The 114727-nt window shown below is 61.2% G+C and carries 108 protein-coding genes and 1 tRNA gene (2 of these 109 only partly in view); 56 read left to right on the top strand and 53 right to left on the bottom strand.

Annotation, left to right across the window (positions count from 1 at the left end; translation table 11 throughout):
- Nucleotides 1–1060, top strand: the 3' portion of a protein-coding gene (gene groL / locus JOE32_RS12180) for a chaperonin GroEL (protein ID WP_057007219.1). It extends 587 nt beyond the left edge of the window; only the last 1060 of its 1647 coding nucleotides appear in the window; the start codon falls outside the window, past its left edge; the stop codon is at nt 1058–1060.
- Nucleotides 1061–1135: 75 nt separating this feature from the next.
- Here the strand turns inward: groL and JOE32_RS12175 are convergent, their stop codons facing one another.
- Nucleotides 1136–3085 (bottom strand): LTA synthase family protein, encoded by a 1950-nt coding sequence (locus tag JOE32_RS12175; protein WP_209984390.1) that lies wholly within the window; start codon nt 3083–3085, stop codon nt 1136–1138.
- A gap of 201 nt (nt 3086–3286) precedes the next feature.
- Between JOE32_RS12175 and colR the strand changes: the two genes are divergently transcribed.
- The 5 genes from colR (at nt 3287) to JOE32_RS12150 (ending at nt 7030) form a co-directional block, all read left to right on the top strand.
- Nucleotides 3287–3970, top strand: a complete 684-nt coding sequence (gene colR / locus JOE32_RS12170) for a two-component system response regulator ColR (protein ID WP_003175870.1) — start codon at nt 3287–3289, stop codon at nt 3968–3970.
- A complete protein-coding gene (locus JOE32_RS12165) occupies nt 3960–5246 on the top strand; it encodes a HAMP domain-containing sensor histidine kinase (RefSeq protein WP_209984387.1) in 1287 nt (428 codons plus the stop codon). The genes colR and JOE32_RS12165 overlap by 11 nt, the downstream gene beginning before the upstream one ends.
- Before the next feature lie 155 nt (nt 5247–5401).
- On the top strand, nt 5402–6082 hold the full coding sequence (locus JOE32_RS12160) for a class I SAM-dependent methyltransferase (protein WP_057007217.1): 681 nt from the start codon (nt 5402–5404) through the stop codon (nt 6080–6082).
- Nucleotides 6083–6086: 4 nt separating this feature from the next.
- A complete protein-coding gene (locus JOE32_RS12155) occupies nt 6087–6806 on the top strand; it encodes a lipopolysaccharide kinase InaA family protein (RefSeq protein WP_209984385.1) in 720 nt (239 codons plus the stop codon).
- Nucleotides 6803–7030 carry a hypothetical protein gene (locus JOE32_RS12150; protein WP_057007215.1) on the top strand — a complete coding sequence of 76 codons (228 nt, stop codon included), beginning with the start codon at nt 6803–6805 and terminating at the stop codon, nt 7028–7030. The genes JOE32_RS12155 and JOE32_RS12150 overlap by 4 nt, the downstream gene beginning before the upstream one ends.
- Nucleotides 7031–7495: 465 nt before the next feature.
- Here the strand turns inward: JOE32_RS12150 and JOE32_RS12145 are convergent, their stop codons facing one another.
- The 3 genes from JOE32_RS12145 to JOE32_RS12135 are packed head-to-tail and all read right to left on the bottom strand — an operon-like array spanning nt 7496 to nt 11119.
- Complete coding sequence (locus tag JOE32_RS12145; RefSeq protein ID WP_209990493.1) at nt 7496–8593, bottom strand: DUF1513 domain-containing protein; 1098 nt, start codon at nt 8591–8593, stop codon at nt 7496–7498.
- A gap of 2 nt (nt 8594–8595) precedes the next feature.
- Entirely contained in the window at nt 8596–9660 is a 1065-nt protein-coding gene (locus tag JOE32_RS12140) for an imelysin family protein (protein ID WP_209984381.1), read from the bottom strand.
- Between the two features lie 31 nt (nt 9661–9691).
- Nucleotides 9692–11119: a di-heme oxidoredictase family protein gene (locus tag JOE32_RS12135; protein ID WP_209984378.1), complete on the bottom strand. Its 1428-nt coding sequence runs from the start codon at nt 11117–11119 to the stop codon at nt 9692–9694.
- Between the two features lie 140 nt (nt 11120–11259).
- Here JOE32_RS12135 and JOE32_RS12130 point away from each other — a divergent pair, with 140 nt between their 5' ends.
- Nucleotides 11260–11823 (top strand): NAD(P)H nitroreductase, encoded by a 564-nt coding sequence (locus tag JOE32_RS12130; protein ID WP_209984376.1) that lies wholly within the window; start codon nt 11260–11262, stop codon nt 11821–11823.
- A gap of 167 nt (nt 11824–11990) precedes the next feature.
- On the opposite strand, the gene JOE32_RS12125 is transcribed toward JOE32_RS12130, so the two are convergent.
- The 7 genes from JOE32_RS12125 to gap all read right to left on the bottom strand — a co-directional run bounded on the left by JOE32_RS12125 (nt 11991) and on the right by gap (nt 21250).
- Nucleotides 11991–14129 carry a methyl-accepting chemotaxis protein gene (locus JOE32_RS12125; RefSeq protein WP_209984373.1) on the bottom strand — a complete coding sequence of 713 codons (2139 nt, stop codon included), beginning with the start codon at nt 14127–14129 and terminating at the stop codon, nt 11991–11993.
- Between the two features lie 127 nt (nt 14130–14256).
- Entirely contained in the window at nt 14257–14670 is a 414-nt protein-coding gene (locus JOE32_RS12120; protein ID WP_209984370.1) for a YbaN family protein, read from the bottom strand.
- A 167-nt stretch (nt 14671–14837) separates the two neighbouring features.
- On the bottom strand, nt 14838–15446 hold the full coding sequence (locus JOE32_RS12115) for a biliverdin-producing heme oxygenase (protein ID WP_209984366.1): 609 nt from the start codon (nt 15444–15446) through the stop codon (nt 14838–14840).
- 137 nt (nt 15447–15583) lie between these two features.
- Nucleotides 15584–18148 carry a TonB-dependent receptor gene (locus JOE32_RS12110; RefSeq protein WP_209984363.1) on the bottom strand — a complete coding sequence of 855 codons (2565 nt, stop codon included), beginning with the start codon at nt 18146–18148 and terminating at the stop codon, nt 15584–15586.
- 116 nt (nt 18149–18264) lie between these two features.
- The gene (locus JOE32_RS12105; RefSeq protein WP_209984360.1) at nt 18265–19233 is read right to left on the bottom strand and encodes a FecR domain-containing protein; all 969 of its coding nucleotides are present in this window, start codon (nt 19231–19233) and stop codon (nt 18265–18267) included.
- A gap of 74 nt (nt 19234–19307) precedes the next feature.
- Entirely contained in the window at nt 19308–19826 is a 519-nt protein-coding gene (locus tag JOE32_RS12100) for a sigma-70 family RNA polymerase sigma factor (RefSeq protein ID WP_209984357.1), read from the bottom strand.
- A gap of 422 nt (nt 19827–20248) precedes the next feature.
- Complete coding sequence (gene gap, locus JOE32_RS12095) at nt 20249–21250, bottom strand: type I glyceraldehyde-3-phosphate dehydrogenase (protein ID WP_057007205.1); 1002 nt, start codon at nt 21248–21250, stop codon at nt 20249–20251.
- A gap of 220 nt (nt 21251–21470) precedes the next feature.
- Here gap and edd point away from each other — a divergent pair, with 220 nt between their 5' ends.
- From edd to JOE32_RS12075, 4 genes are all read left to right on the top strand, one after another.
- Nucleotides 21471–23297 carry a phosphogluconate dehydratase gene (gene edd, locus JOE32_RS12090; protein WP_057007204.1) on the top strand — a complete coding sequence of 609 codons (1827 nt, stop codon included), beginning with the start codon at nt 21471–21473 and terminating at the stop codon, nt 23295–23297.
- The gene (locus tag JOE32_RS12085) at nt 23294–24250 is read left to right on the top strand and encodes a glucokinase (protein ID WP_209984354.1); all 957 of its coding nucleotides are present in this window, start codon (nt 23294–23296) and stop codon (nt 24248–24250) included. The genes edd and JOE32_RS12085 overlap by 4 nt, the downstream gene beginning before the upstream one ends.
- 92 nt (nt 24251–24342) lie before the next feature.
- Entirely contained in the window at nt 24343–25077 is a 735-nt protein-coding gene (locus JOE32_RS12080) for a response regulator transcription factor (protein WP_003237599.1), read from the top strand.
- Nucleotides 25067–26536, top strand: coding sequence for an ATP-binding protein (locus JOE32_RS12075; RefSeq protein ID WP_209984351.1), 1470 nt, complete (start codon nt 25067–25069; stop codon nt 26534–26536). Before JOE32_RS12080 ends, JOE32_RS12075 begins: the two co-directional genes overlap by 11 nt.
- Nucleotides 26537–26660: 124 nt before the next feature.
- On the opposite strand, the gene JOE32_RS12070 is transcribed toward JOE32_RS12075, so the two are convergent.
- Nucleotides 26661–27590, bottom strand: coding sequence for an AraC family transcriptional regulator (locus JOE32_RS12070; RefSeq protein ID WP_209984348.1), 930 nt, complete (start codon nt 27588–27590; stop codon nt 26661–26663).
- A gap of 327 nt (nt 27591–27917) precedes the next feature.
- On the opposite strand from JOE32_RS12070, the gene JOE32_RS12065 reads away from it, so the two are divergent.
- Together JOE32_RS12065 and JOE32_RS12060 are read left to right on the top strand one after the other, a co-directional pair.
- Nucleotides 27918–28259, top strand: a complete 342-nt coding sequence (locus JOE32_RS12065) for an antibiotic biosynthesis monooxygenase family protein (protein WP_209984345.1) — start codon at nt 27918–27920, stop codon at nt 28257–28259.
- Nucleotides 28260–28267: 8 nt separating this feature from the next.
- Nucleotides 28268–28546, top strand: coding sequence for a hypothetical protein (locus tag JOE32_RS12060; RefSeq protein WP_209984343.1), 279 nt, complete (start codon nt 28268–28270; stop codon nt 28544–28546).
- Nucleotides 28547–28594: 48 nt separating this feature from the next.
- On the opposite strand, the gene JOE32_RS12055 is transcribed toward JOE32_RS12060, so the two are convergent.
- The 5 genes from JOE32_RS12055 to JOE32_RS12035 all read right to left on the bottom strand — a co-directional run bounded on the left by JOE32_RS12055 (nt 28595) and on the right by JOE32_RS12035 (nt 35778).
- Nucleotides 28595–29227 carry a flavin reductase family protein gene (locus JOE32_RS12055; RefSeq protein WP_209984340.1) on the bottom strand — a complete coding sequence of 211 codons (633 nt, stop codon included), beginning with the start codon at nt 29225–29227 and terminating at the stop codon, nt 28595–28597.
- Between the two features lie 152 nt (nt 29228–29379).
- Nucleotides 29380–30693 carry an MFS transporter gene (locus JOE32_RS12050; protein WP_209984336.1) on the bottom strand — a complete coding sequence of 438 codons (1314 nt, stop codon included), beginning with the start codon at nt 30691–30693 and terminating at the stop codon, nt 29380–29382.
- Nucleotides 30694–30971: 278 nt separating this feature from the next.
- Complete coding sequence (locus JOE32_RS12045; RefSeq protein WP_209984333.1) at nt 30972–32297, bottom strand: sigma-54 dependent transcriptional regulator; 1326 nt, start codon at nt 32295–32297, stop codon at nt 30972–30974.
- Nucleotides 32291–34057 (bottom strand): ATP-binding protein, encoded by a 1767-nt coding sequence (locus tag JOE32_RS12040; RefSeq protein ID WP_209984330.1) that lies wholly within the window; start codon nt 34055–34057, stop codon nt 32291–32293. Before JOE32_RS12040 ends, JOE32_RS12045 begins: the two co-directional genes overlap by 7 nt.
- A gap of 197 nt (nt 34058–34254) precedes the next feature.
- A complete protein-coding gene (locus JOE32_RS12035; protein ID WP_209984327.1) occupies nt 34255–35778 on the bottom strand; it encodes a fumarate hydratase in 1524 nt (507 codons plus the stop codon).
- Nucleotides 35779–35997: 219 nt separating this feature from the next.
- Here JOE32_RS12035 and JOE32_RS12030 point away from each other — a divergent pair, with 219 nt between their 5' ends.
- Nucleotides 35998–36930, top strand: a complete 933-nt coding sequence (locus JOE32_RS12030) for an iron-sulfur-binding ferredoxin reductase (RefSeq protein ID WP_209984324.1) — start codon at nt 35998–36000, stop codon at nt 36928–36930.
- A 78-nt stretch (nt 36931–37008) separates the two neighbouring features.
- Here the strand turns inward: JOE32_RS12030 and pyk are convergent, their stop codons facing one another.
- Nucleotides 37009–38460: a pyruvate kinase gene (pyk, locus tag JOE32_RS12025; protein ID WP_209984319.1), complete on the bottom strand. Its 1452-nt coding sequence runs from the start codon at nt 38458–38460 to the stop codon at nt 37009–37011.
- A 175-nt stretch (nt 38461–38635) separates the two neighbouring features.
- On the opposite strand from pyk, the gene JOE32_RS12020 reads away from it, so the two are divergent.
- Entirely contained in the window at nt 38636–39010 is a 375-nt protein-coding gene (locus tag JOE32_RS12020) for a tetratricopeptide repeat protein (protein ID WP_209984316.1), read from the top strand.
- A 222-nt stretch (nt 39011–39232) separates the two neighbouring features.
- A complete protein-coding gene (locus JOE32_RS12015) occupies nt 39233–39592 on the top strand; it encodes a PilZ domain-containing protein (protein ID WP_209984313.1) in 360 nt (119 codons plus the stop codon).
- A 60-nt stretch (nt 39593–39652) separates the two neighbouring features.
- On the opposite strand, the gene JOE32_RS12010 is transcribed toward JOE32_RS12015, so the two are convergent.
- The 6 genes from JOE32_RS12010 to JOE32_RS11985 are packed head-to-tail and all read right to left on the bottom strand — an operon-like array spanning nt 39653 to nt 46326.
- Nucleotides 39653–40984: a DUF58 domain-containing protein gene (locus tag JOE32_RS12010; protein ID WP_209984310.1), complete on the bottom strand. Its 1332-nt coding sequence runs from the start codon at nt 40982–40984 to the stop codon at nt 39653–39655.
- 7 nt (nt 40985–40991) lie between these two features.
- Nucleotides 40992–41987: a MoxR family ATPase gene (locus JOE32_RS12005; RefSeq protein WP_209984308.1), complete on the bottom strand. Its 996-nt coding sequence runs from the start codon at nt 41985–41987 to the stop codon at nt 40992–40994.
- Nucleotides 41984–43141, bottom strand: coding sequence for a DUF4350 domain-containing protein (locus JOE32_RS12000; RefSeq protein WP_209984305.1), 1158 nt, complete (start codon nt 43139–43141; stop codon nt 41984–41986). Before JOE32_RS12000 ends, JOE32_RS12005 begins: the two co-directional genes overlap by 4 nt.
- Entirely contained in the window at nt 43138–44670 is a 1533-nt protein-coding gene (locus JOE32_RS11995) for a DUF4129 domain-containing protein (protein ID WP_209984303.1), read from the bottom strand. The genes JOE32_RS12000 and JOE32_RS11995 overlap by 4 nt, the downstream gene beginning before the upstream one ends.
- Complete coding sequence (locus tag JOE32_RS11990) at nt 44657–45637, bottom strand: stage II sporulation protein M (RefSeq protein ID WP_209984300.1); 981 nt, start codon at nt 45635–45637, stop codon at nt 44657–44659. Before JOE32_RS11990 ends, JOE32_RS11995 begins: the two co-directional genes overlap by 14 nt.
- Nucleotides 45634–46326, bottom strand: coding sequence for an RDD family protein (locus tag JOE32_RS11985; protein ID WP_209984297.1), 693 nt, complete (start codon nt 46324–46326; stop codon nt 45634–45636). The genes JOE32_RS11990 and JOE32_RS11985 overlap by 4 nt, the downstream gene beginning before the upstream one ends.
- Nucleotides 46327–46493: 167 nt before the next feature.
- Between JOE32_RS11985 and sbcB the strand changes: the two genes are divergently transcribed.
- Nucleotides 46494–47921 (top strand): exodeoxyribonuclease I, encoded by a 1428-nt coding sequence (gene sbcB, locus JOE32_RS11980; protein WP_209984295.1) that lies wholly within the window; start codon nt 46494–46496, stop codon nt 47919–47921.
- Between the two features lie 89 nt (nt 47922–48010).
- On the opposite strand, the gene mvaT is transcribed toward sbcB, so the two are convergent.
- Nucleotides 48011–48385 (bottom strand): histone-like nucleoid-structuring protein MvaT, encoded by a 375-nt coding sequence (gene mvaT / locus JOE32_RS11975; protein ID WP_003175830.1) that lies wholly within the window; start codon nt 48383–48385, stop codon nt 48011–48013.
- 348 nt (nt 48386–48733) lie between these two features.
- Between mvaT and purU the strand changes: the two genes are divergently transcribed.
- The 3 genes from purU to JOE32_RS11960 all read left to right on the top strand — a co-directional run bounded on the left by purU (nt 48734) and on the right by JOE32_RS11960 (nt 51436).
- Complete coding sequence (gene purU, locus JOE32_RS11970) at nt 48734–49582, top strand: formyltetrahydrofolate deformylase (RefSeq protein ID WP_003237644.1); 849 nt, start codon at nt 48734–48736, stop codon at nt 49580–49582.
- Between the two features lie 82 nt (nt 49583–49664).
- Nucleotides 49665–49835: a hypothetical protein gene (locus JOE32_RS11965; RefSeq protein WP_209984293.1), complete on the top strand. Its 171-nt coding sequence runs from the start codon at nt 49665–49667 to the stop codon at nt 49833–49835.
- Nucleotides 49836–49957: 122 nt separating this feature from the next.
- Nucleotides 49958–51436 carry a helicase HerA-like domain-containing protein gene (locus tag JOE32_RS11960; RefSeq protein ID WP_209984291.1) on the top strand — a complete coding sequence of 493 codons (1479 nt, stop codon included), beginning with the start codon at nt 49958–49960 and terminating at the stop codon, nt 51434–51436.
- A gap of 4 nt (nt 51437–51440) precedes the next feature.
- On the opposite strand, the gene JOE32_RS11955 is transcribed toward JOE32_RS11960, so the two are convergent.
- Nucleotides 51441–51896 (bottom strand): DciA family protein, encoded by a 456-nt coding sequence (locus tag JOE32_RS11955; RefSeq protein ID WP_209984289.1) that lies wholly within the window; start codon nt 51894–51896, stop codon nt 51441–51443.
- A 305-nt stretch (nt 51897–52201) separates the two neighbouring features.
- Here JOE32_RS11955 and secA point away from each other — a divergent pair, with 305 nt between their 5' ends.
- The 3 genes from secA to JOE32_RS11940 all read left to right on the top strand — a co-directional run bounded on the left by secA (nt 52202) and on the right by JOE32_RS11940 (nt 57285).
- Entirely contained in the window at nt 52202–54937 is a 2736-nt protein-coding gene (secA, locus tag JOE32_RS11950) for a preprotein translocase subunit SecA (protein ID WP_209984287.1), read from the top strand.
- A 123-nt stretch (nt 54938–55060) separates the two neighbouring features.
- Nucleotides 55061–56278, top strand: coding sequence for a bifunctional glutamate N-acetyltransferase/amino-acid acetyltransferase ArgJ (gene argJ, locus JOE32_RS11945; RefSeq protein WP_057007180.1), 1218 nt, complete (start codon nt 55061–55063; stop codon nt 56276–56278).
- Nucleotides 56279–56340: 62 nt separating this feature from the next.
- Nucleotides 56341–57285: a Nudix family hydrolase gene (locus JOE32_RS11940; RefSeq protein WP_209984272.1), complete on the top strand. Its 945-nt coding sequence runs from the start codon at nt 56341–56343 to the stop codon at nt 57283–57285.
- 125 nt (nt 57286–57410) lie between these two features.
- On the opposite strand, the gene JOE32_RS11935 is transcribed toward JOE32_RS11940, so the two are convergent.
- From JOE32_RS11935 to JOE32_RS11925, 3 genes are read right to left on the bottom strand one after another with little or no spacing between them, the layout of a single operon-like run.
- Nucleotides 57411–57989 (bottom strand): cob(I)yrinic acid a,c-diamide adenosyltransferase, encoded by a 579-nt coding sequence (locus JOE32_RS11935; RefSeq protein ID WP_209984269.1) that lies wholly within the window; start codon nt 57987–57989, stop codon nt 57411–57413.
- A 2-nt stretch (nt 57990–57991) separates the two neighbouring features.
- A complete protein-coding gene (locus JOE32_RS11930) occupies nt 57992–60028 on the bottom strand; it encodes an ATP-binding protein (RefSeq protein ID WP_209984266.1) in 2037 nt (678 codons plus the stop codon).
- 46 nt (nt 60029–60074) lie between these two features.
- Nucleotides 60075–60992 carry a putative 2-dehydropantoate 2-reductase gene (locus JOE32_RS11925; RefSeq protein ID WP_209984260.1) on the bottom strand — a complete coding sequence of 306 codons (918 nt, stop codon included), beginning with the start codon at nt 60990–60992 and terminating at the stop codon, nt 60075–60077.
- 123 nt (nt 60993–61115) lie between these two features.
- Here JOE32_RS11925 and JOE32_RS11920 point away from each other — a divergent pair, with 123 nt between their 5' ends.
- Entirely contained in the window at nt 61116–61601 is a 486-nt protein-coding gene (locus JOE32_RS11920; protein ID WP_076949757.1) for a YajQ family cyclic di-GMP-binding protein, read from the top strand.
- A gap of 19 nt (nt 61602–61620) precedes the next feature.
- Complete coding sequence (locus JOE32_RS11915; RefSeq protein ID WP_209984257.1) at nt 61621–62463, top strand: mechanosensitive ion channel family protein; 843 nt, start codon at nt 61621–61623, stop codon at nt 62461–62463.
- 200 nt (nt 62464–62663) lie between these two features.
- Here the strand turns inward: JOE32_RS11915 and JOE32_RS11910 are convergent, their stop codons facing one another.
- On the bottom strand, nt 62664–63959 hold the full coding sequence (locus JOE32_RS11910) for an OprD family porin (protein WP_209984255.1): 1296 nt from the start codon (nt 63957–63959) through the stop codon (nt 62664–62666).
- 746 nt (nt 63960–64705) lie between these two features.
- Here JOE32_RS11910 and JOE32_RS11905 point away from each other — a divergent pair.
- Both JOE32_RS11905 and JOE32_RS11900 read left to right on the top strand, forming a co-directional pair.
- Nucleotides 64706–65131, top strand: coding sequence for an HIT domain-containing protein (locus JOE32_RS11905; RefSeq protein WP_209984253.1), 426 nt, complete (start codon nt 64706–64708; stop codon nt 65129–65131).
- A gap of 3 nt (nt 65132–65134) precedes the next feature.
- Nucleotides 65135–65341 carry a SlyX family protein gene (locus tag JOE32_RS11900; protein ID WP_209984251.1) on the top strand — a complete coding sequence of 69 codons (207 nt, stop codon included), beginning with the start codon at nt 65135–65137 and terminating at the stop codon, nt 65339–65341.
- A gap of 71 nt (nt 65342–65412) precedes the next feature.
- Here the strand turns inward: JOE32_RS11900 and JOE32_RS25140 are convergent, their stop codons facing one another.
- Entirely contained in the window at nt 65413–66015 is a 603-nt protein-coding gene (locus tag JOE32_RS25140) for a cold-shock protein (protein ID WP_057007172.1), read from the bottom strand.
- A gap of 326 nt (nt 66016–66341) precedes the next feature.
- Here JOE32_RS25140 and JOE32_RS11890 point away from each other — a divergent pair, with 326 nt between their 5' ends.
- The 19 genes from JOE32_RS11890 (at nt 66342) to nadA (ending at nt 82451) form a co-directional block, all read left to right on the top strand.
- Nucleotides 66342–66815, top strand: a complete 474-nt coding sequence (locus JOE32_RS11890) for a Dps family protein (RefSeq protein ID WP_003193874.1) — start codon at nt 66342–66344, stop codon at nt 66813–66815.
- 180 nt (nt 66816–66995) lie between these two features.
- Nucleotides 66996–67337, top strand: coding sequence for a ribbon-helix-helix domain-containing protein (locus JOE32_RS11885; protein WP_209984248.1), 342 nt, complete (start codon nt 66996–66998; stop codon nt 67335–67337).
- A 171-nt stretch (nt 67338–67508) separates the two neighbouring features.
- Nucleotides 67509–67730 (top strand): zinc ribbon domain-containing protein, encoded by a 222-nt coding sequence (locus JOE32_RS11880; protein ID WP_003237677.1) that lies wholly within the window; start codon nt 67509–67511, stop codon nt 67728–67730.
- A gap of 107 nt (nt 67731–67837) precedes the next feature.
- A complete protein-coding gene (aspS, locus tag JOE32_RS11875; RefSeq protein WP_209984245.1) occupies nt 67838–69613 on the top strand; it encodes an aspartate--tRNA ligase in 1776 nt (591 codons plus the stop codon).
- Between the two features lie 136 nt (nt 69614–69749).
- Nucleotides 69750–70496: a YebC/PmpR family DNA-binding transcriptional regulator gene (locus tag JOE32_RS11870; RefSeq protein WP_209984242.1), complete on the top strand. Its 747-nt coding sequence runs from the start codon at nt 69750–69752 to the stop codon at nt 70494–70496.
- A gap of 154 nt (nt 70497–70650) precedes the next feature.
- Nucleotides 70651–71175, top strand: coding sequence for a crossover junction endodeoxyribonuclease RuvC (ruvC, locus tag JOE32_RS11865; protein WP_003237683.1), 525 nt, complete (start codon nt 70651–70653; stop codon nt 71173–71175).
- A gap of 63 nt (nt 71176–71238) precedes the next feature.
- On the top strand, nt 71239–71850 hold the full coding sequence (gene ruvA, locus JOE32_RS11860) for a Holliday junction branch migration protein RuvA (protein WP_046069316.1): 612 nt from the start codon (nt 71239–71241) through the stop codon (nt 71848–71850).
- Nucleotides 71851–72909: a Holliday junction branch migration DNA helicase RuvB gene (ruvB, locus tag JOE32_RS11855; RefSeq protein ID WP_057007167.1), complete on the top strand. Its 1059-nt coding sequence runs from the start codon at nt 71851–71853 to the stop codon at nt 72907–72909.
- Between the two features lie 150 nt (nt 72910–73059).
- Nucleotides 73060–73515: a tol-pal system-associated acyl-CoA thioesterase gene (ybgC, locus tag JOE32_RS11850; protein WP_209984239.1), complete on the top strand. Its 456-nt coding sequence runs from the start codon at nt 73060–73062 to the stop codon at nt 73513–73515.
- A 1-nt stretch (nt 73516) separates the two neighbouring features.
- Entirely contained in the window at nt 73517–74212 is a 696-nt protein-coding gene (gene tolQ / locus JOE32_RS11845) for a protein TolQ (protein WP_003237690.1), read from the top strand.
- Nucleotides 74213–74235: 23 nt separating this feature from the next.
- Nucleotides 74236–74688 (top strand): protein TolR, encoded by a 453-nt coding sequence (tolR, locus tag JOE32_RS11840; protein ID WP_162276088.1) that lies wholly within the window; start codon nt 74236–74238, stop codon nt 74686–74688.
- Entirely contained in the window at nt 74688–75761 is a 1074-nt protein-coding gene (gene tolA / locus JOE32_RS11835; protein ID WP_003237694.1) for a cell envelope integrity protein TolA, read from the top strand. The genes tolR and tolA overlap by 1 nt, the downstream gene beginning before the upstream one ends.
- Nucleotides 75762–75778: 17 nt before the next feature.
- Entirely contained in the window at nt 75779–77059 is a 1281-nt protein-coding gene (gene tolB / locus JOE32_RS11830; RefSeq protein WP_032871425.1) for a Tol-Pal system beta propeller repeat protein TolB, read from the top strand.
- A gap of 59 nt (nt 77060–77118) precedes the next feature.
- Entirely contained in the window at nt 77119–77619 is a 501-nt protein-coding gene (gene pal, locus JOE32_RS11825) for a peptidoglycan-associated lipoprotein Pal (RefSeq protein WP_003209827.1), read from the top strand.
- 6 nt (nt 77620–77625) lie between these two features.
- The gene (gene ybgF / locus JOE32_RS11820) at nt 77626–78459 is read left to right on the top strand and encodes a tol-pal system protein YbgF (protein ID WP_003237697.1); all 834 of its coding nucleotides are present in this window, start codon (nt 77626–77628) and stop codon (nt 78457–78459) included.
- A gap of 164 nt (nt 78460–78623) precedes the next feature.
- Entirely contained in the window at nt 78624–79271 is a 648-nt protein-coding gene (gene queE, locus JOE32_RS11815) for a 7-carboxy-7-deazaguanine synthase QueE (RefSeq protein WP_209984235.1), read from the top strand.
- A gap of 111 nt (nt 79272–79382) precedes the next feature.
- Nucleotides 79383–79458, top strand: a tRNA-Lys gene (locus JOE32_RS11810).
- Between the two features lie 150 nt (nt 79459–79608).
- Nucleotides 79609–81171 carry a lactate dehydrogenase gene (locus tag JOE32_RS11805; RefSeq protein WP_245229018.1) on the top strand — a complete coding sequence of 521 codons (1563 nt, stop codon included), beginning with the start codon at nt 79609–79611 and terminating at the stop codon, nt 81169–81171.
- A 221-nt stretch (nt 81172–81392) separates the two neighbouring features.
- Nucleotides 81393–82451, top strand: a complete 1059-nt coding sequence (gene nadA, locus JOE32_RS11800) for a quinolinate synthase NadA (RefSeq protein ID WP_209984233.1) — start codon at nt 81393–81395, stop codon at nt 82449–82451.
- A 69-nt stretch (nt 82452–82520) separates the two neighbouring features.
- Here nadA and JOE32_RS11795 read toward each other — a convergent pair whose 3' ends face one another.
- The 14 genes from JOE32_RS11795 to JOE32_RS11730 all read right to left on the bottom strand — a co-directional run bounded on the left by JOE32_RS11795 (nt 82521) and on the right by JOE32_RS11730 (nt 96432).
- Nucleotides 82521–83009: an RDD family protein gene (locus JOE32_RS11795; RefSeq protein WP_209984231.1), complete on the bottom strand. Its 489-nt coding sequence runs from the start codon at nt 83007–83009 to the stop codon at nt 82521–82523.
- A gap of 94 nt (nt 83010–83103) precedes the next feature.
- Nucleotides 83104–83316, bottom strand: coding sequence for a cold-shock protein (locus tag JOE32_RS11790; protein WP_003237709.1), 213 nt, complete (start codon nt 83314–83316; stop codon nt 83104–83106).
- A 392-nt stretch (nt 83317–83708) separates the two neighbouring features.
- Nucleotides 83709–84833, bottom strand: a complete 1125-nt coding sequence (gene gcvT / locus JOE32_RS11785; protein WP_209984227.1) for a glycine cleavage system aminomethyltransferase GcvT — start codon at nt 84831–84833, stop codon at nt 83709–83711.
- A 53-nt stretch (nt 84834–84886) separates the two neighbouring features.
- Nucleotides 84887–87727, bottom strand: coding sequence for an aminomethyl-transferring glycine dehydrogenase (gene gcvP, locus JOE32_RS11780; RefSeq protein ID WP_209984224.1), 2841 nt, complete (start codon nt 87725–87727; stop codon nt 84887–84889).
- 10 nt (nt 87728–87737) lie between these two features.
- On the bottom strand, nt 87738–88121 hold the full coding sequence (gene gcvH, locus JOE32_RS11775; protein WP_209984221.1) for a glycine cleavage system protein GcvH: 384 nt from the start codon (nt 88119–88121) through the stop codon (nt 87738–87740).
- 307 nt (nt 88122–88428) lie between these two features.
- Nucleotides 88429–89937: a sigma-54-dependent transcriptional regulator gene (locus JOE32_RS11770; protein ID WP_209984218.1), complete on the bottom strand. Its 1509-nt coding sequence runs from the start codon at nt 89935–89937 to the stop codon at nt 88429–88431.
- Nucleotides 89938–90047: 110 nt separating this feature from the next.
- Nucleotides 90048–90410, bottom strand: a complete 363-nt coding sequence (locus tag JOE32_RS11765) for a DUF5064 family protein (RefSeq protein WP_209984215.1) — start codon at nt 90408–90410, stop codon at nt 90048–90050.
- Between the two features lie 385 nt (nt 90411–90795).
- Complete coding sequence (locus tag JOE32_RS11760; RefSeq protein ID WP_209984212.1) at nt 90796–92145, bottom strand: CoA transferase; 1350 nt, start codon at nt 92143–92145, stop codon at nt 90796–90798.
- 40 nt (nt 92146–92185) lie between these two features.
- The gene (locus JOE32_RS11755; RefSeq protein WP_209984209.1) at nt 92186–93529 is read right to left on the bottom strand and encodes a HAMP domain-containing sensor histidine kinase; all 1344 of its coding nucleotides are present in this window, start codon (nt 93527–93529) and stop codon (nt 92186–92188) included.
- Nucleotides 93530–93597: 68 nt separating this feature from the next.
- Nucleotides 93598–94074: a Spy/CpxP family protein refolding chaperone gene (locus tag JOE32_RS11750; protein WP_209984207.1), complete on the bottom strand. Its 477-nt coding sequence runs from the start codon at nt 94072–94074 to the stop codon at nt 93598–93600.
- A 261-nt stretch (nt 94075–94335) separates the two neighbouring features.
- On the bottom strand, nt 94336–95013 hold the full coding sequence (locus tag JOE32_RS11745) for a response regulator transcription factor (protein ID WP_209984204.1): 678 nt from the start codon (nt 95011–95013) through the stop codon (nt 94336–94338).
- 7 nt (nt 95014–95020) lie between these two features.
- Nucleotides 95021–95428 carry a translation initiation factor 2 gene (locus tag JOE32_RS11740; protein ID WP_209984201.1) on the bottom strand — a complete coding sequence of 136 codons (408 nt, stop codon included), beginning with the start codon at nt 95426–95428 and terminating at the stop codon, nt 95021–95023.
- A gap of 106 nt (nt 95429–95534) precedes the next feature.
- Nucleotides 95535–95834 (bottom strand): YciI family protein, encoded by a 300-nt coding sequence (locus JOE32_RS11735; protein WP_209984198.1) that lies wholly within the window; start codon nt 95832–95834, stop codon nt 95535–95537.
- A 1-nt stretch (nt 95835) separates the two neighbouring features.
- Nucleotides 95836–96432, bottom strand: a complete 597-nt coding sequence (locus JOE32_RS11730) for a septation protein A (RefSeq protein ID WP_057007151.1) — start codon at nt 96430–96432, stop codon at nt 95836–95838.
- Nucleotides 96433–96519: 87 nt separating this feature from the next.
- On the opposite strand from JOE32_RS11730, the gene JOE32_RS11725 reads away from it, so the two are divergent.
- The 6 genes from JOE32_RS11725 (at nt 96520) to rluB (ending at nt 101466) form a co-directional block, all read left to right on the top strand.
- A complete protein-coding gene (locus JOE32_RS11725) occupies nt 96520–97383 on the top strand; it encodes a PHP domain-containing protein (RefSeq protein WP_209984196.1) in 864 nt (287 codons plus the stop codon).
- Nucleotides 97384–97396: 13 nt separating this feature from the next.
- On the top strand, nt 97397–98026 hold the full coding sequence (locus tag JOE32_RS11720; RefSeq protein ID WP_003237737.1) for an L-threonylcarbamoyladenylate synthase: 630 nt from the start codon (nt 97397–97399) through the stop codon (nt 98024–98026).
- A 120-nt stretch (nt 98027–98146) separates the two neighbouring features.
- Nucleotides 98147–98845: a ScpA family protein gene (locus tag JOE32_RS11715; RefSeq protein WP_209990487.1), complete on the top strand. Its 699-nt coding sequence runs from the start codon at nt 98147–98149 to the stop codon at nt 98843–98845.
- 12 nt (nt 98846–98857) lie between these two features.
- Nucleotides 98858–99775, top strand: a complete 918-nt coding sequence (gene scpB, locus JOE32_RS11710; protein ID WP_209984193.1) for an SMC-Scp complex subunit ScpB — start codon at nt 98858–98860, stop codon at nt 99773–99775.
- Between the two features lie 131 nt (nt 99776–99906).
- Nucleotides 99907–100098: a DUF1289 domain-containing protein gene (locus JOE32_RS11705; protein ID WP_005790815.1), complete on the top strand. Its 192-nt coding sequence runs from the start codon at nt 99907–99909 to the stop codon at nt 100096–100098.
- Between the two features lie 144 nt (nt 100099–100242).
- The gene (rluB, locus tag JOE32_RS11700) at nt 100243–101466 is read left to right on the top strand and encodes a 23S rRNA pseudouridine(2605) synthase RluB (RefSeq protein ID WP_209984190.1); all 1224 of its coding nucleotides are present in this window, start codon (nt 100243–100245) and stop codon (nt 101464–101466) included.
- A gap of 72 nt (nt 101467–101538) precedes the next feature.
- On the opposite strand, the gene JOE32_RS11695 is transcribed toward rluB, so the two are convergent.
- Nucleotides 101539–102498, bottom strand: a complete 960-nt coding sequence (locus JOE32_RS11695; protein WP_057007144.1) for a hypothetical protein — start codon at nt 102496–102498, stop codon at nt 101539–101541.
- Nucleotides 102499–102571: 73 nt separating this feature from the next.
- Nucleotides 102572–102709: a hypothetical protein gene (locus JOE32_RS11690; protein ID WP_003237751.1), complete on the bottom strand. Its 138-nt coding sequence runs from the start codon at nt 102707–102709 to the stop codon at nt 102572–102574.
- Between the two features lie 646 nt (nt 102710–103355).
- On the opposite strand from JOE32_RS11690, the gene JOE32_RS11685 reads away from it, so the two are divergent.
- Nucleotides 103356–104762 (top strand): amino acid permease, encoded by a 1407-nt coding sequence (locus JOE32_RS11685; RefSeq protein ID WP_209984185.1) that lies wholly within the window; start codon nt 103356–103358, stop codon nt 104760–104762.
- Between the two features lie 35 nt (nt 104763–104797).
- A complete protein-coding gene (gene arfB, locus JOE32_RS11680) occupies nt 104798–105211 on the top strand; it encodes an alternative ribosome rescue aminoacyl-tRNA hydrolase ArfB (protein ID WP_209984180.1) in 414 nt (137 codons plus the stop codon).
- Here arfB and JOE32_RS11675 read toward each other — a convergent pair.
- The 4 genes from JOE32_RS11675 to JOE32_RS11665 all read right to left on the bottom strand — a co-directional run bounded on the left by JOE32_RS11675 (nt 105208) and on the right by JOE32_RS11665 (nt 107304).
- Nucleotides 105208–106404, bottom strand: a complete 1197-nt coding sequence (locus JOE32_RS11675) for an MFS transporter (RefSeq protein ID WP_209984177.1) — start codon at nt 106402–106404, stop codon at nt 105208–105210. The two genes, arfB and JOE32_RS11675, sit on opposite strands and share 4 nt — an antisense overlap.
- A gap of 94 nt (nt 106405–106498) precedes the next feature.
- Entirely contained in the window at nt 106499–106684 is a 186-nt protein-coding gene (locus JOE32_RS11670) for a hypothetical protein (protein ID WP_209984174.1), read from the bottom strand.
- Between the two features lie 71 nt (nt 106685–106755).
- Nucleotides 106756–106884 (bottom strand): hypothetical protein, encoded by a 129-nt coding sequence (locus JOE32_RS25135; RefSeq protein WP_269457977.1) that lies wholly within the window; start codon nt 106882–106884, stop codon nt 106756–106758.
- Between the two features lie 108 nt (nt 106885–106992).
- The gene (locus JOE32_RS11665; RefSeq protein WP_209984171.1) at nt 106993–107304 is read right to left on the bottom strand and encodes a DUF962 domain-containing protein; all 312 of its coding nucleotides are present in this window, start codon (nt 107302–107304) and stop codon (nt 106993–106995) included.
- 160 nt (nt 107305–107464) lie between these two features.
- Here JOE32_RS11665 and JOE32_RS11660 point away from each other — a divergent pair, with 160 nt between their 5' ends.
- Entirely contained in the window at nt 107465–108523 is a 1059-nt protein-coding gene (locus tag JOE32_RS11660; RefSeq protein WP_209984169.1) for an AraC family transcriptional regulator, read from the top strand.
- Here JOE32_RS11660 and JOE32_RS11655 read toward each other — a convergent pair.
- The gene (locus tag JOE32_RS11655) at nt 108480–109934 is read right to left on the bottom strand and encodes a TrkH family potassium uptake protein (protein WP_209984165.1); all 1455 of its coding nucleotides are present in this window, start codon (nt 109932–109934) and stop codon (nt 108480–108482) included. The genes JOE32_RS11660 and JOE32_RS11655 overlap by 44 nt on opposite strands.
- A gap of 136 nt (nt 109935–110070) precedes the next feature.
- On the opposite strand from JOE32_RS11655, the gene JOE32_RS11650 reads away from it, so the two are divergent.
- Nucleotides 110071–114219: a DUF6543 domain-containing protein gene (locus JOE32_RS11650; RefSeq protein ID WP_209984163.1), complete on the top strand. Its 4149-nt coding sequence runs from the start codon at nt 110071–110073 to the stop codon at nt 114217–114219.
- An 80-nt stretch (nt 114220–114299) separates the two neighbouring features.
- On the opposite strand, the gene JOE32_RS11645 is transcribed toward JOE32_RS11650, so the two are convergent.
- Nucleotides 114300–114727: the end of an imelysin family protein gene (locus JOE32_RS11645; RefSeq protein ID WP_209984158.1), read on the bottom strand. It continues 916 nt past the right edge of the window; the window shows 428 of its 1344 coding nt (coding positions 917–1344); its start codon lies off the right edge, out of view; it ends in the stop codon at nt 114300–114302.

The following is a 114727-nucleotide window of genomic DNA, read 5'->3' as shown; positions in this document are numbered from 1 at the left end:
CCGTGGCTACCTGTCCCCGTACTTCGTCAACAAGCCTGAGACCATGGTTGCCGAGCTGGACAGCCCGCTGATCCTGCTGGTCGACAAAAAAATCTCCAACATCCGCGAAATGCTGCCGGTGCTGGAAGCTGTTGCCAAAGCCGGCCGTCCGCTGCTGATCGTTTCCGAAGACGTTGAAGGCGAAGCCCTGGCGACGCTGGTCGTGAACAACATGCGCGGTATCGTTAAAGTTGCCGCCGTCAAGGCGCCGGGCTTCGGTGACCGTCGCAAGGCCATGCTGCAGGACATCGCCGTATTGACCGGCGGTACCGTTATCTCCGAAGAGATCGGCCTGAGCCTGGAAAGCGCCACCCTGGAAAACCTGGGCAGCGCCAAGCGCGTGACCATCTCCAAGGAAAACACCATCATCGTTGACGGTGCTGGCGTTGAAGGCGACATCCAGTCGCGTATCAACCAGATCCGTGCCCAGGTTGCCGAAACTTCCTCGGACTACGACCGTGAAAAACTGCAGGAACGTCTGGCCAAGCTGTCCGGCGGCGTTGCAGTGATCAAGGTTGGCGCTGGCTCCGAAGTTGAAATGAAAGAGAAGAAAGCCCGCGTTGAAGACGCCCTGCACGCAACCCGCGCAGCCGTCGAAGAAGGCGTGGTACCTGGCGGTGGCGTTGCGCTGATCCGTGCTCTGGAAGCGCTGACCAACCTGACCGGCGACAACGCTGACCAGAACGTCGGTATTGCGGTACTGCGTCGCGCTGTTGAAGCACCGCTGCGCCAGATCGCTGCCAACTCCGGCGACGAGCCAAGCGTTGTGGTCAACGAAGTCAAGAACGGCAAAGGTAACTACGGTTACAACGCTGCAACTGGCGTCTACGGCGACATGATCGAAATGGGCATCCTGGATCCTACCAAGGTGACCCGTTCGGCATTGCAGGCAGCAGCCTCCATCGGTGGTCTGATCCTGACCACCGAAGCCGCCATTGCTGACAAGCCGAAGGCTGAAGGCTCGGCTGGCGGCGGTATGCCAGACATGGGCGGCATGGGTGGCATGGGCGGCATGATGTAAGCCAGCCTTACCCCTGTACCGAAAGCCCCGCCTGCAGTGATGCAGGCGGGGCTTTTTTATATTCAAAGTCTGCTGTCAGCGTGCACCAATGGTGGGTACCACCTCCGTTGGCGCTTTCCAGCCCAACAGTCGCTGCTTGAACCCATAGCTGGCTGCCTGATAGTAGGTGATCGCCCGCTGGATCAACGGGTCATCGCTGCCCACGCGCAACTCCAGGCTCTCGTCCAAAGCCAGGTTGTGGCGGCGCAGTCCCAGTCGCGGGCTGAGGATCGCCAGGTCCTTGCCGTCAAACAGACCCAGATGCTGATAGTTACCCACTACAACGCGTGCAGGAAGCGGATTGTCCTGCAGCAGGTTGCGGCCAAAGAATGTCGACTCATAGCTCAGGTTGATCAACCCCAACAACGTGGGCGCCAGGTCGATCTGGCTGGCCAGTTGCGCAGTTTCGCGCGCATCGATCAGCTTTGGCGCATAAATAAACAGTGGAATCTGGTAGTTGGTGATAGGCAGGTCTTCCTTGCCTGCGCTGCCAGCGGTGTGGTCGGCGACGAACACAAAGATCGTGTTGTCGAACCACGGCTTCTGACGTGCTGCTTCAAGAAATTGGCCGATAGCGTGGTCGGTGTATTTCACCGCACCGTCGCGGCCATTACCGGATTTGATATCGATGCGCCCGTCCGGGTAGGTATAGGGGCGGTGATTGGAGGTGGTCATCAATTGCAACAGGAAAGGTTGCTGCCTGGCGTAATCGGCATCGGCCAGTTTCAGGGTTTGTTTATAGAGATCCTCGTCGGCCATGCCCCAGGCATTTTTAAACGAGATTTCTGCCTCGGGCACGCTGCTCTGGTCCACGACCCGATAACCGTTGCCGCTGAAAAATGCATTCATATTGTCGAAGTAACCGCGCCCGCCGTAGACGAACACGCTGTCGTAACCGATGGCCGAGAGTTGTTGGCCAAGGCTGGCGAAACCGCTTTCGCGGCCAATGCGCTTGACGATAGAGCGTCCCGGGGTAGGCGGGATGGCTAGCGTGATGGCCTCCAGTCCGCGGTCGGTGCGGGTGCCGGTGGCATAGAAGTTATTGAAGTACAGGCTTTGCGAGCGTAACGCGTCCAGGTTTGGCGTCAGATTGCGACCGTCGCCGTTGCTGCCCATGTACTTGGCGCTGAAACTTTCTATGGTCACCAGCACGATATTGGGTTTACGCAGGGTGCCCGGGTTGGTGATGGCGCGACGGATATCGAGTGGGTCTTGGCTGATGAAGCGTGCATTAGGTTCGCTGAGTTCGACACGCAATTGTTTGGCGACCACCTCAGTAGGCAAAGTCGTATAGAACTTTGGATAATCCAGTTCGTTGTTACGAAAGGCGGCAAAGAACTGATACGGTCCATTGCTTGCCAGTTCGTTGTTGTAGGCGTTGCCGCCCTGGGCGCGCGGGCTGTCCTGGCTTATCAATTGCAGACTCGCGCCGGCCACCATCATCAGGGCAAGGGCATTCAGCAGACGGTCACGCGCGGCGGGCAGCGGTGCGTGCATTGCAGCATTGAACGGTTTGCGCAATGCGACGCTGAAGACAAGGGCCAGCATCGCCAGCAGGCTCAGTAGCTTGCCGATCGGGTACGACTCCAACAGGTTGTTCAGCACCTCATCGGAGTACACCAGGTAGTCGACGGCGATAAAGTTGAAGCGCACGCCGAACTCGTCCCAGAACAGCCACTCGGCCACCGCAGTGAACAGCATCGCAAACAGACTCACCGTGAGCACCGCTTGCAGGAACCAGCGATGGCCACGAAGGCGCCACATCGCAGGCGGGCATAGCAACACATACAGTCCCAGCGGCAGGGCCGCATAGGCCAGGAACCCAAGATCGTAAAGCAGTCCCACGCCGAACACCGGCAGCAGATTGCCGCCGACCTCATTCATGTGGGTGATGAGCAGCACGCTGCGGGTAAGCAGGAAAACCAGTAACCAGGCACCGGTTATCAACAGCAAGTACCGCATAGGAGCGGTTTTGAAAAATGCCATGTCTATATTCCTTATATCGATGGGCGGCGATCTTCAGCCTGAGGCTGTGGTCAACTTGTGAAGCTATAGTGAAAATCTCGTTTGTCCATGCGATCAGTTGAAAACTGTTATCGAGCGCCGTTTCGGCTCTATCCCTCAGCCACACTTGCCCTTAAGCTGCGCGAGCCAACATGGCCGTTACCGCGTACGGAGACATTGCCCATGCGAATTTTATTGGTTGAAGACAACCGCGATATCCTCGCCAACCTGGCGGATTATCTGGGGCTCAAGGGCTATACCGTCGACTGTGCGCAGGACGGTTTGTCGGGCCTGCACCTGGCCGCGACCGAGCATTACGACCTGATCGTGCTCGACATCATGCTGCCGGGCATCGACGGCTACACCCTGTGCAAACGCCTGCGCGAAGATGCGCGGCGTGACACGCCCGTCATCATGCTCACCGCCCGCGACCAGTTGGATGACCGCCTGCAAGGCTTCAAGTCCGGCGCCGATGACTACCTGCTCAAGCCGTTCGCGCTGTCGGAGCTGGCCGCACGTATCGAAGCGGTGCTGCGCCGTGCCCAGGGTGGCGGACGCCGTGCGCTGCAAGTGGGCGACCTGAGCTACGACCTCGACACCCTCGAGGTAACCCGCGAGGGCCGCCTGCTCAAACTCAACCCGGTCGGCCTCAAGCTGCTGGCGGTCTTGATGCAGAAGAGCCCCCACGTGTTGCGTCGCGAGATCCTCGAAGAAGCGCTGTGGGGCGACGACTGCCCGGACAGCGACAGCCTGCGCAGCCACGTCCACCAATTGCGCCAGGTGATCGACAAGCCGTTTGCCAAGCCGCTGCTGCAAACCGTGCACGGCGTGGGTTACCGCCTGGCCGAGGGTCGAGATGGAGTTTAAGCAAAGCCTTGCCCAGCGGATCATCATCGCGTTTGCCCTGATGAGCGCGCTGGTGGCGGGGGCCTTCGCCATGGGCATCGTTGCCACGGTGCACCTGGTGGAAGAGAAACTCATCTCGGCCGGCCTGGGCGGCGACCTGCAGCGCCTGCTGATGATGGACAGCGTCGAAGACTGGCGCCACCGTCCCGAGCCGGACCAGCTGTTTTATTTCAGCGGCGGGCCGGGCGACTTCGAACTGCCCAAGGACCTGCGGCACCTGGAGCCGGGTTTCCATGAGGTGTTTCGCGAGTCGCTGTCGTATCACGCCATGGTCGAAGTGGTGGATGGCCGGCGCTATGTGTTGCTGCAGGACCAGAGCGATTTCGAGGAGCGCGAGCGTGTGCTGTTTGCCGTGGTGCTGGTGGGCTTTGTGCTCAGCCTGGCGCTGGCGGTATTCCTCGGCTGGGTGCTGGCGCGAAAAGTGATGGCGCCGGTGGTACGTCTGGCGCGTCAGGTACGCCACCGCGACCAGTTGCTCGGCCTGGCACCGCCCCTGGCGCCGGATTATGCGGCTGACGAAGTGGGTGAACTGGCCGTAGCGTTCGACGCCACCCTGGGCCGCCTGCGCCAGGCGCTGTCGCGCGAGCAGCTGTTTACCAGCGACGTGAGTCACGAATTGCGCACCCCGCTGATGGTGCTGGCCAGCTCCTGCGAACTGCTGCTGGAGAACCCGGCGATCGATCAGCGCGGACGCAACCAGGTGCAGCGCATTGCCCGGGCCTGTGAAGAGATGCGCGAACTGGTGCAGACCTTCCTGATGCTCGCCCGCGCCGAACACAGCGAGGAAACCATGTCGCCCCAGGTGACCTTGCCGCAGGTGGCTGAAGACCTGCTCGGGATCTGGCGCGAGCCCATCGAGCGCAAGGGCCTGGAACTCATCTACCACCCGGGCAGCCCGCTGGACACACGTTACAACACCACCTTTTTGCACGCGGTGATGGGCAATCTGTTGCGCAACGCTTTGCACTACACCGAACACGGCTTTATTCGCCTCACCCTTGAACCCAGCGGGTTCGTGGTGGAGGACTCCGGCGTCGGCATTCCCGAGGAAAAACGCGAAGCGATGTTCGAGCCCTTCGTACGCGGCACTGGCAGCGAGAAGCGCGGCGAAGGCCTGGGGCTCGGGTTGTCGCTGGTACAACGCATCTGCGAGAACCAGGGCTGGAGCGTCAGCTTGAGCACCATGGAGCCCAGCGGTTGCTGCTTTCGTGTCGAGCTGAACCCGCCCAAGCTGTAAGCGCGGCATGCAGGGGCGAATACATTCGCTCCTGCAGTTTTCAGTAACGTCTTGAAATGTATCGGAATAGACAGGACAAGTTTTTCACACTTGATTGACCTGTTGATCACAGTTCGCTGCTTAAGGTTGCAGGCATCAGTGACCGGAGACTTAAGATGCCTTCCCCAATCAAGCTTGAATTTTCCGAAAAGTACGATGATCAGCATGCGCAGAATTATTTGCTCAAGCATCAGGACAATCTGGCGCGTCGACTGTCCCACAAACGCGACGAACAATTGGCACGCGGTGCACTGGCCATGGCCGGTGAGCCAGGCCTGGTGCTGGACCTGCCGTGTGGTGCCGGACGTTTCTGGCCGCTGCTGGCCGAAAAGCCCAACCGTGTGATCATCGGTGCGGACAATTCCGCATCCATGTTGAAGGTCGCAACGCTGGCCCAACCGGCGGATGTGGTGAAACGGGTACGGCCTTTGCAGACTTCAGCCTTTGATATTGATTTGCCAGACAGTTCGGTCGACAGCATTTTCTGCATGCGCCTGCTCCACCATATCGGTGATCCGGCGCACAGGCTGGCGATTCTGCGGGAGTTCCAACGGGTTACCCGTGACAGCGTGATCATTTCGCTGTGGGTGGATGGCAATTTCAAGGCCTGGAAACGCAAGCGCGCCGAGGTCAAACGTCGCAGGAAAGGTGAGCAGGACGGTTACCAAAACAGATTTGTGTTACCGGCTGCTACTGTTGAGGCAGAATTCGAGCAGGCCGGTTTCCGTGTTCAGGAATCCCTGGATTTCATCCCGCTCTACGCCATGTGGCGAGTTTATGTATTGCGCAAGAGGTAACAGGATGGCAGTTGAGTGCGTAGCAGGCAGTCATGTAGCTCCCGAGGAGCGATTTGATTATTTCTGGCGCCAGCAGGGCGAGTGGGTCGAGGAACCCAACCGTCGACGTGGCGGTGAGAGCGGTGTGCAACGTGTCGTCAGCGCCAACGGTCGCTTGCTCTACAGCAAGCGCCAGACCGGGCATATCTACCGTAGCTGGCTGCACCCGTTCGGGCGCCCGACCGTGTTGCGCGAGCGCGATGCGCTCAAGGGCTTGCGGCTATTGGACGTGCGAGTGCCCGAGATGGTGTTCTGTGAGGCGCGTCGCGACCCCGAACACCAATGGAAAGCCTTATTGGTGACGGCATCGCTGGATGGTTTCGACGAGATCGAAAACTGGTACGCCGCCGGCGGCCGTGAACAGTATGGCGAAGCGGTGCATGAGCGCCTGCTCAAGGAATTGGCCGAAACCCTGGCCCGCATGCATAAAGGGCGCTGGCAGCATGGTTGCCTGTACATCAAGCATGTGTTCGTAAAAGTGACAGGCGACGTCGACTCGGCCAAGGTGGAAGTGGCACTGCTGGACTTCGAAAAATGCCGCCAGCGGTTGACCGCTTATCGCGCCGCCTCCCACGACATGCTGCAACTGCGTCGCCATTCGTCGTTCAGCGATAGCGACTGGAAGAAACTGAGCTATTTTTACGAGACGGCGTTTGGCAGCGCTATCAAGGGTTTAACCAAATGAAGCTAGAAATAGCACGAGGTTTGTTTCTGGTCGGGGCGTTGGGCGTGTCAGCCCTTGCCCTGGCTGCATGGGAGCAGCCTCGGACACAGGTGCTCAGTGCAACTCAAGGCAGCGGGCAATGCCTGCTGCCGCGGGTTGCCAAGGCGAATGTGGCGGCCAGGCCCGATCATGATTTGCTGTTGTTCATGTTCGGGATGTCCCAAGGGATGAGGCCGCAAAGTTGAAGCGATTGAAACCCCCGAAAGGGCCTTACTCCGTGAGGCCCTTTTTTTGTGGGCAACGGATCTGAAATCAACGCCCATCACCTAGGGGAACGGGCTTGGTGTGGCGAGCGGGCTTGCCCTAATGCCGTTCAGTTAAGGAAAATTTGTGGGCTTATTGTGGCGAGCGGGCTTGCCCCGCGTTGGGGTGCGAAGCGCCCCCCATCGAGCAAAACGCGGTGTACCTGATACGGCTCAGCGCCTGGCTTTGGGGCTGCTGCGCAGCCCAACGCAGGACAAGCCTGCTCGCCACAGGGAATCTGCGCTTAACTGAACGGCATTAGGGCTTGCCGCGCGTTGGGCTGCGCAGCGGCCCCAAAACCAGCCTCCGCGTAGTATCAGGTATACCGAGGGTTTCCTGATTGGGGGCGCTTCGCAGCCCAACGCAGGACAAGCCCGCTTGCCACAGAGGCGTCGTCATGGCGCAGATCAGACCAGGTGCAGGTGGTTATCCCAAAGCCCCGCCGGCAACTCCAACGGTTGGGCGACCAGCTGTTTCTGTCGGCAATCGTAGAACCGGCAGCGCCCCTGACCTGACGTCACTACAAACCCATCCGCCACCGCTCCCACACCCGCGCAGTCAGGCAACGGTCCATCCAGGCGCAGCTCACCGCTGTCCATGTCCCAGATAAAGAAGCGATTGCCCCGGGGCGCGGTCAACGCCACCAGGCGCAGCTCACTGTGCACGGCGACGCTGGCGGTGTAATGCCCCATCGCCTGCAACTGCTCATCGGCCACCGGGAACGCCACGAAGGGCTGACCGGGACGTTTGATCGCCAGCAGCTCGGAACGCTCCTGGGATGGCCCCATGAATTGCTGCCCGGTGAGGATGGTGCCATCGCTGGCGATGCCCATATGGCGCACGCTGTTCATCGGCTGGGCGAGGGTCTCCTTGCTGATCAGCGTACCGTCGCGCTGCATCAGCACCAGGCTCGGCTCCATGGCGTTGAGGTTCATCTCCACACGGCTTTCGGCCTCGGTGCGAATACCGCCGTTGGCCACCACCAGGGTCTCGCCATCGGGCATCCATGACACCTGATGCGGGCCGATGCCGTGGGTGGACAGCTCGCCACTGTGCACCAGTCGCTCGCCTTCGAAGCGGTACACGCCGAGCAGACCACGACCGGGGTCGCAGGTGTCGTTCTCGGTGGCGTACAGCCAATCGCCGCCTTTGTGAATCACCGCATGGCCGTAGAAATGACGGTTGGCGTTGGCGGTGAGGGTCTGCAGCAGTGCGCCATCGCGCAGGTCGATCAGGTAGCTCTCGGTGCCCGGACGACGGGGGACAAACAGCGCAATCGGCCGCGTCGGGTGGTTGATGATGTCGTGGCAGCGCTGGCCGACCTGGGTGGCAAACACCGGCTTGCCGTCCAGGCGGTAGCCCACGGCGTAGTGGTTGCCATCGGCATCATCGCGCGCCGACAGCAGCAGCGGGCCCTTGTCCTTCTGCTTGAACAATGTCCAGCCACCAAGGGTGAGGGCGCTGAGCAATACGCTGCCCACCGCCAAAGCCTGTCGCCTGAGCATCATCAGTCACCGTCATTGGCGTTGAAGCCAAGCTGAACGCCCAACGCCTTGGCCAGCTCGCCTTCGTGCAGGCGGTGGACGACGTTGAGGCTGTCGTAGAGGTCATTGAGCTGCTGGCGCCCGGCGTCATCGGCCAGCAGTTCATTGAGGGGGCGCTGGTTGCTGGCGAACAGTTTGAGCGAGGCGGCGTAGGCGGCGTCGATCTTGTCGGCCAACGGCTTTTGCTCGGCCGGCAACAGACCACGCAGGCCCTTGTTGTCGACACCCACCCACACAGTGCGCGCGGCAGCGAGGCTGGCCTCCAGGCTTTGCAGGGACGACTGGCTGCGCCAGGCATCAGCCTGGAACGGCTGCGGGATGCCCTTGGTCTGACGGCCCATCGGCGTGCCGAGTTTTTTCTTCAGGGTGTCCAGCGCGGTCACCTGCACGCGCAGCAGGTCGGCGATGGCCTCGTGGGAATCGGCATAGCGCTGGTTGGGAAACTTGCTCATTTGCGCGAGCATGCCGTCGGTGCTGTTCCAGCTCGCCAGGATCTCTTCGGCCAGGGCTTTCTGACGCTCGCCGATGGCCATCAGCAGTGGGCAGTAACGGGCTTTTTGCGCGGCGTCGGCGATGTCGGTCCTGGCGTCGTACAGGATGTATTCGTAGGCCGACAGGCCTTGCACCACCACGCTGGACTTGGCCAGGGCTGCGCCGTCAATCTGCGGCTGCGCGGTCACCAGTTGTTCGACCTGGCGGCCTACCAGGTTTTTCTTGTCCGGCCAGAACTGTACCTGCCACGCGCGATTGCCTTCGGCCAGCGGGCCGATCAGCAGCGGTTGCAGCTCGGCCCAGGCTTTTTGTGCGTGGAGGAAGTCGGCGCGGGCGGTGTCCAGGCTCTCTTTACCCTGGCAATAGGCCAGAGCGCTGACGGCCAGTTGACGGTCGGCGTCGACCCAGCGGCTGTAGGTCGGCAGGATCACCTGCTTGGCGATGGCTGCCGAGGTCACGGCCTGCGGGTCTTGCGGTGAGCAGGCGCCGAGGGCGAGGGCGGCAAGGCTGGTGAACAACAACTTGGGACGGAACATGTCGAGCTCCCTTATCGGATTGGGGCAAAGCTTATAGAGAATTCAGGAACGCCAGCAACGCGGCACGCTGCTCGGCATCAAAGGACAGTACCTGCTGCTGCGCCGGCTGTGCCTGGCCGCCGTGCCACAGCACGGCCTCAAGCAGGTTGCGGGCGCGGCCGTCATGCAGAAACTGGGTGTGGCCACTCACGGTCTGCGTCAAGCCGATGCCCCACAACGGCGGCGTGCGCCAGTCGCGGCCACCGGCCTTGAATTCGCTGCGGTGGTCGGCCAGGCCTTCGCCCATGTCGTGCAGCAGCAGGTCGCTGTAGGGGCGAATCAACTGATTGGCCAGCTCGGGCTCGGCGGCATTGGCAGCCGTCGTGAACGACGGCGTGTGGCAGCCCTGGCAGCCGGCCTGGTAGAACAGGTTTTTGCCGGCCAGCACCTGCGGCGTGTCGACGCCGCGACGCGCCGGCACCGCAAGGTTACGGGTGTAGAACAGCACCAGGCGCAGAATATTGTCGCTGACTTCCGGCTCACCCTCGGGGCCATTGCCGTTGGGCGCCTGTTTGCAGGCGACCTGAGCGTCGGTGCAGTCATCGAACGGTCGCAGGGAAGTGGTGAGGCCCATATCACCGGAAAACGCGTGAATATTCTGTTGATTGAGGTTCGGTTGCCCGGCTTTCCAGCCAAAACGGCCGAGCACGGTGGTTTGCCGTGCGTCATCCCACACCTGATTGGCGCGGCCGATGAGTGCGTCCCTGCCGGCGGTCTTCGGGTCGGTGTTGCGCAGGATATCGGCTTCGCTGATGGCTTCGAGCAGGCCCAGGCCGATCATCGGCGGGGCGATGCGTGCGGAAAAGCGCGTGTCCGGGTGCATTGGCCCATAGCCGAGCTGGGTGATCTGCAGCGCAGGCTTGCGCAGCTCGACCACCGTGCCGTCCTTGAAGGTGACGTTGACGGGCGTGTAGTCGACCCGCACCTTGCCTTCCGGCACCACGCCCGGCACGGCCATGTCCTGCAACTGGCCGCCGTACACCGGCTCGGGCACCACGCCGGCCTGTTCGATCAGCCTGGCGTAGTCCGGCGTATCCGGTAGGGACAGGCGCACCAGCATCGACACGGCGTTGGGCGCATCGGGCAGCGGCGGGTGGCCGCGTCCATCCTTGATATGGCAGTTCTGGCAGGCATTGGTGTTGAACAGCGGCCCCAGGCCATCGCGGGCGGTGGTGGTGGAGGGGGCGATTACCCAGGGGCTGCGAAAGAAACTGTTGCCGACGCTGAAGTCCACGCGGCGCGTGGGCGACAGGTTGGCCGAGGGCAGGGAAAACGCGTTCTGGTCCCGCTTGTTCACCGTCGCTGCGCCACCGGCCCGCGCTTCGCCAGGCTCTGCTTTGGTGAACCTGGGGGCGTCGTCGCAGGCGGTCAGGCTCAAGGCCATCAATGCTGCGCACAGGCGAAAAAGCGAACGGAACATCGAGTTTCCTGAGGCGATGGCGAAAAAGGGGTCGCAAAGTCTAACAGGGCCGGGGGCAATGAATAAGAGCAATTATCGTTTGCTGGCATCGCGTTTCATTCCCGCTAGAATGACCCCACATTTTTTTCTGGAGGTGGCCCATGCAGGCTCTCGACGCTTTGCTCAATCGTGTTTCCGTGCCGCGTCTGCTGGAGCCGGCACCGACCCAGGAGCAGCGCGATGTGCTGTTCGCCGCCGCCATGCGCGCGCCTGACCACGGCCAATTGCGGCCGTGGCGCTTCCTCACGGTGGAAGGCGCTGCCCGTGAGCAGATGGGCACCTTGCTGGCCGAAGCGGCGCTGCTCAATGATGCCGAGACGCCGCAAGCGGCCATCGACAAGGCTCGGAACGGCCCCCTGCGTGCGCCGTTGGTGGTGGTGGTGATTGCTCGCCTGCAGGCGCATTTCAAGGTGCCCAAATCCGAACAGCTGCTGGCAGCAGCCTGTGCGGCCCATAGCATTTTGCTGGCGGCTTATGCGCAGGGGATTGGTGCGGTGTGGCGTACCGGGGAATTGTCGTATTCGCCGCATGTGGCCAAGGGGTTGGGGCTGGTGGAGGGGGAAGAGGTGATTGGTTTTCTGTATTTGGGGACGCCGCAGAATCCGCCGCGTAGTGCGCCCAAGGAGGATGTGGCGGCGTTTGTGCAGGGGTGGTCCGGCGTTTGACAGGGGGCACATCGGTTGCTGCGGTGAAGGCTGAGATTGGTTCCGGCGCCTCGCTAATGCTCGGTGTGCGCGCACGCCGGCCAGCAAGGTTGACGGGGCGCCGGAGATCAAAAACAGTGTGATCTCCATCAGGCAAATGGAGATCCAAATGTGGGAGGGGGCCAGCTCTACACCTTGAACTGATCCATCAACTTTATCTGCTGGCTGGCCAGGGCATTCAGTTGGCTGCTGATGGCCGCCGACTCGGTGGCCTGGCCGGTCAGGGTCTCGGTCACGGTGCGAATCGCCGATACGTTGCGGTTGACCTCTTCGGCCACTGCGCTCTGTTCTTCGGCGGCGCTGGCGATTTGCAGGTTCATGTCGCTGATCACCGTCACTGCTTCGCTGATCTTGCCCAGCGCCGCGACCGCCTGATGGATTTGCCCGGCATTGCTCTGGGCCTGCTGCTGGCTGGAGTGCATGGTCGCCACCACCCCGCGGGTGCCGCTCTGGATGCGTTCGATCACCAGGCGAATTTCTTCCACCGAGTCCTGGGTGCGCTTGGCCAGGTTGCGCACTTCGTCGGCCACCACCGCAAAACCACGACCGCTTTCGCCGGCGCGAGCCGCTTCGATGGCCGCGTTCAGGGCCAGCAGGTTGGTTTGCTCGGCGATGCTGCGGATCACTTCCAGTACCGAACCGATCTGCTCGCTGTTGACCGCCAGAGCCTCGACTTCGCTCACGGCCTTGCTCACTTCGTCGGCCAGAGTGGTGATGTCACGGGTGCTTTGCTCGATGATCGACATGCCTTCACGCGCCGACTGGTCCGCGCCGCGCGCCGCGCTGGCGGCACTGGACGCGCTGTTGGCCACGTCGTGGGCGGTGGCGCTCATTTCATTGGACGCGGTGGCCACCTGGTCGATTTCGCGGAACTGCACCTGCATGCCTTCGCTGGTCTGGCGTGCGATGGCCGATGACTGATCGGCCGTGCCTCGCGCTTCGGTGATGCTTTGCTTGATCTGCGCGATGGTCGGTTGCAGCTTGTCGAGGAAGCGGTTGAACCAGTTCACCAGTTCGCCCAATTCGTCTTTGCGGGTGTACGTCAGGCGCTGGGTGAGGTCGCCGTCGCCGCTGGCGATGTCCTTGAGCATGGCGGCCACGCTGTTGATCGGCCGGGTGACGCCGGTGGCGGTCAGCCAGATCAGCAGCAATCCGAGCAGCCCCGCGCCGACACCCACGCCGATGGACAACAGCGCACTGGCGGCCTGGGCCTCATCAATGACCCCTTGCAGCTTGGTCGAATCAGCCAGCATCACGTGCTTGGGCAGCTTGACCACCACGCCCCAGGCCTTGGCATCGGCAATCGGCTTGAACGGGTAGACCGCACGGATCGTGTCGCCCTGTTCGCGGTTGACGTGGCTGTCAGCGGCCAGCAGTTGCACGACTTCCTTGCCTTCGGCGCCCATGATTTGCGCCAGGTTCTTGCCGACTTTGCCCGGTTCGCCGCTGTAGGCCGCAATCAGGCCGGTGCTGGAGATCACCTCAAGGTGCGCGGCACCGTCGAAGAGATTTTTCTGCGCCTCCTCGGTGGCCACTTGCAGGGCACCGAGGGCGATGTCGACACCGACCACGCCGATCACCTTGCCGTCCACGATCAATGGCTGCGACAGGGTGGTCATCAGCACCGTCTTGCCGGCGACGGTGTCTTCGTAAGGGTCCAGCAGGCAGGTGTTGCGGGTATCGCGTGAGCAGGTGTACCAAATGTTGTAGGGCGTGCCGCTGAGGTTGAGGGCGGTCTTGTTCAGATCCTCCTCGATCATGATGGTGTTCACGTCTGTGCCGCCGGCGCGGCTCCAGTAGCTGGCGAAGCGTCCTGACTCATTGGACACGCGGGCCTTGTCGCCGACGAATTCGCTGTCTTTGCCGTCCAGCCCATTGGGCTCGAACGATAGCCACATGCCCAGCACTTTGCTGTTGCGCTCGAAGGCAGTTTTCAGGCTCTGGTTGAGCTCCTCGCGCAGCGCAGCAGGTTCCAGCCCGCGTTTGGCGGCGAGGTTGCGCAGGTCCTTGACCTGGTCGACGAGGGCGGTCGCGGCGGTGAGGTTGTCGCCGAAGGTTTTCTGCAACTGCAGAGCTTGTTCAGCAGCGTTGGCCTGCAGCAGTTTCTGCACGTTGCTGGTGAGCATGCGCGAGCTTGAGTCGCTGGTCAGTTGATCGTTCTTGTCGGTCTCGCGCAGGTTGATGCTGACGATCAGCGCAATCACCCCCAACAGGCAGAGGCCGGACAGCAGCACAATTTTCAGGCGAATTGAAAGAGTGTTGAGCATGGGTTAACTCGCGAAAGGACAAAGTTGAGTGCAAACAGGACGAGCCAAGTCCATTCGGCGCTATGCCTGAAACATCGGCGTCATGAATCAATTCGTGAGAGCAAGGCGATGAGCGGTAGGAAAAAGACTACATACCACGTTGGGTGCGGGCTGCGAGCCGTTCCGGGCGCGACCAGATCCACAGGTTGCCCAGGCCCATGCCGGCAATTGCCAGGTAGATCGGCCAGCCGTGATCAAGCATCACCAGCATCAGCAGGGCGCACACCAGCATGCTGACGGTGGCGCTGACCTTGGCCCGGCGCGCGATGATTTTGCCGTTGCGCCAGTTGAACAGGATGGGCCCGAACAGGCGGTGGTTTTCCAGCCAGGCGCTGAGGCGCGGCGAGCTTTTGGTGGCGGCCCAGGCGGCCAGCAGGATGAATTCGGTGGTGGGCAACCCCGGGATTACAATCGCCACCAGGCCGATGCCCAGGCTGACGTAGGCCAGCAGCCCGAACAGGAGCTGTGCGATTTTTGAGGTGGAGTGGGGTTTGCCGGTCATGTCTGTGCGCAATATAAAATAAAGCAAAAAATCAGTTTGAAATGCGAACCCCCTGTGGGAGCGGGCTTGCCCGCGAAAACCGTGGGTCAGTCAACATCAATGCTTGCTGGGCCGACGTCTTCGCGGGCAAGTCAGCTCCCACATTTGATCGCATTCCAATTCAGGTATCAGGCCAGTTCGGGGGCGCTAGCGTACGCCTGTTCGAGCAGCACGGTGAAGCGTACAAACGCGTCAATCGCGCCTTTTTCCACGGCGGCTTCTTCTTCGGCGCTGAACTCGAGGGCATCGAGGGTGCGGGTGAAGCGCTTCCAGCCTTCGGCGCGACCACCGGCCGGCTCGCCCAGGTGGCGGGCACCGAAGGTTTCGCTCAGGCCAAGGCCCACGGCGCGCTTGATCAGGAACGCGGCGCCGAGCTTGGAACCCTCGGACACAAACAGCCAGCCCAGGGCTTCGGCCCTGCTCGGGTTCTGCACGGCGCCGGCGACCGGTGTCGGCACTTCGGTGTCGAGGTCACCCAGGTCGAGCCGGGCGGCGTCGGCGCGGCAGCGTTCGGCGAGGTCGGGGATGATGTCGATCAGCTCGGCATCGTTGTACAGCGCCACCAGTTCCGACTGAAACAGGTACTGCGCCACCACGAAACGGGCGAAGTTGGCCCGCGTGTCGAACGGCGCGTGGGCCTTGACCAGGGCGTCGAGCCGGGTGTGTGGCGCGTGGGTGATCTGGTTCAGGCGCTGGGAGCGCAGGCTCGGGCGTTCTGCAGTAGGGGAAGCGGTCATCGAAAAAGTCCTTGAGAAGGGTAGCGCCTGGTTGCCCTGAAGAGAGCGGTTATCAACTAGACGAACAAGAAGACGCGGCACAGTAAAAAATCCTCACCCCGGCGCTGAACAATCGCGGCGAGGTGAGGCTGATGTCGTCAGATGTCCCAGATCAGTTTGATCGCAACGTTGCGGCCGGGCTGGGTCAGGCGGTCGAGGTTGGCCGGGCCTGTCACTGCCGCTTCGCCGACGCTGTCGTAGCTGCGCACGTCATCCCAGTTCCAGTATTTTTTGTCGGTGAGGTTGTAGAGGCCACCGTTGATGGTCACGTCCTGGCTGACTTTGTAGTACGCGCTCAGGTCGAGGATGCCAAAGCCCGGTGTCTTGAACGGGCCGCTGGTGTCGCCGTCCGGTGCGTGGAAGGTGCTGCTGTCGACGCGATGCTGCTTTTTCACCAGTGTCCAGCTCAGCAGGCCGCCGTAGTTGTCCTGGTCGTAGCCCAGGCCGAACACGCCCTTGAGCGGGTTGACGCTGTTGAGCGGTTCGCCGTTCTCATCGTTACGACCGTAGGCATAGGACACCGCGCCCTGGGTGTAGAGACCCTGCGGCGCGCCGAAGGTATCCAGGTTGAGGCGGCCCTTGGCTTCGGCGCCCCTGACGGTGGCGCGCTTGATGTTGATGGCCTGGAACTGCTCCACGGTGCCGCCGACCACGGCGTTGTCTTCGTCGATGAAGTTGCGGTACTTGTTGTAGAACACCGCGATCTCGAAGGAGCCTGCGTCGAATGCGCCGCGAATCCCGGTCTCGATCCCTTTGCTGGTTTCCGGCTTGAGGTCGGGGTTGGGTTCGACGGTGTAACCCAGGTTGAGGTTTTCGAAGCGGCCGTACAGCGACTTGGCGGAGGGCGTGCGGAAACCTTCGGCGTATTGGCCGAACCAGGTGTATTGATCGGTAAGGGCGTAGGTCAGACCAAACTTGGGCGTCACGCGGTGCCAGGTCTTGTCCTTGTCGCTGACCGAAGCCGCACCCGTGGGGTTTACGGTGTTGAGAAACGCCTGGGTCAGTTTCGGCTTGAGCTGGGTGTAGTCGTAGCGCACGGCGGGCAGGAAGGTCCATTTGTCCCAGGTGATCTGGTCCTGGGCGAACAGCGAATAGGTGTTGATGGTCGGGTCCGGGAAGTCACTGGATTTCTTCACGCTGTCGCCGGCTTGCGGGCTCGGTGCACCGATGGCGGTGCAGCCACTGCCAACCGCCAGGCACGTGGCGGCGCCTTCGCGCGAACCGGTGACTTTCTGCTGTTTGAGCGTGGTGCCGTAAGTCACCTGGTGATCGGTATCGCCGAGGCTGAAGGCCTTGTCCAGTTGTGCATCGAATACCCATTGTTTTTCTTCGTACAGCGTGTCGCGGGTGCGCAGAACGCGGCGGCCCGACTGATAGATCTCGGCGGTGGTCTGGTCGGTCTTGGCGATCTGGTAATTGAGGCTGGTCTTGATGCGGTCGGCTATCGGCGACTCGAGGGAGAAGGTGTTTTCCAGGCCGAAACGTTCCCGGGTGATGGTGTCGTTGCCGCGCCGGTCGCGGTAGAGGTTGAAGCCGCGGCCGCCAATGAACGGGCCGCCCACCGCGTTTTTCAGGTTGACGTCGCGATCATCCTTGTACTTTTCGTAGGTCAGGCCCAGGCGGTTGTCGTCCCCGTAGTTCCAGCCCAGTTTGGCCAGTACGTTGGTGGTGCGCGCATCCTCCGGGTTGGCGCCGGTGCGGGCCAGGCCGGTGGCGTTGTTGCCGTCGTAGGACTGGGTTTCATGACCCCTGCGTTGGCTCAGGTGCAGCAGGCCGTCGATGTCCTGTACGCGGCCAGCGACGGTGCCGGAGGTCAGCCAGCTGTCGTCGGCGGAGCTATAGCCGGTTTTCAGGCGGGCGCCGACGTCCTGGCCCGGTTTGATGATGTCGTCCGGGTCGAGGGTGAAATAACTCACGGCGCCGCCGATGGCGCTGCTGCCGTAAAGGGCCGAGGCCGGGCCACGGAGGATTTCCACGCGCTTGACGATTTCCGGATCGACGTAGTTGCGGCGCGTCTTGGCGTAGGGGCCGTTGAAGAAGTTGTCCGGCACTTCGACGCCATCGACCTGGGTGAGGATGCGGTTGCCGTCGATCCCGCGAATGTTATACCCCCCGTTACCGGAGCGAGTACCTGCGCCGCCCACCGATACGCCGGGTTCGTAGCGCACCAGTTCGCGAAGGGTGTTCACGTTCTGGCGGTCCAGTTCCTGGCGCTCATGCACGGTGACGGTGCTCGGTACGCTGTCCACCGCCTGCTCGGTACGGGTGGCGCTGATGGTCACCTGTTGCAGGTTGACGGTGCCGCCGACGGCGCGTTTTTCCAGCACGATGTTGTTATTGCCCAGTTTGCGGTAGCTCAGGTTGGTCCCCACCAACAGCCGATCCAGCGCTCTCTCGGGTGGCAGTGCGCCGCGCACACCTGGCGATGACACACCCTGGCCCAGCTCGGCCGGCAGGCCTACTTGCCAGCCGGTCACGGCGGTAAAGGCATTGAGCGCCGAGACCAGTGGCTGCTGTTCAATGCTGAACGCGTAATTGCCATGGCTGCGCGGGGTCGGCTCGGCAGCCGCAGCGTCCATCACCGGCGCACCGGCCAGCAGGAGAGCGGCAGTCAGCAGGGATAATACGGGCGAGGAAGACCGACGGTTGAAACAAGAGGACATCGTGAACACTCCGGAGGTACGAATCTTATAGTTGCGAACCGCTCCAAATAGGAATCAGTTGCATTGGCTATAACGAGACGTATCGCCGGTTAACATCGAGTAAAAATAATTCTCATTTAGTTGAGGATGACCAGCGCCGGGAATTCCGCGAGCCTGGCCGACGTGATATGAGCCAGGGAGCGCACCACGTCCAGCGGCTGGTCGAGGCGATAATTGCCGGTGACGGCGACGCTGGCGAGTTTGTCGTTGGTGTTGACGATCCAGCCAGGGTAATAGCGGCGCAGTTCGGCGAGCACTTCGCTCATCGGGCAGTTTTCGAACACCAGCCGGCCCTGTACCCAGGCCAGGTCCTTGGCCGGATCCAGTCGGGCAGGCGGGCCAAATCCCTTGGGACCGATGCGGATGCTTTCGCCGGCGCTCAGGCGCACGCGGGCATTGTCGAAGGTGTTGCGCAGGTCGACATCGCCGCGCTGCACCTGCACCTGCGCTTCGCCGTTGAGGTAGCGCACGGCGAAGGCGGTGTCGCGCACGCTGGCCCGCACCGGGCCGGCATCGACTTCCAGGGGCAGGCCGCGACTGGGCATGACCTCGAAAAAAGCCTCACCTTGATACAGGCGGGCAACGCGCTGGTGGTCCTTGATGCTGCTGGAGAACGCCGAGTTGGTGTTGAGCAGCACTGTGGAGCCGTCGTCCAGTTGCAGGCGCTGGCGCTCACCCACCACGGTGAGGTGGTCAGCCTGCAAGCGCGCGGGCAGGTTGCTGAAGCTCAGCAGCCCCAGCACCAGCACGGCGGCGGTGGCCAGGGGTTTCCAGTGTGGCTTGATACGGCGCCAGACGCCCGGTTTGCGCGGCGCTGCCAGGGCGATTGCGGCACTGTGCACCGGCGCGCCGCCCCAGGCTGCCTGGGCGTTGGCGAAGGCGAGGGCGTGCGCCGGGTCGCTGGCCAGCCAGGCCTCGAACGCAGCCTGCTGCTCCGGTTGCGGGCACTGCAGCGCGATCAGCCAGTCGAGCGCCTGGTCCATAGCCGCGTCTTGCAACACCTCATGAGCCAGCTCATGGGGGCGCAGGTTATTCGGGTCGGTCACGGTGTGCCTCGGGTCTTCGCCACGTTCTAGTCATTGTTCCTGCAGGCCGGTTCGACAGTTCTGTCGGATGTAGCTTACGGCTGATCCAGCCTCTGGGCCACACCTACACAGATGGCCATGATCAGCTTCAGTTCCTTTTGCACGGTGCTCAAGGACACGTCCAATTGATCGGCAATCTCCTGGTAACTGCAGCCGTGCAGGCGGCTGAGGATGAAGATCTGCTGTTGGCGTGCGCTCAACTGACCGAGGCTGACGCTCAGATGCTCCAGCAGTTGCTCGGCCTGGGTGGCGTCTTCGGGCGTGCTGACAGGGGATGCGACGCTTTGCAGCACATCCAGTGGCACGTCTTCCTGCAACGTGCGGGCCTGAATTCGGCGCGCGCGCAGATGGTCCAGCGCCAGGTTGCGCGCCGTCTGGTAGACGAAGGGTTCGAGGTGATCGATCGGCCGCTCGCTCAGGGCCCGTGTGACGCGCAGGTAGGTTTCCTGCAACAGGTCCTCGGCGGTGCTGTGGTTATTCACCATCCGCTGCAAGGTGCGTAGCAGAATCACCCGTTGGGTGAGAAAGACATGGTTGAAGCGAGATTGGCTCACAGGGATACCAGGCCGGTTGCAAGCAAATGATAATGCTTATCAACAACGGAAATGGCAAGTGGCTATTGCTGTGAGCCGGTACCGATCAAATGTGGGAGGGGGCTTTTGTGGCTGCCGGGCTTGCCCTAATGCCGTTCAGTTAAGCGCAGATTCCCTGTGGCGAGCAGGCTTGTCCTGCGTTGGGCTGCGCAGCAGCCCCAAAGCCAGCCTCCGCGTAGTATCAGGTATACCGAGGGTTTCTTGATTGGGGGCGCTTCGCACCCCAACGCGGGGCAAGCCCGCTCGCCACAATAAGCCCACACATTTTCCTTAACTGAACGGCATTAGGGCTTGCCCGCGATGCAGGCACCTCGGTATTTCAGTTCGACCGAGGTGATGCTATCGCAGACAAGCCAGCTCCCACAGGGACCTCTGTTGCCTGCTTACTCGGCGTTGCACAGCGCCAGGCAGTTATCCAGCATGCGGTTGGAGAAGCCCCACTCGTTGTCGTACCAGGCCAGCACTTTGAGCAGCTTGCCGCTGGCCTTGGTGTGGTTGGCGTCGAAGATCGACGACAGCGGATTATGGTTGAAGTCACTGGAAACCAGCGGCAGGGTGTTGTAGCCGAGGATCTTCGAGTGCTGGCTGGCTTCCTTGAGCAGTGCGTTGACCTCGTCAGCCGTGGCCTCTTTCTTCAGTTGCACGGTGAGGTCGACCAGCGACACGTTGATCACCGGGACCCGCACCGCCATGCCGGTCAATTTGCCCGCCAGTTCCGGCAGCACCAGGCCCACCGCTTCGGCCGCGCCGGTCTTGCTCGGGATCATGTTCTGCGTGGCCGAACGCGCGCGGTACGGGTCGGTGTGGTAGACGTCGGTGAGGTTCTGGTCGTTGGTGTAGGCGTGAATCGTGGTCATCAGGCCGCTTTCGATGCCCAGTTCGCGGTGCAGCACCTGGGCCACCGGCGCCAGGCAGTTGGTGGTGCACGAGGCGTTTGAAATGATCTGGTGGGACTGACGCAAAATGTCATGGTTTACGCCGTAGACCACGGTGGCGTCCGCGCCCTTGGCCGGCGCGGAGATGATCACCTTGCGCGCGCCGGCGGTAATATGGGCGGCAGCCTTGTCACGCTCGGTGAACAGACCGGTGCATTCGAACACCACGTCGATCTTGTGCGCGGCCCATGGCAGGTCGGCCGGGTTGCGGATGGCGCTGACGGCAATCCGGTCACCATTGACGGTCAGGCTTTCCTGATCGTGGGCGACCTCTGCGTCGAAAGTGCCGTGTACGGTGTCGAATTTGAGCAGGTGGGCGTTGATCGAACTGTCGCCCAGATCGTTGATGGCGACGATCTGCAAATCCTGGCGGTAGCCTTGGGTATACAGTGCGCGCAGGACATTACGGCCGATACGGCCAAAACCATTGATTGCGATACGAAGAGTCATTGGAAGGTGCCTGTCGTCGATTTGTTGTAAGAATTACAAGATTATTCGCATAAAAATAGAAAACAAGCCTTTTTAGTGGCAATATTTTGTTCAATCTACAACGAGTGACCTGAATCAACTGGTCCGATGATCCAAACGACACCCTGCCATCCCATGCGCGCGGGCGTTTGATCAGCATAGACACTCAGGTCGCCACATCCGTTAGCCTGGAGTTCTACACATGCATCCCCGCGTCCTTGAGGTCACCGAACGGCTTATCGCCCGCAGCCGCGCCACCCGTGAGGCCTACCTTGCGCTCATTCGCGGCGCAGCCAGCGACGGTCCGATGCGCGGCAAGCTGCAATGCGCCAACTTCGCCCACGGCGTGGCCGGTTGCGGCACTGAAGATAAAAATAGTCTGCGCATGATGAATGCCGCCAACGTGGCAATTGTTTCTTCATATAACGACATGCTCTCGGCGCATCAGCCCTACGAACACTTTCCGGAACAGATCAAGACAGCCCTGCGCGAAGTCGGCTCGGTCGGCCAGTTCGCCGGCGGCACCCCGGCGATGTGCGACGGCGTCACCCAGGGCGAGCCCGGCATGGAGCTGAGCCTGCTCAGCCGCGAAGTGATCGCGATGTCCACGGCGGTGGCGCTGTCCCACAACATGTTCGACGCGGCGCTGATGCTGGGTATCTGCGACAAGATCGTGCCGGGCCTGATGATGGGCGCGCTGCGTTACGGCCACCTGCCGATGGTTTTCGTCCCGGGCGGCCCGATGCCGTCGGGCATCTCCAACAAGCAGAAAGCCGATGTGCGCCAGCGCTACGCCGAAGGCAAGGCCAGCCGCGAAGAGCTGCTGGAATCGGAGATGAAGTCCTACCACAGTCCCGGCACCTGCACCTTCTACGGCACTGCCAACACCAATCAGCTGCTGATGGAAGTGATGGGCCTGCACCTGCCGGGCGCCTCGTTCGTCAATCCGTACACGCCGCTGCGTGACGCGCTGACCCGCGAAGCGGCGCACCAGGTCACCCGCCTGACCAAGGCCAACGGCAACTTCACGCCTATCGGCGAGATCGTCGACGAAAAATCCATCGTCAATTCCATCGTTGCCCTCAACGCCACCGGCGGTTCCACCAACCACACCCTGCACATGCCGGCCATCGCCATGTCGGCGGGCATCATCCTCACCTGGCAGGACATGGCCGACCTCTCCGAAGTGGTGCCGACCCTGTCCCACGTCTACCCCAACGGCAAGGCCGACATCAACCACTTCCAGGCGGCGGGCGGCATGTCCTTCCTGATCCGCGAACTGCTTGAAGCCGGGCTGCTGCACGAAGACGTCAACACCGTGGCCGGCAAGGGGCTGAGCCGTTACACCCAGGAGCCGTTCCTGGTCGACGGCGAGCTGATCTGGCGCGACGGCCCCATCGAAAGCCTCGACGAAACCATCCTGCGTCCCGTCGCCCGTGCGTTCTCGCCCGAAGGCGGCTTGCGCGTGATGGAAGGCAACCTCGGTCGTGGCGTGATGAAAGTGTCCGCGGTGGCGCCGGAGCACCAGGTAGTCGAAGCCCCGGCTGTGGTGTTCCAGGACCAGCAGGACCTGGCCGATGCCTTCAAGGCCGGCCAACTGGAAAAAGACTTCGTCGCCGTGATGCGTTTCCAGGGCCCGCGCTCCAATGGCATGCCCGAACTGCACAAGATGACGCCGTTTCTCGGCGTATTGCAGGACCGCGGTTTCAAAGTGGCGTTGGTTACCGATGGGCGCATGTCCGGCGCGTCGGGTAAGATTCCTGCCGCGATCCATGTGAACCCCGAAGCCCAGAGCGGCGGGCCGCTGGCGCGCGTGCGCGATGGCGATATCATTCGCGTGGATGGCGTTACCGGCACCCTGGAGCTTAAGGTGGACGCCGAAGAGTTTGCAGCACGCACACCTGCCACGGGACTGTTGGGCAATAACGTGGGGGCGGGGCGCGAGCTGTTTGCATTCATGCGCTTGGCCGCAAGCTCCGCAGAGCAGGGCGCCAGCGCCTTTACCTCTGCCTTGGAGACGCTTAAGTGAAGTTAGCGCTGGTCGGTGATATCGGGGGCACCAATGCCCGTTTTGCGTTGTGGCGCGATCAGGCGCTGCATTCGATCCGGGTGCACGCCACGGCGGATCACCAGAGCCCGGAAGAGGCGATCAAGGTTTATCTCAAAGAAGAAGGCCTGGAAATCGGGGACATCGGCGCGGTGTGCCTGTCGGTGGCCGGGCCGGTGAGCGGGGATGAATTCAGGTTCACCAACAACCACTGGCGCCTGAGCAAGACGGCGTTCTGCCAGACGTTGCAGGTGGATGAGCTGCTGCTGGTGAATGATTTTTCGGCCATGGCCCTGGGCATGACCCGCCTGCAGCCGGATGAGTTTCGCGTGGTCTGCGAAGGCACGCCGGAGCCGTTGCGCCCGGCCGTGGTGATCGGGCCGGGCACGGGGCTGGGCGTCGGTACGTTGCTGGACCTTGGTGCAGGCCGGTTTGCCGCATTGCCGGGGGAGGGCGGCCACGTCGACCTGCCCCTGAGCAGCGTGCGCGAAACCCAACTGTGGCAGCACATTCACGGCGAAATCGGCCACGTCAGCGCCGAAACCGCATTGAGCGGTGGCGGACTGCCGCGTCTGTACCGGGCGATCTGTGCGGTGGATGGGCATGTGCCGGTGCTGGACACGCCTGAAGCCATCACGGCGGCCGGCCTGGCCGGCGACCCGGTGGCGACGGAGGTGTTGGATCAGTTCAGCATCTGGCTGGGCCGGGTTGCCGGCAACAACGTGCTCACCACTGGCGGGCGCGGCGGCGTGTATATCGTGGGCGGCGTGATCCCCAGGTTTGCCGACTTCTTCATCAACAGTGGTTTTGCCAAGAGTTTCAGCGACAAGGGCTGCATGAGCGACTACTTCAACGGCATTCCTGTGTGGTTGGTGACGGCGCCGTATTCCGGCTTGACGGGTGCGGGCGTCGCGCTTGAACAGGCTTTTGCGTAGGGGCTGATGGCCTCATCGCAGGCTTGCCTGCGATGACGGCCTAAAGGGCGCCAGATGCTTTAAGCTTGTCCCCACCATCCAGGAGGCCCCCCGTGAGCGTAATCAGTAAATCCATTCTCCTCGTCGACGACGACCAGGAAATCCGCGAATTGCTGCAAACCTACCTCAGTCGCGCCGGCTTCCAGGTGCGTGGCGTGCCCGACGGCGCGGGGTTCCGTCAGGCGATGAACGAGGCGCCGTGCGATCTGGTCATTCTCGATGTGATGCTGCCGGACGAGGACGGCTTCAGTCTGTGCCGCTGGATTCGCCAGCATCCGCGTCAGGCGCAGGTGCCGATCATCATGCTCACTGCCAGCTCCGACGAAGCCGACCGCGTGATCGGCCTGGAACTGGGCGCCGATGACTACATCGGTAAGCCCTTCAGCCCTCGAGAGTTGCAGGCCCGGATCAAGGCGCTGTTGCGGCGCTGCCAGTTCGGCCAGGAGCGCAGCGGCACGGCGGATGTGCTGGTGTTCGATGAATGGCGCCTGGACATGATCAGCCACCGGCTGTTTCACGTGGACGGTGAAGAGGTGATTCTGTCCGGCGCCGATTTTGCCCTGCTCAAATTGTTTCTGGATCACCCGCAACAGATCCTCGACCGCGACACCATCGGCAACGCCACCCGTGGCCGTGACCTGATGCCCCTGGACCGGATCGTCGACATGGCCGTCAGCCGCCTGCGCCAACGCCTGCGCGACACCGAAAAACCGCCGAGGCTGATCCGTACCGTACGCGGCAGCGGTTACCAACTGGCAGCCAGCGTGGTTGCCGGCAATGCCCATTGAGCCGGTAGCCGAACGCCGGCGCCGCATTCCGGTACCGCGCTCGCTGCTGGGGCGCATGCTCCTGCTGACCTTGCTGGTGGTGCTGTTTGCCCAGGCGCTGTCCAGCGTGATCTGGGTGTCGCAACTGCGCGCCACTCAACTTGAAGGCCTGGTCACCAGCGCGCGCAGCCTGGCGCACTCGATGACCGCCAGCGTGAGCTATTTCCGCTCGCTGCCGGTGGCCTATCGCCCGTTGGTGCTGGACCAATTGCGCAGCATGGGCGGCACGCGGTTTGTCGTGACCCTCAATGATCGTCCGCTGGACATGGCGGTGCTGCCACAGACCCCGCGCAAGCAGGCGGTGCTGCAGGCGGTCGACGAGGTGCTGCGCCAGACCCTGGGCGGCGATGTGCTGATCTCGGTGGAGTTCGTCAGCGCCGAAGACCTGCGCATCTTCAATGCCGGCCTCAAGCTCGATGAGCTGCCGCGCTCCTGGGCGCATTACGCGCTGACCCTGGAGCCGGTGAACCCGCCGGTGCTGGTCACCCAGATCCAGCTCGCCCCCGGCGAATGGCTGTACATCGCCTCGCTGCTGCCCGAGCCCTACACGAGCCTTGAAGAACAAAGCCTGCCATCGCAGCAGGTGTGGTTTATCGTGCTGACCAGCGGTTTGCTGCTGCTGTTCATCGGCTTGCTGGTGCATTGGCAGAGTCGCCCGCTCAAACGCCTGGCACGGGCGGCGCGGGACATGTCCCTGGGCGCCGACGTGGAGCCGGTGGCCGAGGGCGGTGGCAGTGAAGTGGTGGAAGTGGGGCGCGCCTTCAATGCCATGCGCGAACGCATCAGCCGCTACCTGACCGAGCGCAGCCAGTTATTCAGCGCGATTTCCCACGACCTGCGCACGCCGATCACCCGCCTGCGCCTGCGCGTGGAATTGCTCGAAGACGAAAACCTGCAAGCCAAGTTCGGCCGGGACCTGGACGAGCTGGAACTGCTGGTGAAGGGCGCGCTGCAATGCGTGAAAGACACCGATATCCACGAAAACATCCAGCCGGTAGACCTCAACCACGTGCTCGAATGCCTGGTGGAGCCTTATCTGGCGCCCAACGGCAATGGTCGCGTGACGCTGAACGGATATGCCCAGGCGGCCTATGCGGGCAAGCCGCTGGCGCTCAAGCGCTGCATCGGCAACCTGATCGACAACGCCTTGAAGTATGGGCAGAACGCCCATTTGCACATCGAGGACGATGGCGCGCAGTTCATTCTGCACGTGGATGATGAAGGGCCCGGCGTGCCGGAGCAGCGTCTGGAACAGGTGTTCGAGCCGCACTTCCGCCTCGCCGGGCACCAGCAGGGTTATGGGCTGGGGCTGGGGATTGCGCGCAACATTGCCCATAGTCATGGCGGGGAAGTGAGTTTGCAGAATCTGCGCGAGGGTGGGTTGCGGGTCACGTTACAGCTGCCCCGAACGCTGGACTGAAGAGCAACATGTTTCAACTGTGGGAGGGGACTTGCTCCCGATGGCGGTGTGTCAGTCAGGTTATCTGTTTCTGACCCACCGCCATCGGGAGCAAGCCCCCTCCCACATTTTTGTCTTCATTCGGTCAGATGCTTTGGCGCAGCCGGGCCAGGTCTCTCAGGGGCGGTGCACCAAACAACCGGCTGTATTCCCGGCTGAACTGCGACGGGCTTTCATACCCCACCCGATACCCGGCCGCCGATGCTTCCAGCCCTTCGGCAATCATCAACCGGCGCGCTTCCTGCAGGCGCAGTTGCTTCTGGTATTGCAGCGGGCTCATGGCGGTGATCGCCTTGAAGCGGTGGTGTAAGGTCGAGACGCTGAGGTTCACCTCCCTGGCCAGGTCATCGATGCGCAGCGGTTGCTCATAATTGCCGTTCAGCCAGGTGATCGCCTGGCTGACGCGATGACTCTGACTGTTGGCCACGGCAATTTCATACAGTCGATAACCCTGCGGCCCACGCAGCAGGCGATAGAGAATCTCGCGGTTGATCAGCGGCGCGAGCATCGCGATATCCTTTGGGGTATCCAGCAGCCGCGTCAGGCGCAGCACCGCATCGAGCAGCGAGTGGTCGATGCGGTCGACGTACATCCCGCGCGACGTCGGCCGCGAAGGCACACCCATCGGACCCGCTTCTGCAATCAGGGCCGTCAGTTGCGCCGGGTCGATATTGATGCGCACCGACAGGTTGGGATCTTGCGGCGTGGCATCGATGACCCTTCCTGCCACCGGCATCGCTACCGAAAACACCAGGTAGTTGAGCGGGTCGTAGGCGAAGATTTCGTCGGCCAGGCGCACTTCCTTGCTGCCGCTGGCGAGGATGCACAGGGCAGGCTCCACCAGTACCGGCATGAAGTCGCGCGGCGTATTTTGACGGTTCAGGTACAGCGAGGTAATCGCCGTGCCGTAGGAACCTTCTTCCCAGGTATGGCGTTGCACGATGCCGGCGAGTTCAGCGCGCTGTTTTTCCATCTCGGCATCGAGGGGAAGAAGCTTGGGGTCGGGCAACGACATGGAACGTCCTCTGCGTGTTGCTTTGATGGACTGAGCTTAGCGGCGGATTTTCAAAGCGTGTTACGTCGATCCTGCACAATCATTGCCTGATCCTGCGAATAGGCGTGAATCAGGCAATGACGAGGGCTGTCATCGTCCGCAAATACTGAGCAGCGTCTGGAATAAACAGTGGGCGGCAAACGTCCTGCCTACGCTTTTCGCAGGATTGTGCAATAAGCCTGCAGGATTCGACTAACCGCGTGTCCAGCGGTGGCCTTATCGTTGATCCTGTGGCAACGCGCCCCCTCAGTGCTTGCCGAGCATCACTTCTCAACGGGAGAGTCGAACATGTCCACCCCCATTCCCGCGAGCCATATGGCCTTTATCCGTGCCCGTAGCGGGTGCAGCACCGAACTCGGTGCACGCTTGAGCAGTTTGATCGAACCGGGCCGTCAGGCTCAGGGTTGCCTGCAATTTTCGTTGCAGCATTCCCACACCGATCCCGATGTATGGCTGATTTCGGGCTTCTGGAGCAGCGAGCAGGCGATGAGTACCTACTTCAATTCGCCGGCGCTGATGATCTTCACCGAGCTGTTGAACGACATGGTGGTGCGCAGCATCGACTTCCAGACGTTCACCGATGCCTCTGCCATCAACGGCTATGGCGAGTACCTGCAACTGGCCGGTTAGGGTTTAGAATGGCCGACTTTCAATTGGCCAGGACCTGCAACATGGCACGCAAACAATTTGCCCATCACGAAGCCGTTTCCGCCGTAGTACCGGGTGAAGGAGGCTACAGCGCCGCCGTTGCCGTCAAGGCACTGGATGGCATGGGCGCACCGCAGTTTCACAAGATCCTTGACGGGCAGCGGTTCAAGACGGCGTCCGACGCGGATGACGCGGCCGCCGTGCAGCTCGAGCGATTGATCGATGTCGACGAAGAGGGCGTGCTGAACTGGGAGCCCGCCAATAACTGAACCTGTGGGAAGGGACTTGCGCCCCTCCCACTTGTGGCTGCATTGCAATCAGGGTTTGCCGGCGCCTGGGCGGTACATCTTGAACAGCGCCTCCGGGCCCAGCTGGAAGTAATCTGCCGGACCGCCGCCACGCAGGATCGGCTCGGCGGCGGCGGTATCGTAGATGCCGTCCTTGAGCAGCCACTTGGCAATGTGCACCGCCACCACTTCGCCCAGCACCAGCCAGCTTGGCACCAACGCTTTGTCAGCGCGCTGCAACTGGATGATCTGCGTCACTTTGCACTCGAATGACACCGGGCTTTCGCCCACCCGTGGCACACCGACGATTTTCGAGGCCACCGGCGTCAGGCCGGACAGTTCGAATTCATCCACTTGCGGCGCGACGGCCGCGCAACTCTGGTTCATCTGCTCGGCCAGCGGGCGGGTGGCCAGGTTCCACACAAACTCGCCGGTCTGTTCGATGTTGTTCAGGCTGTCTTTGCGTCCGACACTGGAAAACCCGATGATCGGCGGAATGTAGTTGAACGCGTTGAAAAAGCTGTAGGGCGCCAGATTCAGGCGACCCTCGCGGTCGTGGGAAGAGATCCAGCCAATCGGGCGCGGGCCGACAATCGCGTTGAAAGGATCATGGGGCAAGCCGTGGCCGTTGGCGGGTTCGTAGAAATGGATATCTTCAGACATGGCCTGTTCCATACTCGGTTCTGGGGCACGCATCATAACCAATGTGGGAGCGGGCTTGCTCGCGAATGCGCAGTGCCAGTCACCAGATTCGGTAACTGACTGACCGCCTTCGCGAGCAAGCCCGCTCCCACAGTTTTTACCGCATCGGCTGTTTAGTCCGTGGTAATGCGCGAGTGCTCACGGGTGTCTTTCATGGTCACATAAACCACCAGCGACACCGCGATACACGCGGTCACATACCAGTAGTAACCCGTCTCCATGCCAATGCTCTTGAACCACAGCGCGATGTATTCGGCGGTGCCGCCGAAAATCGACACGGTCAGTGCGTAGGGCAGGCCCACGCCCAGTGCGCGGATTTGGGTCGGGAACAGCTCGGCTTTGACCACCGCGTTGATCGAGGTATAGCCGCTGACAATGACGAGCGCCGCCATGATCAGGAAGAACGCGCCCCACCAGCTCTGGATGGTGTGCAGGGTGGTCAGGATTGGCACAGTGAAGAGGGTGCCGAGAATGCCGAAGGCGATCAGGATCGGCCGCCGACCGACCTTGTCCGACAGGCCGCCGACGAGGGGTTGCAGGCACATGAACAGAAACAGCGTCGCCGCCGAAATGGTAGTGGAGTCGGAAATACTCATCCCTACCGTGTTCACCAGGTATTTCTGCATGTAGGTGGTGTAGGTGTAGAAGGCCAGTGTACCGCCCATGGTCAGGCCGACCACGGTCATCAGTTCCCTGGGGTGGCGCATCAAGGTGCGCATGGCGCTTTCCCTGGCTTTTTCCTTCTTGATGAACGACTCGGTTTCTTCCATGCCGCGCCGCAGGTACAGCGCGACCACTGCGCACAGGGCGCCGATGGCGAACGGGATACGCCAGCCCCAGGCGTACAGTTGCTCGGTGGTGAGCAGTTGTTGCAGTACGATCAGCACCGCCAGCGCGATGAGCTGGCCGGAGATCAGGGTCACGTACTGGAAGCTGGAGTAGAAACCACGACGTTCCTTGGTCGCCATTTCGCTGAGGTAGGTGGCGGACGTGCCGTATTCGCCGCCAACTGACAGCCCCTGCAGCAAACGGGCAAATACCAGCAGGATGGGTGCACCGATACCAATGATTTCATAGCCCGGGCTGAGAGCAATCAGCAATGAGCCAAAGCACATCAAGTAGACCGAGGCCATCAGGGCTTTTTTACGCCCGACCTTATCGGCATAAAGGCCCATCAGCCAACCGCCGATCGGGCGCATCAGGAAGCCTACGGCGAAGATCGCGGCCGTGTTGAGCAGTTGGGCGTTGGTGTCGCCTTTGGGGAAGAAGGTCTTGGCGAAGTACAGCGAGAAAGCAGCATAGACATACCAGTCGTACCACTCGACCATATTGCCGACCGATCCGCTGAAGATCGACTTGATACGGCTGGAGGTGGTGCGTGCCGGCGCAGCCGCCGAGCCCAGAGGCAGGGAGTTGGAGTTATCCATCTAAGGATCCTTCATCTAGTTGTTTTTATGGCGCGGCGCGAACGCAGCGTGGTTCGGCTGTAGCAGGAGCTGTGCCAAACAGATGAAGGCCCGCGATAGAAGGGCTACAAGATTTTTTTGAGCGGAAAGTCGCTGATGGTTTTGCGGTGATGAGCGAAAATCCGCTGATGGCTGCTGGCGTCATCGCAGGCAAGCCAGCGCCCACCCTTGCAATGCATTCCCCTGTGGGAGACGGGCTTGCCCGCGATGGCGGCTTGGCAGGCGACGCCGATATCGACCTACAGAAATATCTCGCGCACCAACCCATGGCGCTGCATCTTTTCATTCAGGGTCCGACGCGGCAGTTGCAGCTCCGCCAGTACCGCTCTGATATCGCCGTTATGTCGGCTCAACGCAGCTTTCAGGCAATGGGCCTCAAACGCCTCCTGCTGCGCCGCCAGCGATTGCCCGACCTCAATCCCCTCCGGTTCTGGCTCGCCCAGCCCCAGCACCTGACGCTCGGCGGCGTTGGCCAGCTCCCGCACATTGCCCGGCCAGTCGTGGCTGAGCAGGCGGCCCAACTGCGGCCCGCTCAACGGCTCGACGTTGCGGCCAAGGCGTTCGGCGGCGCTTTGTGCAAAGTGCTCGTACAGCAGTGGAATGTCTTCGCGACGTTCGCGCAGCGGCGGCAGGCGCAGTTGGACGACGTTCAATCGATACGCCAGGTCTTCACGAAAGCGTCCAGCGCGGGCCTCTTCGAGCAGGTCCGGCTTGGTGGCGGCGATGATGCGCAGGTCCACCTGGATGCTTTGGTTGGAACCCAGGCGCTCCAGTGTCTGCTCCTGCAGCACCCGCAGCAATTTCACTTGCTGGGCCAGGGGCATGCTTTCGATTTCATCCAGGAACACTGTGCCGCCGTGGGCGTACTCGAGCTTGCCGATGCGCTTGCCCTGAGCACCCGTGAAGGCGCCGCTTTCGTGGCCGAACAGTTCGGCTTCAAACAACGGCTCGGGGATCGCCGCGCAATTGAGCGCCACGAACGGCTTCTTCGCCCGCGGCCCGAAATCATGCAGGCAGCGCGCGACCAACTCCTTGCCGCTGCCGGTCTCGCCGCGAATCAGCACATTGACCGGCAGGCTCGCCAGGTCCAGCACCTGGCGGCGCAATGTTTGCAGGCCTTTGGACACGCCCAGCAGGCTGGTTTCCAACTGCGCGCGATGATCGGCCTGCTGATGCAGGCGACGGTTCTCCAGCACCAGCCCGCGTTTGTCCAGCGCACGGCGCAGACTGTTGAGCAGGTCCTGCGGGCTGAATGGTTTTTCCAGGAAGTCGTAGGCGCCGTCGCGCATGGCTTCGACCGCCATCGGCACATCGCCATGGCCGGTGAGCAGGATCACTGGCAAGCCGGCATCGCGGCGTTGCACTTCGGCCAGCAGCTCCAGGCCACTCAAACCCGGCATGCGCACGTCGCTCAGAATGACTCCGGGGAAATCCCTGGGCAGTTGCGCCAGGCACTCGTCGGCACGGCTGAACAACTGCACGTCAAATCCGGACAGGCTCAACCATTGCTCGACGGCCGTGCGAATGCCGGCTTCGTCATCGACCACCATTACTGCGTTCAACATAGGTCTGGCGTCTCCAGCGCGACGGGCAGGGTTAGGGTGAATACCGCGCCATCGCCACGGTTACCGGCGCTCAGGCGCCCGCCCAGTTCGTGCACGATAGCGTAGGATACCGCCAGCCCCAAGCCGAGTCCGTCGCCCACCGGCTTGGTGGTAAAGAACGGGTCGAACACGCAGGGCAGATGCTCTTCGGCAATCCCGCCGCCGCTGTCGCTGACAGTCAGTTGCCAGCATTGCTCATCGGCTTGCAGGCGTATTTCCAGACGTTTGCGCGGCGTGTCGGCCATGGCGTCGAGGGCGTTGCGCAGCAGGTTGATCAGCACCTGTTCCAGGCGGATTGCGTCGCCGCGCACCCAGGCCGGGCGAGTCAGGTCCAGCCTCACGCCGATGGCTTCATCACGCAGGCGCGCGTCGAGCAAGTGCAGGGACTGGTCGACCACCGTGGCCAGGTCGAGCCGTTCGCGCAGTCCACTGGGGCTCTTGCGGGCGAACGTCTTGAGGTGGCCGGTGAGGGCGGCCATGCGCGTGAGCATTTCGTCCAACGGCGTGAGCGCCTGGTAGGCGTCATCCACGCGGCCGTGGTCCAGCAGCAGGCGCAGCGTCGCCAATTGCATGCGCTGGGCGGTCAGAGGCTGATTGATTTCATGGGCAAGGGCGGCCGACATCTGCCCCAGCGCCGCCAGCTTGGCCGATTGCACCAGGCCGTCCTGGGCAGTGCGCAGCGCCTGGGTGCGTTCATCGACCAGTTGTTCAAGCTCTTCGCGACTGCGCTGGCGCAGACGGGCCAGGCGCCAGCGCTGGCTGAGGAACAGCACCAGGAACACCAGCGCCAGCCAGGACCCGGCGGCGGCCAGGCCCGCGTTGCGCTGGTCTTCGAAGGCGGACTGCGGCTTGCGCAGCAGGTGCAGGGTCCAGCCCTCGGCTTTGAGCGGCATGGATTCCCAGATGTAATTGGCATTGCCGTCAGGACCGTTGACGCGCATCAGGTGGCTGTTTTCGCCGAAGCGTTGCAGGGTGCTGGTGTCCAGCGCTTGCAGGTATTTCTTGTCGTACTGGCGCGTGGCTTTGAGTTCGGCCTGGTCGCTGTCGGACAACGGCCGCAGATTGCGATAACGCCAGCCCGGCTGATTGGCGATAAACACAATGCCCCGCGCATCGCTGACCAGCAGCAGGTCGTTGCCCTGGGCCCACTCGCGTTCAAGTTCGGGGAATTCCAGTTTCACCACCATGGCGCCGAGGAACTGTTCGTTCTCGTCGAGCACCGCGCTGGAGAGAAAGTAACCCGGTATGCCGGTCGTTACCCCCACCGCATAAAAACGCCCGGTGCCCTGGCTCAGGGTCTGGCTGAAATAGGGACGAAATGCGTAGTTGTGGCCCACGTAGCTGCTCGGCAGGTTCCAGTTACTGGCTGCGACCGCGAGGCCAGTGCGGTCCATCAATTCGAGGGTGGAAGACTGCGCGGCGCTGTTGATGCGTTGCAGCTTGCGATTGAGCACATCCTGAGTGGCGGCGTCCAGCGGGCCCTTCAGGGCGCGGATCATTTCCGAGTCCAGCGCCAGCACGGCAGGCAGCGCGCGGTAGCGTTCGATCAGGGTGTGCAGCGAGTTGGCGTACAACGCGAGCTGCTGATTGGCGCGAGCGGCATCCTCCACCAGCGCCTGGCGCTCGGCCTGACGTGTGGCAAGGCCGGCGGCCAATAGCGCACCGGCGATGATCAGCAGGGCGTAGAAGGTGAGGCGCAGGGGGCGGTTGATCACGATCATACGGTGATGAGCAGGCGCAGTGGGGGGAGCGCACCATAGCATGCGCTGCTTGAGTCTGCGGCGAATGGGCTTGTGTGGGAGGGGGGCTTGCCCAATGTCGTTCAGTTGAGTCCGCTCCCACATTTGACTGTATTTTCACCATAAAAAAGGCGACTGGGCTTTGGGCCGCAGTCGCCTTTCTCCTTGCGGGAGTGTGCTTACTGCACTTCCACCGCCAGGCTTTCACTGATCTTTTTCTGCCAGATGGCGGGACCGGTGATATGGACGGATTCGCCCTTGCTGTCCACCGCAACGGTGACCGGCATGTCTTTGACGTCGAACTCGTAGATCGCTTCCATGCCCAGTTCGGCGAAGGCCACTACACGCGACTTCTTGATGGCCTGCGCCACCAGGTAAGCGGCGCCGCCCACGGCCATCAGGTACACGGCCTTGTGGTCCTTGATCGCTTCGATGGCGGTCGGACCGCGCTCGGATTTGCCGATCATGCCCAACAGGCCGGTCTGCTCGAGGATCTGCCGGGTGAACTTGTCCATCCGCGTCGCGGTGGTCGGGCCCGCTGGGCCAACCACTTCTTCGCGCACCGGATCAACCGGGCCGACGTAGTAGATGAAGCGGCCCTTGAGGTCCACCGGCAGGCTTTCGCCCTTGTTGAGCATCTCGACCATGCGCTTGTGCGCGGCGTCGCGACCGGTGAGCATCTTGCCGTTGAGCAATACGGTTTCGCCCGGCTTCCAGCTTTGCACGTCTTCAGCAGTAAGGGTGTCGAGGTTGACGCGACGGGCCGACGGGCCGGCTTCCCAGACGATCTCCGGGTAGGCATCCAGCGGTGGCGCTTCCAGCGACGCCGGGCCGGAACCGTCCAGCACAAAGTGCGCGTGACGGGTGGCGGCGCAGTTGGGGATCATGCACACCGGCAGCGAGGCTGCGTGGGTCGGGTAGTCCATGATCTTCACGTCGAGCACGGTGGTCAGGCCACCGAGGCCCTGGGCGCCGATGCCCAGTTGGTTGACCTTCTCGAACAGCTCCAGGCGCATCTCTTCGATACGGTTGGAGGGGCCGCGCTTTTTCAGCTCGTGGATGTCGATGGATTCCATCAACACTTCCTTGGCCATTACCGCAGCTTTCTCGGCGGTGCCGCCGATGCCGATGCCGAGCATGCCCGGTGGGCACCAGCCGGCGCCCATGGTCGGAACAGTCTTGAGCACCCAGTCGACGATTGAGTCGGACGGGTTGAGCATGGCCATTTTCGACTTGTTTTCGGAACCACCGCCTTTGGCGGCCACGTCCACTTCCACGGTGTTACCCGGGACGATGGAGTAGTGGATCACGGCGGGGGTGTTGTCCTTGGTGTTTTTACGCGCGCCGGCCGGGTCGGCAAGGATGGAGGCGCGCAGTACGTTTTCCGGCAGGTTGTAGGCGCGACGCACGCCTTCGTTGATCATGTCGTCCAGGCCCATCGTGGCGCCATCCCAACGCACGTCCATACCCACGCGCACGAACACGGTGACGATACCGGTGTCCTGGCAGATCGGGCGATGGCCGGTGGCGCACATGCGCGAGTTGATCAGGATCTGCGCCATGGAGTCACGGGCCGCTGGCGATTCTTCGCGCAGGTAGGCTTCGTGCATCGCCTGGATGAAATCCACGGGGTGGTAATAGGAGATGAATTGCAGGGCGTCGGCAACGCTCTGAATCAGGTCGTCTTGCTTGATCACGGTCATGAGTCGCGCTCCTCTATAAGGGAACATTCAATAAAGGTGGCTTCAGTGAAGTGCATCGGTCGGCTGAAGCCACCTTTCCAAGGCACGTCACAGTGGTGCAAGGCGCGACGCTAAAAAGGCGCGGCAGTATAACCCGGTGCGGTGGGTGATACACCCGGCTATGGTCAAACTGTCGCAGGCATGATTCCCTGTGCGCGTCCCTTCTGATTGAGCCTTTATATGCCTGAACTGCACGTCGGTGAACGCCACTGGTCGGTCCCCACCGGCAGCAACCTGCTGGATGCCTTGAATCAGGCGGGCGCGGCCGTGCCTTACAGTTGCCGGGCGGGCAGTTGCCATGCCTGCCTCGTGCGCTGTCGCGGCGAAGTTGCAGACAAACAGCCCGATGCCCTGAGCCCGGCACAACGCCAGGACGGCTGGCGCCTGGCCTGCCAGTGCCAGGTGATCGGTGATGTGCAGGTCGAAGCCTTCGATCCCTTGCGTGACGGTGTGGCGGCACAGGTAATGGCGGTCGACTGGCTGAGCGCTTCGGTACTGCGCCTGCGTGTGCAGCCGGAGCGTGGTTTGCGTTACCGGGCGGGGCAGCATGTGGTGTTGTGGGCGGGGCAGGTGGCGCGGCCGTATTCGCTGGCAAGCTTGCCGCAGGAGGATCCGTTTCTGGAGTTTCATCTGGATTGCCGCTTGCCCGGCGAATTCAGCGATGCCGCACGAGGGTTGGCCGTCGGTGATCGCCTGCGCCTGGGCGAACTGCGCGGCGGGGCGCTGCACTACGATTCGGACTGGCAGGCGCGACCCTTGTGGCTGCTGGCCTCCGGCACAGGCCTCGGCCCGCTGTGGGGCGTATTGCGCGAGGCGGTACGTCAGGATCACCAGGGTGCGATCCGCGTGATTCACCTGGCGCATGATGTCGACGGCCATTACCTGGCAGGCCCCTTGGCGGCCCTGGCCGCCAGCCATCCCAACCTGACGGTGGAGCTGTGGACGGCGGCAGAGCTTGACCAGGCATTGGCGCAACTGCGGGTGGTTTCCCGGCAAACCCTGGCGTTGCTCTGCGGGCATCCCGCCAGCGTCGAGGCGTTTTCCAAGCGCCTGTTCCTGGCGGGCCTGCCGCGCAATCAACTGCTGGCCGATGTGTTCCTGCCCCGCGGTTAAGCGGAGCACATCAGCCCCTTTGAAAGGCAAAAAGCCCCGCCATTCACATGGCGGGGCTTTTGTTTTTCAGCGAGTCACTCAGAACTGCGGGTCACCTACGTGCAGAATCTTCATGCCATTGGTGCCACCGGTGGTGTGGTAGCTGTCGCCCTTGGTCAGGATGACCCAGTCGCCCTTCTCCACAACACCGCGTTTGATCAACTCGTCGATGGCGGCCTGGCTGACTTCATGAGGCGGCAGCGAAGCGGGATCGAACGGCACGGTGTAGACGCCACGGAACATCGCCGCGCGGGCCTGGGCTTCGCGGTGCGGGGTGAACGCGTAGATCGGCACCGAGGAACGGATACGCGACATGATCAACGGCGTGTAGCCACTTTCGGTCAAGGCGATGATCGCTTTCACGCCCGGGAAGTGGTTGGCGGTGTACATCGCCGCCAGGGCGATGCTCTGGTCGCAGCTTTCGAAGACCTTGCCGATACGGTGGCTGGAGGTCTTGCTGGTCGGGTGCTTTTCGGCACCGACGCAGATACGCGCCATCGCCTGCACGGCTTCCAGTGGGTACGGGCCGGCGGCACTTTCGGCCGAGAGCATCACGGCGTCGGTGTAGTCGAGCACGGCGTTGGCCACGTCGGACACTTCGGCGCGGGTCGGCATCGGGTTCTGGATCATCGACTCCATCATCTGGGTCGCCACGATGACCGCTTTGTTGTGGCGGCGTGCGTGCAGGATGATTTTCTTCTGGATGCCGATCAGCTCGGCGTCGCCGATTTCCACACCCAGGTCGCCACGGGCAACCATCACGGCGTCGGAGGCCTTGATCAGGCCGTCGAGGGTTTCGTCATCGGCCACGGCTTCAGCGCGTTCGATCTTCGCCACCAGCCAGGCGGTACCGCCGGCTTCGTCGCGCAGTTTACGGGCGTATTCCATGTCGGCAGCGTCGCGTGGGAAGGATACGGCGAGGTAGTCCACTTCCATCTCGGCGGCGAGCTTGATGTCGGCCTTGTCTTTTTCAGTCAGGGCCGGGGCGGTCAGGCCACCGCCGCGACGGTTGATACCTTTGTGGTCCGACAGCGGGCCACCGATGATCACGGTGCAGTGCAGTTCAGTCGGGGTGGCGGTGTCGACGCGCATGACCACGCGGCCATCGTCGAGCAGCAGTTCGTCGCCGACGCCACAGTCCTTGACCAGATCCGGGTAATCGATACCCACGACCTGCTGGTTGCCGTCGGTCAGCGGATGGCTGGTGGAGAAGGTGAACTTGTCACCAATCTTCAGCTCGATGCGCTTGTTGGTGAATTTGGCGATACGAATTTTCGGGCCTTGCAGGTCACCCAGCAACGCGACGAAGCGGCCGTGCTTGGCGGCCAGATCACGCACCAGCTTGGCGCGAGCCTTGTGCTCGTCCGGGGTGCCGTGGGAGAAGTTCAGACGGGCAACGTCCAAACCAGCCAGAATCAGCTGTTCGAGGACTTCCGGCGAGTTACTGGCCGGGCCAAGGGTGGCGACGATTTTGGTGCGACGGACGGACATGCACAGACTCCTGAGTTCAAGCGCTGGGGAAGGCTACTATGCTCTTTGGTTGTAGTCATTGTTCGTTTGCACTACTTATCGACGATTGGCTGGTTTGAGCGTCAATTGAATAGACGAACATCCTTGAAGATTTTCGACGAGGGGTCGATACACTGCACAAGACAGGAGAACCCCCATGCGAATTTTGCTCGTTGCTGCCCTGGCCGTCAGTGTTGTCGGCTGCACCCGCTGGTCCATGGACCATCATTTGAACAACGCCTACCGTGCGTACAAGGTGGGTGACTGTGAGCGCGTGACCCTGGAATTGTCCCAGGTCGACCGTGAAAGCCGTACCCGGCGCTACGTACAGCCGGAAGTTTCGATGTTGCGCGGGCAATGCCTGGAGCGACAGAAGCTGTTTGTGGATGCGGTGCAAACCTATCAGTTCATCATCAGCCAGTACCCGTCCAGCGAATACGCGTACCGCGCCCGCGCCCGCCTGGACACGCTGCAGCAACTGGGTCATTACCCCGGCGCCAGCGTCGCGCAACCCCGGCCCGCATCCCTTTGATAAAATTTGTCACGCTGTAACTGGCCCGTCTCACGTCTTAGGCTAATATTTGTATATCTGTTCGATATTTTTATATTCAAATGGATTGAATGTCTGGAGTTGGTAGATTCATAGCGATGACGCACAACACCGTCGTCGCGCCGACCTCGGGGAGAGCGGGCCTGTATCGCCGTTCCGAATCACTGGCTCGGCCAGAGTAATATCCAATGGATGGCACTCATCATGTTTACTAATCGACGTATTGAGCGGCATGAGTTATCCCGTTTCCTGCAAGTGTTCAATCGGTTTACGGACAAGCCTATTGGTTACCTGGGCAATGTGTCTGAAGACGGGCTGATGTTGATCAGCCAATTACCGATGATGATCAGCGCGACGTTTGAACTGTGCGTGAAGGTTCCCATGGCGAATGGGGACGTTCAGGCAATCGACCTCACTGCTACATGTTTGTGGAGTCGTGAGGACGTCAATCCGCAGCACTATGACTCAGGTTTCAGTGTGGTCGCCGCGCCTGCGGAGTACAGACAACTGATCACCGCCTTGTTGCGTTACTTCAGTTTTGACCACTTGCAGGCTTCTGCCTAGACATCGCGCGTTGTCGACCCGGGCAGGTGTGTTTACCTTCGCCGTGGTCGTGCGCATTTTTTATAGCACCCCGGCTTTTTTCCAGTCCATGTAACGCGTCACCAACGCCGGTCCCAGCGCTGAGGGCAGGGTATCCAGTACGGTCAACCCGTGGGCGTTCAGACGATCATGCAATTCGTCGCGCCGGGTGAGGTAGTCGACGGCGCCGCTGTAGGCCAATGCCTCGGGCAAGGTTTGCACGGAAGACTGGCGCAGTTGGTCGAGCACTTCCTCGCGCAGGCTGGCGACCAGCACCCGGTGTTGGCGGCCGATGCGTTTGACTGCAGTCAGTAATGCCTCATCGTCCTCGTCCCGCAGGTTGCTCACTACAATGACCAGCGCACGGCGTTTCTGTCGGGCCAGCAGTTGGCTGGCAGCGGCTTCGTAATCGGCGGTGCGTTGCGTGGTATCCAGGTCGTAGACGTTGTTGAGCAACAGGTTCAACTGGCCGGTGCCCTTGACGGGCGCCAGATAACGGGGCTGATCGCAGGCAAAGGTGCACAGCCCCACCGCATCGCCTTGACGCAAGGCGACGTAGCTGAGCAGCAGGCAGGCATTGAGGGCGTGGTCGAAGTGGGAAAGCTCGGCGTCCTGGCTGCGCATGCGCCGACCGCAATCGAGCATGAACACGATTTGCTGGTCGCGCTCGTCCTGATACTCCCGGGCGATGGGTGTGCGTTGGCGTGCGGTGGCCTTCCAGTCGATCTGCCGCAGGCTGTCGCCCTCGCGAAACTCGCGCAACTGATGAAACTCCAGCCCTGGGCCGCGTCGCGGATGCTGTCGAACACCCAATTGGCTCAGCCAGCTGTCCACGCCCAGCAGTTGTGCGCCATACAGGCGCGCGAAGTCCGGGTAGACGCGGGTGGCGTCGGATACCTCCACAAAGCGTCGAGCCGACCACAGCCCCAGTGGGCTGGGCAGGTGAATTTCACACCGACTGAAGCTGAAATGCCCGCGCCGCAACGGGCGCAGGCGATAGCCCAACTCGCTGCGCGTGCCGGGTCGCAGTTCAATCAGTTGGGGCATGTTCTCCACGCTCAGCCCATCGGGTGCGTGATCGAATACCTGCACGGTCAGCGGCTGCGGATAATCGTGGTGCAGGGTGAGGCGCACGTCGCCCCAGCGACCCAGGGCCAGGCTGCCAGGCATCTGCCGTTGCACCCGGATGCCCGGGCGGCGGCGCAGGCGAAGGGCGTCCAGCAGGGCCAGCAGCAACAGCGCCAGCAACAGGCCCCACGCCACCTGGTGCAGGGTGTCGGGCAGCTTGAGCTGCAACGCTGCGGTGATCCCCAGCAGAGTGTTCAAACCCAGCAGGACACCGAGCCAGATCAGCAGCAGACGGGTTGGCTTCATGGGTGGCTCATTGCCTCGGCGCCGGAATCTGATCCAGCAGTTGTTTGAGCACCTGATCCACGTCCAGGCCATCGATGTCCAGTTCGGGGGCAATTCGTACCCGGTGGCGCAGCACTGCCATGGCGCAGCTCTTGATGTCGTCCGGGGTGACAAACTCGCCGCCGCGCAACAGGGCGCGGGCACGAGCGCCGCTGACCAGGGCAATTGAGGCGCGCGGACCGGCACCGATGGTCAGTCCTGGCCAACTGCGGGTGGCCCGGGCCAGGCGTACGGCATAGTCGAGCACTTGCTCATCCAGCGGCAGCTCAGTGGCGACCCGCTGCAGGTGCAGCACATCCGCAGCGAGCAGCACGGTACGCAGCGGTTGTACATCCAGCATGTCGGCACGCGAAGAACGCGTGACTTCGCGCACCATGTCCAGTTCCTGCCGAGCATCCGGGTAGTCCATGCGAATTTTGAGCATGAAGCGGTCCAGTTCGGCCTCCGGCAGGGGGTAAGTGCCTTCCTGCTCAATGGGGTTCTGAGTGGCCAGCACCATGAACGGCTGCCCGATGGGCAGCGCCTCGCCCTCCAGGGTCACCTGGCGTTCCTGCATGGCCTCGAGCAGCGCCGCCTGGGTTTTGGCGGGTGCGCGGTTGATTTCGTCGGCCAGCAGCAGGTGGGTGAACAACGGACCCTTGCGCAACTTGAACTGTTCGGTGTGCAGGTCATAGACAGCGTGGCCGGTGACATCGCTGGGCATCAGGTCGGGAGTGAACTGGATACGCGCGAAATCACCGCCGAAGCAGCGCGCCAATGCGCGTACCAGCAACGTCTTGCCCAGCCCAGGCACGCCCTCAAGCAATACGTGGCCGCCTGCAATCAATGCCGTCAGTACGTCATCAATCACGTCGTCCTGGCCAATCACCGCCTTGCGCAGTTCAACGCGCAAAGCGCTGGCCAGTTCGCTGGCCTGTAGCAAGGTGGCGCTGGTCAGGGGCGTGGCGCTGGGAAATTCACTCATAGGGCATTCCTGAGGGTTTGCAGGCATGCCACCTGATGGCTGAAATCGGCGCTGGAGAGCCGTTTTGCCGCAAGTGGCCCAAGGGCCTGGCTGATGACGTGAGAAGGTTGGCGGGTAAGGTGTTCAAGGACCTGGCACTGTGCCGCGTTATCGAGGTGTTCAAAGCCTGGGTGGCGGCGCCGCGCGGTGCGCAGGATATCGCGCTGCAAGGCCTGCAGCAGCGTGCCCTGGCCGCTGCGGCGCAGCAGGAAGTCAGCGCTGGCCTTCAAGTGTTCCTGCAATTGCCGACGCGCTTTGGGGGCCGGAGTCTGCACCGGGCCCTGGCGCATGCCGGCCTGCCAGAGTGCCAGGACAATCAGCGCGGCAAGCGTTACCAGAGCCTGGGGGAAATAGTGCGTCAGCAGGCTGAGCAGGTTGTCGACGTCACTGTTGAACAGCAACGTGACGGCTGTGTCCCGGTTCAGGTACCACAGCAGCCAGGCGTTATCGTGCTGGCCGATGATGGGGGCTTTCCACAGGTCGCTGTCGGTGACCACTGTCACACGGCCTTGCCCGAGGTTGAGCTGCATCAGGTGGCTGGCCCTGGCGCTGTTGGCGGAAAACTGGGCCAGATGCGTGGGGTCGGTGAGGTTGAAGTCGGTGTTGAAACTGAAATAGGCCGGGGCGGTTTCATTGTCGACGTAAAGTTTGGTCAGGTCCGGCTTGCTCCCTTTGCGCGCGGGAGCCGGTTCCTCGGGATCGTCACTCAACCACTGATGGATGTGCAGGCGATCGAGCAGCAAGTCGCCGCTTTTATCGGTCTCTTCATCCCAGAGTGCTTCAGCGACCAGCAACAGATGTCCGCCTGACCTTGCCCAGTCCAATAGTTGCTCTGCCTGGCGTGGGGCCATGTTGCCGCGCTCGCCCAGCAGCAACAGGCTATTGCCTTTGGCGGGAAGGTCGGCGAGCCGATCCAGGCCATTGGCATGCTCAACCACAAGGCCTTGCCCGCGCAGGAACTGCTCTGCCGCAAGGTAGGGATTGGCCAGCGCCTCCGGCGATGGGCCTCGGTCCACTACTTCGTCATAGGGAATGGCCTTGCTCCACAGAAACAACCCGCCTGCCCCCAGCAGGCCTGCCAGCAGCAATCCTACACACAGCAATGTCCGGTTCATTGGGCAGTACCTGCGTTGAACAGGCTGCGCCAATCGCTGCACAGTTGTTGTTGCGCCAACGGGGGAGGTGGCCGGTGACCGTAGGCGAGGTTTTGCCAATGGCGAGTCAGGTCTGTGCTGAAGGCCAGCAGGTGTGGTTGTTGCAATTGTTGAATGCGCTCCAGCACCTGGCCCTCGGTATCGGCGCTTTTCAGTGGCAGGTTGAAGTCGTGCAGCAACCGGCTAAGCAGGCCACGGTAGAGCAGTCCAAGGGCTTCGCGTGGCTGAGTGGGCCACAGTTGTTCGGCCGCACCGGCAACATCGTTGGGCAGGGTCTCGATGCCCACCGCCAGCCCGAATAACTGGGTGGGCGCAGGCAAGGCTGTGTCGGGTTTGCGTGGCCTTCGTCGGCTGACAAAGGTGCGCAGCCAGTCGCGATAACGCCAGACCAGCAACGCCACGCCGCTCGCCAGCAAACCCCACAACAGGACTTCGACGACCTGGGCCAGATGTTTGAAGCTGGCGCTGTTGAAGTTGTCCAGCAGTGCCTGCAGCCATGCGGGAAGTTTGCCATCACCACGCGGCTGGTTTTTTACGGCGGGTTTTTCGTCGCCGAAGCGATAGCGCGTGACGGTCTCGGGGTTCTTGAAGGGTGGCTTGTCCAGCAGAGTCTTGATCGATTGGCTGGCGGCCTGGGTGCTGACCGGTTTGGGCGGGCTGGCGTCATCCGCCATGGACGGCTGGCTGAAGAAGGGCATCAGCATCAGGCCTGCTACCAACAGCAACAGCGGCGCGACGCTGCCCAGGCGCTCTCGAAGGCGGCGAAATACCAGTTCCAGGTCCCAGGCCTCGAGTACGGTGCGGCGGTTGAGGTACAGGCTGAAGCCGCAGGCGACGTAGATCGGTTCCCAGAACACCAGAATCAATGCGTAGAACGCATTGCTCATGTGTTCCAGCCACAGCGCTTGCGAACCGGTGGCCTGCGCCAGGCGTTGCCAGTCCCAGTCCAGCTCGATCTGCTGGGGGATGAACAGGTAAAACAATGCCATGGCGCCGAACCACAACGTTATTTCAAGGCACATCCCAAGTAGGGTGAGCCAGCGCGAAGCTCCACCGTTACGTTGGAGCAGCACGCCCAGGCGTTTCTGACGCGCGTCACCGTCCAGTCCTTCGAGCTGGCTGACGGGCATCACAAAGCTGCGACTCAGGCTGAGCCGTCTCCAGATCAAGCTGCTCAACAACTGGCCTTTAAGCAGGCGCGGCCACTGGCGCACAGCCTGCCTGAGGCTGGGAGTCTCGCCGAACAAGGCCTTGGACAGGATGTACAGCGGCAAGCGGTCGAACGCCGGTTTCAGCCACCAGAACAGAAGCATGGCGGTGGACGGATACTTCCAAAACGCAGCGCTGAGCAAAATAAATACTGGCACGCTCACAATCGCCCAACTGGCTATCAGCAGCCAACGGTGTTTACGGGCCATCAGTACACCAAGGTCCATGGCTTCCCAAGGCGTGCGCGGCCGAATGACTACGCTTGAATCACTCAGGCGCATGGCGGGTGCGTCCGGTCAATGTCAGATAAGCGATCACCAGCAGCCATAGCACGGCGCCCACCAGGTATTTGATCCAGAGTGCAGTGGTGGTGGAGGACGACCAGTAGGCTTCGATAAAGGCTGCGATGAGCAGCAATATCATGACGCCGCAGAGCATTTGTATGCTTTTGCGCGCTGCCAGCCGCAGTGACTCGGCGCGTGTGAGGCGACCGGGCGCGATCAATGCCCAGCCCAACTGCAAGCCTGCCGCGCCGGCGAGGGCGATGGCAGTGAGTTCGAAAGCGCCATGGCCGATAACGAACGACCAGAAGGTCTGGCCGTAGCCGATTTCAGTGAGGTGCCCGGAGATGGCGCCGATGATCAAGCCGTTGTAGATCAGGAAAAACACACTGCCCAGCCCGAACAGCAAGCCTGCGGCGAATGTCTGGAAGGCAATCCCGATGTTGTGCATCACGTAGTAGCCGAACATCATCCAGTCCTCACTGGATGCTCGCTCGGCGACGCGGCCCAGGCGACTGGAATCGGGGTCATACATGCCTTGCATCTCGGCGACCTGCTGCGGGCTGACAATGCTGTAGATCAATTCGGGAAACAGGTATACCAGCAGCGCAACCACCATCAGGCTGCCGAAGAACAGCAGCCCGGCGATCAACACGAAGCGCCACTGCTCGCGCACCAGTCGTGGAAAATCGGCCAGCACGAAGCTCAATACGTTCGCGGTCAATTGGCTGCGGTGCCGGTACAGCTGCTGATGACCGCGCAATGCCAGTTGTTGCAGCGGGTCGACCAGATAACTGCTGTAGCCGCGCTCCTGGGCCAGGGCGAGGTGCTGGCACAGACGCCGATACTGATGGGGAAAGTCGGCCATATCGCCGGTCTTGAGCTTGCCTTGCTCCAACTGTTTCAGTTGTGCGGCAAAGGCTTGCCACTGCGGTTGGTGACGGCTTTCGAACAGGCTCTGTTTCATGTCGGCCCCAGCAAACCACGCGCGACGCCATTGAGTTGCTCTGCGGTATGAGCCGCCGGCACCTGCAGGGGCGTTGCGAGGATGGAAGCCAGTTCGTGCACCCGCTCTGCGGACAATTCGCTCTGGCGCTCGGCAAATCCGAGGATGGCGCGTTGTTCGCTGAGGTGCAGCGCGAACGGCAGGCGCAGAGGTGCGGCCTGCGGCACTTTGGGGCGGGCCAGTGGCTGTTCGCGATAAATCACCAGCGTGCCAGCGGCGAGATCGCCGAGTCGTTTGAAATGGGGATGTTGCAGGCAACTGACGGCGCCGAAAAAGTAGCCGAAGGGCAGCATGTCGACAAAGCGCAGCAGATTGCGGATAAGCGAAGCGGACCAGCCGACGGGTGTGCCGTCATCCTGCACCACGCGCAGGCCCATGACCTGCTTGCCGGGTGAGCAGCCCTGGTTGAGCACTTCGAACAGCACCATGTACCACCAACTGACCAGAAACAGCAGCAGCGAACCCAGGCCGATGCCGATATTGCCCAGTAGCGCCAGTGGCACCAGCAGGATGCCCATGACCAGCGCGCGTACGCCGAGGTCAAAGGCAAAGGCCAGCGCCCGTGGCAGCAGGCCGGCGGGACGCAGGGGCAGGTCGATGCCCTCCGGGGTCTCGATCTGGTAGCGGGTGTCCAATGGGGCTGATTGCATCGCGGTCCCTGGCAGTGCGGAGCGGTTGGAAGACACGGATGCTAGCAGTGTCGACGGCGGAAGCAACCATCCAAGATTTTACTGGATGTTTGTACAGCTGATTTGGCGCTGGCCCTGGACGCCTTGCAGCGCCTAGACTTTATCAATCTTCAGCTCAGGAATGGCCCGTGACCTCGATTTTCTGGTACGACTATGAAACCACCGGCATCAATCCACGCAGCGATCGTCCTCTTCAGGTCGCCGGTATTCGCACCGATCACGACCTCAACGAGATAGACGCGCCGGTCAATCTGTATTGCCTGCCCAGTGACGATATCCTGCCGCACCCGGCAGCTTGCGCAATTACCGGCATCACGCCTGCAATACTGGCGCAACAGGGCTTGGCCGAGGCGGACTTCATGACCCGTGTGCATGCGCAACTGGCAGCCCCCGGCACCTGTGGCGCCGGTTACAACACCTTGCGGTTTGACGATGAAATGACGCGGTACAGCCTGTACCGCAATTTCTTCGACCCTTATGCGCGGGAATGGCAGGGCGGCAACAGTCGCTGGGACTTGATCGATGTGGTGCGCACGGCCTACGCATTGCGTCCCGAAGGGATCACCTGGCCCGAACAGGACGGGCGCGTCACCCTCAAGCTTGAACGCCTGACCCAGGCCAACGGGATTGATCACGGCCAGGCGCACGATGCGTTGTCCGACGTACGCGCCACGATTGCGCTGGCCCGCCTGGTCCGCGAGAAACAGCCCAAGCTGTACGACTGGCTGTTTCAACTGCGCAGCAAGCAGCGCGTCATGGATCAGATCCGCCTGCTGCAGCCGATGGTGCATATATCCGGGCGCTTTTCCGCCGAGCGTCACTATTTGGGCGTGGTGCTCCCCCTGGCCTGGCACCCGCGCAACCGCAATGCCTTGATTGTGTGCGACCTGGGGCTTGATCCGCAGGGGCTGATCGAGCTGGACGCTGAAACTTTACGTCAGCATCTCTATAAGCGCCGCGATGAACTGGCCGAGGGCGAGATGCCTGTGCCGCTCAAGTTGGTGCATATCAACCGTTGCCCGGTGGTTGCTCCCTTGAGTGTGCTGCGGGCGCAGGACCGTGAACGGCTGCAATTGGACATGGACAGTTATCAGGCACGTGCGCTGCGGCTAACTGACGCACAGGCTGTATGGCGTGACAAGTTGACGGCTATTTATGCCGAGGAAGATTTCGCCGCGAGTGAAGATCCCGAGCAGCAGCTGTACGCTGGTTTTATCGGTGACCGCGACCGCCGATTATGTGAACAAGTCCGAGCCGCAGAACCCGCACAACTCGCCCGTCAGCAGTGGCCATTTGATGATCACCGTTTACCGGAATTATTATTTCGCTACCGCGCCCGTAACTTTGCTGACACCTTGAGCAGTGAGGAGCAACAACGCTGGAAACTTTTCTGTCAGCAACGTTTGTCGGACGCACAATGGGGGGCTCCCAATACGCTGGAGGCATTTAATCTTGCGCGACGGGAGTTGGCGTTTAGTGCTACATCGATTCAGTGTCAGGTACTGGATCAATGGCAGGATTATGTCGATGCTTTGGCGGCGCGGATGAATCTGTAGGAGGATAACTGCAGAAGTGTTCCGGCAATAAAAAACGCCAGCAAGCTGGCGTTTCAGGGGGGCGAAAATCAGGCGGGGCCTGGCAAGGCTTAGCCCAGCAGAGTGGCCCAACCTTCGACCACGTCACCGCCCCACTTGGCTTTCCACTCTTTCAGCGTCTTGTGGTTGCCACCTTTGGTTTCAATCACTTCGCCGTTGTGCGGGTTTTTGTATTGCTTGACCTTGCGAGCACGTTTGGTGCCGGTAGTTTTCACAGCGCCACGCGGTGCTTTAACTTTCGACTCTGGATCCAGCAGCGCGATGATGTCACGCAGGGACTTGGAGTATTCACCCATCAGGGTGCGCAGCTTGCCTTCGAATTCCAGCTCGGTTTTCAGTTTGTCGTCTTGGGACAGATTCTTCAAACGGGCTTGCAGCTCTTTGATAGCTTCTTCGGTGGCGCGGTATTCGTTGATCAGGGACATGTGGACTACCTTATGTAGAACGCGGATGACAGGGACAGTGGGCTAATAATAGTCAGGCAATTTGCTCAAGTAAACATTTAAGCGTGTATTCAGGTGAATTACGTTGAATGTAAGCGGCACCGCGATGCAATCGACTTAATAAGTAGCGGTATGTGCAACGACATTCTGATTAATTTCTCGCTTACTGCTCACGCATAAGGTTGTACATTTATCTAAGGGCGGTAAAACCTTACACAATTAAGGGGCACCGGCAGAGCGGGAGGGCAGAATAAGCGCGAAGGAATACTGCAGTTTTTCTGCGCAATCGCTAGAATGGCGGCCTTTGCGAAGTTCTGGAGTTTCCCCCTAATGCGCACTTTTCGGCTGGTGATTGCTTGCCCGGACCGGGTTGGCATCGTTGCCAAAGTCAGTAACTTTCTGGCCTCCCACAACGGTTGGATCACCGAGGCGAGCCATCACTCGGACGATCTCAGCGGTTGGTTTTTCATGCGTCACGAAATACGTGCCGACACGCTTCCCTTTGGTCTGCAGGCCTTCCGCGAGGCGTTTGCGCCGATTGCCGAAGAGTTTTCGATGACCTGGCACATCACTGACACCGAGCAGAAAAAACGAGTGGTGCTGATGGCCAGCCGTGAGTCCCACTGTTTGGCCGACCTGCTGCACCGTTGGCACAGCGATGAGCTGGACTGCGAGATTGCCTGCGTGATCTCCAACCATGACGACCTGCGCAGCATGGTCGAATGGCATGGCATCCCGTACTACCACGTGCCGGTCAACCCGCAGGACAAGGAGCCTGCGTTTGCCGAGGTTTCCCGTCTGGTCGGGCAGCATGAAGCCGACGTGGTAGTGCTGGCGCGCTACATGCAGATCCTGCCGCCGGAACTGTGCCGCGAATACGCTGGCAGGGTGATCAACATTCACCACAGCTTCCTGCCCTCGTTTGTCGGCGCCAAGCCTTACCATCAGGCGTCCCTGCGCGGTGTGAAGTTGATTGGTGCAACCTGCCACTACGTCACTGAAGAGCTGGATGCCGGCCCGATCATCGAGCAGGACGTGGTGCGTGTCAGCCACAGCGACAGCATCGAAGACATGGTGCGTTTCGGCCGTGACGTCGAGAAGATGGTGCTGGCCCGTGGCCTGCGTTATCACCTGGAAGATCGCGTGCTGGTGCATGGCAACAAGACAGTTGTGTTCTGATCTCAGCGATTGAAGAATCAAGGGCCTGGGCGTTAAATCGTCCCAGGCCCTTTTTCTTTGCCTGTATGTCGAGGATTGAGTCATGAATGACCCTTTGGACAAAGCGACCGCAAAGGCGCCGGCGACCCTGGGTGAGGGCTGTTTGAGCCGCTATGACCCGGATGACCTGAACAGTGAAGACGGCACGGACTTTCCCGGTGCCGCCCAGTTATGGGAACGCGAGCGCAGCAAGTCCGAGCCTGACAAGGACTGATCAAGTTCGAACGTTACCCATCTTTCAAGCGAAGATTTTATTCATCGCGTGATAGAGGCGGCTAATGTCTTAATATTCCAGGCGCCTACCTGCGGCACTGGACATCAACCATGGGTGACGAAATGCCTGATTCCACACAACTCCTGATCGGTGCCGACTCAGACGGCCAGCCCATCGCCCAGCCCATGCGCCTGGCCAATCGTCATGGATTGATCGCCGGGGCAACGGGCACGGGCAAGACCGTGACCTTGCAGCGCCTGGCGGAAGCCTTCAGCGATGCGGGGGTGGCGGTATTTGCCGCCGATATCAAAGGAGACCTCTGTGGCCTCGGCGCCGCCGCCAACCCCCAGGGCAAGGTGGCCGAGCGTATCGCCGGCATGCCTTTCATTAATTACACCGCCAGTGCGTATCCCGTCACGCTGTGGGACATTCACGGCCAGTCCGGTCATCCATTGCGCACCACCATCAGCGAAATGGGGCCGCTGTTGCTCGGCAGCCTGCTGGAGCTCACCGACAGCCAACAGTCGGCACTGTACGCGGCCTTCAAGGTGGCCGACCGCGAAGGCCTGTTGCTGTTGGACCTCAAGGACCTCAAGGCGCTGCTCAATCACCTGCACTATCACCCAGAACTGCTGGGCGATGACGCGGCATTGATGAACACGGGCTCCAGCCAGGCGCTGCTGCGACGTCTGGCAGTGCTGGAACAGCAGGGCGCCGACGCTTTGTTTGGCGAGCCCGCGTTGCAACTTGAAGATATTTTGCAGCCCGCCGCAGAGGGCCGCGGCCGTATTCATCTACTGGACGCCAGCCGCCTCGTGCACGAAGCGCCGAAGGTGTATGCCACGTTCCTGTTGTGGCTCCTGGCGGAGCTGTTCGAGCAATTGCCGGAGCGCGGCGATGCCGAAAAGCCGCTGCTGGCGCTGTTCTTCGATGAGGCCCATTTGTTATTCGCCGATACCCCCAAGGCGTTGCAGGATCGCCTGGAGCAAGTAGTGAGGTTGATTCGCTCCAAAGGCGTTGGCGTGTATTTCGTCACGCAGTCCCCGGGGGATCTGCCTGACACCGTACTGGCGCAACTTGGCCTGCGTATCCAGCACGGCTTGCGCGCCTTCACCACTAAAGAACAGAAATCCCTGCGCGCCGTGGCCGAGGGTTTCCGCGCGAATCCGGCGTTCGATGCATTAACGGTGCTGACGGAGCTGGGCACGGGTGAGGCGTTGGTCGGCACCTTGCAGGAAAAGGGCACGCCGGAGGTCGTCCAGCGGGTGCTGGTGGCACCGCCACAATCGCGGATCGGCCCGCTCAGTGAGGTCGAACGTGCGGCGCTGATCGCCAGCTCGCCCCTGCAAGGCCGTTATGACAAACCGATCGATCGCGAATCCGCCTATGAAGTGCTGATGGCGCGCAAGGAATTGGGGCCTGGCGCAGACTCTACGCCTGCCGCCCAGGAGCCGAGCTTCACCGACAGGGCCGGCGCGTTTCTGGGGACGGCGGCAGGCAAGGCGCTCAAGTCCGCGATGCAGCAGGCAGCCAATCAAATGGGGCGGCAGTTGGTGCGCGGTTTGCTGGGCTCGTTGCTCGGCGGCAGCAAGCGCAAGTAGCGGCTCAGGCCTTGGGCCTGGCGTGGGCGGCCAGGCGTTCCAGTGCCGCGCGCAAACCTGGATCGCTGATCCCGTCGGCCGTGGCCTGGATGGTTTCGGCGGCGTTTTCCGACAGGTCCATGGTATGGCCCACTGCACCTTGCTGCACGGTGGGCGGCTGTACCTTGAACTGGATGCGCGTCAGGCTGACGAACTCATCAAATGCCATCAATTGTCGCTGCAGGCGTTTTTGCTGGTAGCGCAGGCGCGTCGCCCAATGGCCGTCAGTGACGATCAGCAGCAAATTGCCTTCACGCCAGGACGCCACGTGACAATGTTCGCGTGCGGCGGGTTGCAGCTGGCTTTCGAGTAGGCGTTGCAGGTGTCCCAGGCGTTGGGCGTGGCCGAAGATTGCTTTCAACGGCTTGGCTTCGCGAAGCAACACGCTGGGCGCGCGGGCTGTAAGAGGGCGAAATGCCATAAGCGGACACCTTAAGTAACAGAGCGGCCATCTTAACAGAAAGCGCGCAGGCGGCCCTAGGCAATGCCGATGCCCGGCTTTTCCCGCGAAATCAATAGGTAACTTCTGCATTCGATGGGTTGAAGTTCGCGCAAAAGCCCTTATTTTAAACAGGCCCTCTCACAGCCCCATGCCAGCATCTGGGAATAACGCCACTTTCCTCACCCACGTTTCCGGGTAGAATGCGCGTTCGCATGCGGCCGTGAGGGCTGCTCGGGCCACTGACGGTGCGCCCTCCATCCCTATGTGTGGAAGAACCTGCCGATATGTTTGCGCCTTTGTTAAAGAAACTTTTTGGAAGCAAGAATGAGCGCGAAGTCAAACGCATGCTCAAGACGGTGCAGCTGGTCAATGCTTTCGAAGAGCAGATGGTTGCCCTTTCCGACGAGCAATTGCGCGCCAAGACCCAAGAGTTCAAGGCCCGCATAGCCAAAGGTGAAACCCTCGACAAACTGCTGCCCGAAGCCTTCGCGGTTGCCCGTGAAGCCGGCAAGCGCGTAATGGGCATGCGCCACTTCGACGTCCAGTTGATCGGCGGCATGACCCTGCATGAAGGCATGATTGCCGAAATGCGTACCGGTGAAGGCAAGACCCTGGTGGCGACACTGGGCGTTTACCTCAACGCACTGTCCGGCAAGGGTGTGCACGTTGTCACCGTGAACGACTACCTGGCCCGCCGGGACGCCAATTGGATGCGCCCGCTGTATGAATTCCTCGGCCTCACCGTCGGCGTGGTCACGCCGTTCCAGCCGCCGGAAGAGAAGCGCGCGGCCTACGCCGCCGACATCACCTACGGCACCAACAACGAATTCGGTTTCGACTACCTGCGCGACAACATGGCGTTCAGCATGGAAGAAAAATTCCAGCGCGAACTCAATTTTGCCGTGATCGACGAAGTCGACTCCATCCTGATCGACGAAGCCCGTACCCCGCTGATCATCTCCGGCCAGGCCGAAGACAGTTCGCGCCTGTACACCGAGATCAACAAGTTGATCCCGCGTCTGGAGCAGCACATCGAGGAAGTGGAAGGCGTAGTGACCAAAGAAGGTCACTTCACCATCGATGAGAAGACCCGCCAGGTCGAACTCAACGAAGCCGGTCACCAGTTCGTCGAAGACATGCTCACCCAGATCGGCCTGCTGGCCGAAGGCGAAAGCCTCTACTCGGCGCACAACCTGGGCCTGTTGACCCACGTGTATGCCGGTCTGCGCGCGCACAAACTGTTCCATCGCAACGTCGAATACATCGTGCAGGACGGCCAGGTCGTGCTGGTTGACGAACACACCGGCCGTACCATGCCGGGGCGTCGTCTGTCCGAAGGCCTGCACCAGGCCATCGAGGCCAAGGAAGTGCTCAACATCCAGGCCGAAAGCCAGACGTTGGCGTCCACCACCTTCCAGAACTACTTCCGTCTGTACAACAAGCTGTCCGGCATGACCGGTACGGCCGACACCGAAGCATTCGAATTTCACCAGATCTACGGTCTGTCGGTCGTGGTTATCCCGCCGAACAAGCCGCTGGCGCGCAAGGACTTCAACGACCTGGTGTTCCTGACCGCCGAAGAGAAGTATGCGGCGATCATCAACGACATCAAGGACGGCATGGCCCAGGGCCGCCCGATCCTGGTGGGCACCGCGACCATCGAGACGTCCGAGCACGTGTCCAACCTGCTCAATAAGGAAGGCATCGAGCACAAGGTGCTCAACGCCAAATTCCACGAAAAGGAAGCCGAAATCATCGCCCAGGCCGGTCGCCCAGGCGCGCTGACCATCGCCACCAACATGGCCGGTCGTGGTACCGACATTCTGTTGGGCGGCAACTGGGAAGTGGAAGTGGCCTCGCTGGATAACCCAACGCCCGAGCAGGTCGCCCAGATCAAGGCCGACTGGCAGAAGCGTCATCAGGCCGTGCTGGAATCCGGTGGCCTGCAGGTGATCGCTTCCGAACGTCACGAATCACGTCGTATCGATAACCAGCTGCGTGGCCGTGCCGGTCGCCAGGGTGACGCCGGTTCCAGCCGTTTCTACCTGTCCCTGGAAGACAGCCTGATGCGTATCTTCGCCTCGGACCGCGTGAAGAACTTCATGAAGGCCCTGGGCATGCAGTCCGGTGAAGCGATCGAGCACCGCATGGTGACCAACGCCATCGAAAAGGCCCAGCGCAAGGTTGAAGGGCGCAACTTCGACATTCGCAAGCAACTGCTCGAGTTCGATGACGTCAACAACGAACAGCGTAAAGTGATCTATCACATGCGCAACACGTTGCTGGCTGCCGACAACATCGGCGAGACCATTGCCGATTTCCGTCAGGACGTACTCAACGCCACCGTCACCGCACACATTCCGCCACAGTCCCTGCCTGAGCAGTGGGATGTTGCCGGTCTGGAAGCGGCGCTCAAGAGCGACTTTGGTGTCGACCTGCCGGTCCAGCAATGGCTGGACGAAGACGACCACCTCTACGAAGAGACGCTGCGCGAGAAGCTGATGGCCGAGCTGCTGGCCGCGTACAACGAGAAAGAAGAGCAGGCGAGCGCCGAAGCCCTGCGCACGTTCGAGAAGCAGATCGTACTGCGCGTGCTGGACGACCTGTGGAAAGACCACCTGTCGACCATGGACCACCTGCGTCACGGCATCCACCTGCGTGGCTATGCCCAGAAGAACCCGAAGCAGGAGTACAAGCGCGAGTCGTTCACGCTGTTCTCCGAATTGCTCGATTCGATCAAGCGCGATTCGATTCGCGTGCTCTCCCACGTTCAGGTGCGTCGCGAAGACCCGATCGAAGAAGAGGCGCGTCTGCGCCAGGAAGCCGAGGCACTGGCTGCGCGCATGCAGTTCCAGCACGACGAGGCACCGGGCCTGGACGCGCCGGAAGTGCTTGGCGAAGAGATCGATGTAGCCCTGGCGCAAACTCCGGTGCGCAACGATCAGAAGCTGGGTCGCAACGAACTGTGCTGGTGCGGTTCGGGCAAGAAGTACAAACACTGCCACGGCGAAATCAACTAGTATTTTCGCCTGACGCTGCAACACCCCGCGCCGCGACCGGCCTCTGCCGTCGCGGCGTTTTGCAATTAATCTCACCGTCAATCAAGACGGCACAGACATCATCTATTGTTGAGGAGCGCATTCATGGCTGTTGGTCTTGGTCCTTTGCCCACATTGCACCCGGTTGCCGGCTTTGAGCTCGGTATCGCTTCGGCCGGCATCAAGCGGCCGGGTCGCAAGGATGTGGTAGTGATGCGCTGTGCCGAGGGTTCGACCGTCGCTGGCGTGTTTACCCTCAATGCGTTTTGTGCCGCGCCGGTGATTTTGGCCAAGCAACGCGTGGCCGGCCCGATTCGTTACCTGCTGACCAACACCGGCAATGCCAACGCCGGTACTGGCGAGCCTGGCCTTGTCGCTGCTGCGCGCACCTGTGCAAAGCTTGCGCAATTGACCGGCGTGGATGCCAGCCAGGTGCTGCCGTACTCCACCGGTGTGATCGGCGAGCCGCTGCCGGTCGAGAAAATCGAAGGGGCTCTTCAAGCCGCGCTGGATGATTTGTCTGTGGACAACTGGGCGGCAGCGGCCACTGGCATCATGACCACCGATACCCTGCCCAAGGGCGCGAGCCGTCAGTTCGTGCATGACGGCGTGACGGTGACCGTCACCGGCATCAGCAAGGGCGCGGGGATGATCCGCCCGAACATGGCCACCATGCTCGGCTACATTGCCACCGACGCCAAGGTGTCGCGCAACGTTCTGCACAGCCTGATCCTGGATGGCGCCAACAAGTCGTTCAACCGCATCACCATCGATGGCGACACCTCGACCAACGACTGCTGCATGCTGATTGCCACCGGCCAGGCCAACCTGCCGGAAATCACCGACGCCAGCGGCCCGCTGTTCGCGGCGTTGAAGCAGGCGGTGTTTGAAGTGTGCATGGACGTGGCCCAGGCCATCGTGCGTGACGGCGAAGGCGCAACCAAGTTCGTCACCGTTGAAGTCAATGGCGGCGGCAACCATCAGGAATGCCTGGACGTGGGCTACACCGTGGCCCATTCGCCGTTGATCAAGACCGCACTGTTTGCCTCCGACCCGAACTGGGGACGCATCCTCGCTGCCGTCGGCCGCGCCGGCGTGCCGGAGCTGGACGTGAGCAAGATCGACGTATTCCTCGGTGACGTGTGCATCGCCAGCCGTGGCGCACGGGCCGAAACCTACACTGAAGCCCAAGGTTCGGCAGTGATGCAGCAGGAAGAAATCACCATCCGCATCGAGCTGGGCCGCGGCGATTGCAGCGAAACCATCTGGACCACTGATCTGTCCCACGAGTACGTGAAGATCAACGCGGAATATCGCACCTGACAATGACCCTCCCCCTGCAGGCGTTCGCGCCTGCAGGGGTTACCACACGAGGAAGCAGTGGCGTGAAACGAGTACATGTAGCAGCGGCGGTGATCCGCGGCCTCGACGGCAGGATTCTGCTGGCGCGCCGTGCCGACACCCAGCATCAGGGCGGTTTGTGGGAGTTTCCCGGCGGCAAGGTGGAGGCTGACGAGTCGGTTTCCACTGCGCTGTCCCGCGAACTGCAGGAAGAGTTGGGCATTCAGGTCACGACGGCGCGTCCGTTGATCAAGGTGCAGCACGACTACCCGGACAAGCAGGTGTTGCTGGATGTCTGGGAAGTCTCGTCGTTTACCGGCCAGCCTCACGGCGTCGAAGGGCAGCCCCTGGCGTGGGTGGCGCCTCGGGATCTGCTTAACTATGCGTTTCCCGCAGCCAACACACCGATTGTCGCGGCGGCGCGCCTGCCTGCCGACTACCTGATCACCCCCGGTGAGCTGGAAACCCCGACGCTGTTGCGTGGCATCCAACAGGCTGTCGCCGCTGGCATCAAGCTGATTCAACTGCGTGCGCCCAATGGTTACGACCCGAAATACCGCGACCTGGCGGTGGATGCGGTGGGATTGTGTGCCGGCAAAGCGCAATTGATGCTCAAGGGACCGTTCGAATGGCTGGGGGATTTTCCTGCGGCGGGTTGGCACGTGACCTCGGCGCAACTGCGCAAATACGCGAGCAAGGGCCGGCCGTTGCCGAAGGACCGCTGGTTGGCTGCGTCCTGCCATAACGCCGAGGAACTGGCGCTGGCCGAATTGATGGACGTGGACTTTGTCACGTTGTCGCCTGTGCAACCGACCCATACCCATCCGGATGCGCAGCCGTTGGGCTGGGAACAGGCGTCGCAGTTGATTGCCGGTTTCAGCAAGCCGGTGTTTCTGCTGGGCGGGGTAGGACCTGCCGAGCGGGAGCGGGCCTGGGAGGCAGGGGCTCAGGGTGTGGCGGGTATCAGGGCGTTCTGGCCGCAGGGTTGAGGGGGCTCTGAAGGGCCTCATCGGGAGCAAGCCCCCTCCCACAGTTGACCCGGTTCCAACGCTGGAATGCGGTCACCTGTGGGAGGGGGCTTGTCCCCGATGAGGCCAGACAAGGCACTGCATAATCAGTGCGGCTTGGCCGCCGCCTGCCACAGCACCTCCGCCACTGCCTGGCGCCTGGCAATGACCCGCGCCGCCACAAACAGCAGATCCGACAACCGATTGATATACGCAAGCCCGACCCCCTCCAGCGGTTCCACCGCGTTCAGGTGCTGACACCGACGCTCCGCGCTGCGTGCCAGGCTGCGGCATACGTGTGCCTGGGCAATCAAGGCTGAGCCTCCGGGCAGGATGAAGTTTTCCAGCGGCCCGACTTCTTCGTTCCAGCGATCAATCGCCGCTTCCAGCCGGTCCACCTCGGCCGCATTCAATGCTTTGTACACCGGCATGGCCAGCTCACCGCCGAGGTCGAACAAGCGATGCTGGCAAGGCGTCAGCACTTCAATCACGTCCCTGAGTTCAGGGTGCTTGCCGCTCTGCTCTTCAAGATTGGCCAGCAGCAGGCCCAACTGGCTATTGAGTGTATCGACTTCACCAATGGCCTCCACGCGCGGATGGTCCTTGGGCACACGGCGGCCGTCGCCGAGGCCGGTTTCGCCCTGATCGCCAGTACGGGTGTAGATCTTCGACAAGCGAAAGCCCATGGTCATTGCTCCAGTTGGGTAAGTGCAGTGGGGGACAATTGGCTGCCGGCCAAAGGCAGGCGCAAGGTAAAGCAGGTGCCCTGGCCCAGGGTGGAATGCACTTCCATCTGGCCCTTGTGGTTGTTGGTGATGATGAAATACGACACCGACAGCCCAAGCCCGGTGCCCTGGCCGATTTCCTTGGTGGTGAAGAACGGCTCGAAGGTGCGCTTGCGCACGCTTTCGCTCATGCCAATGCCGTTATCTTCCACCTGGATTTCGGCCCATGGCGGATTGAGTCGGGTGCGCAGGATGATCCGTCCGGGCTCGCTGTCGTCCTCGCGCAGGTGGATGGCCTGGGCGGCATTTTTCAACAGGTTGAGCAGCACTTGTTCCAGTTCGTTGGCGGTGCCGGGCACCGGGCCCAACTGCGGGTCGAATTGGCGAATGATCGCCTGCCCCTTGAAGTCGAAGCCGATGGTCAGGTCAAAATCATTGCCGGCGATTTCCACGGCTTGATCGATCAGCGCGGGCAAGTCGCAGGGTGCCATTTGCCGGTTGCTGCGGCGGCTGAAGCTGAGCATATGGGTAACGATCTTCGCCGCCCGCGCCCCGGCTTGCTGGATGCCGTCAAGCAGTTGCGGCACTTCGCGGCCTTCGAGGTAGCGGTTGACCGTTGCCAGCTCGATGCCGGCCTGTTCGGCGTATTCCAGGTTTTTCGGCAAATCGGCCGACAGCCGACGGCGGATGTTCTGCACGTTGTGCAGGATCGCGCCCAGCGGGTTGTTGATCTCGTGGGCCATGCCGGCCGCGAGCCCCCCGACGGACAGCATTTTTTCCGACTGCACCATCATTTCTTCCAGAGACAGGCGCTGGGTGATGTCGTCGATGCGGATCACCACGCCGCGCCCCGCGCCGCCCGTCAGCGGGTAGAAGGTCAGGGCGTAATGCCTGGGCTCGTCATCCTTGATCCAGGTGACGCGTTCGATGCGTTCCACCACATGCTGCTCGATCGTGGCCTTGATCTGCGGCAGAAACGGCTTGAGCGGCTGGAACGCGAGGAAGATCGGCTGGTTCAGCGCTTCATCCAGGCGTGTACCGGAAAGCGCGCTGGCCTCCTGGTTCCACTGGGTGACATACAGCTGCTCATCCAGCGCAATCAGCGCCGAGGGCATCGAGTCGATAATGCTGTTGAGATAGTTCTGGAAACCGGTGAGTTTTTTCTCGATCTTGCTGCGAACCTGCACTTCCAGTTCGAGTTTGCGGTTGGTGTGGCGCGTTTCTTCGGCCAGGCCTTGCGCCTGGTCATAGGCCGCCTGGGAGTCGTCCCGGGCGCGCTTGAGCTGCTGCTCGCGCGCTTCAATGCGCGACAGCATGGTGTTGAAGGCTTCCGCCAGGCTGCCAATTTCGTCGTGGTTGCCGCGCCCGGCGCGCAGGGCGTAGTTCTCTTCGCGTGTCACCTGGCGCGAAAGCTCTTCCAATTCGTAGATGGGCCGGGTGATCAGCCGCTTGATCTGGCGGGCAATCACCAACCACAACAGCACACTGAAAATCAGGATGCCAAGGCTGGCGGTGAGCGTGCCGGTGTAAAACGCCACAGGCAGCTCGCTGCTGGCCACCAGCAGCAAATGCCCGGATGCCTGGCCGGGACGGGGCAGGGTGATGACCTGGTTGCTGCGAAACTCGGTGACGCGCCACGCCTCGATGTGCCGATAGGTGTCCGGCAGGTGCAGGCGGTCGCCGTGCTGCATCTGCGCCAGGCGATTACCTTCGCCGTCGTACAGCGCAGCGGCGCGCAGTGGCGAATAACTGGTCAATTCGTTGAGCAGGGCATCGGCCTTGGCCGGCGATTCGAGGGCTTCGGCGGCAAGGGCCGGGTTAGACACCAGCCGGCCAATGGCCTGTAACGCCTGCGGTGCCATGCTTTCCTGGGAAATCCAGTAGGCGGCGCTGATAAAGGTGAGGTTGGCCACCAGCAGTACGGTGGTCAGCAGCACCAGCAGCGCGGCCAGCAGTTTCTGGCCGACCGGAAGGTTTTCAAGACGCTGGCGCAGGGGCATCAGGGTGTTCGCTGTTTAGAGACAGGCAGGCAGGGTAGCGCGTGCCTCAGTCGCTGGGCAATCCGCGTGCAACCAACTGCTCGACCAGACGTGCTTGCACGGCGTGCAGATGGGGCACGGGCAACTGGTGTCGGGCGGCTGCCCGGCAGGCGTACCCCAGCAGGTAGCTGATTTCCGTACGGCGCCGGTTGGCCACGTCCTGATACATGGAGGAAAAATTCGCGGCAGTGGCCTGGATCACCCGTTGCACTTCATCGTGAAGATTCTGCGCAGCCGCTGGCTGGCCACAGCATTGGAGCAGTTCGGTCAATTCGGCGCACAGCGTCGCGACTTCACACGGGTGCGCCTGCAGTCCGCCGTTGCGGCATTGATAAAGCACGGTCAGTGGGTTGATTGCGCAATTGAGCGCCAGCTTTCGCCACAGGCGCGTGAGCATATCGATGCTCCATTCATGGGGGATTCCAGCGGCGTGCAGATCATCCAACCATGGCGGCGCCGTCTGGCGGGACACGTCCCCCAGCCAGGTGTAGCCATGCCCGGCGAACACCACGCGCCACTCGCCGTCGCGAAACGCGCCCTCGGTGCTGGAAGCAAATACACAGTGCGCGTGGGGCTGTTCAGCGGCGACCGCGTCCTGGCTGCCCAGACCGTTCTGCAGCAGGATCAGCTCGGCGTGCGGCGCAAGGCGCTGCTGCAATTGTGCGATAGCGCCTTGTGCATCGTAGGCTTTGCACGCCACCAGCAGGCGGTGAATCGGCTCTGGGCTGTCGGGCGTTTCGGCGCTCACCGGATAAGTCTGTGCAACACCGTGCTCGACCAGCGTCAACCCTGGTCCTGTCTGATAACTGGCCAGCCGCTCTGTATTGCGCAGAATCAACCGCACCGGTACGCCGGCACGCGCCAGGCGCGTGGCCCAGAGCGTGCCAAGGCTGCCGGCGCCGAGAATGTGCCAGGTGGTCGACATCGGTTTGTGCTCCGTTGGGTCGCCTGCGATGAACAGGACGAAAGAATCGCTATAATGCCCCGGCATTTTAGCTCGGGCGCGCTCCATCTTTACTGAGCCTGCCCCTTATATTGGAGAAATGACATGCCTTCGTTCGACGTGGTATCCGAACTGGACAAACACGAAGTCACCAACGCCGTCGAGAACGCCGTCAAGGAACTGGACCGCCGCTATGACCTGAAAGGCAAGGGCAGCTTCGAGTTCAAGGAAAAGGAATTGACCGTCAACCTGACCGCTGAAGCCGATTTCCAGCTGGAAGCGATGATCGAGATCCTCAAGCTGTCGCTGGTCAAACGCAAGATCGACGCACAGTGCCTTGAAATCAAGGACGCCTACGCCTCCGGCAAGCTGATGAAACAGGAAGCCGTACTCAAGGAAGGCATCGACAAGGAGCTGGCGAAGAAAATCGTCGCCCACATCAAGGATGCCAAGCTCAAGGTGCAGGCCGCCATTCAGGGTGAGCAGGTGCGGATCACCGGCAAGAAACGTGACGACCTGCAAGAGGCCATCGCGGCCCTGCGCGCCAAGACGTTCGACATGCCGCTGCAGTTCAATAACTTCCGCGACTGATTGCAAGAGGAGAAGATAGATGGATTTGAATGCTGAAATGGATCACTTGATCAAGACCTCGCAGTCCTGGATCCCGATGATCATGGAATACGGCAGCCGAGTGTTGCTGGCCGTGATTACGCTGGCCATCGGCTGGTGGCTGATCAATGTCTTTACCAATCGCGTCGGGCGTTTGCTGGCCCTGCGTAAAGCGGACCTGGCGCTGCAGCACTTCATCACCAGCCTTGCGAACATTGCATTGAAAGTGATGCTGGTGGTCAGCGTGGCTTCGATGATCGGCGTCGCGACCACCTCGTTCGTCGCTGCGATTGGTGCCGCAACCCTGGCCATTGGCCTGGCCTTGCAGGGCAGCCTGGCCAACTTTGCCGGTGGTGTGCTGATTCTGCTGTTCCGTCCGTTTCGCATCGGCGACTGGATCGAAGCTCAGGGCACCTCCGGCACGGTCGACAGCATCCAGATCTTCCACACCGTGCTGCGCACCGGCGACAACAAGACCGTGATCGTGCCCAATGGCATTCTGTCCAACGGCATCATTACCAACACCAACCGCCAGCCGACCCGCAAGGTGGTGTTTGACGTGGGTGTGGACTACGAGGCCGACCTGCAGAAAGCCCGTGAAGTGCTGTTGGAGCTGGCAAAGGATCCGCGTGTGTTGGCTGATCCTGCACCGGCGGCGGTGGTTTCGACGCTGGGTGACAGTTCCATCACGGTTTCACTGCGCTGCTGGACCAACACGCCGGATTATTGGGACGTGGTGTTCATGTTCAATGAACTGGCGCGCGACCGGTTGAAAGCGGCGGGGATTGATATTCCGTTTCCACAGCGGGTTATTCGTGTCATGCAGGAAGCACCGACGAAGTAACAGAGAAGTGTCGCGTTTAACTTGGCCGATAGGTCAGGTTAAATGTGAAGAATGAATATAGCCCGTGAACATAGTTACTTAGCTTGCTAGTTAGTTTTGCTGAAATAGTATTGCAATAAAAAAGCCGCTCTCCTGAAACAGGGGAGCGGCTTTTTGTTTAAGGCCCAAGCCTTAAACCATCGCTGTAATTAAGCGGCTAATTACAGAATGTTCAACGGGTATTGCGCGATCAGACGCAGTTCGTCGAGCGATGGCGAACCATAAACGTTATCAGAGGAGCGATAGGTCGCTTGACGTAGACGCAGGCTCAGGTTTTTGGCTGGACCGTTCTGAACTACGTATTTGGCTTCGATATCGCGTTCCCACTCCTTACCGTTGTTGGTGAGGTTGGTGTTGGCACCACTACCTGTTACGTAGCGTGTCATGAAGCTCAGGCCTGGGATGCCAAAGGTCGCCATGTTGAGGTCGTAGCGGGCCTGGAAGGAACGTTCGTCTTCAGCGTTGAAGTCGGAACGGGCAATGGAGTTGGCCAGGAAAATTGTGCCGCCGCCGTCTACGCCGTAGCCATATTGGCCGTCGCCGCTGACTTTCTGCGCTGCCAGGGTGAAGGTGTGAGCGCCAATGGTGTACGCGCCTTGCAAGCTGAACGCGCGGTTGTCGAGCTTGGTGGTGCCGTCTTTGTCAGCACGTACCAGGCCTGCGCCTTCGCTCTTGGTGTCGTAGATGTTGAAGTCAACGGCCACGGACTGGTCATCGCTGAGTGCATGGGTCCAGTTAACGTTGGCGTAGAGCTTGCGCCAGTAGTCTTCCACTTTAGAGTAGTAGAGGCTGGTGGTGACTTCAGGCGTCCAGGAGTACACGCCGCCGACGAAGTTGGCGTCGCGCAGGCCGCGGCTCGAGCCAGGCTCGGCGCTGGAGATACTGTCCTTGTAGGTCTGGTCCTGGGCAACGATCGAGGTGAAGTGACCGGCTTCCAGCTTCAGGTCCTTGATTTCGTTGCTGGTGATGGAGATGCCTTGCGGCAGTTCCGGCAGCAGACGACTATCATCGGAGGCGAATACAGGCGCGGTGGTGTATTGATCGCCCACTTTGAGCACGGTGTTGGAAATGCGGAATTTAACCGCAGCGCCGGCTTTGGAGAACTCATCCTGCGCACGGCCATCGGAGCCGTTAGGGAACATGCCGGTGTTGGCGCGGCCCTTGCCGCTATCGAGCTTCAGACCCATCAAGCCAATCACGTCTACACCAACACCGACGGTGCCTTGGGTGTAACCCGAGCTGAACAGGCCGTGGAAGCCCAGGCCGGTTTCTTCACGACGGCTTTGGCCGGTATCGTTGTTACGGAAATCACGGCTGAAGTACAGCGTACGAGTCAGGATGCTGGCTGTACTGTCTTCAATAAAGCCCTTGGAATCGTCCTGGGCGGACGCCATTGCGAACTGCGAGGTGCCTGCTGAAACAGCGAGGGCGATCATGCTCCACTTCATCACGCGCATCGTGATTTGCTCCTTTGGTTTTAGGAAGAGTACTGCCGTCCCACCTGTATTTTTATCTGGGCGGCTCTTTCTTTTTTGTGTCGGCGCAAAGTTATATCACGCAGACCCTATTGACGATACTTACCCAACTTTCCTTTCAGCTTCTTTACGAGGCTGTCGTAAATCGCTAGCTCCCTGTCGCAAATTCACAGCCCAACTGTAACCGGGCTGACAACTTCAATACTGTCTTCCTTCAAACCGGTTTCAAAGTTTGAACGCTTCCCTGATGCGCATTGAATCGCTGCTGTTCTTATCGCGAAACACCTGCATCCACGGGTGCCGTTGCCGACGATAGGAGGAAGCTTGCAACAAGCGTGCACAAACCGGTAATCGAATGTCATTTTTTCGTGAAAAACGTGAAAAGCCTGTAAACGCTGCATAAAAACGGGCTTTCTGGGCGGTTTGGCCTGTGCTGAATGCACACCGCTTGCCCGTGCCTTGCGTTACACGAAACCCGCGCCGTGGCAAAACGTTACCGGTTCACCCCAACGAGTGGGTACTCGGCGAATCGCTTTGAAGCACGGGCGGATCATTTTGGTGCGTCCTGTCCAGGCCCGTTGCTGCGTAGCCCCCACACGTGCTTGCCTCGAAAGGGTGCAGGTTTTTTTCCGTCCTGCGCCGCCGCCTTCCTGCATTCGCCGTGAAGCCTTGCGCAATCGAAGGTATGCTGGGGCGCAAAACCTGACCTGTTCAATGGAGTGCCCGCAGTGTTCGCACTGGATCAACGCCTGCAACAAGACACGCTGACCCTCGGGGATTTCCCGCTGTGCCGGCTGCTGCTGTCCAATGACTCGAATTATCCCTGGTTCATCCTGGTACCGCGTATCGACGGTATCAGTGAAGTGTTTCAGCTGAATGTCGCGGACCAGCAGGTGCTGTGGCAGGAAACCACAACCCTGGCGCACTTGCTGAACGAGGGCCTTGGCGCCGACAAGATGAACATTGGCGCATTGGGTAATGTCGTCAGCCAGTTGCATGTGCACGTCATCGTGCGCAAGCGTGATGACGCCGCCTGGCCCGCGCCGGTTTGGGGCAAACATCCGGCCCGTCCCTACACGCCTGAGCAAGTGACGGCCATTCGTGCGCAATTGCGTGGCCTGCTGCCTGCCGACTTCATCTTCACCCAGGACTGAATCATGGACCTGCAAGACCGCGTCACCGACCTGGAAAGCCGCCTGGCCTTCCAGGACGACACCATCGAAACCCTCAACGATATCCTGGTCACCCAGCAGCGCGCCGTCGAGCGCTTGCAACTGCAGATCGCTGCCCTGCTCAAGCGCCAGGAAGAAATGGGTGGCCAGTTCGAGTCATCCGAAGAAGAAGCGCCGCCGCCTCACTATTAATGGGCGTGCAATAAAAAACCGCGACCCGGCCAATGCCGGATCGCGGTTTTTTTGCTGCGAAGGTGTGTGAATCAGCGACGCGGCAGCGCGGCGATCACATCTTCGGCTTGCAGGCCTTTGTCGCGGTTCATTACCGAGAACTCCACACGCTGGCCTTCGACCAGAACGCGATGGCCTTCGCCGCGGATGGCCCGGAAGTGGACGAAGATATCATCGCCCGAATCGCGGGAAATAAAGCCGAAGCCCTTGGAGGTATTGAACCACTTGACGGTCCCGGTATCCCGGTTGGTCATGTCGTAATTTTGCGACGCGGCCGCTGGGGACGAACGGTAGAAGCTGATGGCCAGGTGAAGAACGATGGCGACCACAGCAATAACCAGGCTGAGCAGAATGGCCGGGTGACCGCCGACTTCAGGCATGGGTGCCAGGAGGGTGAGAGTTTGCACGACAACGGCCAGTACCAGCAGCGCGCTGACCAGGTTTTGCAGTTGATGACGCGTGCCTTTGTTCCAGTAAGGGATTACCGGTGCGAGCGTCAGGTTCAGCAGGCCGAACAAGGCCAGGTACAGAGCATCATGTTGTTGCAGGTAGGGCAGGCTTTCAGGCTGCAGGCTCGGGATAAAGGACAGCAGCAAAGCCGCAACGCCCGTTAGCAGGTGGACGATTTTCAACATTTTGATTAACTCACTTTAAGACGGATCACGAGGAAGAGCTGACTGGCACGGTTCGCTTCTGAACAATGGGAGGCGTTGGGCACGTGCGCGGGGATCAGCCTATGTGACGTGCCGCACAGATAAACGGCAGCCACACGGCACCTATTTAACAGCAAAGGCTGTGCCTACTCAAATCAAGCATGGTGGGGACTTGTGCGGAGCGCGGCATTTCTGCTTCAAACGCTTGTCCTAGACGGATGCAGGCTTTTCGAGCGGCGTTCAGGCATTTCTTGCTAGAGTGGCCGTTCATTTGATCAATGAATACTCATCAATTGAAGGGGAAACACATGGCAATCGATATTGGTATCAGTGAAGAAGATCGTAAATCCATCGTCGACGGACTTTCACGGTTGCTGTCCGATACCTACGTACTGTATCTGAAGACCCACAATTTCCATTGGAACGTCACCGGCCCCATGTTTCGCACGCTGCACTTGATGTTTGAGGAGCAGTACAACGAGCTGGCGCTGGCGGTGGATTCCATTGCCGAGCGTATCCGTGCCCTGGGGTTCCCTGCACCGGGTGCCTACTCGATTTATGCCCGCCTGTCCTCGATCAAGGAAGAAGAGGGTGTGCCCAGCGCCGAAGAGATGATCAAACAGCTGGTGGCCGGTCAGGAAGCCGTCACGCGTACCGCTCGTGGCATCTTCCCGTTGCTCGACAAAGTCAGCGATGAGCCGACGGCAGACCTGTTGACCCAGCGCATGCAGGTGCACGAGAAAACGGCGTGGATGCTGCGCTCCCTGCTCGAAAATCAGTAAACGTCGTACACCGGTGGCGCCGTGCTGGCGCCGCCTGCGTGTTTCCGCGCACTTCCTGGCGTTGTCCTACGCCCATCTACTCCCCGTCTTCTGGCTGCCTGCCGCGCCCTGCTGTTTTATAGAGCCATTGCCCAATGGGAAGTCCCATGGGCTGCTGTTTGGCAATGGAGTGTCAGGTGTATGTCACGTGGAGTCGGTAATGGAGTAATGGAAACCGCTGGTTTTCATAAGATAAAGGTCGACCCGTTTGCAAAAGGGTTCGATATGGGGCTGGCCAAGCCACTGTCCCGGTCAGTCAGGCTCAATGGGTTTTCCACCTGCCTGCGGCTCGAACAGATCTATTGGAATATCCTCACGGAAATTGCCAGGATCAATACCTGCTCGGTCAGTGCGCTGTTGTCCTATGTCGATCGGGAAGTGCATTTGCGCTACGGCGGCGTGAAGAACTTCAGCGGGCTGGTGAGGGTGGTGTGCGTAGTGCATGTATTGAACGGCTGCGTCACCCCCTCCTGCCCAGGTTAGTTCGGTGGTGCTTCGGGCCGGCCTGCCACCCAGGCTGGTCGGCCCTGGGCAGAAAGCCGGCTGCGCTGCCTCGATTTACCAGATATAATCCCGCGCTTTGCTGCGCATGCCGGGGCTTTATGCACAACGGCAGGGCGTGGCGCAGCAGGTTTTGATCGCCGAGACATCTCAATGCCCATGTACGACTATCAATGCGCTTCCTGTGGTCATCAATTGGAAGCCATTCAAAAGATCAGCGCCGCGCCGTTGGTCGATTGCCCAGCCTGTCAGGCGCCTGAATTGAAAAAAATGATGTCCATGCCAGGCTTCCGCCTCAGCGGCAATGGTTGGTACGAGACCGATTTCAAGACCGGCGCCAAGAAGAACCTGGCGGGCGGCGACAAGGCAGACTGAGTTGAACTCTACGCGCAGGCTCCTGCATTATCCGTCCCCTGCATAACTGTACGGTGACGAGGCGGGCCTCCACCGAATTTCGAATTACGAGAAGTGAAACCACGACCATGATGCGCAGCCACTATTGCGGCCAACTGAACGAGACCCTGGAAGGTCAGGAAATCACCCTTTGCGGATGGGTTCACCGTCGCCGCGACCACGGCGGGGTGATCTTCCTCGATATCCGTGATCGTGATGGTCTGGCCCAGGTGGTATTCGACCCGGACCGCGCCGAGAGCTTCGCTGCCGCCGACCGCGTGCGCAGCGAATACGTGGTCAAGATCACCGGCAAGGTGCGCCTGCGTCCGGCCGGTGCCGTGAACAAGAACATGGCGTCCGGCGGTATCGAAGTGCTGGGCTATGAACTCGAAGTGCTGAACGAGTCGGAAACCCCGCCGTTCCCGCTGAACGAATACTCCGACGTGGGCGAAGAAACCCGCCTGCGCTATCGCTTCCTCGACCTGCGTCGTCCGGAGATGGCCGAGAAGCTGCGTCTGCGTTCGCGCATGACCACCAGCATCCGCCGCTTCCTCGACGAAAACGGCTTCCTCGACGTTGAAACGCCGATCCTCACCCGGGCCACCCCGGAAGGCGCGCGTGACTACCTGGTGCCAAGCCGTACCCACGCCGGTTCGTTCTTCGCCTTGCCGCAGTCGCCGCAGCTGTTCAAGCAATTGCTGATGGTGGCCGGCTTCGACCGTTACTACCAGATCGCCAAGTGCTTCCGTGACGAAGATCTGCGCGCCGACCGCCAGCCGGAATTCACCCAGATCGACATTGAGACCAGTTTCCTCAATGAAGAAGAGATCATGGGTCTCACCGAGCAGATGATCCGCAACCTGTTCAAGGAAGTGCTGGACCTGGAGTTCGGCGACTTCCCGCACATGACCTTCGAAGAAGCCATGCGCCGCTACGGTTCCGACAAGCCGGACCTGCGCAACCCGCTGGAACTGGTGGACGTGGCCGACCAGCTCAAAGAGGTCGACTTCAAGGTGTTCAGCGGCCCGGCCAACGACCCTAAATGCCGCATCGCCGCACTGCGTGTGCCTGGCGGCGCGAGCATGCCGCGCAAGCAGATCGACGACTACACCAAGTTCGTCGGCATCTACGGTGCCAAGGGCCTGGCGTACATCAAGGTCAACGAGCGCGCCAACGGCGTTGACGGCCTGCAATCGCCGATCGTCAAGAACATTCCGCTGGACAACCTGAACGCGATCCTCGATCGCGTCGGTGCAGTTGACGGCGACATCGTGTTCTTCGGCGCCGACAAGGCCAAGATCGTCAGCGAAGCCTTGGGCGCACTGCGTATCAAGCTCGGTCACGACCTCAACCTGCTGACCTGCGAATGGGCCCCGATGTGGGTCGTTGACTTCCCGATGTTCGAAGAGAACGACGACGGCAGCTTCAGCGCCTTGCACCACCCGTTCACCGCGCCCAAGTGCTCCCCGGCCGAGCTGGAAGCCAACCCGGCAGGCGCCTTGTCCCGCGCCTACGACATGGTATTGAACGGCACCGAGTTGGGTGGCGGTTCGATCCGTATCCACCGTAAGGAGATGCAGCAAGCGGTGTTCCGTCTGCTGGGCATCAACGAAGCGGAACAGGAAGAGAAGTTCGGCTTCCTGCTCGACGCCCTCAAGTACGGCGCGCCGCCACACGGTGGCCTGGCCTTCGGTCTGGACCGTCTGGTCATGCTGATGACCGGTGCTCAGTCGATTCGTGAAGTGATCGCCTTCCCGAAAACCCAGAGCGCTGCAGACGTCATGACCCAGGCGCCAGGTGTGGTGGATGCCAAGGCACTGCGCGAACTGCACATTCGGCTGCGCGAGACGCCAAAGGCTGAGTGAGGCTGCTGCGTGCTGGCGCACTGAGGTTTACGCAGTTAAAAAAGGCGCATCTTCGGATGCGCCTTTGCGTTACAAGGGTTGTATTGCGCCGCAAGCGTGATTGATAAGGTTTCTAGAGAATTTTTGGAGTTGTGTTATGGCTGGCCATTCCAAGTGGGCGAACATCAAGCACCGCAAAGAGCGTCAGGATGCCAAGAAAGGCAAGATTTTCACCAAGTGGATCCGTGAACTGACCGTCGCCGCCCGTCAGGGTGGCGGCGACCCGGGCTCCAACCCGCGCCTGCGCCTGGCGCTGGACAAGGCGCTGGGCGCCAACATGAGCCGCGACATCATCGACCGCGCCGTGGCCCGTGGTGCCGGCGCCGCCGACACCGACGACATGGTCGAACTGACCTACGAAGGCTACGGCCCGGGCGGCGTGGCGGTGATGGTCGAGTGCATGACCGACAACCGCAACCGCACTGCCGCTGCCGTGCGCCATGCGTTCAGCAAGTGCGGGGGCAACCTCGGTACCGACGGTTCGGTGGCCTACCTGTTCGAGCGCAAGGGCCAGATATCCTTCGCGCCGGGTGTGGATGAAGATGCGCTGATCGAAGCGGCGATGGAGGCCGATGCCGACGACGTGGTGACCAACGAAGACGGTTCCATCGACGTGTTCACCTCGTTCGCCGGCTTCTATGCCGTGCGCACTGCACTGGAAGCTGCCGGCTTCAAAGGCACCGACGCGGAAATCGTGATGCTGCCGACCACCAGCGCCGAGCTGGACCTGGACGGTGCACAAAAAGTGCTGAAGATGCTGGATATGCTCGAAGACCTGGATGATGTGCAGAACGTGTATTCCAACGCTGACATCCCTGAATCCGTCGCCGAACAACTAGGCTGAAGGACGACGCAGGTTCAAATGTGGGGGGGCTTGCTCCCGATAGCGGTGGTTCAGTCGAGTAATAGATAACTGACTCACCGCCATCGGGAGCAAGCCCCCTCCCACAGTTGAACCTGGTGTATCAAAAAATGTGTTTATCCAACCCGCAGGCGCTATGACTTTAATCCTTGGTATCGACCCCGGTTCGCGCATCACCGGTTTTGGCGTGGTGCAACACACCCCGCGTGGCTGCGTCTATGTGGCCTCGGGCTGCATCCGCACCGGGGCGGGCGAGCTGGCTGAGCGTCTGCAAATTGTCTATCGCGGCGTGCGTGAAGTGATCCAGACCTATGGCCCGGTTACCATGGGCATCGAAAAAGTGTTCATGGCCAAGAACGCCGACTCCGCGCTCAAGCTCGGCCAGGCCCGGGGTGCCGCCATTGTGGCGGGTGCCGAGGAGGGCATGGAGATCGCCGAATACACCGCGACCCAGGTCAAACAGGCCGTGGTTGGCACGGGTGGGGCGAATAAAGAGCAGGTGCAGATGATGGTCATGCATATGCTCAAACTCACCGCCAAACCGCAGATCGACGCCTCCGACGCCCTGGCCATTGCCATTTGCCATGCGCACACCCGATCCAGTCTGCTGCCCCACGGGCTTGGCACGGCACGTAGTCGTGGCGGGCGCCTGCGTCTCTGATAGCATCAGCGTTATTTCCGGTCAGGCGTCGATCTGGCCCTATGCTTTTTAAGGATCCGAACCGTGATTGGACGCCTGCGCGGCACCCTGGCTGAGAAACAGCCGCCGCACCTGATTCTGGATGTAAACGGGCTTGGGTATGAGCTTGAAGTGCCCATGACCACCTTGTACCGCCTACCGTCGGTCGGTGAGCCGATTACTTTGCACACTCACTTGGTGGTGCGCGAAGACGCGCAATTGCTCTATGGTTTCATCGGCAAGCGCGACCGCGATTTTTTCCGCGAACTGATTCGCTTGAACGGCGTAGGGCCGAAACTGGCGCTGGCGTTGATGTCGAGCCTGGAAGTGGATGAGCTGGTGCGGGCGGTGTCGGCCCAGGACACCTCGGCGCTGACCAAGGTGCCGGGGGTGGGCAAGAAGACCGCCGAGCGCTTGCTGGTGGAACTCAAGGACCGCTTCAAGGCCTGGGAAGTCGTACCGAACATGTTCGCGCTGGTGCCGAACCAGCCGGACATGCCGGCGGGGCAGGTCGCCAGCGCCGAAAGTGATGCGGTCAGTGCGCTGATTTCCCTGGGCTACAAGCCGCAGGAGGCCAGCAAGGCGGTATCGGCCATCAAGGACAAGAACCTGAGCAGCGAAGACATGATCCGCCGAGCCCTGAAGGGAATGATTTAAGTGATTGAAGCTGATCGTCTGATTGCGGCCACCGGCCCGCGCGACCGTGAAGAAGTCCAGGACCGCGCCATCCGCCCGCTGAGTCTGGCCGACTACATCGGCCAGCCCACCGTGCGCGAGCAGATGGAGCTGTTCATCCAGGCCGCGCGCGGGCGCAGCGAGTCCCTGGACCACACCCTGATCTTCGGTCCGCCGGGGCTGGGTAAAACCACCCTGGCCATGATCATCGCCAATGAAATGGGCGTGTCGATCAAGTCCACCTCGGGCCCGGTGCTTGAGCGTCCCGGCGACCTCGCGGCGCTGCTGACCAACCTTGAACCGCATGACGTGCTGTTTATCGACGAGATTCATCGGTTGTCGCCGATTGTCGAGGAAGTGCTGTACCCGGCCATGGAAGACTTCCAGCTCGACATCATGATCGGCGAGGGGCCGGCTGCCCGTTCGATCAAGCTCGACCTGCCGCCCTTTACCCTGGTGGGTGCGACCACCCGTGCAGGCATGCTGACCAACCCGCTGCGCGACCGTTTCGGTATCGTTCAGCGTCTGGAGTTCTACAGCACGGCGGACCTGGCGACCATTGTCATACGGTCGGCAGGTATTCTCGGCCTGCCGCTGGACCCTGAAGGTGCCTTTGAAATCGCCCGTCGGGCTCGCGGCACGCCACGTATCGCCAACCGTCTGCTGCGCCGCGTACGCGACTTTGCCGAGGTGCGCGCCAAGGGGCATATCACCAAAGCCGTGGCGGACCTGGCGCTGAACCTGCTGGATGTGGACGAGCATGGCTTCGATCACCAGGATCGACGCCTGCTCCTGACCATGATCGAGAAGTTCGACGGTGGCCCGGTAGGGGTCGACAGCCTTGCCGCCGCTATCAGCGAAGAGCGCCATACCATCGAGGATGTGCTGGAGCCGTACCTGATCCAGCAAGGCTACATCATGCGCACGCCGAGGGGGCGAGTGGTGACGCGTCATGCTTATTTGCACTTCGGGTTAAATATTCCGTCACGATTGGGAGAGATGCCCGTGGTAGACGAATTCCTCGATGCAGTGGACGATTAAAAGCTTGCGCCGCGCGATTTATCTGAGGTTTGTGCTGTCCCAGTGTCTGGCGTCGTCATTCAGTCGTTGTAAATATTCTTCAGGATGAAGAACGGGAATGAAAAAACAGTGGCGGGCCGGATTGGCAACCTGAGGAGTAAGCACTAGAGTATGCGCGCGCAAAACGTGGATCAGTCGTTCGTACATCGCTGTCGCGTTTATTACGAGGACACCGATGCCGGCGGCATCGTGTATTACGTCAATTACCTCAAGTTCATGGAACGGGCTCGAACCGAGCGGCTAAGGGAGCTGGGCTTTGCCCAATCCACGCTGGCAGGGGAGGACCTGTTATTCGTCGTGCATTCCAGTGAGGCGCGCTACCACTCACCTGCGCGCCTGGACGACGAGTTGCTGGTCAGCGCTGAAGTAATCGAATTGAACCGTGTCAGCCTGCGTTTCAAACAGCAGGTCAGGCGGGCAACGGATGCAACGCTGCTCTGTGAGGGGCAGTTTCTGGTGGCGTGTGTGCGCACCAATAGTTTGAAACCTCGGGCCATTCCCGAAACTCTACGTGCGGCCTTTGCCGCCGTGAGCGGCGCGGGTAAACAATCAGAGCAGGAGATTTAGCGTGGAACCTACCGTCGTCGACCATTCCTCCATGTGGAGCCTGGTCAGCAATGCCAGTGTTGTGGTTCAACTGGTCATGCTGACCCTGGTAGCCGCATCGGTTACCTCTTGGGTCATGATTTTCCAGCGCAGCAACATGCTGCGTGCCGGTCGACGTGCCCTGGAGAGCTTCGAGGAGCGCTTCTGGTCGGGTATCGACCTGTCCAAGCTGTACCGTCAGGCTGGCAGCAACCCGGACCCGGATTCGGGTGTGGAGCAGATCTTCCGTGCCGGTTTCAAGGAGTTTTCCCGTCTGCGTCAGCAGCCCGGCGTCGATCCGGAAGCCGTTATGGAAGGCGTGGCCCGTGCCATGCGCGTCGCCATTTCCCGTGAAGAAGAGAAGCTTGAGCAAAGCTTGCCGTTCCTGGCCACTGTGGGTTCCGTCAGCCCGTACATCGGCCTGTTCGGCACCGTGTGGGGCATCATGAACTCGTTCCGCGGCCTGGCCCAGGCCCAGCAGGCGACCCTGGCCACCGTGGCCCCGGGTATCGCCGAAGCGCTGATCGCCACCGCAATCGGCCTGTTCGCGGCGATCCCGGCAGTCATCGCCTACAACCGTTTTGCTGCCACCAGCGAGACGCTGATCGGCCGTTACTACACCTTCGCCGATGAATTCCAGGCGATCCTGCACCGTAAAGTGCACACCAGCGAAGAATAAGCAGGTAATTCCCAATGGCTTTAATCGCTCGAGCGCGCAAAAAGCGCAAGCCGGTCGCCGAGATGAACGTAGTGCCCTACATCGACGTGATGCTGGTGCTGCTGGTGATTTTCATGGTGACCGCGCCGATGCTCAACCAGGGCGTGAAGGTTGATCTGCCCAAGGTTTCCAGTGAAGCCTTGCCGCAGGACAACAACACGCAGGTGCTGACCATTTCGATCAAGTCCGACAAGACCTATTACTGGAACCTTGGCAGCGAAGTCGACACCCAGAAACAGCAGGACAAGGCCCTGACCCTGCCGGCGATGACCGATGCGGTGACCAAGATCATTCGCTCCGGCAACGAAGGCGGCAAGCGCACCCAGGTCTTCATCCGCGGCGACAAATCGGTTGACTACGGCTCCGTCATGGGCGCCATGGGCGGGCTGCAGAAGGCCGGCGTCGGTAACGTTGGCCTGATCACCGAGGCGCCCTGATGCAGCAACAGCGAGAGCCGTCCGCCTCGGAAAGCTTCTTCTGGCCTGGCGTGTGGGCGATAGCCCTGCACGTGCTGGTGTTCGGCATGCTGTTCGTCAGCTTTGCCATGACCCCGGACCTGCCGCCGGCCAAGCCGATCGTGCAGGCGACCCTGTATCAACTGAAATCGAAAAGTCAGGCTACCACCCAGACCAATCAGAAGATTGCGGGTGAGGCCCAGAAGTCGGCCGCGCGCCAGACCGAAGTCGAGCAGATGGAACAGAAGAAGGTCGAGCAGGAAGCGGTGAAGGCGGCTGCGGAACAAAAGAAAGAAGAGGCGGCTCAAAAGGCCGAGGAATCGAAAAAAGCTGACGAAGCGAAGAAAGCCGACGAGGCCAAAAAGGCTGATGAAGCCAAGAAAGCCGACAAAGCTGCCGAAGCTAAAAAAGCTGAAGAGAAACAATTGGCTGATATAGCCAAGAAGAAATCTGAAGAAGAAGCGAAAAAAGCTGCTGAAGAAGAGGCCAAGAAAAAGGCCGCTGAAGAAGCCAAGAAAAAGATTGTCGAAGACGCGAAGAAGAAAGCCGCCGAAGACGCCAAGAAAAAAGCTGAAGCAGACGAGGCGAAGAAGAAAGTCGCCGACGACGCGAAGAAGAAAGCTGCCGCCGACGCCACCAAGAAGAAGGCCCAGGAAGCAGCGCGTAAATCCGCCGAAGAGAAAAAGGCTCAGGCCCTGGCAGATTTGCTCTCCGACACGCCGCAGCGTCAGCAAGCCTTGGCCGATGAGCGTGGCGATGAAGTAGCGGGCAGTTTCGACGACCTGATTCGGGCACGGGCAGCAGAAGGCTGGACACGTCCACCTTCGGCACGTAAAGGCATGACAGTAGTGCTGCAGATCGGCATGTTGCCGGACGGTACGGTGACTTCGGTCAGCGTGGCCAAGTCCAGTGGTGACGGTTCGTTCGACAGTTCGGCGGTTGCCGCGGTCAAGAACATTGGCCGGTTGACCGAGATGCAGGGAATGAAACCAAGCGACTTCGCTCCCTATCGTTCATTCAAGATGACATTCACACCTGAGGATCTAGCCTTGTGAGAAACCTTCTTCGAGGAATGCTTGTCGTTATTTGCTGTATGGCAGGGATAGCGGCGGCGGATGAAAAGAACATCCTGGTAACCAGCGGCAGTGATCGGGCCACCCCGATCGCGGTGGTGCCGTTCGGCTGGCAGGGCGGCAGCGTGCTGCCGGATGACATGGCCCAGATCGTCAGCGACGACCTGCGCAACTCCGGCTACTACGCACCGATTCCAAAAGGCAACATGATCAGCCAGCCAACCCAGGCCAGCGAAGTCAGCTTCCGTGACTGGAAAGCAGTGGGCGCGCAGTACCTGATGGTCGGCAGCATCACGCCGGCCGGCGGTCGCCTGCAGATCCAGTACACCTTGTTCAACGTGGCCACCGAGCAGCAGGTTTTGACCGGCAGCGTGTCGGGCACTGCCGAGCAACTGCGCGACATGGCCCACTACATTTCGGACCAGTCGTTTGAAAAGCTCACCGGCATCAAAGGGGCGTTCTCCACGCGCCTGCTGTATGTCACGGCTGAGCGTTTCTCGGTGGACAACACCCGTTACACGCTGCAGCGCTCGGATTACGACGGTGCACGCGCCGTAACCCTGCTGCAATCCCGTGAGCCGATCCTGTCGCCGCGTTTTGCACCGGATGGCAAGCGTATTGCCTATGTCTCGTTCGAGCAGAAGCGCCCGCGCATCTTCGTCCAGCACATCGACACAGGGCGTCGTGAGCAGATCACCAACTTCGAAGGCCTCAACGGTGCGCCGGCCTGGTCGCCGGATGGTTCGCGCCTGGCGTTCGTGCTGTCCAAGGACGGCAACCCGGATATCTACGTGATGAACATGGCTTCGCGCCAGATCAGCCGCGTGACCAGCGGTCCTGGCATCAACACTGAACCGTTCTGGGGCAAGGATGGTTCGACCATCTACTTCACCTCGGACCGGGGCGGCAAGCCACAGATCTATAAAACGAGCGTGGGTGGTGGTGGCGCAGAACGCGTAACCTTCATTGGCAACTACAATGCTAATCCGAAGCTTTCGGCCGATGAAAAGACGTTGGTGATGATTCACCGTCAGGATGGTTTCACTAATTTCCGGGTTGCGGCCCAGGATTTGCAGCGTGGAACCGTAAAAATCCTTACAGATACCAACCTTGATGAGTCAGCCACTGTTGCGCCCAACGGCACCATGGTAATCTACGCCACCCGCCAGCAGGGCCGGGGAGTCTTGATGCTCGTGTCCATTAATGGACGCGTAAGGCTCCCGCTTCCTACCGCACAAGGCGAAGTCAGAGAACCATCCTGGTCCCCTTACCTGAACTGACGCGGCGCTACAAAAAAAGAGATTTGCTTAACACACTGGGGTTCATTAGGAGTTTCACGATGGAAATGCTGAAGTTTGGTAAGTTTGCTGCTCTGGCTCTGGCTCTGTCCGTAGCCGTTGGTTGCTCGTCCAAAGGCGGCGACAACGCCGGTGAAGGCGCAGCTGTTGATCCAAACGCTGGTTACGGCGCTAACACGGGTGCAGTTGACGGCTCCCTGAGCGAAGAAGCTGCTCTGCGCGCTATCACCACTTTCTACTTCGAATACGACAGTTCGGACCTGAAACCAGAAGCCATGCGCGCTCTGGACGTTCACGCCAAGGACCTGAAAGCTAACGGCGCTCGCGTTGTTCTGGAAGGTAACACCGACGAACGTGGTACTCGTGAGTACAACATGGCACTGGGCGAGCGTCGTGCGAAAGCCGTTCAGCGCTACCTGGTACTGCAAGGTGTTGCTCCAGGCCAACTGGAACTGGTTTCCTACGGTAAAGAGCGTCCAGTTGCTACTGGCCACGACGAGCAGTCCTGGGCTCAAAACCGTCGCGTCGAACTGCGTAAGTAATTCGTCATGCGAACGTGCCGTCGTGCTCTAACTGTATTGGCTCTCAGCCTCGCACCGCTTGCGGTGTGGGCTGCGGTTCCTGTAACGGACAGCAACTCAGGCTATAACAATAGCGGGAGCAGCTATCCGCCAGCGGGTTATGGCACGAACGGCGCCTATGCCGGGGGGGCGGCGACGTCCGCCCCTTCGGCACAGGGCGAACTGTTCAATCAGCTGCAACGCATGCAGGATCAATTGGCGCAGCAACAAGGCACCATTGAAGTTCTGCAGAATCAAGTGAATCAGCTCAAGCAAGAAGGCCTGGAGCGTTACCAGGATCTTGATCGACGTATTGGAGCCGGCGTAACACCTGCCGCTACTCCTGATAATTCTTCTGCCGGTGGCGCGCCAAGTGCCGCTGCCGGTGGTGCAGCAGCAGGGGCGGCTGCCAGCCAGGCCCCTGCCGCGAGCAGCGAACCGGGCGATCCGGCGAAGGAAAAACTGTATTACGATGCAGCCTTCGACCTGATCAAAGCCAAGGATTTCGACAAGGCGAGCCAGGCATTTGCCGCTTTCCTGCGTAAATACCCAAACAGCCAGTACGCGGGCAATGCCCAATACTGGTTGGGCGAGGTCAACCTGGCCAAGGGTGACCTGCAAGGTGCCGGCCAGGCGTTTGCCAAGGTCAGCCAGCTGTACCCCAAGCACGCCAAGGTGCCGGATTCGCTGTACAAACTCGCTGACGTAGAACGCCGCCTGGGTCATACCGACAAGGTCAAAGGCATTCTGCAGCAGGTAGTGGCCCAATATCCGGGCACCTCAGCTGCGCAGTTGGCCCAGCGGGATCTGCAGCGCTTGTAAGCCATGCAGTCCGTTCAGAAGAAACCCGCGCCTGGCGCGGGTTTTTTCGTTAGAATCCACGCCCTTTTATGACACCCGCTTCCTGGGGTCGGCGCATTGGCGCAACCCCTTGAAGTGCCTGACGGAGGCGGACAGCCTGTTTAGCTGTTACGCCCGTGGCGACTATGCAAGACACATTACGTATTACCGAAGTTTTTTACTCGTTGCAGGGTGAAACGCGAACCGCCGGCCTGCCCACGGTTTTTGTGCGCCTCACCGGTTGCCCGTTGCGCTGCCAGTACTGCGACAGCGCTTACGCCTTCAGCGGCGGCACCGTGCGCACCCTCGACGACATCCTCGAGCAGGTTGCCGGCTACCGGCCGCGCTACGTCTGTGTAACGGGCGGTGAGCCCCTGGCCCAACCGAATGCCATCCCTTTGCTCAAGCAGTTGTGCGACGCCGGCTACGAGGTGTCTCTGGAAACCAGTGGTGCGCTGGATATCTCCGCTGTCGACCCGCGTGTAAGCCGCGTGGTCGACCTCAAAACACCGGGCTCCAGGGAAGCACACCGTAACCTCTACGAGAACCTGGATTTGCTGACGGCCAACGATCAGGTCAAGTTCGTCATCTGTTCCCGTGAAGACTACGACTGGGCCAACTCCAAACTGATCCAATATGGCCTGGACCGTCGCGCCGGTGAAGTGCTGTTCTCTCCCAGCCATCACGACCTGAACGCCCGCGACCTGGCAGACTGGGTAGTGGCGGACAACCTGCCGGTGCGTCTGCAATTGCAGTTGCACAAGTACCTGTGGAACGACGAGCCTGGCCGCTGAGAGGGCCTGAAAACGGCCACAATTGCAGATGCAACGCGGTATTTCTGATTTATTTCAAATAAGGTGTTGAATAATCCTTAGAAATCAGTATTATGCGCGCCACCACACAGCGGGTCGTTAGCTCAGTTGGTAGAGCAGTTGGCTTTTAACCAATTGGTCGTAGGTTCGAATCCCACACGACCCACCATATTTGGCGGTTTAGAAAATCCGGAAGGCCCACGAAAGTGAGGATTTCCGGGTTTTTTTTTGCCTGGTTGAAAAGTCAAAATCAACCCGCTGTCAATCGCACCCCATCTTGGTTAAATTGGAGACTGCTCAACTCACGACAGGGATCGTCATGACTACGCTTTCACCCATCAGCTCCAGCCTCAGCCCGATTCTGCGTCTTGCGGGTCAACCACTTGCCGCCCAGCCACGCGATACCCCTGTTGCTGATCGACCTTCATCCGTCGTCAGTCTGGGCAACGTGGTATCCGACACGCTCTCCAGCACCTACTCTGTGCGTGGGCAACTGCCCGGCCAGGCCCCGGCGCTGGCTTGGGAGAGTGACAGTCATGACACCCTGAGCAAGGCGATCAATACCAACTTCAACGCATTATCCATTGCCAACCGCTTCAAAGGCCTGGGCGACAGTCTGGTGGCTCAGTTTGCCGTGGGCGGTACGGATATTTCCCAGTCGGTACGCTATGCAGGCGCAGAAAGTGCCGGCGAGCTCAAGCTCAGTCAGTCGCTGCTGCACAGTAAGGCCGACAATCTGGTCAGCCTTAACATCAAGACCGCCAGCGGCCAGACCATCACCTTCAGTTTATCCAGCCAGAGTGATGGCCTGGGCGTTCAGGCCACTGTGGACGGTGGCACCTTGAGCGACGATGAGCTCAAGGCCGTCGGTCAGTTGAGCAGCGCGTTCCAGGCAGCGGTCGACGGGCTGACCGCCGTGCCGCCGAAGCTCGATCTGGGCGGCCTGACCCGGTTCGATTCCGGAATATTGGCATCCGTCGACCTCAACGCCAGGTTGGAGATAGCGGACACGCAGCAGCAGACCCTTGCGTTTCACGCCGACAACCAGAGCCGTACCACCCGCATGAGTGGTGCGGATGGCGAATTGAGCCTCGCGGTGGACCTGAAAAACGCTGCGATCCTCGGCGAAGCTCAGCAACAGGCCAAGGCGCTGAAAAGCTACCTGGCTCAGTTTGATCGAGTGCAGGAGCGGGGCAATGCCAAGGCGCCATTGATGGGCATGTTCAAGGACGCGTTCAGCGCCATGAACAGCAATTATCCTCAAGGTGCCGCTGCACCCGAGGCCCTGACCCGCAATCCGGCAGATCAGCGCTTGCTCAGTGGCTTGGCTGACTTCAAGGCATCGATCAAACAGGCCAGCGAGGCTTCCAACCCGATGCGTCCGTCCGAGGTCGATAGCTTTGCCTACGACGTGGCGCAGAACACCCGCGTGGGTGGCAGCAGCACGTTGGACCGCAGCGTGACCCAGGATCAGCAATCGAGCCTGTCCGCCAGTTTCCACAAGGATCTGAACGGCACCCTAAACCCCGCGCTCGGCACCACGGCCGAATCGCAGAATTACCTTTATGTGCAGGTCGAGGACACGGCCAGCAGCTCGACCCATCTGGGGTATAAGGAAGGAATGCTTACCCGGGCCTCTGTCTCGCAGTCCGCAAGCCAGGATACGCGTACGCAAAAATACGTGATGGGCAAGCAGGTCGACGAGACGTTTGTGCCCCGGCACGCTTCGGCCAGGCGTGACTACGTGGCATTGCTGGAACACGCGGCAAGGGAAAGCAATAAGTCCAGGGAGGCGCTGGAAGAGCCTACGCTCAAGGAGGCATTGGCGCACATGCATGCCGCTGTGCTGCTGCAGGAAGATCCCTCCGCCCTGTCGCGCTGACAACGTCCATAAAACAGGAAACCCGGTTTCCTGTTTTATGGCCTGACAGATGCGCACGTCAGCGCCAGATTAGGCTTTTGAATCGATTCGATATTCTGTAGCCTTGCGCAGCTTCACCCGTGCTTGATGAACACAATCACTTCGTCCGGCGGCGCCCGAAGGGCTCCAGAGCCGGTGGTACACTCGACTTTCGCGCAACTGCGCCTGCAGGTCTTGCGAACATGACGCACATTTCCGAACGCCTACTGGTTCAAGCCCATCTCGACGCCAAGGCGCCCAAGGCCCTCAGCGCCGACGAAGAGGCCGCCCTGCGCGTCGCTATCGCCGCCGAGCTCAACGCTCAGGACGCGGTGCTGGTTGCCCACTTTTACTGCGATCCGGTGATTCAGGCCCTGGCCGAAGAAACCGGTGGCTGCGTCTCCGACTCCCTTGAAATGGCGCGCTTCGGCGCTGCTCACCCGGCCAAAACCGTACTGGTGGCCGGCGTGCGTTTCATGGGCGAGACCGCCAAGATCCTCACCCCTGAAAAGCGCATCCTCATGCCGACCCTGGAAGCCACCTGCTCCCTGGACCTGGGCTGCCCGGTGGATGAGTTTTCGGCGTTTTGCGATCAGCATCCCGAGCGCACCGTGGTGGTGTATGCCAACACCTCGGCAGCGGTCAAAGCCCGTGCCGACTGGGTGGTGACCTCCAGCTGCGCGCTGGAAATCGTCGAGAGCCTGATGGACAACGGCGAGACCATCATCTGGGGGCCGGACAAGCACCTGGGCACCTATATTCAGCGTCAGACCGGCGCCGACATGTTGCTGTGGGACGGTGCCTGCATCGTCCACGAAGAGTTCAAGTCCAAGCAGCTCGAAGACATGAAGGCGCTGTACCCGGACGCTGCGATCCTGGTGCACCCCGAGTCGCCGACCGCCGTGATCGAACTGGCGGATGCGGTGGGTTCCACCAGCCAACTGATCGCTGCAGCGCAGCGCATGCCGAACAAGACCTTCATCGTGGCGACGGACCGCGGCATCTTCTACAAGATGCAGCAGCTGTGCCCGGACAAGGTTTTTGTCGAAGCGCCCACAGCGGGCAACGGCGCCGCATGCCGCAGTTGCGCGCACTGCCCGTGGATGGCGATGAATACCCTGGAGCGCACGTTGCAGTGCTTGCGTGAGGGCAGTAACGAGATATTCGTCGAGCCGTCGGTGATCCCCCATGCGGTGCGCCCGCTCAAGCGCATGCTGGATTTCACCCAGGCTGCGCGGCTCAAGCTGGCCGGCAACGCCTGACGCCAGCCGGACATCGCTAAAATGTGGGAGGAAGCTTGCTCCCACATTTGGATTTTCATTATTTCGGAATTATTTTTTCTGCTTGGGGATTCGCACCAGTTGCGTGTCCGAGTAGATGTCATGCCAGCTGCGTTTGTGCTTATCGAACAATGACCAGACGAACCCAAGCCCCACGCACAGCCACGACGCAATCGATACCATAAAGCGCAACAGCGCCTGCCACAGGCTGATACGCGAGCCGTCGGCGTTCTGCACGCGCACGCCCCAGACCTGCATGCCCAGTGTCTGCCCGGAGTGAGTCCAGAACTTGGCAAAAAAGCCGAACAGCACAAACAGCAGGAGGGTCGACAGTATCGGGTCACCGTCCAGCGCGCCGGACTCGCTGAGCGCGCGCATGTTCGCTTCCCCCACGAACGCAATCCACACCAGCGTGTAGATAAAAGCGGTGACGATCAGCAGCGCAGTGCACAACAGAGCGTCATAGAGCATCGCTGCCAGGCGACGACTCAGGCCGGCGGCGGGGAACGCGCCTTGGGGGCTCAGCAGGGGCTTGGGCATGGCAGGGCTCTCGCAGAAAAACGCCCAGTTTACGGATTCGCGTCCATAAAAAAGCCCCTGATGTCATATCAGGGGCTTTTTGTGGCAGGCGCGATCAGCCTTCTGCTTGTACTTCGTCAGCCTGCATGCCTTTCTGGCCTTGCACAGCAACGAAAGTTACTTTCTGGCCTTCTTTCAGGCTCTTGAAGCCGTTGCCCTGGATGGCGCGGAAATGCACGAACAGATCCGGACCGCTTTCTGGCGTGATAAAACCAAACCCTTTTTCGTCATTGAACCACTTGACGGTACCGCTCTGACGTGTGGACATTTCTTCTTTCCTTTGACGCTAAAAATTAATGACAGCCCCTTTCACATGAAAGAGCACTGGGCTGGGTTGCAGGAAAGTAAGAGACGTCGAACGGGTTGTAGCAAACTACAGCAGCTACTGCCCAGGTCCAGGTTCCAAGCGACCCATGCAAACACAGTGGACAAACTCTACGCCAACTAACGCAGAAAAAACAAGCCCTGCCAAACCCCCAGTATTTACTAGGCCACGTGGCACTTTGATCAACAAACCAGCGCGACCTTATTCGATAGAGAAGTTCACTTGTTATAGGGGATTGCCTATAAGAAAGTCTATCGGCGATGCACTGTTTTATGGCGGTTGCGTGACAGTTTAGTGCGCATTAACGCAACCGCGTTACTTATAGAAACGGTCAATCAGCCACGGTAGTAACGTTGCGGCACAAATGGCATTTTACTTACACGTAATGGCACCTTTTTCCCACGCACCAATGCTGACACCTCGGTATCCAGCGCAGTGAAGGCGCTGTCCAGATAGCCCATTGCCAACGGACCCCCCAGGCTCGGACCAAAACCGCCGCTGCAGACGCTGCCGATAACGGTGCCCTGTGCGTCGACGATCTCTGCGCCTTCGCGCACGGGTGTCCGTTCCTGGGGCAGCAGGCCTACGCGCTTGCGGTTTACGCCGGCCTGTTGCTGGCTGAAGATGTGTTCGGTGCCCGGGAAGCCGCCGGCGCGAGCGCCGTCGCTACGACGTGCCTTGGAGATCGCCCACAGCAGGCTCGCTTCAATCGGCGTGGTGTCGGTGTTCATGTCATGGCCGTACAGGCACAAGCCGGCTTCCAGGCGCAGGGAGTCGCGGGCGCCGAGGCCGATGGGCTGCACTTCGGTTTCGGCCAGCAGGCTGCGCGCGAGGCTTTCGGCATTGGCGGCGGGTACGGAGATTTCAAATCCATCTTCACCGGTGTAGCCCGAACGGCTCACGTAGCAATCAACCCCCAGCAGGCGAACGCTGGCGAACTGCATGAACGTCATGCGGGTGACTTCCGGCGCCAGGCGCGCCAGTACCTTTACCGCCTCCGGGCCCTGCAGGGCCAGCAGCGCGCGCGCTTCGAACAGCGGTTCGATGCTGCATTGATCACCGATGTGTTTGCGCAAGTGCGCCAGGTCCTGATCCTTGCAGGCGGCGTTGACCACCAGGAACAGTTCGTCGTTACCGAGGTTGGCCACCATGAGGTCGTCGAGAATGCCGCCCTGCTCGTTGGTGAACATCGCGTAGCGCTGCATGCCCACCGGCAGGTCGATAATGTCGACCGGCACCAGGGTTTCCAGGGCCTTGGCGGCATTTGCGCCGCTGAGGCGGATCTGGCCCATGTGGGACACGTCGAACAACCCGGCGTGCTCACGGGTGTGCAGGTGTTCCTTCATCACGCCCAGCGGGTATTGCACCGGCATGTCGTAGCCGGCGAAGGGCACCATGCGTGCGCCGAGTTCGAGGTGCAGGGCGTGCAAGGGCGTTTTCAATAAATTGTCGGTGGACATGTTCAGCTCCTGGAAAAGTGCGAAGTGTGAGAGGGAGCAAGCTCCCTCCCAGCTCAGGCGTAGCTTTCGATGGACGGGCAGGCGCACACGAGGTTGCGATCACCGAACACGTTGTCCACGCGCCCAACCGGCGGCCAGTACTTGCCGTCGATCAGCGACGCAACCGGGTATACCGCCTGTTCACGGCTGTACGGGTGGCTCCACTCGCCAACCAGCTCCGCCGCGGTGTGCGGGGCGTTTTTCAGGGGGTTGTCATCCTTGTCCAGCGTGCCGTTTTCCACTGCGCGGATCTCTTCACGGATGGCAATCATGGCCTCGCAAAAGCGGTCCAGTTCTTCCCGTGATTCGCTTTCGGTCGGCTCGATCATCAACGTGCCCGCTACCGGGAACGACATGGTCGGCGCATGGAAGCCGAAGTCGATCAGGCGCTTGGCGACGTCATCCACGCTGATGCCACTGCTGTCCTTGAGCGGACGCAGGTCGAGGATGCATTCGTGGGCCACCAGGCCGTTGCTGCCGGTATAGAGCACCGGGTAGTGCTCTTCGAGGCGACGGGAAATGTAGTTGGCATTCAGGATCGCCAACTGCGAAGCGCGCTTGAGGCCTGCGCCGCCCATCATGCTGATGTACATCCAGGTGATCGGCAAAATGCTTGCACTGCCGAACGGCGCCGCGCACACCGCGCCTTCCTTGCGTGCCATGGCCGCGTGGCCCGGCAGAAACGGCGCCAGGTGCGACTTGACGCCAATCGGGCCAACGCCCGGGCCGCCGCCGCCGTGGGGGATGCAGAAGGTCTTGTGCAGGTTCAGGTGGGACACGTCGCCGCCGAACTTGCCCGGTGCACACAGGCCGACCATCGCGTTCATGTTGGCGCCGTCGATGTACACCTGGCCGCCGTTGTCGTGAATGATCCCGCAGATTTCGCGGATACCTTCTTCGAACACGCCGTGGGTGGACGGGTAGGTGATCATCAGCGCGGCGAGGTGGTCGCGGTGCTCGATGGCCTTGGCGCGCAGGTCGTCGATATCGACGTTGCCGCGAGCGTCGCAGGCGGTAACCACCACGCGCATGCCGGCCATGTTGGCGGTAGCAGGGTTGGTGCCGTGGGCCGATGAGGGGATCAGGCAGATGTCGCGACGTTCATCGCCACGGCTCTGGTGATAGGCACGAATGGCCAGCAGGCCTGCGTATTCGCCCTGGGAACCGGCGTTCGGTTGCAGCGAAATCGCATCGTAGCCGGTGGCCGCGCAGAGCATGGCTTCCAGGTCGGTGGTCAGCTCCAGATAGCCGGCGCTTTGCTCGGCCGGGGCGAATGGGTGCAGGGCACCGAATTCGGCCCAGGTCACCGGGATCATTTCGCTGGCGGCGTTGAGCTTCATGGTGCACGAGCCCAGCGGGATCATGGTGCGGTCCAGCGCCAGGTCCTTGTCGGCCAGCTTGCGCAGGTAGCGCATCAGCTCGGTTTCGGAATGGTAACGGTTGAACACCGGGTGGCTGAGGATCGCTGAGGTGCGCAGCAGCGCGGCAGGCAGACGGCCTGTAATCTCGCTGTCGAAGGCCGGCACAGGTTTGCCATCGGCGAAGATCGACCACAGGGTTTCGATATCGGCCTGGGTGGTGGTTTCGTCGACCGACAGGCCCACGCGCTCGGCATCCACCACGCGCAGGTTGATGCGCTGGGCGCGCGCCTTGTCGTGCAGGGCGGTGGTGTTGGCGCCGGTGTGGAGGGTGAGGGTATCGAAGAAGTGTTGCTGCTCCACCTTCAGGCCCAGAGCAGTGAGGCCTTTGGCGAGGATCGCAGTGAGGTGATGAATGCGCTGGGCGATTTGGGTCAGGCCCTTGGGCCCGTGGTACACGGCGTACATGCTGGCGATGTTGGCCAGCAGCACCTGGGCAGTGCAGATGTTGCTGGTGGCTTTCTCGCGACGAATATGTTGCTCGCGGGTCTGCATGGCCAGGCGCAGGGCCGGCTTGCCGAAACGGTCGACGGAAACGCCGACCAGACGGCCCGGCATGTCGCGCTTGAACGCATCCTTGGTGGAGAAGTAAGCCGCGTGCGGGCCACCGAAGCCCAGCGGTACGCCAAAGCGTTGCGCGCTGCCGATGGCCACGTCGGCGCCGAACTCGCCCGGCGGGGTCAGCAGGGTCAGTGCCAGCAAATCGGCGGCTACGGCCACCAGCGCATTGGCGGCGTGGAAGCGTTCGGTCAGCTCACGGTAGTCGAACACATCGCCGTTGCTGGCCGGGTATTGCAGCAGCGCGCCGAAAAAGGCACTCACGTCGTTCAGCTCGCGCTCATCGCCCACCACCACGTCGATGCCCAGTGGCTCGGCACGGGTACGCAGTACGTCAAGGGTTTGCGGGTGGCTGTGGATCGACGCGAAGAAGGCATTGCTGCCCTTGTTCTTGCTCAGGCGTTTGCAGAACGTCATGGCCTCGGCGGCAGCGGTAGCTTCGTCGAGCAGGGAGGCGTTGGCGATCGGCAGGCCGGTGAGGTCGCTGATCAGGGTCTGGAAGTTCAGCAGCGCTTCCAGACGGCCCTGGGAAATTTCCGGCTGGTAAGGGGTGTAGGCGGTGTACCAGGCCGGGTTTTCCAGCAGGTTGCGCAGGATCGGCGACGGCGTATGGCAGTTGTAGTAGCCCTGGCCGATGTAGGTCTTGAACAGTTGGTTCTTGCCGGCGATGGCCTTGATCCTGGCCAGGGCCTCGGCTTCGCTCAGGCCGTCTTCCAGGCCGAGCACGCTGGTGCCCTTGATGCTTTCCGGGATCACGCTGGCGCTGAGGGCTTCGAGGGAGTCAAAACCCAGGCTGGCGAGCATGTGCTGCTCGTCCTGCGGGCGCGGGCCGATATGGCGGGCGATGAATTCGTTGGCAGTGCCGAGAGTGATGGTCATGGTGGGCTCCTCAAGCTTCAGCGTTGGCTTTGATCAGGCGATCGTATGCGTCCTGATCGAGCAATTTGGCGACCGCTTCGGTATCGGCCGGTTTGAAGCGGAAGAACCAACCTTCGCCCATCGGGTCTTCGTTGACCAGCTCCGGGCTGCCATCGAGCTTGTCGTTCACTTCCAGCACTTCGCCGTCCAGCGGCATGTACACGCCGCTGGCGGCTTTCACCGACTCTACGGTGGAGGCTTCAGCGCCTTTGGTGTAGGCCTGCAACTCCGGCAGTTGCACGAAAACCACATCACCCAGCGCGTTCTGCGCGAAAGCGGTGATACCCACGGTGACGCTGCCGTCGGCTTCGGCGCGCAGCCATTCGTGATCTTCAGTAAAACGCAACTCGCTCATGGAAACTCCTGGGGCCAGAATCGGAATGATGGGAGTTGGTTAGCAATATTGCGGCCAATATGAATAATTCCATATAAATCAATGAGTTGATAAATATGAATATAACGTTAGAGGCGTTGTGTGTAGCGATATCGTTACGGGTGGGGCTGTGAAAAAAAGCCTATGTGGATCAAAGCCTTGCAGGGCGCGTCAAAACAGCGGGTGTATCGATATCGTTCCGCTGTAGCGCTTTCAGTACACTGGATGTCGTTCCTGGACCAAAACTCAAGGCCGAAGTGCACTCCCACATTTTGATCGGTGCACAGCTTCAGGGTTTGTTGGGAATGCCGTACTTGCGCAGGCGATGGGCGATAGCCGTGTGGGAGGTCTGCAACCGGCTCGCCAGTTGGCGGGTCGAGGGGTAGCGGCTGTAAAGCTTGTCCAGCAGGTCGCGCTCGAAGTCTTCCACTGCCTGTTCCAGGCTCTCGACCTCGCCGTCGCTCTGGCGCGCCACGGACGTGCCGGCGATATCCAGGTCGCCAATGTCCACCAGGCTGCTTTCGCAAATGGCCGCGGCGCGGAAGATCACGTTCTGCAACTGGCGCACATTACCCGGCCAGCGGTTGTCCAGCAGGGCCGGGTAGGTGCCGGGTGCCAGGCGGCATACCGGGCGCTGGATCTGCGCGCAGGCCTGCTGCATGAAATAGCGCGCCAGCAGCAGAATGTCCTGGCCGCGCTCACGCAGCGGCGGCACTTCGACATTGAGCACATTGAGGCGGTAGAACAGGTCTTCGCGAAAGGTGCCCTCGCTGACCATTTTTTCCAGATCGCGGTGGGTGGCGCTGAGGATGCGCACATTGACCTTCACCTCGCGATCTCCGCCCACTCGACGAAAGCTGCCGTCGTTGAGAAAGCGCAGCAACTTTGCCTGCAGGTACGGCGACATTTCGCCGATCTCATCGAGAAACACCGTGCCCTGGTTCGCCAGCTCCATAAGCCCCGGCTTGCCACCGCGCTGGGCGCCGGTAAAAGCACCGGGGGCGTAGCCGAACAGCTCGCTTTCGGCGAGGTTCTCCGGCAGCGCCGCGCAGTTGAGCGCCAGGAACGGCGCACTGTGCCGCGCGCTGATCGCATGGCAGGCACGGGCCACCAGCTCCTTGCCGGTGCCGGTTTCACCCTGGATCAGCAGCGGTGCATCCAGCGCCGCCACCCGCTGCGCACGCGCTTTCAAGGTGCGGATCACCGCGGATTCCCCCAGCAGCGCATCAAACCCTTCGGCATGGTCATGGTGCAGCGCCGACAATTGCTCGCCGATGCGGTTGGGCTGGTAAAGGGTCAGCAGTGCGCCGGCATCGGTAATCGGCGTGGCGTCCAGCAACAGGGTCTGGCCGTTGACGCTGATCTCGCGCAAGGGCAGGCGAAAGCCGTGTTCGAGCAAGGCGTCGAGCAGCGCCGGGTCACTGAACAGCTCACTGATGCTTTCGCCGGCAGGTTCGCGTCCGTACAGCGCGATCAACGCCGGGTTGGCCAGCAGGATCTTGCCCGCGCTGTCCAGGGCCAGCACCGGGTCGGTCATGGCGGCCAGCAGCGCATCGAGTTGCAGGTGCCGGCGCTGGCCGGGGAGGATGTCGACCACCGTCACCGACTGCACGCCCTGCACGCTGAACAGCGCGTCGCGCAGCTCTTCCAGCACCGCAGCGCTGAGGGTCGGTGCGTCGATATACACGTTGGGCGGCACCATCTCCACCGCATCCAGGTTGAGATTGCGCCCACCGAGCAGGGCCAGGACTTCCTGGGTGATGCCGACGCGGTCGATAAAGCTGACGTGGATACGCATGGGGCGCTAGTCATTCTGGGGAGCGGGAGGCGGCAAGTATGCCTTGCAGATGACGGGGATCAAAATGTGGGAGCGGGCAAGCCCGCTCCCACAGGGGAGTGGCGGTGTTCCTACTCCAGGTGCTCGGGTTTGACCGGGTCACCGGACTTCACGTCCAGTTGATGGCGCACATCCTCGAACATCTGGTCGTATTGCTTGTGCATCGTGCCATTCAAGACCGCGGTTTTCGGCATACCGTACCTGTAGGCGATGTGCATGGCGTGCCGGGCAAAATCGAAGGCCTGGTCCTTGGGCAGGAAGAACGCCTCGTTGAGGTCCTTGCCCTGTACCGAGCCGTGCAGCTTGAACAGCATGCCCGCGCCTTCCTTGGGGTCCTGGCTGACTTCGTAATCGATGTGCAGGTTATAGCTGTAGTCGTCCTGGTTGAGCGCATGGCGCTCGACATGCAGGTGTCCAGGTTCAAAGGTGGCCATCGGCATCTCTCCTCTATGTCACAGATAGGTGAACCGCTCCCACAGCTCTGACCGCGTACAGCCGTTGAAATGCGATTCGACGGTGGGAGTCTCCGCTAAATTTGGACTCAACGCTGTCGCGCGGCAAACGGGAGACTCTGTGGCGAGCGGGCAAGCCCTAATGCCAGTCAGTTAAGCGCAGATTCCCTGTGGCGAGCAGGCTTGTCCTGCGTTGGGCTGCGCAGCGGCCCCAAAACCAGACGCTGAGCCGTATCAGGTACACCGCGTTTTGCTTGATTGGGGGCTGCTGCGCAGCCCAACGCGGGGCAAGCCCGCTCGCCACAAAGAGGGGTGTTGCCTGAAATAACGCATGCGCAATCGGTATTTGATAGGCGCAGATACAGGTTTACCACTGCGCCCGGTGCGAGCCCAATGCCTGCGCCGGCAAATCCCATTGCAACGGCGTGCCGCTGATGTTGAGCGGTGCCAGCAGCCGATGCGCCGGGCCCCAGGCGGTCTGCTCCACCACCAGGCCTTGATCGCCGGGCTCTTCGGCGCGCAATGCCGGTTGCTCCGGTACGTGTCCCGCCTCCAGCAAACACTTCGCCGTTCGCGCCAGGGACACGCGCGCCGAACCGCCACGCCCTGATCGCAGGCGCTCGCTCAAGGCCTGAAGGGCGCTGGCCGCCATCAGATAACCGGTCGCGTGATCCAATGCCTGCACCGGCAGCGGCACCGGTGTGTCGGCCTGTTTCCAGGCCATGCCCGCCTGGGCAATTCCGCAGCTCATCTGCACCAGGCTGTCGAACCCGCGACGATTGCGCCACGGGCCGCTCCAGCCGTAGGCATTGAGGCCGACGTCGATCAGTCCGGGGGCCAGCGCCTGCCACTCAGCCGCCGTGTAGCCCAGGTGTTCCAGGGCATCGGCGCGGTAGCCGTGGATCAGCATGTCGGCGTCCTTGAGCAAGCCCTCGAACACCTGGCGATCGTCGCTGCGCTTGAGGTCCAGACGCGCGCAGCGTTTGCCCAGGGTCATGTCCGGCACCACTCCGGGCTCGTTCCACGTCGGTGAGTCGATGCGCAACACGTCCGCGCCCAATCCTGCGAGAAAGCGGCTGGCCACGGGACCGGCCAATACGCGGGTCAGGTCCAGCACCTTGACACCGGCCAGCGGCCGCGCAATGGATCCGAGCCAGGGCGTTTCGCGGGCAGCGGCAAAGGTCTCGCGCTGCACCAGTGATTCGCTGTTCACCGCCAGCCCCTGGGGGTGACGTTGCCAGTCCTGCGCGGAACGCATCTGCGCGGCGCAACCGTTGGCCTGCACAATCGCCTCTTCCAGTTCGGCGGCATTCCAGCGGGCGACTTTCCCGGCCATGTCGGCACGGTCGGCCACCTTGCCGAGTACCCGTTCGGCCGCGGCGCGATGATGGGGCGCATTGGTGTGCAGGCGAATCCAGCCATCGGCGCTGGCGTAGTCGCCTGCGACGGCGTCCCACAGCGGTGGCACCTGCCAGCCCTGCGGGCGGATCGAGGAGGCGAACCAGAAAGACGCCAGACGTCGATCGACACTCACTTCGGGCAGGCGCCCGGTCTGTTGTTCGATCAACCGGGCCACGGCCTGGCCGGCGGCGGCGATGCTGGCGCTGGCCAGGTCAGTGACGGCGAAGGCCGAGGGCAGGGCGCCGGCCCCGTTGAAGGTCGGCGCGGTGGCGGGCAGTGCGAGTGCGGCTTGGATGGTGTTGAGCAGGTCAGTCATCTAGGGCCCTCCGTAAGAGAAGGGCCACTATAGAAGATCATCACACCGCTGTGACAACCCCGGGCACCAACGGCAGGTCGATGCTCGCTATAAACCCGCCGTCGGTATGGTTGGCCAGGATCAGGCTGCCGCCATGGCGCTCGGCGGCACGGCGCGCAATCGCCAGGCCCAGGCCGTGGCCCTGGGCGGTCTGGCCGGGCGCGCGATAGAACGGCTCGCCGAGCTGGCTCAGGTGCGCGGCCTCGACGCCCTGGCCGTGGTCGCGCACGCTGATCAGGATGCGCTCGCCCTGAAGCTGCGCCTGCAACTCGATGGGTTGCCCGGGCGGGTTGAAGCGCTGGGCGTTGCGCAGCAGGTTATCCACCGCGCGCTCGATCATGGTCGGCCAGCCCTTGAGGTGCAGGTCGGCGGCGGCGGTGAGCTGCACCGTCTGTTCCGGCGCGCTGAGCTGGGCGTCTTTTTGCAGGGTCTTGAGCAGCAGGTTGAGGTCGATGTCCTCGACGCTGGCGTTGTCGGCATCCACCCGCGCCAGCACCAGGATCTCGCTGATCAGTGCTTCCAGGCGGTCGCATTCGCGGGTCAGGCGCGGCCAGAGTTTTTCCCGTTCTTCGCTGCCGGCGCGTTCGGCCAGGGCCAGGGCGATACGCAGGCGCGCCAGCGGCGAGCGCAGTTCATGGGACACATCGCGCAGCAGTTGGCGCTGACTGCCGATCAGGCTTTGCAGGCGGGCGCCCATGCGGTTGAAGTCGGTGGCGAGTACGCCGAACTCATCGCGCCGGTTGGCCAGGCGCGCCAGGCTGTTTTGCTGATAGGTGGCCTGGCCCAGGTCATGCACCGCGCCGCGCAGGCGGCTTAGTGGGCGCGTGATGGACAGCGTCACGAACAGGCTGAACAGGGTCAGCACCACCAGGGCAATCGCCAGGGCGCTCAATGGCCACGCCAGGCTGCTGCGGTGCCATTGGTCGAGTTCCGGGTGCGGAATACGGTAGATGAACAGGTAGGTGTCGCCGGTTTTTTCGCTGGTGTACTCGGCAGTCAGGCGCCGCCAGGGCAGAGGACCGTCCTGCCCGTCGGTCTGGCGTGCTTCAAACGCAGCGGCCCGTTTTGGGAAGGTGCCACGCACTACCGCTTCGCCGCTTTCGTTGAGCACCTGCACGTCGATGTGGTATTGGCGCTTGCGCTGTTGCAGCAGTTCCTGCGCCGCATCCTCGCCCTGGGCCTCGTACAGCTGGGTCCACTCTTCGGCCAGGTTGCTGACGCCGGGATGACGGCTGAGAATCCAGGCGTCCTGATTGAGCATATGCCCAAGCAGTAGCGACAACCCGGCAACCAACGCGATGGCCAGCCAGAAACTGGCCAGGATGCGCCAGAACAATGAACGCACAGGAAACCCTCAAACAGGAAAAGCCCAGCGACTCAGGGCCGCTGGGCTGGGGGAGTAACACTAGGGCATTATTGCGCTTTTTGCGGCTGTTGCGCTTTCCAGGCTTTGAATTCTCGCCATTCGGCACGACGCTGGTCCTGCTTCTTGACGATCTCGTCGAACTGCTTCTGCTGCTCGGGCGTCAGCACAGCGCGAATGCTGCTTTGGGTTTTCTTGCGGCTGGCGTCCTTCTCATCCTGCATGGCTTTCTGGTCGGCAGCCGGCATTTTGTCGAGGTACTTTTTGACCAGCTCGCGACGGCCTTCCATCTGTTCGCGCATCAGGCGGCCGATTTGTTGATGCTGTTCAGGGGTCAGGTCCAGCTCGCGCAAAGGACCACCCCGGCCACGTGGGCCATGATCAGCGCCAGGGCCTGGGCCACCCATCATGTGACCTTCAGGGCCGCCCATCGGGCCAGCGCCTGGGCCTGGACCTTCCGGCATGGCGGCCATGGCAACAGCGGGCAGGGCAGTGGCGAACATCAAAGCGATAAGGGTCTTGCGCATGGTGATTCTCCTGTCTCTATTCCGGTGAGTCCGGATGTGAGTAGAGTACGGCGATCAAGGTCAACCGCTGTCAGCACAGGGTAAAGCTTCGGTAAAGACGATTTGGCGTGCGCCTGACAAAGTTGCCACGGCGAATGGCGCTACAGATAGTTCTGTGGCGAGCAGGCTTGTCCTGCGTCGGGCTGCGCAGCAGCCCCAAAACGCGAGGCAAACTCGCTCGCCACAGAGGTATTCGCTGACTCACAGAGACCGGCGCGGCATTTAGAGGCTGTAGTAGTAGCCACGGCTGCGCAGCGCCACGATCCGTGGCCGACCATCCGGGTGCGGGCCGATTTTTTTGCGCAGGTTGCTGACGTGCATGTCCAGGCTGCGATCGTACAGCGTCAGCTTGCGGCCCAGGGCGATCTGCGCCAGTTCCTGTTTGTCCAGCGGCTCGCCTGGCTGGCGCAGCAAGGCTTCGAGCAAGCGGCTTTCGGAGACGGTGAGGGCAAATTCCTGCTCGTCGATGCTGACCACGCCACGCACCGGGCTGAAGCACAGGTCGCCGAGTTCGAGTTGGGTGGACACGGCGGCCGGGTGACTGCGGCGCAGCACCGCGCGCAGGCGGGCGGTAAGTTCGCGGGGGTCGCAGGGCTTGGCCAGGTAATCGTCGGCGCCCAGTTCCAGGCCGAGGATGCGGTCCAGCGGTTCGCCGCGGGCCGAGAGCATCAGCACCGGCAGATCCGGGTGGTCGTTACGCAGTTGCTTGAGCAGTTCCAGGCCACTGCCGTCGGGCAGCATCACGTCAAGCACCACGGCGGCGGGCGCGCTGTCGGCCAGGGCTTTACGGGCGCTCAAGCCATCGTGGCAGGCGCGCACCTGGAAACCTTCCTGGCCCAACCAACTGGTCAGCAGCTCGCAGAGCTCCTGGTCATCGTCTATCAGTAACAGCTCGCTCATGACTCACTCAATTTAGCCATTGTCGACGGCGACGGTGCCCACCGCTGGCGAAGATCCCGCACAGCAGGGCGATCAGGGCGACGGCGGCGCCAGTGACAAACCACTGCTGCTGCTCGGTCAGCCAGCGGCTCAAGGCCCTGCCCTGGGTTTCTTTAAGCTGCTGGGCCAGGCGTTGGTTCTCCTGGCGCAAACGGCTCAGTTGAGCGCTTTCACGGCTGGTGTCCGCGGTTTGCAGTTGCCTGCTCAGTTCTTCACGCAGCCGTTCACTTTCTTTCAAGCGTTGCTGCAACTCGTTCATCTGGCTGCCCGCACTCAGGGACAACGATGTGGAGCTGCCGTTGTTCGAGGTTTCTTCAGCGTGGGCCGTGGCCCCGGCCATGATGACTGCCAACAGACACAACTGAGGTAAGCGCATCGGAACTCCTGATTCCACACGAATATTCAGAATGTTGTCGGCAGGTTACCGGGAATAATGAACAATTAGGAGCGCGCCGAACCGATAAGGTTCGGCGCCGCCTGAATCAAGGCAGGACTTGCTTGAACGGTTTGACGGTGACGTTCGCATACACGCCCGCCGTGACATACGGATCGGCGTCGGCCCAGGCCCTGGCATCGGCCAGGGACGCGAATTCGGCGACGATCAGGCTGCCGGTGAAACCGGCGTCGCCCGGGTCATTGCTGTCCACCGCCGGGTGTGGGCCGGCCAGTACGATCCGGCCTTCGGCTTGCAGCACTTTCAGCCGCTCGACATGGGCCGGGCGCACGGACAGGCGTTTTTCCAGCGAGTGGGCAACGTCGGTGGCAATGATGGCGTAGAGCATGTCAGTCCTCGGTTTTCGGCGTGGTGGGGTCGGTGTCATGCAGGTGGCGCGACAGGTAGATACCCTGGGCGACCAGGAATAGCACGGTCATGCCCAGGCTGCCGAAGACTTTGAAGTCGACCCAGTAGTCCTGGAACGTGAAGGCGACGAACAGGTTGGCGGCGCCGCAGAACAGGAAAAACACGATCCAGGCTATGTTCAAGCGGGTCCACACGGGCTCCGGCAGCGTCAGTGCGTGACCCATGATCCGCTTGATCAGCAGGCGGTCACCGATGAAGTGGCTGCCGATAAACGCCAGCGCGAACAGCCAGTTCACCACCGGGGCTTTCCATTTAAGGAAGGTTTCGCTGTGAAAGGCCAGGGTCAGGCTGCCGAAGACGAGGCAGGCGATCAGGGTCAGCCATTGGCTTTTTTCGAGTTTGCGCTGGGAGATAAAGATGGCGCCGTAGACCACGACAGAGCTGATGATCAGCACGGCGGTGGCGCTGTAGATGCCGCCGAAGGTGAGTTCGTGGCCGGCCAGATCGATGACCCGAGGGTCGAGTTTGTAAACGATGAAAAACAGCAACAGCGGGATGAAGTCGATGAATTGTTTCACAGTAAGAGCCAGAAGCTGGATGTGGCGGCATAATAACAAACATCCTTGGTTGCGATAGCGCCAGCTGACTTGAGGTTACAGACCCCCGTGAATGTTGATTTGCACTGCCACAGCACGGCCTCCGACGGCGCCCTGGCGCCTGCGGTACTGGTTGCGCGTGCGTTTGAAAAAGGCGTGCGAGTCCTGGCGTTGACCGACCACGATACCGTCGAAGGCCTCGACGAGGCCCGCGCGACAGCCCAGAGCCTGGGCATGCAACTGGTCAATGGCGTGGAGTTGTCGTGTACCTGGGGCGGCGCCACCATTCATGTGCTGGGCTATGGTTTTGACCAGAACGCGCCGGCGTTGGTCGCCGCCATCGCCCAGTTGCACGATGGTCGCTGGCTGCGGTCCGAAGAAATAAGCCGCAAGTTAAGCCTCAAAGGCATGCCCGGTGCGCTCGATGGCGCGCGCGCCATCCAGCAGGAGCTGGGCGACAGCGGCAATGCGCCGGCCCGGCCGCACTTCGCCGACTGGATGGTGCGCGAGGGTTTCGTGAAGGACCGCGCCGAAGCGTTCCGCAAATGGCTGGGCGCCGGCAAACTGGGCGATGTGAAGCAACATTGGCCGACCCTGGAAGACACCGTGCAGACCCTGCGTGCCGCCGGGGCCTGGGTCAGCCTGGCGCATCCCTGGCATTACGATTTCACCCGCAGCAAGCGTCGCAAGCTGATTGGCGACTATATGGGAGCCGGCGGCCACGCGATTGAAGTGGTCAACGGTCATCAACCCGCCGATCAGGTGGGCAGCCTGGCGATCCTTGCCCGCGAATTTGGTCTGCTGGTCAGTGCCGGCAGTGATTTCCATGGCCCAGGCGGCTGGTCCGAGATCGGCGAGTACCGCGCCATCCCGGAAGATTTGCCGCTGTTGTGGGGGCGATTCAAGCATGACCCCATTATTGCCACCGTCTGAACAGGTAGAGCACGTGAGTCAATTCTTCCAGATTCATCCGGAAAACCCCCAGGCGCGCCTGATCAAACAGGCGGTCGAGATCATCCGCGCCGGCGGTGTGGTGATCTACCCCACGGATTCGTCCTACGCTATCGGTTGTCAGATCGGCGACAAGAGTGCGGTCGAGCGTGTAAGACGCCTGCGTGACCTGGACAAGAACCACAACTTTGCGCTGATCTGCAGCGACCTGTCCCAACTGGGCCTGTTCGCCAAGGTCGACACCGGCACCTTCCGCCTGCTCAAGGCCCATCTACCCGGGCCCTACACCTTTATTCTCAACGCCACCCGCGAAGTACCGCGCCTGTTGCTGCACCCGAAGAAACGCACCATCGGCCTGCGCGTGCCCGAGCACCCGATTGCCCTGGCGCTGCTGGCCGAGTTGGGCGAGCCGCTGATGAGCGTGTCGTTGATCATGCCCGGCGACACCGAACCGCTGGAAGACCCCTACGAAATGCGTCAGCTCCTGGAAAAACAGGTGGACCTGATCATCGACGGCGGTTTCGGCGGCGGCAAGGCGTCCACCGTGATCAACCTGGCTGACGGCGAGCCGCAAGTGGTGCGGGTCGGTTGCGGCGACCCGACGCCCTTCATGGTCGAGGCCTGAATGTCGGCCGTGGAAACCGCCGATCCCCAGGCGGGCGCCCAGCAGGAACTGCCATTTGCCATGGTCTACGGCCAGGCCGTGATGGAAATGCCGCTGGACCTGTACATCCCGCCGGACGCCCTGGAAGTGTTCCTTGACGCTTTCGAAGGCCCGCTGGACTTGCTGCTGTACCTGATCCGCAAGCAGAACATCAACATCCTCGACATCCCGGTGGCGGAAATTACTCGCCAGTACATGGGCTATGTCGAGTTGATGCAGTCGGTTCGCCTGGAGCTGGCCGCCGAGTACCTGGTGATGGCCGCCATGCTTGCCGAGATCAAGTCGCGCATGCTGCTGCCACGTTCCGAAACCGTCGAGGCCGAGGAAGACGATCCGCGCGCCGAGCTGATCCGCCGCCTGCAGGAATACGAACGCTTCAAGGCCGCCGCCGAAGGCATCGATGGCCTCAGCCGCGTGGGCCGTGACGTGGTGGTACCCAGGCTGGACGCGCCCGAGGCCCGCGCGCGCAAGCTGCTGCCGGACGTGAGCCTGGAGGAATTGCTGATGTCCATGGCCGAAGTGCTGCGCCGTGGCGACATGTTTGAAAGCCACCAGGTCAGCCGCGAGGCACTGTCGACCCGCGAGCGCATGAGCGACGTGCTCGAGCGCCTCAAGGGCGGCGGGTTTGTGCCGTTTGTCGAGCTGTTCACCGCCGAGGAGGGGCGCTTGGGTGTAGTGGTTACGTTCATGGCGATCCTCGAGCTGGTCAAGGAATCCCTGGTCGAGCTGGTGCAGAATGAGCCTTTTGCGGCTATCCACGTGCGGGCGCGAGCCGAATAAAGAGCTGAATCGATGAATCTGACTGAACCCCGTGAACTGGCGCCGCTGCTGGAAGCCTTCCTCCTGGCCTCGGGCAAGCCGCAATCTCTAGAGCGCCTGTTCGAACTCTTTGAAGAGGCCGAACGTCCCGAGCCGCCAGTGTTCAAGAAGGCGTTGGAAATCCTGCGCAAGTCCTGCGAAGGCCGCGCCTTTGAACTGCGCGAAGTGGCGTCGGGTTATCGACTGCAGATCCGTGAGAAATTTTCCCCGTGGGTCGGCCGCCTGTGGGAAGAGCGCCCGCAACGCTACTCACGGGCGATGCTGGAAACCATGGCGCTGATCGCCTATCGCCAGCCGATCACCCGAGGCGAGATTGAGGATGTGCGTGGCGTGGCGGTGAACAGCCATATCGTCAAGACATTGCTGGAGCGCGAATGGATCCGCATCGTCGGCTACCGCGACGTGCCCGGCAAACCGGCGATGTTCGCCACCACCAAGGTGTTCCTCGACCATTTCAACCTGAAGAACCTCGACGACTTGCCGCCCCTCGCCGAGTTGCGCGAAATGGAAGCCGAGTCGGTGCTCGATTTCGACGACGCGCCGGTCCCGGCGAGCCTGCAGGAACTGGCCGATGCTACGGCGGAGCCCGAAGAGCCCAAAGACGAAACCAGTTTCCATACCTTGCTGCTGGAGTTGGATGATATGGAGCAGGGCATCAAGACCGACTTCGATGACTTGTTGCGTGAAGCTGCTCCTGAGCCGGACACTCAACTGAACGTTGAAGCCGAGGCTGAAGTCGTAGAAGAGGACATCCTGGGTATTGCCCAGGCGCGTGAAAAACTGTTGGCCGCCGTAGCTGCCCTCGAACAGCCCCCGCTGAGCGACGAAGAAGACGAAGCGCGCGCCCTGGCCGAAGCTATCGAAAACGAACGCCGCCAACTCGAAGACTGACGCAATCAAATGTGGGAGGGGGCTTGCTCCCGATTGCAGTGGGTCAGGCAAATCATCTGTAGCTGATCTACCGCTATCGGGAGCAAGCCCCCTCCCACATTTTGAGCCTTATTATTGTCAGGGAAAAATGCATGAGTTCCACCAAAGACCCCTGCATCAGCATCTGCAAATTCAGCGACGACATCTGCGTCGGCTGTGGTCGCAGCAAGCGCGAAATCCGTGCCTGGAAGAAACTCGACAAGGTCGACAAGCGCACCGTGCTGGCCGAAGCCGAGCTGCGTCTGCTTGCGCTGGGCGCCACCGGTCGGCGGAAAAGCAAATGACCGTGCTCTTATCGACTACTCTGTGATGCGCAACGCGCGCCATACGCGTATGATTCGCGACCCTTTGCCGACGCAGTCGCGCAAAGCCCCGCTTTCAACACTCTTCAGGCCAGGCCTGAATCGACCCACCGGGAGGTGCTTAAGATGAACGACAAAGACCAGAACGACAGCCAGGAAATCGGCCCAGCAGGCGAAAAACTGCAAAAGGTGCTGGCGCGTATCGGCGTGGGCTCGCGCCGCGACGTCGAAGCCTGGATCACCCAGAAGCGCATCAAGGTCAACGGCGTCGAGGCCACCCTCGGCCAGCGCGTCGACTTGCACGATGCAATCACCATTGATGGCAAGGTCATCAAGCGTGAAGAGGCCGCCGAATCGGTGCGCCGTGTGATCATGTACAACAAGCCCGACGGCGAGATCTGCACCCGTGACGATCCGGAAGGCCGTCCGACCGTGTTCGACAAGATGCCCAAGCCCAAGGAAGGCCGCTGGATCAACATCGGCCGCCTGGACATCAACACCACCGGCTTGCTGATGTTCACCACCGACGGCGAACTGGCCAACCGCCTGATGCACCCGTCCTACGAGATGGACCGCGAATACGCGGTGCGTGTACGCGGCGAAGTCGACGACGAGATGATCGAACGCCTCAAGGCGGGCGTGGTGCTCGAAGACGGCCCGGCCAAATTCACCGACATCAAGCAGGCCCCCGGTGGTGAAGGTTTCAACCACTGGTACCACTGCGTGGTGATGGAAGGCCGCAACCGTGAAGTGCGTCGCCTGTGGGAATCCCAGGGCCTGGTGGTCAGCCGCCTGAAGCGTGTGCGTTTTGGCCCGGTGTTTCTCAACTCCGACCTGCCGATGGGCCGCTGGCGCGAAATGAGCCAGTACGAGGTCGACATTCTCAGCGCCGAAGTCGGCCTGACACCGGTCGCCATGCCGCAGATGAACGCCAAGAGCAAAGACAAGCTTGAGCGTATGCAGCGCAAATCGTCGCGCCCAGTGCCCCGCACCGAGCGTGTGGCCCGCACCCTGCGCCCGGCGCTGGATGCACCGGCCGCCGGCGGGCGTATCTCCCGTCAGCCGCACATCGAAGGTGAGCGTCGTCCTGTCGCGCCGTCGCGCCAGGAAGGCGAGCGTGCACCGCGCGCCCCGCGTCCTGCGCGTGGCGAAGCGCCGAGTGGCGGTCGCAGCAACCGTGGTGAAGCGGACCGTCCGGCCGACAACGCCAGCACCAAGCGCCCGGCCAAGCCGGCGGCGAACAAGCGGCCCGGCCCGAAACTGGTCGCCGACGAGCCATCGGGCAAGCGCCGTGGCGCCCCTGCCGGTTCGGGACAGCGTCCCGGGTTCGGTCGCAAGAAGCCGCAGTGATGTAAGTGCTGCATAAAAAAACGCCAACCTTCGGGTTGGCGTTTTTTTTCGATCTGAATTTGCGATGTTCTGCTAAAACGCAAACGTGCCATCAAACACCGGCTTGTCATCCAGCGCCAACACGCCGCTGGCAAAGATCAGGTCCAGGTGGTGGCTGCCTTTCTGTCCGCCGCCCAATCCCAGGTGCAACCCGCAGTGGCGCTCCTCGAAGCCTGCATTGCGTGCATACAAATCCTTGACCCCTTCGTTGGTGCCGATCCCCAGTTCCTCGACGCGACGATTGGACGGGTTGGCATTCAGGTATTTGTTGAAGTCATCGGCCAGCCCCGGCACCTCGCTGGCCACGCTGCAGATGGTCGAGTTCTCGATCCACAGCTCCAACGGAGACTCCAGCACGCCGTACTTGCGCGCAAACGGGATGGTGCTCAGAAAGGTGCCGACAAAGCGCACCTGGCCATTGATGGCTTCGCTGTGGGTGGCGATCTCGCCGGGGGCGAGGTCGTGGTTGCCGACCCCGTTGATATTGGTCCACTTCTTGATGCTGCTCATCGGCGCCTCAATGCGTGAACCGTGCTTGTCGGTGAAGCTCAGCACGTTGGCCTGGCTCATCCGCCGGATCAGCGTGGCGTTGAGGTCGGCAATGCGCTGTGGCGCGACGCTGAAGGTGTCGTAGAAGTAGTCGCCATAGTCCTTGAACAGCAGGGATTTCTTCCAGTGTTCCGCCATCACGCCCTGCAAGGCGCGGATGAAATCCGGGCCTTCGGCACGTGGGTTGGGCAGGGTCGAGGAATCATATAGAAACAGGTACAGGTCGCAGGCTTCGATGGACTGGGCCAGGGCGTCGCTGGCGGCCAGGTCCAGGCGCTGCACCTGGAAGTTGAAACGAGCGTTGCTGCCGTGGGTGATGGCCTGGGCGATGGCGTCATAGCGCTCGGTATGGCCCAGCAGCACGGTAGGGCGGCTCAGGCCTTCAAGGGCCGGGTGATGAGCGAGGTAGTAGAGAAAGTGTTCGACGGCGCGGGCCTTGTCCATGACGTGTGTCCTTCTGTGCCTTGGGTAAGGGGGCAGGTGCCGTGCACAGCACCTGCCGATTGCCTGCCGGGTGTTAGAACGGCCACATCGCGGTGCCGAACGGCACAACGGCGTCGGCTTGCATCATTTCCACGGCGGCCTCATGGGTCGGCGCTTCAAACCAATCGTCAAGTTGCAGTTCGGTTTCCAGGTCTTTTTCCAGTGCTTGCATGGTGTATCTCCTAGAGGACGTTGTTTGAGAACGCTTGCCAACGGGCTTCGCTGGCAAGTGGGATGAACCTAGGAGAGAGTGTTTCAAAATGCAAAATATTTATTGACACGGTTTCATTTGGATTTTTTCTTCGGTTTTTTTCGGAAAAAAGTTTATGCAGAAAAAACAGCTAATTGGCTGAACTGATTCTTCAGGAATTTCCAACCGACAATTTTTCGTAATCCGCCAAAAAACCTCGCTGTAACGCAGGCTTTCCGGGTTGTAACGATAGATTTACGGTTATGGCCCGTCGTGCAGCCGTGTGCCTGGGCTGTAAGGATTGGCTGACAGAGTGTCGCGCGCACCGTCCTGGGGCGTGCCGAAGCGGGCGAGCGGTGTACAATGCCCCGCGTTTTACTGTGACCGCCTCGCGTATACCACGCACAAGGCCAAGAACCGGGGTTTACCCACCCCGATCACTCCGTCCGGCCACGAGCCTGGCGGGTTCGATTTCGTCACAGATAAAAACAAACAGGTGACGCATGACCGTTAGAACGACGCTGTACTCCTGGTGCCTGCGCTGGGGTTTGAGCGGCGCTGCTTGAGTCGGTAATTCAAGGCAGCAACCTGCATTCAACATCATCAAACCTTGCGTGAGAGCCTATTCATGAGTGAACCCCATTCCCCGTCAGGCGAGCTGAAACGCGGCCTGAAAAATCGCCACATCCAGTTGATCGCCCTCGGTGGCGCCATCGGCACCGGGCTGTTCCTGGGCTCGGCCGGCGTGCTCAAGTCCGCCGGCCCGTCGATGATCCTGGGCTATGCCATCTGCGGCTTCATCGCCTTCATGATCATGCGCCAGCTCGGCGAGATGATCGTCGAAGAGCCGGTCGCCGGCTCCTTCAGCCACTTTGCCCACACCTATTGGGGCGGTTTCGCCGGGTTCCTGTCGGGCTGGAACTGCTGGATCCTCTACATTCTGGTGGGCATGTCGGAACTGACGGCCGTTGGCAAATACGTGCACTACTGGTGGCCAGAGATTCCGACCTGGGTCTCGGCGGCGGCGTTCTTCGTGCTGATCAACCTGATCAACCTGGCCAACGTCAAAGTCTTCGGAGAGGCCGAGTTCTGGTTCGCGATCATCAAGGTGGTGGCGATTGTCGGCATGATCGCCCTGGGCAGCTACCTGCTGGTCAGCGGCAGCGGCGGCCCGCAAGCCTCGGTGAGCAACCTGTGGGAGCACGGCGGTTTCTTCCCCCATGGGGTGGGCGGGTTGGTAATGGCCATGGCGATCATCATGTTCTCCTTCGGTGGCCTGGAAATGCTCGGCTTTACCGCCGCCGAAGCCGACCAGCCTCGCACCGTGATTCCCAAGGCGATCAATCAGGTGATTTACCGCATTCTGATTTTCTACATCGGTGCGCTGGTGGTGCTGTTGTCGCTGACACCCTGGGACAGCCTGCTGGCAACCCTCAACGCGTCCGGCGATCCCTACAGCGGCAGCCCGTTCGTGCAGGTGTTCTCGATGCTCGGCAGCAACACGGCGGCGCATATCCTCAACTTCGTGGTGCTGACCGCCGCATTGTCGGTGTACAACAGCGGCACTTACTGCAACAGCCGCATGCTGCTGGGCATGGCCGAACAGGGCGACGCCCCCGAAGCCCTGGCGAAGATCGACACGCGCGGCGTGCCGGTGCGCGCGATTCTCGCCTCGGCGGCGGTTACCCTGGTGGCGGTGCTGATGAATTACTTCATCCCGCAACACGCCCTGGAGTTGCTGATGTCGCTGGTGGTGGCCACGCTGGTGATCAACTGGGCGATGATCAGCTTCTCCCATTTCAAGTTCCGCCAACACATGAACCGCACCGGCCAGGTGCCGCTGTTCAAGGCGCTGTGGTATCCGTATGGCAATTACATCTGCCTGGCGTTTGTGGTGTTTATCCTGGTGATCATGCTGATGATTCCAGGGATTCAGGTGTCGGTGTATGCGATTCCGGTGTGGGTGGCCTTCATGGGCCTGTGCTATGGCATCAAGAACAAGCGGGCGGCGGCGACCGCAGCGCTGAAGTCGTGATCGTATAAACCCTTGAATCTGGAGTCGGGCTTGTCATGCTGGTGATTTCCAACACCGTCCACCTCGCCGACGCCGAGATCGAGCTGACTGCCATTCGCGCCCAGGGCGCGGGTGGGCAGAACGTCAACAAGGTGTCGAGTGCGGTGCACCTGCGCTTTGATATTCCAGGGTCGTCGTTGCCGGAGTTCTACAAGGAGCGCCTGCTGGCGCTGCGCGACAGTCGGATTACCAGTGACGGCGTGCTGGTGCTCAAGGCCCAGCAATACCGGACCCAGGAACAGAACCGTGCCGATGCGCTGGAGCGTCTCGTGGAGTTGATCCAGAGCGCCACCAAGGTCGAGAAGAAGCGCCGGCCCACCAAGCCCACGCTGGGTTCGAAAAAGCGTCGGCTGGAGTCCAAGACCAAGCGTGGCAGCATCAAGGCAGGGCGCGGCAAGGTCGATTTCTAGGCGTTGCGCGCTTCGCGGGCCTTGGGTGCCTGGCGGTAAAGGTACAGGCACAGCAGCATGCCACCCAGGGCGGCTAGCGCGGCGAACAGGAAGATCGAGGCAAAACCGAAGCCTGCCGCCACGGCTCCTGCCAGCGGGCCGGTAATGCCCAGCGACAAGTCGATAAACAGCGAGTAGGCCCCCACCGCAGCGCCACGGCTGGAGGCTGGCACCAGGTTCACCGCTTCCACGCCCAGCGCCGGAAACACCAGGGAAAACCCGAAGCCGCTCAACGCCGCGCCGGCCAGTGCCAGGTGTGCGTCCGGCGCCAGCCATAACAGCAGCAGGCCGAGAATTTCCACCGACAGGCACGCAATCGCCACGCGAAAACCGCCGATGCGGTTGATCAGGTTGCCGAACAACAGCCGCGCGCCGATAAAGCTGGCACCGAACAGGCTCAGGGCCCACACCGCGTTATCCCAATGCTGGGTGGTGTAGTACAAGGTGATAAAGGTGGCGATGGTGCCAAAGCCGATCGAGCCCAGCGCCAGTGCGCAGCCGTGGGGAAACACCCGGCCCAGTACATTCATGAACGGCAGGCGCACACCGGCCACAATCGGCACCGCTTCCTTGCGCCAGCCCAGCGCCACGCCCATCACCCCCAGCAAAATGATGCTGACGCCCATGCTCCACAGCCCGAGCTGGCTGACCAGCACTACACCCAACGGCGCGCCGATGGCCAATGCGCCATAGCTGGCGATGCCGTTCCACGAGATGACTTTGGCGGTGTTGGCAGCACCCACGCGGCCGATGCCCCAGCCGATGGCGCCCGAGCCGACCAGGCTCTCGGCGCTGCCCAGCACCAGCCGGCCGATGAACAGGCTGGCCAGGCTGAGCGCCGGAAAGCTCGCAAGCCATGCCGCAAGCAGCATGAACACACCGCTCAGGCCACAACCGGTCATGCCGATCAGCACCGCGCGCTTGCAGCCCAGGGTGTCGATCATGCGCCCGGCATAAGGGCGGCTTAGCAGGGTGGCCAGGTATTGCACGCTGATCACCAGCCCGGCGATGACCGCGCCATAGCCCAGCTCGCTGTGGACATAGCCCGGCAGTACGGCCAGGGGGATGCCGATGTTCAGGTAGCCGATAAAGGTGAACAGCACGATGGAAACAACTTGCAGCGTGACCGCCATGGGGCGCTGGGTATCTGGCATGGGAGAGAGTCCACTGTCGCAGCAGGTAAAGATAGGCTGCTAATGATACCGATGCTTCAGCCTGCGCAGGGCGGCGAAAGGAAAAAATCCGCAATCAGGGCTGGGCAGGGGCGAGCAGTTGCGTGGTGACCAGGGCGGCGAGGGCGTTTTCCTGGGTGCCGAAACGCTTGAGCAATAGCGCTTGCTTGTCTTCGCTGAGGCGGTTCCACACTTCGACCATCTGCAAGGCAGTGTCGAGTACGGCGGCGTCGGGGGGAGTAGTGGGGGATTGATCGGTCATGGCGGGTATCTCATGGTTCAGGCAGTGTGGAAAGCGCTCACATTGCGCTTTCCACACGGTCTGGTACGGCGTCAGTCCTGGCTTTCGCTGGCCACTGGTTGTGCTTGTTTGGCTTCAGGCTGCTTCTCGCTGGCCTGTTGCGGGGTTGGCTGCTCAGTTTCGTGCAGGCTTGGGAAGGGGAGATTAGGTATCTCGTGCATCGTCGTCGCTCCTTGCAAAGTCTGTTTGTTCAATCGCAGGTGATTGCGCGCGCTCAAAAAGCCTTGGCAGGATACAGCACTGTAAATGACAAACAGACTATTAAATCGCTAGAAGGGCACCTTGCCCAGAATCATGTCGCGGTACATCACAAAGTCACCCAGCAAGCTGTAGAACGGATGCTGGAAGGTTGCCGGACGGTTCTTTTCAAAGAAAAAGTGGCCAATCCAGGCAAAGCTGTAGCCGGCAATCGGCAAGGCGATCAACAGCGCCAATGAGCCTCTGCCGATGGCATACGCCAGAATCCCGATCACCAGCGTGGTGCCGATAAAGTGCAGGCGGCGGCAGGTGCTATTGCCATGTTCACTCAGGTAATACGGGTAAAACTCAGCAAAGCTGTTGAATTTCCTGACGTTTTCCAAGATTGGCGGCCCTTTGATTGTTGTGCCGCCGAACAGATGTTCGGCGGGGAGCTTAATTGAGTCTAGAGTGATCAGTGGCAACAGCCAGTGACAATAGATGCCACTTTAGTATCCTTGGCTTCCTGGCTGCCGTTCAAGCCAGCCTAATTAAGAAGACGCCATGAGCGAACGAACAACTTCTGCAAGCTGGGCGATGGGGATAGTCAAGGCACTGGAAATGGACGGCCTGGACTGCCGTAGCCTGTTCAGGCAACTGGGTCTGGACTATGCCGCGCTGAGCGACCCCGACGCGCGTTTCCCGCAGGATTCGATGACGCGACTGTGGCAGCGTGCGGTGGAGCTGTCGGGCAATCCGGCGATTGGCCTGAACATGGGCAAGGTGGTGCGCCCGGCGTCGTTTCATGTGGTCGGGTATGCGCTGATGTCCAGCAACACCCTGGCCGAAGGCTTCATGCGCCTGGTGCGTTACCAGCGCATCATTGCCGAAAGCGCCGACTTGAGTTTCAGACTCTTGCCCGAAGGCTATGCGCTGATTCTGACCGTGCATGGCGACCACCTCCCTCCCACCCGGCAAAGCGCCGAAGCGTCACTGGCCAGTGCGTTGGCGCTGTGCGGCTGGTTGACCGGGCGCACCCTGCAACCGCGCAAGGTGCTGCTGCAGGGCGCTCAGCCGGCGGATCTTGCGCCCTACAGGCAAGCGTTCCACGCCCCGCTGGAATTCGATGCGGCCTATGACGCGCTGATCTTTGAGCGCGCCGACATGGACGCGCCGCTGCCCACGGCCAACGAAGCCATGGCGCTGCTGCACGACCGCTTTGCCGGTGAGTACCTGGCGCGGTTCTCCGAAAGCCGCGTGACCCACAAGGCGCGTCAGGTGCTGTGTCGCCTGCTGCCCCAGGGCGAACCCAAGCGTGAAGTGGTGGCCCAGACCCTGCACCTGTCACAGCGCACCTTGCAGCGGCGTCTGCAGGAGGAGGGCACCAGTTTCCAGGCGCTGCTCGACGACACTCGCCGCGAACTGGCCGAGCAGTACCTGGCGCAGCCGAGCATGACCCTGCTGGAGATCGCCTACCTGCTGGGCTTTGCCGACCCGAGCAACTTCTTCCGCGCGTTTCGCCGCTGGTTCGATGCCACCCCCGGCGAGTACCGGGCGCGGCTGCTGCAGGCGTCGACGGTCAGTGACGCCAGAACGCCGGAATGCATAGAACAAAGACCGTAATGATTTCCAGCCGGCCCAGCAGCATCCCCAGCGACAGGATCCACTTGGCCGCATCCGGCAGGCTGGAAAAGTTGCCGGCCGGCCCGATGGTTTCGCCAAGGCCCGGGCCTACACCGGACACGGTACTGGCGGCGCCGGTCAGCGCGGTCATCCAGTCCAGGCCCAGCAACGACAAGGCCAGGGCGATGGCGCAGATGGTGATGGCGAAGAAAAACGAGAAGGTCAGGATCGACCGCACGATCTCTTCGTCGAGGCGGTGGCCGTTGTACTTTTGTTTAATCACCGCGCGCGGGTGAATCAACTGGTTCAAGTTGGCCTTGAGCAGGATATAGGCGACCTGGAAGCGGAAAATCTTGATCCCGCCGGCGGTCGAGCCCGAGCAGCCACCGATAAAGCCCAGGTAGAAAAAAAGCATCAGTGAGAAGTTGCCCCACAGGCTGTAGTCGCCCAGGGCAAAGCCCGTGGTGGTCACCACTGAGGTGACGTTCAACGCCACATGGCGCAGCGCCTCCAGCCAATGCAGGTTGGTGGTCCACCAGTACCAGGTGCCGAGCACCAGCCAGGTCACCACCAGCAAACCGAGCAGGCCCTGTACCTGCTGATCCTTGATCAGTGCCCGGCGGTTACCGCGCAAAGTGGCCACATACAGGGTGAACGGCAAGCTGCCGAGGATCATCACTACCACCGCCACCCAGTGCACGGCCGGTTGTTTCCAGTGCGCAAGGGACTCGTCGGAGGTGGAAAAGCCGCCGGTGGAAATCGCCGACATCGCGTGGTTGATCGCATCGAACAAACCCATCCCTGCCCACCAGAACGCCAGGCTGCCGAGGATGGTAATGCCCACATACGCCGCCACGATCAGACGCGCCACCATGTGCGAGCGCGGCATGACCTTTTCCGAGCGGTCCGAGGACTCGGTCTGGAACAGGCGCATGCCACCAATGCGCAACAGCGGCAGAATCGCCACCGCCATGCCGATAAAGCCGATCCCGCCGAGCCAGTGCAGCAGCGAGCGCCACATCAGGATGCCCGGCGACATGCTGTCCAGCCCGCTCAATACCGTGGAGCCAGTGGCGGTGATGCCGGACATGCTTTCGAAAAACGAGTCGGTGTAGCTGATGTGCTGGGTCAGCAGAAACGGCAGCGCAGCGAATATGCACACCACCACCCAGCTTGTCACCGTAAGAAGGTACATGTCCCGGGGGCGCAGGTGCACATGCTCGGGGCGGCCCGGAATCACCAGGGCCAGGCCGGCGATAAAGGTGATCAGGCTGGCCCACAGGAACGAGGGCAGGTCGCCGGTGCGGTCGAAGATCACCAGGGTGGCCATGGGCACGACCATGGCGATCGCGAGGGTGATCAGGAAGATGCCGATGATGAAACCGATGATGCGTAGTGTCGGCAACGCCATGAAGTCTGCTCGGATGGTCGCGGGAGGCGCCATTCTACCTGGGGTGCAGGGCATGTAAACCGACACATGTATAAAGCACGGGTGGCCGTGCGCGTGTTCAGCATGAAGGCTTCTTAAGTGTTTCGAGAGATCGTCCATGCCGTATGAAGCCCTAACCGACACGCCGTTTATACGGCGCTTGAATGCCAATGACAGCCCGTCGCAAATGGCGCTGGTAAAACAGCTGTCCTCGCTCAACGCTCGGATCATGCAGGACCTGGCCCCTCAACCCCGCTTCGAAGACTTTGTACAGCATCGCTTCGAACATCATTTCAATCTCACCCCTGCTGCGCAGGTGCACAGTGTGTTTGTGCAAAGCCATGCACCCCGGCCGGAATCGCCAACATCCGAGCCAACCACACTGGAAGAAACACTGGACCTCAAAGCTCCCCTGCCCACGGTGCTGGACGCCGTGGTACAGCGCATCGTGACGGGCCAGGCATCGACCCATGCCAGCGGTGATCCCGCGTTTTTGCGCGCGTCCGAGGACGGTGGCGAACCGCAGCCCATCCCCGAGTTGACCGGCAAGGCCTTCGATGAATTCGTCGACAACCTGGCTGCGAGCCTGGCTTCCCACTACACAACCTTCATGCAGCGCTATTGGGACGAGCAGCGCGCGACCGATGCGCGCAGCCGCCGGCAGCGAGTCGTTGACAGCCGAATCGAGCAACTGCGCAACGAAGTGGCCCTGCTGAAAAATGACGGCTTGCTCACCACGGCGGGCGAGGCATTGTTCGAGACGGTGGCACGCCTTCCCGATGCGCTGGCGCGCCGCGCGCTCAAGGCCTATAAACCGTGCGTGTATGGTTTGGCGCTCAAGGGCAAGGATGCCGTTAATCCGGCGCTCCACGGCGCGTTTATCCTGACCGCCCGCGACCCGCGGGATGCCGAGGTCGGCTGGGAAACAGACACGTCGGCGCCGCCGCAGGTGCGTCCTGTCGACCCTTCCAGCAACCTTGGCCTTGTCCTGTTGTGCAGCCCGGGCAACGGACTGGAAGCGTTCGATTCCCTGGCCAGTCTTGATCGCGAACTGCACCAACGCCTGAACCATCCTGTGCAATTCACTCAGCTGTCGGCCTTGATGACTCAAGAACACCAGCCCCATGCTCTGGCGCTGCACCACGAGGCGAAAACGAGCGGTCAATTTGAGTACGTCGAGTGGCTTGACTCGCCCTTCAGTCATTCACTTGAAGATCAATGCCTCAAGCTTCATGAAGACTTCGCCACGGCCGTGGCCCGCTACCAGACGCACACTGCGCAGACCGAGAGCGCACGGTTGGCCGAGAGCCTGGATCGCGTCACTGATCTTGTGCGCGCTCTGGATACGGAACGGGTGCTGGTGGCCCGCATTCAAAAGCGTGCGCAGGCTCAGCTCAACATTTTTCTTGACGGGGCGACCGACGCCGACAAGCAAGCCTGGCGAACGGCGATGCTGTCTTATTGCGATGGACTCAAAGGCCTGCCTGAGTCCGAGGGGCTGCCGTCGCTCGCCCAATTCAGTGACAAAACTGTCATGCGCGCCTACAGCAGGGCGCAGCTGAGCGCGTTGATTGAAGCGCAATGGGGTGTGCAGGCGGATCCGGATGAGATTCAGGTCCACACGCGCGCGCCTGAGGTGCCGCTGGCCCCATTCGTACCAGGCGCGCCCGCGCCTGCACCGAGGGAGTCAGGTGCGCCGCTTTATACGTATCGCCAACGCAGTCTCAGCGAACTGGCGCTTGAAAATGTTGGTGGCCTGGATTTCAACTTCACCCACTTTTCCCATCTGACCGACAAAAAAAAGCAGGCCTACACCGCCCTGAGCGTCGATCAGGTCAAGGACCTGGTGCGCACGGCCAATATTGGTAACCGCTATGACGTCTTTTTAAAGGATCGGCTGATCACCTCGCCCGAGGCCATTGCCCGCAAAAGCCATTTCGCCCGATACCTGGCGTTGCAGGTACGGATGGATGCCATCGAGGCAAAAATCGCCGGAGATTTTCTTCCGGATCATGCCGATCGCGGCTTCAACTGGGTGCAGGTGGTGCTGGATGAGCCTGTAGACAGCGACCGGCGCCAGACCGTCGAAGCCCATCGAATCATGGTGCAAAGTTTGATGCTGCGTGGCGCGCGGGTACGTGGCGTGTGGTTGTTTCGCACGACGTCCTCGGCGGTCGCCTCCACCGTCGTTTACACGCCGCAAGCGCCAGGCGGACGGATGTTTCATGAGTATCACGACGAACGATTGTTGAAGGACTTCGTCTTCAGCAGCTCCTGGCGTGATTATCTGGTGAGCCGCGTGGAGCTGGCACAGCGCCCAAGGATCCGCGGCATCCTGCGCGGACGCGGCTCCGCGACGATGGTGCATATGCCCAGGATTGCCGACAATCTGTTCGAGGAGGCCTACGAGGCGCAGGCCAGCTTCGCGATCAATGATGCCGCTGCGCAATCGACTACCACCGGCGAAACCGACCTGTCCACCGCGATATCGGTGGGCACGGCAGCGTTCGATCTCATTACCCTGGTGTTACCGATCAAAATAATGGTGCCCATCGGCCTGGCTCGAAGCCTTTTCTCGGTGTTCAGGGCGGTGGACGCCGCCACGCTGGGAGACCGTGCCGAGTCGGCCCATCACCTGGTGCGTGCGCTGGGCGAGTTTACCGGCGCCTTGATCGACGGCGCTGTGGCCGGGTTGACCGGCGCGCGCGCCTCCGTACCTGGGGAGAGTGGGTTGAACCCGCTGATGGCCCTGAAGAAAAATCCTGCCGATGTACAGGCACTTGACGGCTGGGAAGGCAAGGGCATCTATTACAAGGCGGTTGGCACCGAGGGTAACCGCCAGTATTTTCTCAATGAGCACAACCGCTGGTTTTCGATCCTCGACGAGGGCGGCGAAAAGGCCTGGCGCCTCAGGGATGTGCGTAAACCTCACCGTTATCACCATGACCCGATCCGCCAGGGCGCCAATGGCCGCTGGGAAGTGGGTTCGCATCCCGGCCGAGGATTGCGTGGAGGCCTTTCACCGATTGAGGCGTTAAGGACGCTCTACCCGAACCTCTCCGAGAGTCAGGCTCGCCTTGTGTTCGAGTCGTTCAACTTCCCGCGCGGGCGTGAACTGGAGCTTCAATTGAGCGTGGTTCACCACCTTGGGGCGGGCACTTTACCTGACACCTTCTATCAATATCTGAGAGTGACGCCCCAGCGATTTTCGCTGCGTGTGCGTGGCGGCGAAATCCCAGGGCTGCCGCTCACGTCCATTGAGCCTGTACCAGGCCCCAGCCAGGTCCGGCGAGCCAGGCCGGCGTATGAACGAATTGCCGATTGGGGACGGTTCATAGACGCTGACGAAATGCTGTTAAAAGATGCCGACTACGGGGTCTATCAGCGGGTGGGCGGGGATCCGGCGCTCAGGGGCACCGAATACCTCAAAATCGACGAACGCTACTTTCCCATCCTGCCTGACGGCGTAGCCAGGCCGGCGCAGGCCGCCACTGTTCTTATGCACGATCCCGACATTGCGATTCGCACGTATGACCAATTTGAAACGATGCTCAGGACGGATCCCAACAGCCAGCCACGTGCAGCGACCTTCGCGAGGGCGGACGGTCGCTGGATCAACGATATTGCCCTGCCGTTCCAGAAAACCCTTGCCGCCTATGTAAGCGATGCCTGGCCCATGCTGTCCGTTTCCAGCCAGGCTGACGTGGCCCGCAGCCTGTTCAACAACGTCAACAGGCATAACCTTAGCTTTCTAGGGGTTGCGACCCTGCAGAGAGTCCTTAGGCATTGGCGTCGGGAACGCACGCTGATTGAGGCAAAGCTGGCTGACCCGCTGCTTATGCTGCCCGTGACCCCGCGTTCGGTGAGCGGCGATTGGTCATTGCATCGTCAGCCAGGGCGGTACACACAACTCACCTTTCGTACGGATCAGGTTCGCGGCCTGCTCCAGGATGCGGTTACCCATGGCAGTCAGGAAGCGCTCAAGGCATTGATGGCCGACGTGCTTGCCCGCAACCGTTATCAGCTCATACCCAGCTACGATCAGGTGGGTGAGCTGCTGTTCAAGAACCCGGCGCATGAAACGGTGTATTGGATGCAGGTGCGCAGCGCGTTTGGCCATGCAGTGGGCAGCCGTGCGAGCCAGGCGGCGCCGAGAGCTTCGCTGATGACTGCGCAGGCCCGCAGCGCTCCGTTGGTGCCGCTGATCGGCGGCATTCAGTTGAGCTTCGAGGGACGCGCCCCGCTCATCTACGTGATTCGGATCTGACACAACAGGCCCGCACGCAAAAAAAATGCCCCGAACCAGTCGGGGCATTTTCAGTGTGGTGCAACCATCACGCGTCTTGTTTAGAACTCGTGATCAGCACTGTCCGGGTTCAGGTCGCTGATACCCAGCTTGCCGGCAGCGGCTTCGATCGAACCGGTCTGCTTGACCAGCGCCGCAATGGCGTCACGTACGATCTGGTTGCCCGCATCGTTACCGGCGGCGATCAACTGGTCGTAGTGCTCGCCTTTGCCGGCGTGGTCAACCATGACTTGGATCTTGGCTTCGGTTGCGGCCAGGTCGGCCTTCAGTGCAGTGTCGGCAGCCGGGTCAGCCTTGGCCACCAGGGATGACAGGCTCGGGCCGGTCATCTGGGTGCCGTCGACACGGGTGTATTCGCCCAGGTAGACATTGCGGATGCCCTTGGCGTCGTAGAAGTGCGAGTTGTGGGTGTTGTCGCTGAAGCAATCCTGTTCGTCTTCCGGCGAGTTGGCCTCCAGGGACACCTTCA

Origin of the sequence: Pseudomonas sp. PvP025 (genome assembly GCF_017832155.1) — a bacterium.
Lineage (GTDB): Bacteria > Pseudomonadota > Gammaproteobacteria > Pseudomonadales > Pseudomonadaceae > Aquipseudomonas.
This window is presented reverse-complemented; position numbering and strand designations above follow the sequence as displayed.

Coding starts and splice junctions, on each gene's coding strand:
- gcvH (WP_209984221.1), bottom strand. CDS start 88,121: ATGAGCGAGTTGCGTTTTACTGAAGATCACGAATGGCTGCGCGCCGAA.
- JOE32_RS12135 (WP_209984378.1), bottom strand. CDS start 11,119: ATGTTCCGTTCGCTTTTTCGCCTGTGCGCAGCATTGATGGCCTTGAGC.
- JOE32_RS11925 (WP_209984260.1), bottom strand. CDS start 60,992: ATGTCGACCACCTGGCACATTCTCGGCGCCGGCAGCCTTGGCACGCTC.
- edd (WP_057007204.1), top strand. CDS start 21,471: ATGCATCCCCGCGTCCTTGAGGTCACCGAACGGCTTATCGCCCGCAGC.
- arfB (WP_209984180.1), top strand. CDS start 104,798: ATGCTGGTGATTTCCAACACCGTCCACCTCGCCGACGCCGAGATCGAG.
- pyk (WP_209984319.1), bottom strand. CDS start 38,460: ATGTCCGTCCGTCGCACCAAAATCGTCGCCACCCTTGGCCCGGCCAGT.
- JOE32_RS11685 (WP_209984185.1), top strand. CDS start 103,356: ATGAGTGAACCCCATTCCCCGTCAGGCGAGCTGAAACGCGGCCTGAAA.
- JOE32_RS11960 (WP_209984291.1), top strand. CDS start 49,958: ATGCCTGATTCCACACAACTCCTGATCGGTGCCGACTCAGACGGCCAG.
- JOE32_RS11760 (WP_209984212.1), bottom strand. CDS start 92,145: ATGACTGACCTGCTCAACACCATCCAAGCCGCACTCGCACTGCCCGCC.
- JOE32_RS12070 (WP_209984348.1), bottom strand. CDS start 27,590: ATGTCGTTGCCCGACCCCAAGCTTCTTCCCCTCGATGCCGAGATGGAA.
- JOE32_RS12030 (WP_209984324.1), top strand. CDS start 35,998: ATGCCTGAACTGCACGTCGGTGAACGCCACTGGTCGGTCCCCACCGGC.
- JOE32_RS11885 (WP_209984248.1), top strand. CDS start 66,996: ATGTCACGTGGAGTCGGTAATGGAGTAATGGAAACCGCTGGTTTTCAT.
- tolB (WP_032871425.1), top strand. CDS start 75,779: ATGCTTGTCGTTATTTGCTGTATGGCAGGGATAGCGGCGGCGGATGAA.
- argJ (WP_057007180.1), top strand. CDS start 55,061: ATGGCTGTTGGTCTTGGTCCTTTGCCCACATTGCACCCGGTTGCCGGC.
- JOE32_RS11930 (WP_209984266.1), bottom strand. CDS start 60,028: ATGCCCCTGCGCCAGCGTCTTGAAAACCTTCCGGTCGGCCAGAAACTG.
- scpB (WP_209984193.1), top strand. CDS start 98,858: ATGAATCTGACTGAACCCCGTGAACTGGCGCCGCTGCTGGAAGCCTTC.
- JOE32_RS12000 (WP_209984305.1), bottom strand. CDS start 43,141: ATGAACCGGACATTGCTGTGTGTAGGATTGCTGCTGGCAGGCCTGCTG.
- JOE32_RS12005 (WP_209984308.1), bottom strand. CDS start 41,987: ATGAGTGAATTTCCCAGCGCCACGCCCCTGACCAGCGCCACCTTGCTA.
- JOE32_RS12125 (WP_209984373.1), bottom strand. CDS start 14,129: ATGCTCAACACTCTTTCAATTCGCCTGAAAATTGTGCTGCTGTCCGGC.
- JOE32_RS12145 (WP_209990493.1), bottom strand. CDS start 8,593: ATGCTCAGGCGACAGGCTTTGGCGGTGGGCAGCGTATTGCTCAGCGCC.
- aspS (WP_209984245.1), top strand. CDS start 67,838: ATGATGCGCAGCCACTATTGCGGCCAACTGAACGAGACCCTGGAAGGT.
- ybgC (WP_209984239.1), top strand. CDS start 73,060: ATGCGCGCGCAAAACGTGGATCAGTCGTTCGTACATCGCTGTCGCGTT.
- queE (WP_209984235.1), top strand. CDS start 78,624: ATGCAAGACACATTACGTATTACCGAAGTTTTTTACTCGTTGCAGGGT.
- JOE32_RS11870 (WP_209984242.1), top strand. CDS start 69,750: ATGGCTGGCCATTCCAAGTGGGCGAACATCAAGCACCGCAAAGAGCGT.
- JOE32_RS11650 (WP_209984163.1), top strand. CDS start 110,071: ATGCCGTATGAAGCCCTAACCGACACGCCGTTTATACGGCGCTTGAAT.
- JOE32_RS11770 (WP_209984218.1), bottom strand. CDS start 89,937: ATGCGTATCCACGTCAGCTTTATCGACCGCGTCGGCATCACCCAGGAA.
- gap (WP_057007205.1), bottom strand. CDS start 21,250: ATGACTCTTCGTATCGCAATCAATGGTTTTGGCCGTATCGGCCGTAAT.
- JOE32_RS12150 (WP_057007215.1), top strand. CDS start 6,803: ATGAAGCTAGAAATAGCACGAGGTTTGTTTCTGGTCGGGGCGTTGGGC.
- JOE32_RS11965 (WP_209984293.1), top strand. CDS start 49,665: ATGAATGACCCTTTGGACAAAGCGACCGCAAAGGCGCCGGCGACCCTG.
- JOE32_RS11690 (WP_003237751.1), bottom strand. CDS start 102,709: ATGCAAGCACTGGAAAAAGACCTGGAAACCGAACTGCAACTTGACGAT.
- JOE32_RS11745 (WP_209984204.1), bottom strand. CDS start 95,013: ATGAGCGAGCTGTTACTGATAGACGATGACCAGGAGCTCTGCGAGCTG.
- JOE32_RS11900 (WP_209984251.1), top strand. CDS start 65,135: ATGGACCTGCAAGACCGCGTCACCGACCTGGAAAGCCGCCTGGCCTTC.
- JOE32_RS11655 (WP_209984165.1), bottom strand. CDS start 109,934: ATGGCGTTGCCGACACTACGCATCATCGGTTTCATCATCGGCATCTTC.
- purU (WP_003237644.1), top strand. CDS start 48,734: ATGCGCACTTTTCGGCTGGTGATTGCTTGCCCGGACCGGGTTGGCATC.
- JOE32_RS12065 (WP_209984345.1), top strand. CDS start 27,918: ATGTCCACCCCCATTCCCGCGAGCCATATGGCCTTTATCCGTGCCCGT.
- JOE32_RS12020 (WP_209984316.1), top strand. CDS start 38,636: ATGCGAATTTTGCTCGTTGCTGCCCTGGCCGTCAGTGTTGTCGGCTGC.
- JOE32_RS11790 (WP_003237709.1), bottom strand. CDS start 83,316: ATGTCCACACGTCAGAGCGGTACCGTCAAGTGGTTCAATGACGAAAAA.
- JOE32_RS11675 (WP_209984177.1), bottom strand. CDS start 106,404: ATGCCAGATACCCAGCGCCCCATGGCGGTCACGCTGCAAGTTGTTTCC.
- JOE32_RS12040 (WP_209984330.1), bottom strand. CDS start 34,057: ATGATCGTGATCAACCGCCCCCTGCGCCTCACCTTCTACGCCCTGCTG.
- nadA (WP_209984233.1), top strand. CDS start 81,393: ATGACGCACATTTCCGAACGCCTACTGGTTCAAGCCCATCTCGACGCC.
- JOE32_RS11750 (WP_209984207.1), bottom strand. CDS start 94,074: ATGCGCAAGACCCTTATCGCTTTGATGTTCGCCACTGCCCTGCCCGCT.
- JOE32_RS12060 (WP_209984343.1), top strand. CDS start 28,268: ATGGCCGACTTTCAATTGGCCAGGACCTGCAACATGGCACGCAAACAA.
- JOE32_RS12140 (WP_209984381.1), bottom strand. CDS start 9,660: ATGTTCCGTCCCAAGTTGTTGTTCACCAGCCTTGCCGCCCTCGCCCTC.
- JOE32_RS11915 (WP_209984257.1), top strand. CDS start 61,621: ATGGATTTGAATGCTGAAATGGATCACTTGATCAAGACCTCGCAGTCC.
- rluB (WP_209984190.1), top strand. CDS start 100,243: ATGAACGACAAAGACCAGAACGACAGCCAGGAAATCGGCCCAGCAGGC.
- JOE32_RS11705 (WP_005790815.1), top strand. CDS start 99,907: ATGAGTTCCACCAAAGACCCCTGCATCAGCATCTGCAAATTCAGCGAC.
- JOE32_RS11805 (WP_245229018.1), top strand. CDS start 79,609: ATGACTACGCTTTCACCCATCAGCTCCAGCCTCAGCCCGATTCTGCGT.
- JOE32_RS11890 (WP_003193874.1), top strand. CDS start 66,342: ATGGCAATCGATATTGGTATCAGTGAAGAAGATCGTAAATCCATCGTC.
- JOE32_RS12015 (WP_209984313.1), top strand. CDS start 39,233: ATGTTTACTAATCGACGTATTGAGCGGCATGAGTTATCCCGTTTCCTG.
- mvaT (WP_003175830.1), bottom strand. CDS start 48,385: ATGTCCCTGATCAACGAATACCGCGCCACCGAAGAAGCTATCAAAGAG.
- JOE32_RS12075 (WP_209984351.1), top strand. CDS start 25,067: ATGCCCATTGAGCCGGTAGCCGAACGCCGGCGCCGCATTCCGGTACCG.
- JOE32_RS11935 (WP_209984269.1), bottom strand. CDS start 57,989: ATGGGCTTTCGCTTGTCGAAGATCTACACCCGTACTGGCGATCAGGGC.
- pal (WP_003209827.1), top strand. CDS start 77,119: ATGGAAATGCTGAAGTTTGGTAAGTTTGCTGCTCTGGCTCTGGCTCTG.
- colR (WP_003175870.1), top strand. CDS start 3,287: ATGCGAATTTTATTGGTTGAAGACAACCGCGATATCCTCGCCAACCTG.
- JOE32_RS11670 (WP_209984174.1), bottom strand. CDS start 106,684: ATGACCGATCAATCCCCCACTACTCCCCCCGACGCCGCCGTACTCGAC.
- JOE32_RS12175 (WP_209984390.1), bottom strand. CDS start 3,085: ATGGCATTTTTCAAAACCGCTCCTATGCGGTACTTGCTGTTGATAACC.
- gcvT (WP_209984227.1), bottom strand. CDS start 84,833: ATGTCCACCGACAATTTATTGAAAACGCCCTTGCACGCCCTGCACCTC.
- JOE32_RS11910 (WP_209984255.1), bottom strand. CDS start 63,959: ATGCGCGTGATGAAGTGGAGCATGATCGCCCTCGCTGTTTCAGCAGGC.
- JOE32_RS11990 (WP_209984300.1), bottom strand. CDS start 45,637: ATGAAACAGAGCCTGTTCGAAAGCCGTCACCAACCGCAGTGGCAAGCC.
- JOE32_RS11695 (WP_057007144.1), bottom strand. CDS start 102,498: ATGGACAAGGCCCGCGCCGTCGAACACTTTCTCTACTACCTCGCTCAT.
- JOE32_RS12160 (WP_057007217.1), top strand. CDS start 5,402: ATGCCTTCCCCAATCAAGCTTGAATTTTCCGAAAAGTACGATGATCAG.
- JOE32_RS11795 (WP_209984231.1), bottom strand. CDS start 83,009: ATGCCCAAGCCCCTGCTGAGCCCCCAAGGCGCGTTCCCCGCCGCCGGC.
- JOE32_RS25135 (WP_269457977.1), bottom strand. CDS start 106,884: ATGCACGAGATACCTAATCTCCCCTTCCCAAGCCTGCACGAAACTGAG.
- tolA (WP_003237694.1), top strand. CDS start 74,688: ATGCAGCAACAGCGAGAGCCGTCCGCCTCGGAAAGCTTCTTCTGGCCT.
- JOE32_RS11740 (WP_209984201.1), bottom strand. CDS start 95,428: ATGCGCTTACCTCAGTTGTGTCTGTTGGCAGTCATCATGGCCGGGGCC.
- JOE32_RS12050 (WP_209984336.1), bottom strand. CDS start 30,693: ATGGATAACTCCAACTCCCTGCCTCTGGGCTCGGCGGCTGCGCCGGCA.
- JOE32_RS12165 (WP_209984387.1), top strand. CDS start 3,960: ATGGAGTTTAAGCAAAGCCTTGCCCAGCGGATCATCATCGCGTTTGCC.
- gcvP (WP_209984224.1), bottom strand. CDS start 87,727: ATGACCATCACTCTCGGCACTGCCAACGAATTCATCGCCCGCCATATC.
- JOE32_RS11765 (WP_209984215.1), bottom strand. CDS start 90,410: ATGGCCACCTTTGAACCTGGACACCTGCATGTCGAGCGCCATGCGCTC.
- JOE32_RS12045 (WP_209984333.1), bottom strand. CDS start 32,297: ATGTTGAACGCAGTAATGGTGGTCGATGACGAAGCCGGCATTCGCACG.
- JOE32_RS12155 (WP_209984385.1), top strand. CDS start 6,087: ATGGCAGTTGAGTGCGTAGCAGGCAGTCATGTAGCTCCCGAGGAGCGA.
- secA (WP_209984287.1), top strand. CDS start 52,202: ATGTTTGCGCCTTTGTTAAAGAAACTTTTTGGAAGCAAGAATGAGCGC.
- JOE32_RS12130 (WP_209984376.1), top strand. CDS start 11,260: ATGCAGGCTCTCGACGCTTTGCTCAATCGTGTTTCCGTGCCGCGTCTG.
- JOE32_RS11955 (WP_209984289.1), bottom strand. CDS start 51,896: ATGGCATTTCGCCCTCTTACAGCCCGCGCGCCCAGCGTGTTGCTTCGC.
- JOE32_RS12115 (WP_209984366.1), bottom strand. CDS start 15,446: ATGACCGCTTCCCCTACTGCAGAACGCCCGAGCCTGCGCTCCCAGCGC.
- JOE32_RS11920 (WP_076949757.1), top strand. CDS start 61,116: ATGCCTTCGTTCGACGTGGTATCCGAACTGGACAAACACGAAGTCACC.
- ybgF (WP_003237697.1), top strand. CDS start 77,626: ATGCGAACGTGCCGTCGTGCTCTAACTGTATTGGCTCTCAGCCTCGCA.
- JOE32_RS11660 (WP_209984169.1), top strand. CDS start 107,465: ATGAGCGAACGAACAACTTCTGCAAGCTGGGCGATGGGGATAGTCAAG.
- JOE32_RS11985 (WP_209984297.1), bottom strand. CDS start 46,326: ATGCAATCAGCCCCATTGGACACCCGCTACCAGATCGAGACCCCGGAG.
- JOE32_RS11735 (WP_209984198.1), bottom strand. CDS start 95,834: ATGCTCTACGCCATCATTGCCACCGACGTTGCCCACTCGCTGGAAAAA.
- JOE32_RS25140 (WP_057007172.1), bottom strand. CDS start 66,015: ATGTTGAAAATCGTCCACCTGCTAACGGGCGTTGCGGCTTTGCTGCTG.
- JOE32_RS12110 (WP_209984363.1), bottom strand. CDS start 18,148: ATGTCCTCTTGTTTCAACCGTCGGTCTTCCTCGCCCGTATTATCCCTG.
- JOE32_RS11880 (WP_003237677.1), top strand. CDS start 67,509: ATGCCCATGTACGACTATCAATGCGCTTCCTGTGGTCATCAATTGGAA.
- JOE32_RS11995 (WP_209984303.1), bottom strand. CDS start 44,670: ATGCGCCTGAGTGATTCAAGCGTAGTCATTCGGCCGCGCACGCCTTGG.
- JOE32_RS12055 (WP_209984340.1), bottom strand. CDS start 29,227: ATGTCTGAAGATATCCATTTCTACGAACCCGCCAACGGCCACGGCTTG.
- JOE32_RS12120 (WP_209984370.1), bottom strand. CDS start 14,670: ATGACCGGCAAACCCCACTCCACCTCAAAAATCGCACAGCTCCTGTTC.
- JOE32_RS12010 (WP_209984310.1), bottom strand. CDS start 40,984: ATGAAGCCAACCCGTCTGCTGCTGATCTGGCTCGGTGTCCTGCTGGGT.
- ruvC (WP_003237683.1), top strand. CDS start 70,651: ATGACTTTAATCCTTGGTATCGACCCCGGTTCGCGCATCACCGGTTTT.
- JOE32_RS12035 (WP_209984327.1), bottom strand. CDS start 35,778: ATGACCGTGATCAAGCAAGACGACCTGATTCAGAGCGTTGCCGACGCC.